110 protein-coding genes and 1 pseudogene (2 of these 111 cut by a window edge) are annotated in these 113,294 nt (G+C 60.0%); 56 read left to right on the forward strand and 55 right to left on the reverse strand.

Going from position 1 to position 113,294, the window contains the following annotated elements:
* From atuD to ppnP, 5 genes are all read left to right on the forward strand, one after another.
* On the forward strand, positions 1-1,045 hold the 3' portion of the coding sequence (gene atuD, locus L6D82_RS13495; protein ID WP_102718490.1) for a citronellyl-CoA dehydrogenase. The gene continues 113 nt to the left of window position 1, outside the view; the window shows 1,045 of its 1,158 coding nt (coding positions 114-1,158); its start codon lies beyond the left edge, outside the window; the stop codon is at positions 1,043-1,045.
* The gene (locus L6D82_RS13500) at positions 1,042-1,839 is read left to right on the forward strand and encodes an enoyl-CoA hydratase/isomerase family protein (RefSeq protein WP_102718491.1); all 798 of its coding nucleotides are present in this window, start codon (positions 1,042-1,044) and stop codon (positions 1,837-1,839) included. The genes atuD and L6D82_RS13500 overlap by 4 nt, the downstream gene beginning before the upstream one ends.
* A gap of 116 nt (positions 1,840-1,955) precedes the next feature.
* Positions 1,956-3,917, forward strand: coding sequence for an acetyl/propionyl/methylcrotonyl-CoA carboxylase subunit alpha (locus tag L6D82_RS13505; protein ID WP_236189602.1), 1,962 nt, complete (start codon positions 1,956-1,958; stop codon positions 3,915-3,917).
* A gap of 69 nt (positions 3,918-3,986) precedes the next feature.
* A complete protein-coding gene (locus L6D82_RS13510) occupies positions 3,987-4,529 on the forward strand; it encodes a 3'-5' exonuclease (RefSeq protein WP_011335265.1) in 543 nt (180 codons plus the stop codon).
* An 82-nt stretch (positions 4,530-4,611) separates the two neighbouring features.
* A complete protein-coding gene (gene ppnP / locus L6D82_RS13515) occupies positions 4,612-4,896 on the forward strand; it encodes a pyrimidine/purine nucleoside phosphorylase (RefSeq protein WP_236189604.1) in 285 nt (94 codons plus the stop codon).
* 71 nt (positions 4,897-4,967) lie between these two features.
* On the opposite strand, the gene L6D82_RS13520 is transcribed toward ppnP, so the two are convergent.
* On the reverse strand, positions 4,968-5,774 hold the full coding sequence (locus L6D82_RS13520; protein ID WP_085744946.1) for an MOSC domain-containing protein: 807 nt from the start codon (positions 5,772-5,774) through the stop codon (positions 4,968-4,970).
* Positions 5,775-5,864: 90 nt separating this feature from the next.
* On the reverse strand, positions 5,865-6,800 hold the full coding sequence (locus tag L6D82_RS13525; RefSeq protein WP_034155209.1) for a chemotaxis protein CheV: 936 nt from the start codon (positions 6,798-6,800) through the stop codon (positions 5,865-5,867).
* A gap of 452 nt (positions 6,801-7,252) precedes the next feature.
* Between L6D82_RS13525 and L6D82_RS13530 the strand changes: the two genes are divergently transcribed.
* The 3 genes from L6D82_RS13530 (at position 7,253) to L6D82_RS13540 (ending at position 9,755) form a co-directional block, all read left to right on the forward strand.
* Positions 7,253-7,723 carry a hypothetical protein gene (locus L6D82_RS13530; protein ID WP_085744947.1) on the forward strand — a complete coding sequence of 157 codons (471 nt, stop codon included), beginning with the start codon at positions 7,253-7,255 and terminating at the stop codon, positions 7,721-7,723.
* A gap of 482 nt (positions 7,724-8,205) precedes the next feature.
* Positions 8,206-9,099, forward strand: a complete 894-nt coding sequence (locus tag L6D82_RS13535) for a sensor histidine kinase (RefSeq protein ID WP_085744948.1) — start codon at positions 8,206-8,208, stop codon at positions 9,097-9,099.
* Positions 9,096-9,755: a response regulator gene (locus tag L6D82_RS13540; RefSeq protein WP_007955750.1), complete on the forward strand. Its 660-nt coding sequence runs from the start codon at positions 9,096-9,098 to the stop codon at positions 9,753-9,755. Before L6D82_RS13535 ends, L6D82_RS13540 begins: the two co-directional genes overlap by 4 nt.
* On the opposite strand, the gene yegS is transcribed toward L6D82_RS13540, so the two are convergent.
* Positions 9,739-10,656 carry a lipid kinase YegS gene (yegS, locus tag L6D82_RS13545; RefSeq protein WP_236189621.1) on the reverse strand — a complete coding sequence of 306 codons (918 nt, stop codon included), beginning with the start codon at positions 10,654-10,656 and terminating at the stop codon, positions 9,739-9,741. The genes L6D82_RS13540 and yegS overlap by 17 nt on opposite strands.
* 314 nt (positions 10,657-10,970) lie before the next feature.
* Here yegS and L6D82_RS13550 point away from each other — a divergent pair, with 314 nt between their 5' ends.
* Complete coding sequence (locus L6D82_RS13550) at positions 10,971-11,279, forward strand: hypothetical protein (protein WP_173892738.1); 309 nt, start codon at positions 10,971-10,973, stop codon at positions 11,277-11,279.
* A gap of 56 nt (positions 11,280-11,335) precedes the next feature.
* On the opposite strand, the gene L6D82_RS13555 is transcribed toward L6D82_RS13550, so the two are convergent.
* Together L6D82_RS13555 and moaB are read right to left on the reverse strand one after the other, a co-directional pair.
* Positions 11,336-12,562: a molybdopterin molybdotransferase MoeA gene (locus tag L6D82_RS13555; RefSeq protein WP_236189623.1), complete on the reverse strand. Its 1,227-nt coding sequence runs from the start codon at positions 12,560-12,562 to the stop codon at positions 11,336-11,338.
* The gene (moaB, locus tag L6D82_RS13560; protein WP_085744951.1) at positions 12,546-13,085 is read right to left on the reverse strand and encodes a molybdenum cofactor biosynthesis protein B; all 540 of its coding nucleotides are present in this window, start codon (positions 13,083-13,085) and stop codon (positions 12,546-12,548) included. Before moaB ends, L6D82_RS13555 begins: the two co-directional genes overlap by 17 nt.
* A gap of 81 nt (positions 13,086-13,166) precedes the next feature.
* On the opposite strand from moaB, the gene mobA reads away from it, so the two are divergent.
* Positions 13,167-13,769, forward strand: a complete 603-nt coding sequence (mobA, locus tag L6D82_RS13565; protein ID WP_085744952.1) for a molybdenum cofactor guanylyltransferase MobA — start codon at positions 13,167-13,169, stop codon at positions 13,767-13,769.
* Between the two features lie 78 nt (positions 13,770-13,847).
* Positions 13,848-14,069 carry a YgdI/YgdR family lipoprotein gene (locus L6D82_RS13570; protein WP_039770418.1) on the forward strand — a complete coding sequence of 74 codons (222 nt, stop codon included), beginning with the start codon at positions 13,848-13,850 and terminating at the stop codon, positions 14,067-14,069.
* An 83-nt stretch (positions 14,070-14,152) separates the two neighbouring features.
* On the opposite strand, the gene L6D82_RS13575 is transcribed toward L6D82_RS13570, so the two are convergent.
* The 3 genes from L6D82_RS13575 to L6D82_RS13585 form a co-directional block, all read right to left on the reverse strand.
* Positions 14,153-15,046, reverse strand: a complete 894-nt coding sequence (locus L6D82_RS13575; protein ID WP_102686453.1) for a pseudouridine synthase — start codon at positions 15,044-15,046, stop codon at positions 14,153-14,155.
* Between the two features lie 68 nt (positions 15,047-15,114).
* A complete protein-coding gene (locus L6D82_RS13580) occupies positions 15,115-15,432 on the reverse strand; it encodes a hypothetical protein (protein WP_064598282.1) in 318 nt (105 codons plus the stop codon).
* A gap of 164 nt (positions 15,433-15,596) precedes the next feature.
* On the reverse strand, positions 15,597-15,833 hold the full coding sequence (locus L6D82_RS13585) for a glutaredoxin family protein (RefSeq protein WP_007955734.1): 237 nt from the start codon (positions 15,831-15,833) through the stop codon (positions 15,597-15,599).
* A gap of 190 nt (positions 15,834-16,023) precedes the next feature.
* On the opposite strand from L6D82_RS13585, the gene L6D82_RS13590 reads away from it, so the two are divergent.
* The gene (locus L6D82_RS13590; RefSeq protein ID WP_236189624.1) at positions 16,024-17,736 is read left to right on the forward strand and encodes a cation:proton antiporter; all 1,713 of its coding nucleotides are present in this window, start codon (positions 16,024-16,026) and stop codon (positions 17,734-17,736) included.
* Here the strand turns inward: L6D82_RS13590 and L6D82_RS13595 are convergent.
* Positions 17,733-18,941 (reverse strand): ammonium transporter, encoded by a 1,209-nt coding sequence (locus L6D82_RS13595; protein ID WP_085744955.1) that lies wholly within the window; start codon positions 18,939-18,941, stop codon positions 17,733-17,735. The genes L6D82_RS13590 and L6D82_RS13595 overlap by 4 nt on opposite strands.
* A 318-nt stretch (positions 18,942-19,259) precedes the next feature.
* Here L6D82_RS13595 and L6D82_RS13600 point away from each other — a divergent pair, with 318 nt between their 5' ends.
* From L6D82_RS13600 to L6D82_RS13635, 8 genes are all read left to right on the forward strand, one after another.
* Complete coding sequence (locus L6D82_RS13600) at positions 19,260-19,574, forward strand: ElaB/YgaM/YqjD family protein (RefSeq protein WP_085744956.1); 315 nt, start codon at positions 19,260-19,262, stop codon at positions 19,572-19,574.
* Between the two features lie 2 nt (positions 19,575-19,576).
* Positions 19,577-19,963 (forward strand): phage holin family protein, encoded by a 387-nt coding sequence (locus L6D82_RS13605; protein ID WP_085744957.1) that lies wholly within the window; start codon positions 19,577-19,579, stop codon positions 19,961-19,963.
* Positions 19,960-20,298: a hypothetical protein gene (locus L6D82_RS13610; RefSeq protein ID WP_236189626.1), complete on the forward strand. Its 339-nt coding sequence runs from the start codon at positions 19,960-19,962 to the stop codon at positions 20,296-20,298. Before L6D82_RS13605 ends, L6D82_RS13610 begins: the two co-directional genes overlap by 4 nt.
* Before the next feature lie 123 nt (positions 20,299-20,421).
* Positions 20,422-21,585 (forward strand): EAL domain-containing protein, encoded by a 1,164-nt coding sequence (locus L6D82_RS13615; RefSeq protein WP_085744959.1) that lies wholly within the window; start codon positions 20,422-20,424, stop codon positions 21,583-21,585.
* 68 nt (positions 21,586-21,653) lie between these two features.
* The gene (locus L6D82_RS13620) at positions 21,654-22,982 is read left to right on the forward strand and encodes a deoxyguanosinetriphosphate triphosphohydrolase (protein ID WP_236189628.1); all 1,329 of its coding nucleotides are present in this window, start codon (positions 21,654-21,656) and stop codon (positions 22,980-22,982) included.
* Positions 22,983-23,290: 308 nt separating this feature from the next.
* Positions 23,291-23,917 (forward strand): response regulator transcription factor, encoded by a 627-nt coding sequence (locus tag L6D82_RS13625; RefSeq protein WP_007955724.1) that lies wholly within the window; start codon positions 23,291-23,293, stop codon positions 23,915-23,917.
* Between the two features lie 8 nt (positions 23,918-23,925).
* Positions 23,926-27,570, forward strand: a complete 3,645-nt coding sequence (locus tag L6D82_RS13630) for a transporter substrate-binding domain-containing protein (protein ID WP_236189630.1) — start codon at positions 23,926-23,928, stop codon at positions 27,568-27,570.
* A gap of 48 nt (positions 27,571-27,618) precedes the next feature.
* The gene (locus tag L6D82_RS13635; RefSeq protein ID WP_236189632.1) at positions 27,619-30,561 is read left to right on the forward strand and encodes an HD domain-containing phosphohydrolase; all 2,943 of its coding nucleotides are present in this window, start codon (positions 27,619-27,621) and stop codon (positions 30,559-30,561) included.
* Here the strand turns inward: L6D82_RS13635 and L6D82_RS13640 are convergent, their stop codons facing one another.
* Together L6D82_RS13640 and L6D82_RS13645 are read right to left on the reverse strand one after the other, a co-directional pair.
* The gene (locus tag L6D82_RS13640; RefSeq protein ID WP_011335287.1) at positions 30,562-31,044 is read right to left on the reverse strand and encodes a GAF domain-containing protein; all 483 of its coding nucleotides are present in this window, start codon (positions 31,042-31,044) and stop codon (positions 30,562-30,564) included.
* The gene (locus tag L6D82_RS13645) at positions 31,041-31,931 is read right to left on the reverse strand and encodes an ATP-binding protein (RefSeq protein ID WP_007955716.1); all 891 of its coding nucleotides are present in this window, start codon (positions 31,929-31,931) and stop codon (positions 31,041-31,043) included. Before L6D82_RS13645 ends, L6D82_RS13640 begins: the two co-directional genes overlap by 4 nt.
* A gap of 124 nt (positions 31,932-32,055) precedes the next feature.
* Here L6D82_RS13645 and L6D82_RS13650 point away from each other — a divergent pair, with 124 nt between their 5' ends.
* Positions 32,056-34,419 carry a hybrid sensor histidine kinase/response regulator gene (locus L6D82_RS13650; RefSeq protein ID WP_371857315.1) on the forward strand — a complete coding sequence of 788 codons (2,364 nt, stop codon included), beginning with the start codon at positions 32,056-32,058 and terminating at the stop codon, positions 34,417-34,419.
* Here the strand turns inward: L6D82_RS13650 and L6D82_RS13655 are convergent.
* From L6D82_RS13655 to msrB, 3 genes are all read right to left on the reverse strand, one after another.
* Positions 34,403-34,864, reverse strand: a complete 462-nt coding sequence (locus L6D82_RS13655; RefSeq protein WP_085744964.1) for a MarR family winged helix-turn-helix transcriptional regulator — start codon at positions 34,862-34,864, stop codon at positions 34,403-34,405. The genes L6D82_RS13650 and L6D82_RS13655 overlap by 17 nt on opposite strands.
* Positions 34,861-35,346 carry a glutathione peroxidase gene (locus tag L6D82_RS13660; RefSeq protein WP_085607138.1) on the reverse strand — a complete coding sequence of 162 codons (486 nt, stop codon included), beginning with the start codon at positions 35,344-35,346 and terminating at the stop codon, positions 34,861-34,863. The genes L6D82_RS13655 and L6D82_RS13660 overlap by 4 nt, the downstream gene beginning before the upstream one ends.
* A gap of 102 nt (positions 35,347-35,448) precedes the next feature.
* Positions 35,449-35,844 carry a peptide-methionine (R)-S-oxide reductase MsrB gene (gene msrB / locus L6D82_RS13665; RefSeq protein WP_064383288.1) on the reverse strand — a complete coding sequence of 132 codons (396 nt, stop codon included), beginning with the start codon at positions 35,842-35,844 and terminating at the stop codon, positions 35,449-35,451.
* Between the two features lie 225 nt (positions 35,845-36,069).
* Between msrB and L6D82_RS13670 the strand changes: the two genes are divergently transcribed.
* Positions 36,070-37,281, forward strand: coding sequence for a pyridoxal phosphate-dependent aminotransferase (locus L6D82_RS13670; RefSeq protein ID WP_007955711.1), 1,212 nt, complete (start codon positions 36,070-36,072; stop codon positions 37,279-37,281).
* A gap of 303 nt (positions 37,282-37,584) precedes the next feature.
* On the forward strand, positions 37,585-38,472 hold the full coding sequence (gene htpX, locus L6D82_RS13675) for a protease HtpX (protein ID WP_007955710.1): 888 nt from the start codon (positions 37,585-37,587) through the stop codon (positions 38,470-38,472).
* Between the two features lie 59 nt (positions 38,473-38,531).
* On the opposite strand, the gene L6D82_RS13680 is transcribed toward htpX, so the two are convergent.
* The gene (locus L6D82_RS13680) at positions 38,532-39,185 is read right to left on the reverse strand and encodes a thiopurine S-methyltransferase (protein WP_102718497.1); all 654 of its coding nucleotides are present in this window, start codon (positions 39,183-39,185) and stop codon (positions 38,532-38,534) included.
* Positions 39,186-39,287: 102 nt separating this feature from the next.
* Between L6D82_RS13680 and L6D82_RS13685 the strand changes: the two genes are divergently transcribed.
* The gene (locus L6D82_RS13685) at positions 39,288-40,055 is read left to right on the forward strand and encodes a DODA-type extradiol aromatic ring-opening family dioxygenase (RefSeq protein WP_236189634.1); all 768 of its coding nucleotides are present in this window, start codon (positions 39,288-39,290) and stop codon (positions 40,053-40,055) included.
* Between the two features lie 77 nt (positions 40,056-40,132).
* On the opposite strand, the gene L6D82_RS13690 is transcribed toward L6D82_RS13685, so the two are convergent.
* Positions 40,133-41,806 (reverse strand): DEAD/DEAH box helicase, encoded by a 1,674-nt coding sequence (locus L6D82_RS13690; protein WP_007955707.1) that lies wholly within the window; start codon positions 41,804-41,806, stop codon positions 40,133-40,135.
* Positions 41,807-42,228: 422 nt separating this feature from the next.
* Between L6D82_RS13690 and L6D82_RS13695 the strand changes: the two genes are divergently transcribed.
* Complete coding sequence (locus tag L6D82_RS13695; RefSeq protein ID WP_102718498.1) at positions 42,229-43,020, forward strand: crotonase/enoyl-CoA hydratase family protein; 792 nt, start codon at positions 42,229-42,231, stop codon at positions 43,018-43,020.
* Between the two features lie 3 nt (positions 43,021-43,023).
* Here L6D82_RS13695 and L6D82_RS13700 read toward each other — a convergent pair whose 3' ends face one another.
* The gene (locus L6D82_RS13700) at positions 43,024-43,779 is read right to left on the reverse strand and encodes a spermidine synthase (RefSeq protein ID WP_134021195.1); all 756 of its coding nucleotides are present in this window, start codon (positions 43,777-43,779) and stop codon (positions 43,024-43,026) included.
* Positions 43,780-43,929: 150 nt separating this feature from the next.
* On the opposite strand from L6D82_RS13700, the gene L6D82_RS13705 reads away from it, so the two are divergent.
* Positions 43,930-45,276, forward strand: a complete 1,347-nt coding sequence (locus L6D82_RS13705) for a class II 3-deoxy-7-phosphoheptulonate synthase (protein WP_007955704.1) — start codon at positions 43,930-43,932, stop codon at positions 45,274-45,276.
* Here the strand turns inward: L6D82_RS13705 and L6D82_RS13710 are convergent.
* Together L6D82_RS13710 and L6D82_RS13715 are read right to left on the reverse strand one after the other, a co-directional pair.
* On the reverse strand, positions 45,273-46,520 hold the full coding sequence (locus L6D82_RS13710) for a winged helix-turn-helix domain-containing protein (RefSeq protein WP_102686457.1): 1,248 nt from the start codon (positions 46,518-46,520) through the stop codon (positions 45,273-45,275). The two genes, L6D82_RS13705 and L6D82_RS13710, sit on opposite strands and share 4 nt — an antisense overlap.
* 64 nt (positions 46,521-46,584) lie before the next feature.
* Complete coding sequence (locus L6D82_RS13715) at positions 46,585-46,800, reverse strand: DUF1127 domain-containing protein (protein ID WP_085744970.1); 216 nt, start codon at positions 46,798-46,800, stop codon at positions 46,585-46,587.
* A gap of 97 nt (positions 46,801-46,897) precedes the next feature.
* Here L6D82_RS13715 and L6D82_RS13720 point away from each other — a divergent pair, with 97 nt between their 5' ends.
* A complete protein-coding gene (locus L6D82_RS13720) occupies positions 46,898-47,752 on the forward strand; it encodes a LysR substrate-binding domain-containing protein (RefSeq protein WP_007955701.1) in 855 nt (284 codons plus the stop codon).
* Here the strand turns inward: L6D82_RS13720 and L6D82_RS13725 are convergent.
* Complete coding sequence (locus L6D82_RS13725) at positions 47,742-48,491, reverse strand: sulfite exporter TauE/SafE family protein (protein ID WP_085744971.1); 750 nt, start codon at positions 48,489-48,491, stop codon at positions 47,742-47,744. The genes L6D82_RS13720 and L6D82_RS13725 overlap by 11 nt on opposite strands.
* A gap of 112 nt (positions 48,492-48,603) precedes the next feature.
* Between L6D82_RS13725 and L6D82_RS13730 the strand changes: the two genes are divergently transcribed.
* The 4 genes from L6D82_RS13730 to L6D82_RS13745 all read left to right on the forward strand — a co-directional run bounded on the left by L6D82_RS13730 (position 48,604) and on the right by L6D82_RS13745 (position 51,848).
* Positions 48,604-49,560, forward strand: coding sequence for a LysR family transcriptional regulator (locus tag L6D82_RS13730; RefSeq protein ID WP_011335300.1), 957 nt, complete (start codon positions 48,604-48,606; stop codon positions 49,558-49,560).
* 83 nt (positions 49,561-49,643) lie between these two features.
* Positions 49,644-50,108, forward strand: a complete 465-nt coding sequence (locus tag L6D82_RS13735) for a MarR family winged helix-turn-helix transcriptional regulator (protein WP_085744972.1) — start codon at positions 49,644-49,646, stop codon at positions 50,106-50,108.
* A gap of 273 nt (positions 50,109-50,381) precedes the next feature.
* On the forward strand, positions 50,382-50,801 hold the full coding sequence (locus tag L6D82_RS13740; protein WP_236189636.1) for an organic hydroperoxide resistance protein: 420 nt from the start codon (positions 50,382-50,384) through the stop codon (positions 50,799-50,801).
* A gap of 33 nt (positions 50,802-50,834) precedes the next feature.
* Positions 50,835-51,848: an alpha/beta hydrolase gene (locus tag L6D82_RS13745; protein ID WP_085647565.1), complete on the forward strand. Its 1,014-nt coding sequence runs from the start codon at positions 50,835-50,837 to the stop codon at positions 51,846-51,848.
* A 65-nt stretch (positions 51,849-51,913) separates the two neighbouring features.
* On the opposite strand, the gene L6D82_RS13750 is transcribed toward L6D82_RS13745, so the two are convergent.
* Both L6D82_RS13750 and earP read right to left on the reverse strand, forming a co-directional pair.
* The gene (locus tag L6D82_RS13750; RefSeq protein WP_007955690.1) at positions 51,914-52,483 is read right to left on the reverse strand and encodes an elongation factor P; all 570 of its coding nucleotides are present in this window, start codon (positions 52,481-52,483) and stop codon (positions 51,914-51,916) included.
* A gap of 48 nt (positions 52,484-52,531) precedes the next feature.
* Positions 52,532-53,674, reverse strand: coding sequence for an elongation factor P maturation arginine rhamnosyltransferase EarP (gene earP / locus L6D82_RS13755; RefSeq protein WP_236189647.1), 1,143 nt, complete (start codon positions 53,672-53,674; stop codon positions 52,532-52,534).
* Positions 53,675-53,798: 124 nt separating this feature from the next.
* Here earP and L6D82_RS13760 point away from each other — a divergent pair, with 124 nt between their 5' ends.
* Together L6D82_RS13760 and L6D82_RS13765 are read left to right on the forward strand one after the other, a co-directional pair.
* On the forward strand, positions 53,799-54,206 hold the full coding sequence (locus L6D82_RS13760; protein WP_039770468.1) for a hypothetical protein: 408 nt from the start codon (positions 53,799-53,801) through the stop codon (positions 54,204-54,206).
* Between the two features lie 2 nt (positions 54,207-54,208).
* Positions 54,209-54,691, forward strand: a complete 483-nt coding sequence (locus tag L6D82_RS13765; RefSeq protein ID WP_085744974.1) for a GreA/GreB family elongation factor — start codon at positions 54,209-54,211, stop codon at positions 54,689-54,691.
* An 8-nt stretch (positions 54,692-54,699) separates the two neighbouring features.
* On the opposite strand, the gene cysB is transcribed toward L6D82_RS13765, so the two are convergent.
* From cysB to L6D82_RS13790, 5 genes are all read right to left on the reverse strand, one after another.
* Positions 54,700-55,674: an HTH-type transcriptional regulator CysB gene (cysB, locus tag L6D82_RS13770; RefSeq protein WP_007955684.1), complete on the reverse strand. Its 975-nt coding sequence runs from the start codon at positions 55,672-55,674 to the stop codon at positions 54,700-54,702.
* 113 nt (positions 55,675-55,787) lie between these two features.
* Complete coding sequence (locus L6D82_RS13775) at positions 55,788-56,291, reverse strand: universal stress protein (protein WP_007955683.1); 504 nt, start codon at positions 56,289-56,291, stop codon at positions 55,788-55,790.
* A 98-nt stretch (positions 56,292-56,389) separates the two neighbouring features.
* Positions 56,390-57,295, reverse strand: coding sequence for a 5'-nucleotidase (locus tag L6D82_RS13780; RefSeq protein ID WP_007955682.1), 906 nt, complete (start codon positions 57,293-57,295; stop codon positions 56,390-56,392).
* Between the two features lie 23 nt (positions 57,296-57,318).
* On the reverse strand, positions 57,319-58,275 hold the full coding sequence (locus L6D82_RS13785; protein ID WP_176240460.1) for a putative 2-dehydropantoate 2-reductase: 957 nt from the start codon (positions 58,273-58,275) through the stop codon (positions 57,319-57,321).
* A complete protein-coding gene (locus L6D82_RS13790; RefSeq protein ID WP_085744977.1) occupies positions 58,272-58,658 on the reverse strand; it encodes a thioredoxin family protein in 387 nt (128 codons plus the stop codon). Before L6D82_RS13790 ends, L6D82_RS13785 begins: the two co-directional genes overlap by 4 nt.
* Between L6D82_RS13790 and L6D82_RS13795 the strand changes: the two genes are divergently transcribed.
* A complete protein-coding gene (locus tag L6D82_RS13795) occupies positions 58,657-59,085 on the forward strand; it encodes a PilZ domain-containing protein (RefSeq protein ID WP_236189649.1) in 429 nt (142 codons plus the stop codon). The two genes, L6D82_RS13790 and L6D82_RS13795, sit on opposite strands and share 2 nt — an antisense overlap.
* A gap of 145 nt (positions 59,086-59,230) precedes the next feature.
* A complete protein-coding gene (locus tag L6D82_RS13800) occupies positions 59,231-60,307 on the forward strand; it encodes a 3-deoxy-7-phosphoheptulonate synthase (protein WP_011335309.1) in 1,077 nt (358 codons plus the stop codon).
* Between the two features lie 68 nt (positions 60,308-60,375).
* Here the strand turns inward: L6D82_RS13800 and L6D82_RS13805 are convergent, their stop codons facing one another.
* Positions 60,376-60,657: a GNAT family N-acetyltransferase gene (locus L6D82_RS13805; protein ID WP_007955658.1), complete on the reverse strand. Its 282-nt coding sequence runs from the start codon at positions 60,655-60,657 to the stop codon at positions 60,376-60,378.
* A 639-nt stretch (positions 60,658-61,296) separates the two neighbouring features.
* Here L6D82_RS13805 and oprI point away from each other — a divergent pair.
* On the forward strand, positions 61,297-61,548 hold the full coding sequence (gene oprI, locus L6D82_RS13810; protein ID WP_003183784.1) for an outer membrane lipoprotei OprI: 252 nt from the start codon (positions 61,297-61,299) through the stop codon (positions 61,546-61,548).
* 123 nt (positions 61,549-61,671) lie between these two features.
* Here the strand turns inward: oprI and L6D82_RS13815 are convergent, their stop codons facing one another.
* The 3 genes from L6D82_RS13815 to L6D82_RS13825 form a co-directional block, all read right to left on the reverse strand.
* Complete coding sequence (locus L6D82_RS13815) at positions 61,672-62,643, reverse strand: L,D-transpeptidase family protein (protein WP_085744978.1); 972 nt, start codon at positions 62,641-62,643, stop codon at positions 61,672-61,674.
* A gap of 150 nt (positions 62,644-62,793) precedes the next feature.
* On the reverse strand, positions 62,794-63,087 hold the full coding sequence (locus L6D82_RS13820; RefSeq protein WP_007955656.1) for a hypothetical protein: 294 nt from the start codon (positions 63,085-63,087) through the stop codon (positions 62,794-62,796).
* Between the two features lie 57 nt (positions 63,088-63,144).
* The gene (locus L6D82_RS13825) at positions 63,145-63,750 is read right to left on the reverse strand and encodes an arylesterase (RefSeq protein ID WP_007955652.1); all 606 of its coding nucleotides are present in this window, start codon (positions 63,748-63,750) and stop codon (positions 63,145-63,147) included.
* A gap of 10 nt (positions 63,751-63,760) precedes the next feature.
* On the opposite strand from L6D82_RS13825, the gene L6D82_RS13830 reads away from it, so the two are divergent.
* Genes L6D82_RS13830 through greB form a run of 3 tightly spaced genes read left to right on the forward strand, consistent with a single transcriptional unit; the run spans position 63,761 to position 67,480 of the window.
* Positions 63,761-64,444 (forward strand): ABC transporter ATP-binding protein, encoded by a 684-nt coding sequence (locus L6D82_RS13830; protein ID WP_007955651.1) that lies wholly within the window; start codon positions 63,761-63,763, stop codon positions 64,442-64,444.
* Positions 64,444-66,948: an ABC transporter permease gene (locus L6D82_RS13835; protein WP_236189651.1), complete on the forward strand. Its 2,505-nt coding sequence runs from the start codon at positions 64,444-64,446 to the stop codon at positions 66,946-66,948. The genes L6D82_RS13830 and L6D82_RS13835 overlap by 1 nt, the downstream gene beginning before the upstream one ends.
* 34 nt (positions 66,949-66,982) lie before the next feature.
* The gene (greB, locus tag L6D82_RS13840; RefSeq protein WP_039770483.1) at positions 66,983-67,480 is read left to right on the forward strand and encodes a transcription elongation factor GreB; all 498 of its coding nucleotides are present in this window, start codon (positions 66,983-66,985) and stop codon (positions 67,478-67,480) included.
* Positions 67,481-67,483: 3 nt separating this feature from the next.
* On the opposite strand, the gene L6D82_RS13845 is transcribed toward greB, so the two are convergent.
* From L6D82_RS13845 to L6D82_RS13855, 3 genes are all read right to left on the reverse strand, one after another.
* The gene (locus tag L6D82_RS13845) at positions 67,484-67,792 is read right to left on the reverse strand and encodes a hypothetical protein (protein ID WP_039770484.1); all 309 of its coding nucleotides are present in this window, start codon (positions 67,790-67,792) and stop codon (positions 67,484-67,486) included.
* 250 nt (positions 67,793-68,042) lie between these two features.
* Positions 68,043-68,477, reverse strand: coding sequence for a DoxX family protein (locus L6D82_RS13850; RefSeq protein WP_007950955.1), 435 nt, complete (start codon positions 68,475-68,477; stop codon positions 68,043-68,045).
* Positions 68,478-68,584: 107 nt separating this feature from the next.
* Positions 68,585-70,006: an MltF family protein gene (locus L6D82_RS13855; protein ID WP_236189668.1), complete on the reverse strand. Its 1,422-nt coding sequence runs from the start codon at positions 70,004-70,006 to the stop codon at positions 68,585-68,587.
* Between the two features lie 236 nt (positions 70,007-70,242).
* Between L6D82_RS13855 and L6D82_RS13860 the strand changes: the two genes are divergently transcribed.
* The 3 genes from L6D82_RS13860 to L6D82_RS13870 all read left to right on the forward strand — a co-directional run bounded on the left by L6D82_RS13860 (position 70,243) and on the right by L6D82_RS13870 (position 73,129).
* A complete protein-coding gene (locus tag L6D82_RS13860; RefSeq protein ID WP_236189675.1) occupies positions 70,243-71,049 on the forward strand; it encodes a TatD family hydrolase in 807 nt (268 codons plus the stop codon).
* A gap of 108 nt (positions 71,050-71,157) precedes the next feature.
* Positions 71,158-72,639: a methyl-accepting chemotaxis protein gene (locus L6D82_RS13865; RefSeq protein ID WP_236189677.1), complete on the forward strand. Its 1,482-nt coding sequence runs from the start codon at positions 71,158-71,160 to the stop codon at positions 72,637-72,639.
* A 124-nt stretch (positions 72,640-72,763) separates the two neighbouring features.
* Positions 72,764-73,129 (forward strand): Mpo1-like protein, encoded by a 366-nt coding sequence (locus L6D82_RS13870; RefSeq protein WP_085612198.1) that lies wholly within the window; start codon positions 72,764-72,766, stop codon positions 73,127-73,129.
* A 1-nt stretch (position 73,130) separates the two neighbouring features.
* On the opposite strand, the gene L6D82_RS13875 is transcribed toward L6D82_RS13870, so the two are convergent.
* The 3 genes from L6D82_RS13875 to L6D82_RS13885 form a co-directional block, all read right to left on the reverse strand.
* Complete coding sequence (locus tag L6D82_RS13875) at positions 73,131-73,925, reverse strand: acyl-CoA thioesterase (protein ID WP_085744984.1); 795 nt, start codon at positions 73,923-73,925, stop codon at positions 73,131-73,133.
* A gap of 121 nt (positions 73,926-74,046) precedes the next feature.
* Entirely contained in the window at positions 74,047-74,814 is a 768-nt protein-coding gene (locus L6D82_RS13880; RefSeq protein WP_236189680.1) for a CHAD domain-containing protein, read from the reverse strand.
* A 77-nt stretch (positions 74,815-74,891) separates the two neighbouring features.
* On the reverse strand, positions 74,892-75,170 hold the full coding sequence (locus L6D82_RS13885; RefSeq protein WP_007950948.1) for a hypothetical protein: 279 nt from the start codon (positions 75,168-75,170) through the stop codon (positions 74,892-74,894).
* Between the two features lie 217 nt (positions 75,171-75,387).
* On the opposite strand from L6D82_RS13885, the gene L6D82_RS13890 reads away from it, so the two are divergent.
* A complete protein-coding gene (locus tag L6D82_RS13890) occupies positions 75,388-76,425 on the forward strand; it encodes a patatin-like phospholipase family protein (RefSeq protein WP_085607182.1) in 1,038 nt (345 codons plus the stop codon).
* Here L6D82_RS13890 and L6D82_RS13895 read toward each other — a convergent pair.
* The 6 genes from L6D82_RS13895 to kdpF are packed head-to-tail and all read right to left on the reverse strand — an operon-like array spanning position 76,422 to position 84,327.
* Positions 76,422-77,120 carry a response regulator gene (locus L6D82_RS13895; RefSeq protein ID WP_236189682.1) on the reverse strand — a complete coding sequence of 233 codons (699 nt, stop codon included), beginning with the start codon at positions 77,118-77,120 and terminating at the stop codon, positions 76,422-76,424. The two genes, L6D82_RS13890 and L6D82_RS13895, sit on opposite strands and share 4 nt — an antisense overlap.
* A gap of 48 nt (positions 77,121-77,168) precedes the next feature.
* Entirely contained in the window at positions 77,169-79,820 is a 2,652-nt protein-coding gene (locus L6D82_RS13900) for a sensor histidine kinase (RefSeq protein WP_236189684.1), read from the reverse strand.
* Positions 79,821-79,854: 34 nt separating this feature from the next.
* Positions 79,855-80,400, reverse strand: a complete 546-nt coding sequence (gene kdpC, locus L6D82_RS13905; RefSeq protein ID WP_085744987.1) for a potassium-transporting ATPase subunit KdpC — start codon at positions 80,398-80,400, stop codon at positions 79,855-79,857.
* Positions 80,401-80,457: 57 nt separating this feature from the next.
* Entirely contained in the window at positions 80,458-82,524 is a 2,067-nt protein-coding gene (gene kdpB / locus L6D82_RS13910) for a potassium-transporting ATPase subunit KdpB (protein WP_373870906.1), read from the reverse strand.
* A gap of 10 nt (positions 82,525-82,534) precedes the next feature.
* A complete protein-coding gene (gene kdpA, locus L6D82_RS13915; protein WP_236189692.1) occupies positions 82,535-84,229 on the reverse strand; it encodes a potassium-transporting ATPase subunit KdpA in 1,695 nt (564 codons plus the stop codon).
* An 8-nt stretch (positions 84,230-84,237) separates the two neighbouring features.
* Positions 84,238-84,327, reverse strand: coding sequence for a K(+)-transporting ATPase subunit F (kdpF, locus tag L6D82_RS13920; protein ID WP_007950940.1), 90 nt, complete (start codon positions 84,325-84,327; stop codon positions 84,238-84,240).
* 302 nt (positions 84,328-84,629) lie between these two features.
* Between kdpF and eat the strand changes: the two genes are divergently transcribed.
* Positions 84,630-85,994 carry an ethanolamine permease gene (gene eat, locus L6D82_RS13925; RefSeq protein WP_085607188.1) on the forward strand — a complete coding sequence of 455 codons (1,365 nt, stop codon included), beginning with the start codon at positions 84,630-84,632 and terminating at the stop codon, positions 85,992-85,994.
* 119 nt (positions 85,995-86,113) lie between these two features.
* The gene (locus L6D82_RS13930; protein WP_007950938.1) at positions 86,114-86,281 is read left to right on the forward strand and encodes a DUF2897 family protein; all 168 of its coding nucleotides are present in this window, start codon (positions 86,114-86,116) and stop codon (positions 86,279-86,281) included.
* A 45-nt stretch (positions 86,282-86,326) separates the two neighbouring features.
* Here L6D82_RS13930 and L6D82_RS13935 read toward each other — a convergent pair whose 3' ends face one another.
* The gene (locus tag L6D82_RS13935; protein ID WP_102717105.1) at positions 86,327-87,178 is read right to left on the reverse strand and encodes an urea carboxylase-associated family protein; all 852 of its coding nucleotides are present in this window, start codon (positions 87,176-87,178) and stop codon (positions 86,327-86,329) included.
* 175 nt (positions 87,179-87,353) lie between these two features.
* Between L6D82_RS13935 and L6D82_RS13940 the strand changes: the two are divergent.
* Positions 87,354-87,910, forward strand: a pseudogene (locus L6D82_RS13940) (TetR/AcrR family transcriptional regulator).
* On the opposite strand, the gene fabF reads toward L6D82_RS13940, so the two are convergent.
* The 4 genes from fabF to L6D82_RS13960 all read right to left on the reverse strand — a co-directional run bounded on the left by fabF (position 87,907) and on the right by L6D82_RS13960 (position 92,669).
* Positions 87,907-89,181 (reverse strand): beta-ketoacyl-ACP synthase II, encoded by a 1,275-nt coding sequence (gene fabF / locus L6D82_RS13945; protein WP_236189700.1) that lies wholly within the window; start codon positions 89,179-89,181, stop codon positions 87,907-87,909. The pseudogene L6D82_RS13940 and the gene fabF overlap by 4 nt on opposite strands.
* 32 nt (positions 89,182-89,213) lie before the next feature.
* Positions 89,214-90,008: an SDR family NAD(P)-dependent oxidoreductase gene (locus L6D82_RS13950; protein WP_085744991.1), complete on the reverse strand. Its 795-nt coding sequence runs from the start codon at positions 90,006-90,008 to the stop codon at positions 89,214-89,216.
* Positions 90,009-90,225: 217 nt separating this feature from the next.
* Positions 90,226-90,561 carry a ComEA family DNA-binding protein gene (locus L6D82_RS13955; RefSeq protein WP_085744992.1) on the reverse strand — a complete coding sequence of 112 codons (336 nt, stop codon included), beginning with the start codon at positions 90,559-90,561 and terminating at the stop codon, positions 90,226-90,228.
* A 113-nt stretch (positions 90,562-90,674) separates the two neighbouring features.
* Positions 90,675-92,669 (reverse strand): polysaccharide biosynthesis protein, encoded by a 1,995-nt coding sequence (locus L6D82_RS13960; protein ID WP_085744993.1) that lies wholly within the window; start codon positions 92,667-92,669, stop codon positions 90,675-90,677.
* Between the two features lie 1,079 nt (positions 92,670-93,748).
* Here L6D82_RS13960 and wecB point away from each other — a divergent pair.
* From wecB to L6D82_RS14010, 10 genes are all read left to right on the forward strand, one after another.
* On the forward strand, positions 93,749-94,876 hold the full coding sequence (gene wecB, locus L6D82_RS13965; protein WP_102686476.1) for a non-hydrolyzing UDP-N-acetylglucosamine 2-epimerase: 1,128 nt from the start codon (positions 93,749-93,751) through the stop codon (positions 94,874-94,876).
* A 9-nt stretch (positions 94,877-94,885) separates the two neighbouring features.
* Entirely contained in the window at positions 94,886-96,151 is a 1,266-nt protein-coding gene (wecC, locus tag L6D82_RS13970; protein ID WP_085744996.1) for a UDP-N-acetyl-D-mannosamine dehydrogenase, read from the forward strand.
* 133 nt (positions 96,152-96,284) lie between these two features.
* The gene (locus L6D82_RS13975; RefSeq protein ID WP_085744997.1) at positions 96,285-97,529 is read left to right on the forward strand and encodes a hypothetical protein; all 1,245 of its coding nucleotides are present in this window, start codon (positions 96,285-96,287) and stop codon (positions 97,527-97,529) included.
* A 2-nt stretch (positions 97,530-97,531) separates the two neighbouring features.
* Positions 97,532-98,011, forward strand: coding sequence for a serine O-acetyltransferase (locus tag L6D82_RS13980; RefSeq protein WP_085744998.1), 480 nt, complete (start codon positions 97,532-97,534; stop codon positions 98,009-98,011).
* A 2-nt stretch (positions 98,012-98,013) separates the two neighbouring features.
* Positions 98,014-99,636 carry an O-antigen ligase family protein gene (locus L6D82_RS13985; protein WP_085744999.1) on the forward strand — a complete coding sequence of 541 codons (1,623 nt, stop codon included), beginning with the start codon at positions 98,014-98,016 and terminating at the stop codon, positions 99,634-99,636.
* Positions 99,636-101,474 carry an asparagine synthase (glutamine-hydrolyzing) gene (asnB, locus tag L6D82_RS13990; protein WP_102717101.1) on the forward strand — a complete coding sequence of 613 codons (1,839 nt, stop codon included), beginning with the start codon at positions 99,636-99,638 and terminating at the stop codon, positions 101,472-101,474. Before L6D82_RS13985 ends, asnB begins: the two co-directional genes overlap by 1 nt.
* Before the next feature lie 51 nt (positions 101,475-101,525).
* Positions 101,526-103,175, forward strand: a complete 1,650-nt coding sequence (locus L6D82_RS13995; protein WP_236189702.1) for a heparinase II/III family protein — start codon at positions 101,526-101,528, stop codon at positions 103,173-103,175.
* A gap of 7 nt (positions 103,176-103,182) precedes the next feature.
* Positions 103,183-104,361, forward strand: coding sequence for a glycosyltransferase family 4 protein (locus L6D82_RS14000; RefSeq protein WP_085745002.1), 1,179 nt, complete (start codon positions 103,183-103,185; stop codon positions 104,359-104,361).
* Between the two features lie 2 nt (positions 104,362-104,363).
* Positions 104,364-105,323, forward strand: a complete 960-nt coding sequence (locus tag L6D82_RS14005) for a UDP-glucose 4-epimerase family protein (RefSeq protein ID WP_085745003.1) — start codon at positions 104,364-104,366, stop codon at positions 105,321-105,323.
* Positions 105,320-106,330, forward strand: coding sequence for an MraY family glycosyltransferase (locus tag L6D82_RS14010; protein ID WP_102717099.1), 1,011 nt, complete (start codon positions 105,320-105,322; stop codon positions 106,328-106,330). The genes L6D82_RS14005 and L6D82_RS14010 overlap by 4 nt, the downstream gene beginning before the upstream one ends.
* Positions 106,331-106,419: 89 nt before the next feature.
* On the opposite strand, the gene L6D82_RS14015 is transcribed toward L6D82_RS14010, so the two are convergent.
* From L6D82_RS14015 to hisC, 7 genes are all read right to left on the reverse strand, one after another.
* Complete coding sequence (locus L6D82_RS14015) at positions 106,420-106,659, reverse strand: LapA family protein (protein WP_085745005.1); 240 nt, start codon at positions 106,657-106,659, stop codon at positions 106,420-106,422.
* A gap of 24 nt (positions 106,660-106,683) precedes the next feature.
* On the reverse strand, positions 106,684-106,974 hold the full coding sequence (ihfB, locus tag L6D82_RS14020) for an integration host factor subunit beta (RefSeq protein ID WP_085745006.1): 291 nt from the start codon (positions 106,972-106,974) through the stop codon (positions 106,684-106,686).
* Positions 106,975-107,125: 151 nt separating this feature from the next.
* Positions 107,126-107,404, reverse strand: a complete 279-nt coding sequence (locus L6D82_RS14025) for a hypothetical protein (RefSeq protein ID WP_085745007.1) — start codon at positions 107,402-107,404, stop codon at positions 107,126-107,128.
* Between the two features lie 203 nt (positions 107,405-107,607).
* Positions 107,608-109,293, reverse strand: a complete 1,686-nt coding sequence (gene rpsA / locus L6D82_RS14030) for a 30S ribosomal protein S1 (RefSeq protein WP_102717097.1) — start codon at positions 109,291-109,293, stop codon at positions 107,608-107,610.
* Between the two features lie 120 nt (positions 109,294-109,413).
* Positions 109,414-110,103, reverse strand: a complete 690-nt coding sequence (gene cmk / locus L6D82_RS14035) for a (d)CMP kinase (protein WP_085647507.1) — start codon at positions 110,101-110,103, stop codon at positions 109,414-109,416.
* A complete protein-coding gene (locus L6D82_RS14040) occupies positions 110,100-112,307 on the reverse strand; it encodes a bifunctional prephenate dehydrogenase/3-phosphoshikimate 1-carboxyvinyltransferase (RefSeq protein ID WP_236189865.1) in 2,208 nt (735 codons plus the stop codon). The genes cmk and L6D82_RS14040 overlap by 4 nt, the downstream gene beginning before the upstream one ends.
* A gap of 28 nt (positions 112,308-112,335) precedes the next feature.
* Positions 112,336-113,294, reverse strand: the 3' portion of a protein-coding gene (gene hisC / locus L6D82_RS14045) for a histidinol-phosphate transaminase (RefSeq protein ID WP_007950914.1). Its footprint extends 154 nt past the window's final position; only the last 959 of its 1,113 coding nucleotides appear in the window; its start codon lies beyond the right edge, outside the window; it ends in the stop codon at positions 112,336-112,338.

Consider the following 113,294-nt stretch of genomic DNA (forward strand, 5'->3'; position numbering starts at 1 on the left):
CGAGATTTTCCGCAAGGCCGGCGACCTCGGTCTGCTGGGGATTTCCAAACCGGAAAAATTCGGCGGCATGGGCCTGGATTACAGCTATTCGATCGTCGCCGCCGAAGAGTTCGGCACCATCCATTGCGGCGGCATTCCGATGTCGATCGGCGTGCAGACCGACATGTGCACCCCGGCCCTCGCCCGCTTCGGTTCCGATGAATTGCGCGAAGAGTTTCTGCGCCCAGCCATCACTGGCGAGCAGGTCGGCTGCATCGGTGTCTCGGAAGTCGGCGCCGGCTCCGATGTCGCCGGGCTCAAGACCACCGCGCGCAAGGATGGCGACGACTACGTGATCAACGGCAGCAAAATGTGGATCACCAACTCGCCGAGCGCCGACTTCATCTGCCTGCTGGCCAACACTTCGGACGACAAACCGCACGTCAACAAGTCGCTGATCATGGTGCCGATGAACACGCCGGGCATCAGCCTCAGTTCGCACCTCGACAAGCTCGGCATGCGCAGTTCGGAAACCGCCCAGGTGTTTTTCGACAACGTGCGCGTGCCCCAGCGCAATCGCATCGGCCACGAAGGCGCCGGGTTCATGATGCAGATGCTGCAGTTCCAGGAGGAACGCCTGTTCGGCGCGGCGAACATGATCAAAGGCCTGGAATACTGCGTCGACAGCACCATCGAGTACTGCAAGGAACGCAAGACTTTCGGCAATGCGCTGATCGACAACCAGGTGATCCACTTCCGCCTCGCCGAATTGCAGACCGAAATCGAATGCCTGCGGGCGCTGGTCTATCAGGCCACCGAGCAATACGTGAAAGGCCAGGACGTCACCCGACTGGCCTCGATGGCCAAGCTCAAGGCCGGGCGTCTTGGCCGCGAAGTCAGTGACAGCTGCCTGCAATACTGGGGCGGCATGGGCTTCATGTGGGACAACCCGGTGGCCCGCGCCTACCGCGACGTGCGGCTGGTGTCGATTGGCGGCGGCGCCGACGAAATCATGCTGGGGATCATCTGCAAACTGATGGGCATCCTGCCGGGGAAAAAGAAATGAGCGCCCTGCCCGATTGCCAGACGCTGCTGCTGGAACGGCACAACGGCGTGTTGCACATCACCCTCAATCGCCCGGAAAGCCGCAATGCCATGAGCCTGCAAATGGTCGCCGAGTTGCGCGCCGTGCTGGCAGAGGTGCGCGATGACCGCAGCGTTCGCGCGCTGGTGCTCAGCGGTGCCGGCGGGCATTTCTGCGCCGGCGGCGATATCAAGGACATGGCCAACGCCCGCGCTCAGGGCAGCGATGCCTATCGCGAGTTGAACCGTGCCTTCGGGTCGTTGCTGGAAGAAGCGCAGCACACGCCGCAAGTGCTGATCACCGTGTTGCAGGGCGCGGTGCTCGGGGGCGGGTTCGGGCTGGCGTGTGTCAGCGATATCGCCATCGCCGATCATCAGGCGCAATTCGGTTTGCCGGAAACCAGCCTCGGCCTGCTGCCGGCACAGATCGCGCCGTTTGTTGTGCAGCGCATCGGCCTGACCGAGGCCCGCCGCCTGGCCCTGACCGCCGCCCGCTTCGACGGCCATCAGGCCCGACGTCTGGGGCTGGTGCATTTTGTCGAGCAGGATCCACAGGCGCTCGCCGAGCGACTGGATGAAGTGCTCGACCATGTCCTGTGCTGCGCCCCCGAAGCGAATGCCGTGACGAAAAAATTGCTGCTGGCCAGCGCCGGCCAGCCGTCGAGTGAACTGCTGGACGAAGCCGCGCAGTGGTTCAGCGCAGCGGTGACCGGTGCCGAAGGCATCGAAGGCACGATGGCGTTTGTGCAAAAGCGCAAACCGAGGTGGGCCCCTTAGAAGCATCGCGGGCAAGCCCGCTCCCACAGTTTTTGTGAGCACCACTGAATCCTGTGGGAGCGGGCTTGCCCGCGATGAGGCCCTTCAATCCACCGCCAACATTCAGGAAAACCACCATGCCCGCCCTCCACAAAATCCTGATCGCCAACCGCGGTGAAATCGCCTGCCGCATCCAGCGCACCGCCCAGGCGCTTGGCTATCGCACGGTCGCGGTGTTCAGCGACGCCGACGCCGACGCACTGCACGTGCAAATGGCCGATCAAGCGGTGAACATCGGCCCGGCGCCGGTGCAGCAGTCCTACCTGAACATCACGGCGATCCTCGACGCCGCCCGGCGCAGCGGTGCCGACGCAATCCATCCCGGCTACGGCTTTCTCTCGGAAAATGCCGAATTCGCCCGCGCCTGCGAACAGGCCGGCCTGACCTTCATCGGCCCCAGCGTCGAAGCCATCGAACTGATGGGCAGCAAACGACAGTCGAAAATCGCCATGCTCGCCGCCGGCGTCCCGTGCATCGCCGGCTATCAAGGCGCCGAGCAGGACGACGTGACGCTGACCCGCGAAGCCGAGCGCATCGGTTACCCGTTGATGATCAAGGCCAGCGCCGGCGGTGGCGGGCGCGGCATGCGTCTGGTGCACAGCGTCGAGGAATTGCCAGCGCAATTGCGCACGGCGCGCTCCGAAGCCTTGAACGGTTTCGGCAGCGACGAACTGATCCTCGAACAGGCGTTGATCGAACCGCGCCATGTCGAAGTGCAGCTGTTCGGCGATCATCACGGCAACCTGATCTACCTCGGGGAACGCGACTGTTCGATTCAGCGTCGGCACCAGAAAGTCATCGAAGAAGCACCCTGCCCGGTGATGACCGAAGAACTGCGCCAGGCAATGGGCGAAGCGGCGCTCAAGGCCGGGCGTGCGGTGAACTATGTCGGCGCCGGCACCGTGGAGTTTTTGCTAGATGCCGATGGCCGGTTCTACTTTCTGGAAATGAACACCCGGTTGCAGGTCGAGCACCCGGTGACTGAACTGATCACTGGGCTGGATCTGGTGGCGTGGCAGCTTTTGGTTGCCGAGGGCCAGCCTCTGCCGCTGTCGCAAGCGCAGGTCAAACTCGATGGCCACGCGATGGAAGTACGCCTCTACGCCGAAGATCCAGCCCAGGGTTTTCTTCCGCAGACCGGGCGTGTCGAAGCCTGGGCGCCGGCGCTGAATCGCGGTGCGCGAATTGATCACGGCATGATCGAAGGCCAGTCGGTCTCACCGTTCTACGACCCGATGCTCGGCAAACTGATCGCCCACGGCGCGACCCGTGAAGAGGCCCGGCGCAAACTGTTGTGTGCGGTTCAGGACAGCGTGTTGCTGGGCGTGCAGAGCAATCAGCGATTGCTCGCCAGCCTGTTGCAGCATCCGCAGTTCATCAGCGGAGAATTCGGCACTGGCTTCATCCCGCAGTTCTTCGCCGATCACGACTGCCTTCGCGCCTATTCGCCCAGTGCCGAAGAGCTGGCCGTGGCGGCGGTGCTGTTTTACCAATCTGTCGCACAGCAACACCGCGCCCCCTTGTCCGGATGGCGCAACAATGCCGGTGCGCCGTTGCTTTATCGCATCGGCCTCGACGCCCGCGACTGGAACGTGCAACTGCGCGCCAGTCCGGACAACACGTTTGCAGTGCAGGTCGCGGAGCGCGTCATCGAACTCAAACTCATCGAACACACCGTCGGGGCCGTGACACTGGAAATCGACGGCCTGCGACAGCGCCATGCCTATCGCCTGCGCGACGACCAGCTCTGGCTGTTCACCCACCCCGGCAGCCTGCACCTGGTGGATCGAACTCATGCTGTGATCGACAGTCAGACCAGCGTCAGTTCCGGCACGTTGAAAGCCCCGATGGATGGCGCCATCATCGATGTGCTTGTCAGCGAAGGCAGCCCGGTCAGCAAGGGCCAGCTGCTGGTGGTGCTGGAAGCGATGAAAATGGAGCACCCGCTCAAGGCCGGCATCGACGGCGTGCTCAAGCGGGTGCAGGTCAAGATCGGCGATCAGGTAAAAAATCGTCAGGTTCTGTTGCAGGTCGAGTAGTCGCCGCGCGCATCCGCAAGGTTTGACTACGCTCTGAATAATCAGGACGCGGAAATCAGGAACCCTGCGATGCCCCATTGGCTGGTCATAGATCTGGAAGCCACCACCGATGAGGGTGGCTGGCCGGTTACGGAAATGGAGATCATCGAGATCGGCGCGACCCTGGTTGATCGCGCCGGTCGCGAGCAGGATCACTTCCAGCGCTTCGTCAAACCGACGCGGCGCCCCTTGCTGACGCCGTTTTGCCGCGAACTCACGCACATCACCCAGGCCAACATCGACGCGGCGCAGCCGTTGAGTGAAGTGTGGCCTGCGTTCGAGCGCTGGCTCGGTCAGCACCAGACACGCCTTGAAGGCTGGGCGAGCTGGGGCGATTACGACCGCAAACAGTTGCTTCAGGAATGGCAGCGCCTGCAACTCGACAGCGCGCTGAGCCGGGTGCCGCACATGAACCTCAAACAGCGCTTTGCCAAGGCCCGACGCCTCGAACGGCCACTGGGCCTCAATGGCGCGTTGCAACTGGCGGGCATGCAATTCACCGGTCAACAACACCGGGCGCTGGAAGATGCGCGCAATACCGCCCGATTATTGCCGTTGGTGCTGCCGCTCTAGGGCAGGTGACGGCGCCATGAGCCTTGTGCATACTGGCCGACCCTTTTTGACCCTTTTAAGCCCTTTTCGAGAGGAATCGCCCATGTTTAAAGTCAACGAGTACTTCGACGGCACCGTCAAGTCGATCGCTTTTGGCACCGCTGAAGGCCCTGCGACCATCGGCGTCATGGCCCCGGGCGAATACGAATTCGGCACCAGCCAGCGTGAAATCATGCACGTGGTTTCGGGCGCACTGACCGTCAAACTGCCGGACAGCAGCGACTGGGAAACCTTCGCCGCCGGCAGCCAGTTCAACGTGCCAGCCAACAGCAAGTTCCAGCTGAAAGTGGCCGTCGACACCGCTTACCTGTGCGAATACCGCAGCTGAAACCCCGGTTTCCTGCGGTCATAAAAAATGCCCGTGTCCTTGGACACGGGCATTTTTCGTTTCAGGGCCGTTTATTCGAGGATTTCCACCGGCATACCGACTTCAAGCCGTCCGTTGCCGTCGTTGACCAGGTTCTGGCCAAACATCGCGCCGTCGGCTTGGGCGCGAGTCTTCTGCAAGGTCGCCAGCGGTTCACGGTCAGCGCTGCGCTCACCTGTCTGCGGATCGATCGTGGTGAGAATGCACCGCGAGCAGGACTTGACCACGCGGAACTCGACATCGCCGATTCGAATCCGCTTCCAGCCATCCTCGGCGTAAGCATCACTGCCTTCGATCACCAGATTCGGCCGGAACCGCAGCATTTCCAGCGGACGCCCGACTTCCTGCGACAGGTGTTGCAGCGAGGCCTCACCAATCAGCAGCAGCGGGAAACCATCGGCGAATGCCACTTGATCGTCATCGTTGCCGTACCCGGCCTGGGTCGTCCGGGCACGATCCAGCGGCACTTGCACCAGTCGGGTCGGCTTGCCGATGAAATCGCTGACCCAGCGGGCCGCCTCTTCACCGGCATCCGGCACACGCAGGGTGTCACGCCAGATGGTTACGCCGCGCAGGTCATCGTCGCTGCCGGGCAGGGCGACATCGATTGCCGAATGCCCCGGCGCGCTGAGCGTCAGACCGCCGCTGGCATTCCACAATGCCGACAACTGGCTCATCTTCGCTTCGGCACGCTGGGTCAGGAATCGCCCGCTGGCCTCGTCCACCAGCATCCAGCGTCGGTCGCCCTCAAGCCCCAGTTTGTCCAGGCCGATCCCTTGCAGGACCTCGCCCTTGGCGGATTTCAACGGGTAACGATAAAGCGCGCTCAGACGCAGCATGGCCAGCTCCCTGGTGGGTCAAAAACGCCACCCTATACGAGCTTTGTCAGCGAATCAAAGGCTGACGCAGGGTCAGCCTCGACACGTTGATCAGGCCGGCACTTCGTCGAGCATCAGACGCTGGCGCACCACATCGACCAGCTTGTCCGGCTGGAACTTGGAGAGGAAGTTGTCGCAGCCGACCTTCTTCACCATCGAGTCGTTGAAACTGCCGGACAGCGAGGTGTGCAGCACCACATACAGGCCACGCAGGCGCGGGTCGTTGCGGATTTCGGTGGTCAGCCGGTAGCCATCCATTTCCGGCATTTCAGCGTCGGTAAAGATCATCAGCAGCTTGTCGGTCATGTTCACCCCGGTGTCCGCCCAGGCCTTGAGCATGTTCAGGGCTTTCAGGCCGTCGCTGGCGATGTGCATCTTCACGCCCAACTGGCCTAGGGTGTCACGCAATTGCGAGAGCGCCACGTTGGAGTCGTCCACCAGCAACACTTCACGGCCACGGGCGCGTTCGAGCACCGGATCGTCCAGTTTGTCGCGCGAAACCTTGGCGTTGTACGGCACGATTTCGGCGAGGACTTTCTCGACGTCGATGATTTCCACCAGTTGATCGTCGACCTTGCTGATGGCCGTCAGGTAATGCTGGCGACCGGCGCTGGTCGGCGGCGGCAGGATGGCTTCCCAGTTCATGTTGACGATGCGGTCCACGCCACCGACGAGGAACGCCTGCACCGAACGGTTGTATTCGGTAACGATGATCGTGCTGTTCGGACCTGGTACCAACGGGCGCATGCCGATCGCCTGGGACAGGTCGATCACCGGCAGCGTCTGCCCACGCAGATTGACCACGCCACAGACAAACGGGTGACGCTGGGGCATCAGGGTCAGTTTCGGCAACTGCAGGACTTCCTGCACCTTGAACACGTTGATCGCGAACAATTGGCGTCCGGCCAGTCGAAACATGAGAATTTCCAGGCGATTCTCACCCACCAGTTGCGTGCGTTGGTCTACCGTGTCGAGAATGCCGGCCATCAATGACTCCTGGGCTTGTTCTGATGAATTCACTATTGGGGGTTATCGGCTGAATCTGACGGATCTTGATCCCGTCACAAATCACCAACAAAATGCCATGAGCAGGCATTGATGTCACATTAACATCATGCTTTACTGGCCCGGTGAAATCATCTGCTACATTCTCTTCCGCGCGACCTCGATTTGCGCGACAGGTTCCCGTGCCTAAGGGAATCCCCTAGTAACAATCAGGCCCAACCTGATATTCGCGATATCCAATAGCCATTAATGTGACGCCATTCTCATTGCATGAACGGAGTCAGGCTATTGTGTGCGATCGCAATTCAGTGGAAACACATCCTCTTGAAACCCCAGGTCTGTGCCAATGCACACCGGGGCGCGGTCTCGCGACGGTTCATGATCGTCGACACACACGGCATTCCCTCATCAGACATGACGTGGTGGAGATAAGCATGCCGAACGACCGTAGTGACTGGGCGCAGCGGTTCCCCGAATTTCTTGTCGAGGCTGAAACGCTCCTGGCCAAGTCTGAAGAATGCCTCAGCCACTTGCAGCTGATCAGCAATGACAAGGACGCCATCGACTGCATGCTCAGCACCCTCCTCAAGCTGGCGAACAAGGCCGATGCCCTGGCGCTGGGGGCGGTGTCCGAATTCTCCCTGCACCTGCATGGCCTGCTCACCCAGGTTCAGGATCACGTGGATTTGCATGCGCAGGCCCTGGAAGCACTGAAAGACTGCTTCACCCTGATGGCCTGGCAACTGGAGCTGGTTGACCCAAGCACCGGCCAATTGGGCCTCGATGAAAGCGAGCAGGCGTCGCTGATTGAAGCCTTTGCCTGCCAGGTCGGACAGACTCACTTTCAAATGCCGCTCAATGGCAAGCCGATGTCCCTCGTCTCCTGGACGGAGCGCCAAGCGTAACCGAGCATACAGTGGGCTGTTCGGGCCCGTCAGTTCTCGCCGTCGAATGTCGCAATTGAATAGTTCATGCCTGCCTGCGACACCTCCCAATAAATAATTACGTGCGATGAATGCAGACTATCCTCTGCGGATGTCAGGGTTTTCCTGTGTAAAAGAAAACTTGTGGTGCATCGATAATTATCGAGTCGGGTACTTCAACTTTTCCATTATGGAACCCTCGTCCAACATGGCCTGTTTCCTGACTCTTTGGACATATAGCGCAAACGCGACCAACGGTATGTTAAGTGGTATTATGCCGCCCGTTAGTTGTTTCAGTTAATGGCATTGTGACTTCTATGAGCAGTCTCCACCGAAGTTGGCGCTCAATTATCGATCACTGAACCGTTTTGAAATCAACAACCTGAATGACAGTTTTCCAGACAGAGACCGCCAGCCCTTCTGACCGGTCTGCCCGCAGCGAACATCCATTGGCTCCATCCGCTATGTACGCCAGCCTCAAGTCAATCACCACATGGCCTCCCTCCCGAGAAAATGCCCGCAGGTTCACACTCCTGCTGTGCACGGCTTCGGCCTTGGGCAGTCTGTTGAGCTATGGCATCTCTGCGCCGTTGTCGCTCGGCCTGCTGCTGATCAACGTGGCGGCTGCCGGTTGCGTCTGGACCCAACATCGTCTGTCGCGCAAATCCATCAAGTTCCAGCCTCAGGAACTCGCCGACCGTTTGCTGGAAGTCCAGGAAAACGAGCGCCATCGCCTGAGCCGTGAACTGCATGACGATATCGGCCAACTGCTGACCGCCGCCAAGCTGCAAAGCGAATGGCTCAAGCGTCGCTTGCCCGCGGACATGCAGGAACACTGTTCAGTACTTTGCGAGACGCTCGAAGAAACCCTTAACAAGGTTCGCGACGTTTCGGCCATTCTCAACCCGCGGCAACTGACCAGCCTTGGTCTGGAAGCGAGCTTGCGTGCGCACCTGCTCAAGGTACTGGCCAATACTTCGGTGCACTGGAGTCTGGACTGCCAGCAGCGCCTGAACGGAATCCCCGAAGAAATGGCCGTGGCCGCCTTTCGTATCACTCAGGAAGCGGTGACCAACATCCTTCGCCATGCGCAGGCCAAAAACCTGTTGATCCGCGTGCAACGCCTGCCGCAGGGCCTGACCCTGCTGATCAGCGATGATGGCCTGGGCTTTTCCCCGGCAGCGAATCCGGGTCGCGAAGGACAGCGGGGCATGGCCGGGATGGCCGAACGGATCGAGCAACTGGGCGGCACACTGAGCGTGACCAGCGAGCCGGGCAAAGGTACTCAAATCGAAGCACTATTCCCCTGGGCGCCCCGTGCACTCGAGCGGGCCAGTACGAATAAGGTTATGCGTTGACTTGTAACTTACTTCTGGTGGATGACCACTCGCTGATCAGGGCCGGCGTGCGCGCCCTGGTGCTGGATATTCCCGGTTATGCGGTCATCGGCGAGGCCAATGATGGCTCGCAGCTGCTCGAGATGGTCGAGCTGCTGTCTCCCGATATCGTATTGCTGGACATTTCCATGAAGGAAACCGGCGGCCTGGAAGCCTTGCAGCGGCTCAGACGGGTACGCCCGCACGCCAAAGTGCTGATCCTGTCGATGCACACCGACCCCGCGCTCATCATGCAGGCGCTGGAGTCCGGTGCGCACGGTTACCTGCTCAAGGACACCACGGCCACCGAGCTCGAACATGCACTGGAAGCACTGCGCAACAACGAGCGCTACCTGAGTCCTGCCATCGCCCATACCGTGATCAATCAGGCGCTGACCCGCAATCTGAAGCAGCAGCCGGAAGTCGCCGAGTCGCACAACCTGACGGCACGCCAGCTGGAAATCCTGCGTTTGATCGTGCGCGGCAAGTCCACGCGAGAAATCGCCAATGGCCTGGGCTTGAGCATCAAGACGGTCGAAACCCACCGGTCGCAGATCATGAAACGCCTGCAGATCTACGATGTGGCGGGCCTGGTGCTGTTCGCCGTGCGAGAACAGATCATCAGTCTGGACGACTGACCCGGGGCGTTGCGCCCAACAGCGGCGAGTCCTTGGGCAAATGCAAACGCAACGCCCCCGGGCGCGCCGCAAACCGCAGGCTGTCGCCCTCCAGCGGCTCACCGTCGAGATTGATGCAAAGCCCTTCGGCAACCTTGATTTCAACCCACGGCAAACGGGTACGCACGAACATGTTATCGATGCCAAATCCGTCGCTGAGCAGATTTTTCAGCGTGCCGACCAGCTCCTGTGGCGCTGGCAGAATGCTGATATCCAGAAGACCGTCGTCCACCAACGCTTCCGGGCACAACACATGCCCGCCGCCCGCCTGACGACCGTTGCCGATCCCCAGCGCCAGCAGCTCGCCACGCCAGTGAAAATCCGGACCCTGCAATTCGCCATAAGCGGCATGCAACTCACTGAACCGCGATAAACCGGTGAACAGATAGGCCGCGCCGCCCAGCACTTTTTTCAGATCTTCCGACGTGTTGGCGGTCACCTGGCTGCCGAACCCGCCGGTGGCCATGTTCAGGAAAATCTGCCCGCCGACCTCGCCCAGATCAATGTCATGGGCGGGTGCCTCAAGCAATTCGAGCGCCTCGGCCGGCTCCAGCGGAATGGCCGCCGCGCGGCAAAAATCGTTGGCGGTTCCCAGCGGCAACAGCACCAGGCTGGCCTTGCCCGGCTGCGCCGCCATTGCTTCGGCGATATCGCGCAGGGTGCCATCTCCGCCACCGGCAATGATCTGACTGTATCCCGCCGCCAGCGCCTCCTCCACCAGTCGCTGGGCATCGCCGGCCTCCCAGGTCAGGCGCACAGCCAGTTCCCAGCCCTGCTTGCGTTTGTTCTCGACAGCGGCACGAACCGCCTCGTTGAGTGCCTGCTTGCCATGCAGAATCAACAATGCCTTGCGTTCACTCATTGCTGTTACTCCCGGAATTGAATCAGTACGGGACATCTTGACCACCAACGCAGGTAAAAAAGTCACACGCCTTCTGATTAATTCCTGAGGCTCACACTGATCGTCCTACATGCCGGTACATTTTCGTACAGAACGTAAGGAATCGGCTCAATTGACCCAGCCCGGTCCTTGGTACAACGTGTGTCGGCGTCAGCAATCTTCAATTCAATTACACAAGGATGTGCATGTAATGAGTGCATACAGTTTCAGGTCTTACGAAAATTTGCATTCCGGCATTTGCCGACAGAACCCCATCGCATCAGGCGGGTGTTTCCATGCAAAGCCATGAAGCAAGATTATCCGTGAGTCCGGTTGCCTCTCTCTCCGAAAGTCGCGCCAGTCTTAAAGACGAATTCAAATGCAGCGCCAGAAGTACTGGAGAAAACGAAATGGAACCGCGCGTCACCGAGCTGGAAACTCACCTCAAGTACATTCGACGTGACATGGACGAAGTCAGAGGAGACGTCAAAGCCATCAAACATCGTCTTGCCTATTCGGCAGGCGCGACAGCGATGGTGCTCGGACTGTTGGGCTGGATTGCCAACAGCCGGTTCGATCAGCTCGTCACACTGCTCAGCCGTTGAACGGCTGAAAGGCACGCATCGTTTTGCGACGATGCCTGCCTTTCAAATGCCTGCAATCAACCGAGAAGCTCGCTGAGTGGAATGAATGGCACCTGGTCACCCTTGGCCAGGACTCGGCCTTCCTGCACCTCCACCAGACCCTCGGCCCAGGCAGCGCTGCGCAGAACGCCCGAACTCTGGTTGCGGTAGATAATCGCTTGCCCCTGCTCCAGACGTCCGCGCAGAAATTCACGGCGGTTACCGGCCTGAGGCCAGACAAATCCTGCGGGCACCGAAAACTTCAGCGGCTCGACATCCTGCACGCCCTGGCGACGCAACAGATAAGGTCGGGTCAACAAAGCAAAGGTCACCAGTGTCGAGGCCGGATTACCCGGTAACCCAATCACCGGGACACCGCGAAAATGCCCGACCGTCAGCGGCTTGCCGGGTTTGATCGCCAGCTTCCAGAGTGTCAGTTCGCCCTCTTCCCTCAATGCGATTCCGAGGAAATCCGCTTCCCCTACCGATACGCCACCGGTCGACAGGATCAGGTCTACATCCTGGAGCTCCCCAAGTCGCGTACGGGTGGTGGGCAAGTCATCAGGAAGAATACCGGCATCCACCACTTCACATCCCAGGCGCTGCAACCAGCTGCACAACAACACCCGGTTACTGTTGTAGATCTGTCCCGGCCCCAGTGTCGTGCCCGGCTCGACCAACTCGTCCCCCGTGGACAGCACCGCCACACGGACCTGGCGAATCACCTGGAGCCCAGCGCAACCCAGTGACGCGGCCAACCCCTGCTCGATCGGACCGAGCCGGGTTCCGGCAGGCAAGACCAGCTCGCCAACAGTCGTTTCCTGGCCTCGCGGGCGAATGTTTTGCCCGGTCACCATCGTCTCGATGAAACTCACACGTTCGTCGGCATGAATCTCGGCGTTTTCCTGCATCTCGACACAGTCGGCACCGGCAGGCACCGGCGCGCCGGTAAAGATCCGCGCACAGGTGCCTGGTTCCAAAGGCTTGGGCGCCTGTCCGGCGAAGATCTTCTGACTGACCGGCAACGGTTCGCCGGTCCAGTCGGCCAGATTCAACGCGTAACCGTCCATGGCGCTGTTCGGCCACGGCGGCAGATCCAGTGTCGAAATCAGATCCTGCGCCAGCACCCGCCCCTGAACATGCGCCAGTGGCAAAAACTCACTCTCGACAATCCGCGAGCTCTCGGCCATTTCCAGCAATCGCGCGAATGCCTCTTCGACGGGCATCAGGCTGCCGGTCTTGCCCGGCTTACCCACGGGATTCACAAGGCGCCGCCTGTTTCAAATGAGTGACGAAATTGCACGGGCGGTGGCGTGAGTCCAGTTGCTCGGCGAGGATGCCATCCCAACCGGTGCGCACTGCGTTGGTCGAACCTGGCAGGCAGCAGACCAGCGTGCCATTGGCCAGTCCCGCCAAAGCCCGGGATTGCACGGTGGAGGTGCCGATGTCGGCCACCGAGATCTGGCGGAACAGCTCACCAAAGCCATCGACCTGTTTGTCCAGCAGGCAAGCGACCGCTTCCGGAGTGCTGTCACGGCCAGTAAAACCGGTGCCTCCGGTGATCAGCACGACTTGCACGACGTCTTCGGCAATCCAGTGGGCGACTTGCGCACGGATCTTGTACAGGTCATCTTTGAGCAGCACTCGCTGCGCCAGATAATGGCCGGCGGCCGTCAGCCGGTCGACGAAGACCTGGCCGGAGGTATCGGTTTCCAGGGTTCGGGTATCGCTGACCGTCAACACCGCGATATTAAGCGGCACGAAAGGTACATCAGCCTTGGCTTTCATAGGCTCGTCCAGTTGTAGAAGAAACAGCCCGGTGTTATATCACAGCGCCCCCTTTTTTCGCCGCCCCTGCAGAGAGCTGCCATGACTTCGAACTCGCCACTACCACCCTGCTCCATTCTGTTGCTGGCAGGTGGACGCGGCCAGCGGATGGGCGGCCAGGACAAGGGACTTGTGGAATGGCACGGTGAACCACTGATCGCACATCTGCATCGCAAGGTTCGGCCGTTGACGGATGACCTGATCATCTCCTGCAACCGCAATCGTGAACGCTATGCGCCGTTCGCCGACCAATTGGTAAGCGATGACGAGGAGGACTTTCCCGGACCATTGGCCGGTATACGCGCCGGCTTGAAAGCCGCGCGCCACACCCACCTGCTGGTTCTGCCCTGTGATGTTCCGCGCATCGATATTGCGCTTCTGCACAGCATGCGCGAGGCGGCCAGTCTGAATTCTGAAAAACCTTTAATGTTGCGCCATGACGATCACTGGGAACCGCTACTTTGCGTGATCCCGGTGGCACTCCTGCCGGCATTCGAAAACGCCTGGAGCGCAGGAGAACGCAGCCCCGGCCGAGTGATGCGCAATCTTGATGCCCAGGCCCTGGTTTGCCCTGACAACGATCCACGCCTGGCCAATCTCAACACCCCTGAACTGTTGAGTTCGCACAACACTGTGTCAGACTGACAGCATTCAAGGAACTTGCACGCCTTGTATACGTCTCAAGCTCAGTAACCAAAAGAATTTCCCTTCGGAGACACACTCATGACTCAACGGACCCTCGCCACTTTCATGCTCGCACTGGGCCTCGCCACCCTCGCCGGTTGCGCTTCGCCAACAGTGATCACCTTGAATGACGGTCGCGAAATCCAGGCTGTCGACGCCCCTAAGTATGATGAAGATTCGGGCTTCTACGAGTTCGAACAACTGGACGGCAAGCACACTCGCATCAACAAGGATCAGGTCCGCACAGTCAAAGAGCTGTAAGTCTTCAGTTCGACAGCGGATACAGAAAAGCCCGCAATATGCGGGCTTTTTCGTGTCTGGCAGAAAAGGGTCGATACCCGGAATCACCAGTCCAGCGTGATTCGGCTTTCAAATTCGCGCACCTGCCCCGTGACCGGATCGATGAATCGCAATCCCTGCGCCAGCAGTTTGAGCGGATTGGCGTAGTCATCTTCAACGTCTTTGAGCACTTCAGGGTAGAACGGATCATTGCAGATGCTCGCCCCCAGCGCCGTCATGTGCACCCGTAGCTGATGCTTCTTGCCAGTTACCGGGTACAGGCCGTAGCGCCAGAGTTCGCCGTTCTTTTCACGAACCTCCACCGCCGTTTCAGTGTTACTCACACCCGGCCCTTCCTGCATGCGGAAAAACGGTTCGCCGTCGACCATGCGACTCTTGTGCACCAACGGAAAGTCCAACTCGGGCAGCGCGGCCGCAATGGCTTCATAGCGTTTTTCGATCTGCCGAGTCGGGAACAGTGACTGATACGCCGACCGCGTCTGTGGGTTGGCCGAAAAAATCACCAGCCCGGCCGTGTGCCGGTCAATCCGGTGCAGCGGCACCAGATGGGGATTGTCCAGGCGCCGGATCAATCGGCGAAGCAACGTCTGTTCCACGTACTCGCCTGCCGGGGTCACCGGCAGGAAATGCGGCTTGTCCGCCACCACCAGATGGTCATCCGCATACAGGATCGACTCGACCACCGGGATCGGCTTTTCATCCGGCACTTCACGGAAATAGTGAATGCGCAGCCCTTCCTTGTAGGGCAAGTCCAACGCAATCGGCTGACCCTGACCGTCGAGCACCCGGCCCCGGGCGATCCGATCCAGCCATTGATCGCGCCCGATGGCATTGAAATGCTCACACAGGCAGTCGAGCACTGTCCGCCAGCTACCGGGGGGCAGATACAGCGTGCTGGCCTGATTCTGTGCGGCGGAAAACGTTGATGTGCTGGACATACGAAAACTCTAACCTTCAAAGCAGAGCGGCATTATCCAACACCGGACGCAGCAGACCTAGCGCGGAATCAGGCGGGGATCGATTTGAGCGCTGCTGCCTCGGTGAATTCCTTCAGCCAGCGAAGTACATCAACGGCTTCCCAGCGACCTGGGTCATACAAAGCGTACAAAAGCCCCTGATAACCGACCACATCCAGTTGCTTGTGATAGCCGGCGCGCTGGAACAACGCCTCGATCTCGGCAAAGCAGGTGTTGAAATGCAGCTTGTTGAAGGGAGTCTTGCCTTCCGTGACCAGACCGTCCAGGCGCAATTCGTGGACGGCCTCGCGCACTACGTCAACCGACATCCCGTTCACGCTGCTTTTCAACTGTTCGACATTGACCACGGTGGCTCCCTCTGACATCCAGTTTGCCCTGACAAATGCCCGAAAACGGCAAGGCAGGCCAACCCAATTACTGTATGCGCATACAGTAACCGAATAACCCGAAAAGTGCCAAGCCGTGATTAGCGAAGGTGACGAACGCCATCAACGCAAACGAGAAAAAGTCATTAACGCAGGAATGCCACCACCTGATCGGCGCTGAACGGCCACCCCAGTTCCGCGCCGGTATCGACCCTGCGCAAGACCGGAATCCGCAGGCTGTAAGCCTCGAACCATGATTCATCGTCAGCAATATCCACCAGCTCCACCAGCAGACCATGCTCGACAAAAGGCATCAGTTCGGCCTCCGCGACTTCACACAAATGGCACCCCAGGGTGCCGAACAACTGGCATTCAGGAAGCATGTGCGCTCAACCCCAAAAATCGAGTGATCATTCTAGGCCTGCCCGCAAAGCCCGTCGACCCACCCACCGGGTTCGATCCCGTCCCTTGTAAAACCCTGATGTAAATCAGCCCACAAAATCGCCATTTACGCGATGCTCCGGTGTTTTTTACCTCTACGCTTGAAGAGCCTGACCTGTCCCGGAGTGCCTTGTGTTTGCCAATCTGCTGATCATTCTGGCGTCGTCCCTGGTGATGATTGCCCTGTTCCGTCGCCTGCGCCTGCCGCCTGTGCTGGGCTACCTGTGCGTGGGCTTGATGGTCGGGCCGAAGGCATTCGACTGGATCAATGAAAGCGAACATCTGCCGGATCTTGCCGAATTGGGCGTGGTGTTTCTGCTGTTTTCCCTGGGGCTGGAGTTCTCCCTGTCGAAAATGATTGCCCTGCGCCAGGTGGTTTTCCGACTGGGCAGCCAGCAGGTGCTGATCACCACATTCCTGCTGGGAGGCGTGCTGATGCTGTTGGGCATGCCTGCTACACCGGCCTTGCTGCTGGGCGCTGGCCTGTCGTTGTCATCCACTGCAATCGTAACCAAAGAACTGGGCAGTCTCGGCGAAATCTTCAGCAGCCATGGCCAGAACGCGGTGGGTGTCCTGTTGTTCCAGGACGTGGTGGCCGTGTTGCTGCTGACGCTGGTGCCAGTGTTCGCCGGCAGCAGTGATCAGGCCTGGTACTGGGCGTTGCCCCTGACCTTGTTGAAGACCGTCTTGCTGTTCTTCGGTTTGTTGTTGACCAGCCGCTGGCTACTGCCCCGCCTGTTTCAGGAAGTCGCGGCGTCCCGCTCAGCAGAGTTGTTCGTGCTGCTGGCACTGGTGATCGTGTTGCTGACGGCCTGGCTGACCCACCTACTGGGCCTGTCTCCGGCCCTCGGCGCGTTCCTCGCGGGCATGCTGCTGGGCGAGAGCCATTACCGGCATCAGATCGAGGCCGATATCCGGCCGTTTCGCGACATTCTGCTGGGACTGTTTTTCGTCAGCATCGGCATGCTGATCGACCTGCAACTGTTCGCCAGCCACAGCCTGCTGATTATCGGGATGACCCTGGGTTTGCTGGTGATCAAAGGCCTGGTGGTGGCGCTATTGGTGAAATGGCGCGGCAGCGACAGTGAAACGGCCTGGCGCAGCGGTCTCGCCCTCGCCCAGGGCGGTGAATTCTGCTTCGCCCTGATGGCGCAGATGCAGCAGAGCCGGTTGCTCCCCGCCGAGATCGGCGCCCTGCTGCTCGCCGCCACCTTCTGCTCGATGCTGCTGACGCCCCTGCTGTTACGCGCCGCACCGCGCATCGCCGCCGCCCTGCACCGCAAACCCAATCAGGAAGCGCAGATCGAGGAAATCAGCGCCCTCAATGCCGGGTTCGACGGGCATGTGGTGATCTGTGGCTACGGCCGTGTCGGTCAGTCGATCGGACGCTTCATGCGCAATGCCGGGCAATCCTACGTCGCGCTGGACAACGATCCGGTGCGGATTCAGGAAGCCGCCACCGCCGAACGCGACGTCCACTACGGCGATTCAACCCGCGGGGATCTGCTCACCGCCGTCGGTTTGCTGCGCGCCAGGTTGCTGGTGATTGCCGTGGATCAGGCCGATGTGGCCTTGCGGGTTCTCAAGGAGGCCAGACGTCTCAACCCGACGGTGCCGATTCTGGTGCGCACCCGGGACGACAGCCAGTCGGCAGAGCTGAAGGCAGCCGGCGCCAGCGAAGTGGTGCCGGAACTGCTGGAGTCGAGCCTGATGCTCGGCTCCCATGCCCTGATCCTGCTGGGGTTTCCTGCACACCGGGTGCAGGAGAAAGTCGATCAGGTGCGCATCGATCGTTATCGCCTGCTTCACGGCTTTTACCCCGGAACCGACGATGAAGAGACCTAGTCCTGGCTCACCGCGCCGATCTTGTGCAGCGACAGGTCGGCGCCGTAGTACTCCTGTTCCTGACTCAGGCGCAGACCATGCAATGCCTTGATCGAACCGTAGACGGCGAAGCCGCCGATCAGCGCCACCGCCACACCGAGGGCGGTGCCAATCAACTGACTGATCAGGCTGACGCCGCCGAGTCCGCCCAACGCGGTCGAGCCGAAGATCCCGCAGGCAATGCCGCCCCACACACCACACAGACCGTGCAACGGCCAGACACCCAGCACATCGTCGATGCGCCATTTGACCTGCGCCGCCGTGAAGCACCAGACAAACAGGGCGCCGGCAATCGCGCCGGTCACCAGAGCGCCGACCGGATGCATCAGGTCGGAACCGGCACACACCGCCACCAGCCCGGCAAGCGGGCCATTGTGCAGAAAACCCGGGTCGTTGCGCCCGACGATCAGCGCCGCTACCGTGCCGCCGACCATGGCCATCAGCGAGTTGACCGCCACCAGTCCGCTGACCCCTTGCAGGGTCTGCGCGCTCATCACGTTGAAGCCAAACCAGCCGACGATCAGGATCCACGAACCCAACGCCAGAAAAGGAATGCTCGACGGCGCGAACGCCACCAGCCTGCCATCGCGATAGCGCCCGTTGCGCGGCCCGAGCAGCAACACCGCCGCCAGCGCCAGCCAGCCGCCCATGGCATGCACTACCACCGAACCCGCGAAGTCATGGAAAGGGGCACCGAACTGCGCGGTCAGCCAGGCTTGCAGACCGTAGTTGCCGTTCCAGATCATGCCTTCGAAAAACGGGTAGATGAACGCTACGATCAGCGCCGTGGCGCACAGTTGCGGCACAAACCGCGCCCGTTCCGCGATACCGCCGGAGATGATTGCCGGGATCGCCGCCGCAAAGGTCAGCAGGAAGAAAAACTTCACCAGCCCATAACCATGATCAGCACTGAGCACCGCCGCCGGCTGCAGGAAGGTCACCCCGTACGAAAGCCAGTAGCCTATAAAGAAATAGGCCAGGGTCGACACCGCAAAGTCGCTGAGAATTTTCGACAGGGCGTTGACCTGGTTTTTCTGGCGAACCGTTCCGACCTCCAGAAACGCGAAACCGGCGTGCATGGCCAGTACCATGACCGCACCGATCAGAATGAACAACGTGTTGGAACTGTGAACCAGCGTGTCCACAGCGCTTTGCAGATTTTCCATGAGGAGGCAGACCCAAGGCAGAAAAAGGCACCAAATCGGTTCATGCGCGCATTTCATGCACCAAGTTGCGACTGCACGATCACTGATCCGGTGGTTCGGTGAACCGCTTTGGCGCACAAGGTCGATGGGCTGACATGAACCTTCATCATCCGGGCCTTGCTCTGCCCGGCTTCGCGCCCGGCAACAGCGCACTGCCACCGATCGACGCACCACGACACAGCAAAAGTTGTACCAGCCATTTGCACTGAACCTTCACACTTGGCTCATACTCGAACGCTTCAGAACACCGCTTCAGAACGCCACTTACGGAGATCCCCCATGGCCAGCATCAAGGCAAAGACTGCTCAAGAAATCCTGATGAACGACTTCCAGACTCTGGTCAGCGACACTGAGCGGTTGCTGGAACACACCGCCACGCTGGCCGGTGATCAGGCTGACGAGCTGCGCGAACAGATCCACGAAAGCCTGCTTCGCGCGCGGGAAACCCTGAAGCTGACCGAAGAAACCCTACGCGAGCGCGGTCAGGCGGCGGTCACCGCCACCGAGGATTACGTGTCGGCCAACCCTTGGCAATCGGTGGGCATCGCCGCCGGCGTCGGCTTTCTGATCGGCCTGCTGGCCACGCGGCGCTGATCATGTCGATCGGTGAATCCGGCCCGAATGCGGGCACCGCCTCTTCCACGCGTCGCCTGGGGGCTGCCGTTCTCGGTCTGCTGCACAGCCACGTCGAACTGTTCGGCATCGAACTGCAGGAACAGAAATCACGCACCGTCAGCCTGTTGCTGTTCGCCGGTCTGGCGCTGGTGTTTGCGCTGCTGTTGCTGGTCGGCCTGTCGACCCTCGTACTGATCGTGTTCTGGGACACGTATCGCCTGGCCGCAATCATTGGTCTGTGCGTGTTCTACACCTTGGCAGCAATCTTTTGCGCGCTGCGTCTCAAGGCCGCGATCTTCGATGAATCCTCGCCCTTCCACGGCACGCTGGAAGAACTGGCCAATGACCGGGAGCGCCTGCTGCCATGAGCCTGCCTGAACTTCCGCACAACAGCTCACGCCGGGAAATGCGCAAGGCACTGATCCGTTTGCGCATGGAAATGCATCGTCAGGAAATCCGGCACGAAACCGGCCAGGTCCTGCAACCTCTGCAACGCATGCGCGGCATGACGCAAAACCTGCAGGGCGGTTTCGGCATCAAGCACGCGCCGTTGTGGGGCGTGGCGGTTGTGACGCTGCTGGGTTTCATCACGGGTAAAGGGGCCAAAAGCGGTGGCGTCGGCGGTTTGACCCGACTGATCCGCCTGGGCACAAGCCTGGCTCCGCTGATCAAGCTGGTCATGCAGAACTCGAGCAAGCGCTGAACCCTCGCATCTGGCTGCATTCTTGCAACACCGGCGGGATTGAATCTCTTATCCGGAGATTCAATCCCGCTTGCCTATCCGGCCGGCAAAATCTGACCAGAACAAGAACGACAAGGAGGCCCCGTGATCGACGGGCAACCGCTCGCCTGCTTTCAACCTTTCATCGATACCGCCACCGGACGCATTGCAGGCGTCGAGGCACTGGGTCGTCTGCGCCAGGCCGATGGCCAACTGGCATCGGTCGGACCGCTGTTCGCCGACCCGCGCACCCCGGCCATCGCGCTGCGCCGAATGGACCGGCAGATTCGCGACAACGCGCTGAGTCGACTGCACGAGGCGCCGCCGGACTGGTTTCTCAGCCTGAACATGTCACCGCGCTGGATCAGCCGCTTGCGTGCCGACCAAGCACTGCCCAGCCTGAAGCAACTCGCGCGGCACGGTATTGACCCGCAACGGATCGTTTTCGAAATCACCGAACTCGGCGGCAACAGCCAGCGCCTGACCGAAGTCGTGGCGCGCTATCGCGATGCCGGCGCCCGGATTGCCATCGATGATTTCGGCGCGGGGTATTCACAGCTTGATCGCGTGCTGGCGCTGCAACCGGACATTCTCAAACTCGACATGCGCCTGTTCCAGGCCGCCGCACTTGGCGGACCGAGCAGTGACGTGGTCAAGGCCCTCGCGCAAATGGCCGAAAAGACCGGCTGCTGGATCATCGCAGAAGGCGTGGAAACCGCAGCGCAACTGAATTTTGCGCTGGAGTGCGGATCGCGTTACGTGCAGGGATTTCTGTTCGCCCGGGCGCAGGAGGCGCTTTTCGGTACCAATGACTTCGTGGAGCGCTTTGCCGAGCTGCGCCAGTCTTACGTGCGTCAGAAGCTGGCCGAGCGCAGCAAACTGATGTTCATGCGCCAGCAGCTCAGCGAACTCATGACCATCCTGCAAACCTGGGCCCAGGCCCGCGCTCCGCTCAGTGCACTGCCACAGCTCGACGCGTTCCCCTGGCTGCTGCGCTTTTACCAATGCGACCGTCACGGCACTCAGCTGACGCCGAACCTGGAATGGCGACAGAGCGGCTGGGTGGCCGACAACCGCTACCTGGGCCACAACTGGTCGTGGCGCCCCTACTTCTATCACCTGCTGGCCGAAGGCTGGGAGGAACGGCGACTGACCCTTTCCAACACCTATCGCGACGCCACCAGCAACCAGTATTGCCTGACCGCCGGGCAGTTTTTCGATAACGGCGAGCGTCTGTTGCTGATCGACATTGATGCGGCGGGGCTGTAGTTGCGCTTGCAGATGCCAGCCTGAACCGGGAAGCTAGGGAATCAGTCACCAGACGGAGAGAATCAGCCTTGGATTGGCATACCCTGCTCAACCGCGAACGTCTCGGCAAACCGTTGCACAGCCCGCAGGAACTTGGCCGCAGCCCGTTCCATAAAGACCATGACCGCATCATCTTCTCCGGCGCCTTCCGCCGCCTGGGGCGCAAGACCCAGGTGCATCCGGTGTCGAGCAACGACCATATTCATACGCGCCTGACCCACTCGCTGGAAGTCAGTTGCGTCGGCCGCTCGCTGGGCATGCGTGTCGGCGAGCCCCTGCGCCGCGCCCTGCCTGAATGGTGCGAGCCGAGCGATCTGGGCATGGTGGTCCAGTCGGCCTGCCTGGCGCACGACATCGGCAATCCGCCGTTCGGCCACTCCGGCGAAGACGCGATCCGTCACTGGTTCCAGCAGGCTGCCGGGCGTGGCTGGCTGGATGCGATGAGCGACGCCGAGCGCGGTGACTTCCTGAACTTCGAAGGCAATGCGCAGGGCTTCCGGGTCCTCACGCAACTGGAGTATCACCAGTTCGACGGCGGCACCCGGCTGACCTACGCCACCCTCGGCACTTACCTGAAGTACCCGTGGACCGCCCGTCACGCCGACTCCCTCGGCTACAAAAAGCACAAGTTCGGTTGCTACCAAAGCGAGTTGCCGTTGCTGGAGCAGATCGCCCACAAGCTGGGTCTGCCGCAACTGGAAGAGCAGCGTTGGGCGCGCCATCCGCTGGTGTATCTGATGGAGGCGGCGGACGATATCTGCTACGCCTTGATCGATCTGGAAGATGGCCTGGAAATGGAGCTGCTGGAATACGCCGAAGTCGAGTCGCTGCTGCTCGGCCTGGTCGGCGATGATCTGCCGGAAACCTATCGCCAGCTCGGTCCCCAGGATTCGCGCCGGCGCAAACTGGCGATCCTGCGCGGCAAGGCCATCGAGCACCTGACCAACGCCGCTGCCCGGGCATTCGTCGAACAACAGGACGCGCTGCTGGCCGGTACGCTGCCGGGGGATCTGGTGGAACACATGCACGGACCGGCCAAACGCTGTGTGTTGAACGCCAAGGACATCGCCCGCAAGAAAATCTTCCAGGACAAGCGCAAGACCCTGCATGAGATCGGCGCCTACACGACCCTGGAGATTCTGCTCAACGCCTTCTGCGGTGCTGCCCTGGAACAGCACAACGGCCGCACGCCGTCGTTCAAGAGCCGCCGGATTCTCGATCTGCTGGGCAATAATGCGCCGAACCCGCACGGCCCGCTGCATGCATCGTTCCTGCGCATGATCGACTTCATCGCCGGCATGACCGACAGCTACGCCAGTGACATGGCACTGGAAATGACCGGACGTTCCAGCCATTGACGCCTGCTTCCCGACCGATCTGCAATGGATTGGTCGGGAGGGCCGAAGATAATGTCTTAAATAAACAAAGAACAATCATCGAAGGTCTTTTCCCGATAAACTTTCTCTGCGCACTTAAACTTATATCAAGCCCCGTCACTGGACATCTCACGCATCTACCTACGGCAAACCTAGTTAACACGTAGTCTGATTCCTCTTTATTTGTAGGACTTATCCTAGATTGCCGCTAACACTCCGTCAGTTCATGCGACCGCTCATTCATCTGAGCTAAGGTGCGCCCTTTATTCGCGCTCGTATGGGATTTGATTATGAACTCCGTTTTTATTGTCGACGATCACCCGGTCATCCGCCTCGCCGTTCGAATGCTGCTGGAGCATGAAGGTTATAAAGTCGTCGGAGAAACCGATAACGGTGTCGATGCCATGCAGATGGTTCGCGAATGCATGCCCGACCTGATCATTCTCGACATCAGCATTCCCAAACTCGACGGTCTGGAGGTCCTGGCCCGCTTCAACTCCATGAGTTCGCCGTTCAAGACCCTGGTGCTGACCGCACAATGCCCGACCCTGTTCGGCATTCGCTGCATGCAGTCAGGTGCGTCGGGGTATGTATGCAAACAGGAAGACCTGAGTGAACTGGTCAGTGCAATCAAAGCCGTACTGTCCGGTTATAACTACTTTCCCAGCCAGGCCTTGAATCCGGTTCGTCACGATGATGTGCGCTATGTAGAACTTGAACTTTTCAAGTCCGTCAATGATCGGGAACTCATGGTCCTGCAACTATTTGCCCAAGGCCGCACCAACAAGGAAATTGCCAAAGGCATGTTTCTCAGCAATAAAACCGTCAGCACTTATAAAAAACGCCTGATGCAAAAACTCAAAGCCAAGTCCCTTGTAGAACTTATCGAAATGGCCAAACGTAACGCACTCGTGTGAGAGCCAACATGCCCAGTCGCTTAAAGAGTTTTCTGATTGCATTGAGTGCATGCCTGAGTCTCAGCGCGCCTGTCACAGTTGCATCGTCAACCTTCCAGGACCTTGCCCTGCTCGCGCGTTCGACCGACAGATCAATTCCGGTCCTGTTCGAGCCATCGCAAGAGGCGTGGCTGCACACTCGCAATGATTTGATTCTGGGAGCATCCGCTCCGGACTACCCCCCTTTCGACATGACAACCAGCGGACACGACTACGAAGGTTTCACAGCGGACTACGCCGGGCTGGTGGGACAGGCGACGGGGCTACCGGTCAAGGTCAGGCGCTTCGCCTCGCGCGAGGCCGCGATCCGCGCATTGATCGAGGGCAGCATCGACATGCTCGGTACGTCCAACGGGTTCGAAGCGGAGAACGCCAACATCATGCTGTCCAGGCCCTACGCAGTCGATCAACCGGTCCTGGTCACACGCGAAGGCGAAACCCGCTCTCTGACCGAAGGCCTGGCCAGTCTGCGGCTGAGCATGCTCTATCACTACCTGCCGCTGGAGGAGGTCAAGGCGATGTATCCCAAAGCCCTCATCACCTCCTATCCGTCCTACCAGAACGCGATCAATGCCGTCGCGTTCGATCAGGCGGACGTGTTTCTCGGCGACACCATCTCCACTCACTACATGATCAGCAAGGGCTATCTGAACAACATCCGCATGGCCAACTTCGGCAAGCACGAAGCCCACGGCTTCAGCTTCGCCGTGCATCGCAACAATACGCAATTGACCGGCATCATCGACGCGGTGCTCAAGGCGGTTCCGGGCAGCGAGCGCGAAAACATCGCCAAACGCTGGAGTGTCGGCAGCGACACACTGCTCACCGACCAGAAGTTGCAACTGACCAAGCGTGAAGAACAATGGCTGAAAAGGAATCCGGTGGTAAGCGTCGTCGTCAATGAAGCCTTCGCACCGCTGACGTTCTTCGACAGTGATGGCAACTTTCGCGGCATCAGTGCCGACCTGCTCGAACTTATTCGCCTGCGCACCGGTCTGCGATTCGAGATACGCCGCAGTCGCAGCGATGCCGAGATGATCAGGCAGATTGAAAATCACCAGGCCGACCTGATTGCCGCCCTGCTACCCACCGCTCAGCGTGAGGAAACCCTGACTTTCAGCCGTCCCTACCTGGAAAACTCCTACGTTCTGTTGACCCGAAAAGCGGCCGACAGCCCGACGCACCTGGGCCAGCTCAAACGCAAACGTCTGGCGATCGCGCAGGGCAATCCGATGATCGAATACCTGCGCACCGAATTTCCACGTATCCAGCTGATCGAAACGCCGGATACCTTCAGCGCCGTAGCGTTGCTCGACGAAGGCCAGGTCGAGGGCGCAGTGAACTCGCTGGTCATCGCCAACTACTTCATCTCCTCCCGCATTTTCGAACAGCCACTGCAGATCACCACCACCATCGGCACACGTCAGGCGGCGTTCTCGCTGGCAACTGCCAGGGACAGCACGGAACTGGGCTCGATCATCGACAAGACCCTGATGAGCATTACCCCCGAAGAACTGGGCATCATCAATGGCCGCTGGCGGGGTTACTCAAGTGTTTCGCAAGGCACCTGGCGTCAATACCAGCGCTTTTTCTATCAGGCGATCGGCGGGGCCTGCCTGCTGTTGCTGCTGTCGCTGTTCTGGAATGCCTACATGCGCCGCCAGATCAATCAACGCAAGGCAGCCGAACGGGCGTTGAACGACCAGCTGGAGTTCATGGGTTCACTGGTCAACGGCACGCCCCATCCAATCTATGTGCGTGACCGACAGGGACTTCTGCAAAGCTGCAATGACAGCTATCTCCATGCGTTCAATGCCCGGCGTGAAGACGTCATCGGCAAAAGCGTGATGCAGGGTGCATTGAATAATGCTTTCGAGGCACAGACTTTTCAGGCCGACTACCAGCGGGTGGTGGCCGAGGGCAGGCCGCTGGTGCTCGACCGGCCGCTGCAGATCGGCAACCGGCGCCTGACGATCTATCACTGGATCCTGCCGTACCGGGACTCCAGTGGTGAAGTGCGGGGGATCATCGGCGGCTGGATCGACATCAGTGAGCGTCGCGAGCTGCTCGACGAACTGCGCTCGGCCAAGGAACGGGCGGACGATGCCAATCGCGCCAAAAGTACGTTCCTGGCGACCATGAGCCACGAGATCCGCACCCCGATGAACGCAGTGATCGGCATGCTCGAATTGACGCTCAAGCGCATGGATCAGGCTCACCCGGATCGCTCCGGAATCGAAACGGCCTACCATTCGGCCAAGGATCTGCTGGGCCTGATCGGCGACATACTGGACATTGCCCGCATCGAATCCGGGCGATTGAGCCTGCACCCCGAGCGAATCAACCTGATTGATACCATAGGCTCAGTGGTCAGGATCTTCGAAGGCCTCGCCCGACAGAAACAGCTCTCACTGGAAGTTAGCGTCACTCCTGCCGAATTGAATGTCGATGTGCACCTCGACCCCCTGCGCTTCAAGCAAGTGCTGTCGAACCTGATCAGCAATGCCATCAAGTTCACCGAAGAAGGACACATCAGGATCACGCTGGATGTTCTACCCACGAATGATCCCGAACGCTCGATGGTGCAGTTGACCGTACAGGACAGCGGCATCGGGATCACGACGCAGGATCAGTCGCGTCTGTTCGAACCCTTTGCCCAGGCCGGTAATGGCGGACAGAGAACCGTCAGCGGTGCAGGACTGGGATTGGTCATCAGCCGTAACCTGTGCGAGATGATGGGTGGAAAACTGCGGTTGAGCAGCCTGCCCGGAGTCGGCACCCAGGTCAGTCTGTCGCTGCCACTGACGATTTTTCCAGCGAGAGTGACAAAAGCTGAGGACGAGCCGCAGATTCACGCGTCTCTCACCCCGCTGACGGTTCTGGTGGTCGATGACCATCCGGCCAACCGGTTGCTGATGTGCCAGCAGCTGGAATACCTCGGCCATCGTTTCTGTATCGCCGAAGACGGCCTGCGCGGACTGGAAGAATGGAAGAGCGGTGAGTTTGATCTGGTCATCGCCGATTGCAACATGCCCGTCATGAACGGCTACGAGCTGACCCGCGCGATTCGTCAGCACGAAAAGCTGACCCACCGCCCGGCTTGCACCGTGTTGGGGTTCACCGCCAATGCCCAGCCCGAAGAGATCCTGCGCTGCAAGCAGGCAGGCATGAACGAATGCCTGTTCAAACCCCTGAGCCTCAACAGCCTGAGCCAATGGGTCAACAGCGTTCAGCCGCTGTTCCGCGCGCCGGCGTTCAACCTGCAGGGGCTCACACTGCTGACCGGCGGCAACCCTTCCCAGACTCACCGCCTGCTGGCAGAACTGCTCAACAGCAGCCGCCTTGACCGACAGGAATTGCAGGCACTGTCCCTTACTCGAGATCCCCCTGCGCTGGCCGTCATCGCCCACAAGATCAAGGGCGCGGCCCGAATTGCCCAGGCCTCGCGCCTGATCGACAGCTGCGATGCGCTTGAGCAGGCGTGCCTGCAAGCGCTGCCGGGGGATGAGATCGAGCGTCGCTGTCAGGCCAGCCGTCTCGCCATCCTGGAACTGGAGCAGGCACTGGAACAGCAACTCGCCCGGATCCACCAGAGCAAAGTGACCGGGGCTTAACTATGCTTGGACGCTGAGCAGTGTGCTTACCTATACGGAGAGTCCGCAATGCCCAGCCCACTGCGCCCGGAACAACGCCGGTTTCCGCTGCATGTGCACATCAGCGTCATGTTCACTTTTCTGCTGTTGCTCACCGGGGTGGTGCTGGGTCTGTTCAACTATCGGCAGACCACGCAGATCATCCTGTCGAGCAGCGAAAAACTGTTCAACCGCATCGAACAGGATGTGCGCCTTGATCTGCAGGCCACTTATGAACCGATTAGACACCTGCTGAGCCTGCTGGCGGACACCCCCGCCGCCCGCTCTTCCGGCCTCGAACCGCGTCTGGCGCTGCTCAAGCCGTTCAGCCAGTCACTGACGGACAACCCGGACCTGGCCTCGCTGTACCTGGGTTATGGCAACGGCGATTTTTTCATGGTCCGTCCTTTGCGCACACCCGCGCTGAAAACCCTGCTCAAGGCACCCGACGCCGCGGCATTTCAGGTCTGGAGCATCGAACATGACGCCAGCGGTCAGGCGCATTCGCAGTCGCTGTTCTTCGACCAGGCCCTGTCCCCGGTCGGCCGGCAGGACAATCCCGACGATCCTTATGATCCCCGCAGCCGGGCGTGGTACATCAACGCACGGCAGCAGACTGAACAGATCACCACCGAACCCTACGTCTTTTTCTCCACCCACAACGTCGGCACAACACTGGCCCGGCGCAGCGGTGATGACGCGGTAATCGGCGCCGACCTGACCCTCGACGCACTCTCCGCAACCCTGATCAAACACGTGGTGACACCGGCCACGGAAATCGTCCTGTTCGACGCCGAAGGCAACGCCGTGGCCTATCCCGACAGCAGCCGGCTGATCGTCGATGACCGAACGGCGCGTCTGGCCAAGGCTGCCGACTTGAGCCCCGCCCTGCATGCCTTGTTGTCCGGTCACCAGGGCAACCGGCTCAAGGCCGACGGCCGGCAATGGATTGTCGCCCGCAGCCAGTTGCAGGAAGGCGGGCCGAAAGGTTTGCAGATGGCGTTGCTGGTGCCGGAGGACGAGTTGCTGGTCGATGCCTATCGCATGCGCTGGCAAGGCGCGCTGATCACGCTGGCTACTCTGCTGCTGTGCCTGCCGCTCGGGTGGCTGATCTCGCGAATTCTGGTCAAGCCGCTGCATGCGCTGGTCAAGGAAGCCGATGCGATCCGCAGCTTCGATTTCAATTTTCCCGTGACCCGTCGATCACCGGTGCTGGAGGTCGACCAGCTGAGTCTGTCGATGGCCCGCATGAAGGACACCCTGGCCAGCTTCTTTCGGATCACCGACAGCCTGACTGCTGAAACCCGCTTCGAACCGCTGCTGCAACGGGCGCTGTTCGAGACCGTGCAGATCGCCCAGGCTCAGGCGGGCCTGATTTATCTGCGCGAAAACGACGGCAATCGCATGGAGCCCTACGGGCTGGTGGTCGATGGCGCGTCCCAAGCTCTGGCCGCGTTCGATATTCAGGGGCGCAATCTTGACGCCACTCAAAGCCCCGAATGGTTCCGGCAACTGGCGAACGCCAACACGGTGGTGAGCAATCTGGGCTTCGAACAGGCCACCGATCTGCAGAAAGTGCTGCTGGCCATGGCGTCGCCAAGGGTGCACCTGATCGGTATCCGCCTGCATAACCGGCACAACGAGACCGTCGGCCTGCTGGTGCTGTTGATCAATGACAGCGGCACGGCGAGTGATCTGGAAAAGCTGCGGCCCGACCGCATTGCCTTCCTGCAAGCGGTGTCCGGGGCAGCGGCGGTGAGTATCGAAAGCCAGCGCCTGCAAGCCCGGCAGAAGCAACTGCTGGATGCGTTCATTCAACTGCTGGCCGGCGCGATCGATGCCAAGAGCCCTTATACCGGCGGGCATTGCCAGCGTGTGCCGGAGCTGACCCTGATGCTCGCCCACGCCGCCGCGGCCAGTCAGGCACCGGAATTCAGCGATTACCAGCCGAACGAAGACGAATGGGAGGCCCTGCACATCGCCGCATGGCTGCACGATTGCGGCAAGGTCACGACCCCGGAATACGTGGTCGACAAAGCCACCAAACTGGAAACCCTGAACGATCGCCTGCATGAAATCCGCACCCGCTTCGAAGTGCTCAAGCGCGATGCCTGGGTCAGCTACTGGCAAGCCCTGGCCATGGGCGGCGAAGAGCGGCAACTGGCCGAGCTGCGCGACGCAACCCTGACAGCACTGGATGATGATTTTGCATTCGTCGCCCACTGCAATCTGGGCAGTGAAGCGATGGCCGAGGCCGACCTGCAACGCCTGCAAGGCATCGCGAAACGCCCATGGACGCGCACGCTGGATGATCGGCTGGGCCTGTCATGGGAAGAGAACCGGCGTCAGTCACGCACCCCGGCACCGACCTTGCCGGCCACCGAACCGTTGCTGGCAGACAAGCCCGAACATCTGCTGAAACGCGCCGAGGGCGAGCTCATTCCAGAGGACAATCCGTGGGGCTTCAAGCTCGACGTCCCGCCGTACAAATACAATCGCGGCGAGCTGTACAACCTGAGCATCCCCCGGGGCACCCTGACCCGCGAAGAACGCTACATCATCAACCACCACATGGTGCAGACGATCCTGATGCTCAGCCACCTGCCCTTCCCCGGGCATCTGAACAGCGTGGCGGAAATCGCCGGCGGGCATCACGAAAAGATGGACGGCACCGGTTATCCCAAGCGCCTGAAACGCGAAGACATGAGCCTGCCGGCGCGCATGATGGCGATTGCCGATATTTTCGAAGCCCTGACCGCCGCCGACCGCCCGTACAAAAAGGCCAAGTCCCTCAGTGAAGCGCTGGGGATCATGGCCACCATGTGCCGCGAGGCGCACATCGATGCGGAGTTGTTCGGGCTGTTCATCCGCGATGGCGTGTACTTGCAGTACGCCACGCGGTTTCTCGATCCACGGCAGATCGATGCCGTGGACCCGGCGGCCGTGCTGCTCAAGGCAGGCCTGTCGGCGTGATCAGCAGTCGGTCAGGCGCAGGAAGATCGCCGCCAGTTGTTCGATCCCGGCCTGATCGTCGGCACCGAAACGCGCGAGCTTCGGACTGTCGAGGTCGAGCACGCCGATCAGACGGCCGTCCTTGACCAACGGCACGACCAGTTCGCTGTTCGACGCACTGTCGCAGGCGATATGGCCGGGGAACGCGTGAACGTCTTCAACCCGTTGCGTTTGCAAGCTGGCAGCCGCCGCGCCGCACACACCGCGTCCGAACGGAATGCGCACGCAGGCGATCTGGCCCTGGAACGGACCGAGCACCAGCTCTTCGTTGCGATTGAGGTAGAAACCGGCCCAGTTCAGGTCATCGAGCTGGTTGAACAGAAACGCCGAAAACTGCGCGGCGTTGGCGATGAAATCGCGCTCGTCCGCCAGCAGCGATTCCAGTTGCGCGGCCAACATGCCATAGCCTTCGAGGCCCTGGCCGCTCTGTTGCAAATCAATCAGGCCTTGTGCTCCAACAATTTCAGTCCCACCCAGTAACGGGCGAATTGGTACGCGCAACGTCCGTTGCGGTTGCCACGGCCGGTTGCCCAGCGCACGGCGAGAATGTCCAGCTGTTCGTCGCGCTCCCAGCTCAGGCCGGCCTTGGCGGCCAACTGGCCGATCCAGTGCTCGACGACGTTGAGGAAATGTTCCTGGGTAAACGGATAGAACGACAGCCACAGGCCGAAACGATCCGACAGCGCGATCTTGTCTTCTACCGCCTCGCTCGGATGCAGCTCGCCATCGACGCGCTTCCAGTTTTCGTTGTCGCTTTCCTTTTCCGGCACCAGATGACGACGGTTGGAAGTGGCGTACAGCAACACGTTGTCAGGTGCCTGTTCGAGCGAGCCGTCCAGCACGCTTTTCAGCACGCGGTAGTCGCCTTCACCGGACTCGAACGACAAGTCGTCGCAGAACAGCACAAAGCGTTGCGGCAGCTTGGCGATCTGCTCCACCACCCGTGGCAGGTCCGCCAGGTGATCGCGCTCGATTTCGATCAAACGCAAACCGGCCTTGGCGTGTTCAGCCAACAGCGCCCGCACCAGCGACGATTTACCGGTACCGCGCGAACCCCACAGCAGCGCGTGGTTGGCCGGCATGCCGTCGAGAAATTGCTGAGTGTTGCGGCCCAGTTGCTCCAGCTGGCGGTCGACGCCGATCAGGTCCGACAAGCGCATGTCGAGGCTGACTTCCAGCGGCAGCAGATAACCGCTGCGACCGTCACGCTGCCAGCGTGCGGCGAGGCAGGTGCCCCAGTCGATGACCGGGCGTGGAGCCGGCAGCAGTGGTTCGATCCGCGCCAGAACCGACTCGGCGCGCTCAAGAAAAGCATTCAATCGGGAATCCACGTCTTCTCCTCGGGCTCGTTCACAGTGATGATGGCGGTGCAGCGACGACACACAGCGTTCGAAACCAGTCCCGGCCCTTGTTACAAGGCGCTTCGGGAACCCCGGAATCCATGCATGATCGACTATGCTTGAGCAGCGAAGGGAAACGGAAGTGGTTCAACACCCCATGGATATCAAATTCACCCACCGGCTGTCGTACAAACAGGCCCGGCTTACCGTGCTGGTCGGGTTCATTCTGGGCACGCTGCTCAGCCTGCTGCAAATCGGCATCGATTATGCCAGTGAAGACGCGTCCATCAACCGTGAAATCCTGTCTTTGCTGGAAATCAGCCACAACCCGGCCTCGCGCATCGCCTATAACATCGATGCCGAACTGGCGCAGGAACTGACCCTGGGCCTGCTGCGCTCGCCGGCGATCATTTCCGCACAACTGACCGACAACAATCAGACGGTGCTGGCCAACGTCAAACGCCCGGAGCTGCAAAGCGGCTACCGGATGATCAGCGACTTCCTGTTCGGCGCCAAACGCCAGTTCGAAGACCGCCTCTACCTCGATCACCTGCCCAACGAATCCCTCGGCACCTTGAAACTGGAAGTCGACACCTACGCGTTCGGCAGCCGCTTCCTGCGCCGGGCCGAGGTCACGCTGCTCAACGGGTTTGCCCGCAGCCTGATTCTCACCGGGATTCTGCTCGCGTTGTTCTACGTGATGCTGACCAAACCGCTGGTGCGGGTGATCCGCGAACTCAGCGGCCGCGACCCGCGCAGCGCCGAGCCGACGACCCTGGAATGTCCGGGCGGGCACGCCAACGACGAGATCGGCGTGCTGGTCAAGGTTGCCAACCAGCAGTTCGAAAACATCGCCACCGAAATCCAGCAGCGGCGCAATGCGGAAAACCGCCTCACCGACTACCTCGCGCAACTCGAAGACATCGTGTCGGCGCGTACCGCCGAGCTCAAGGCGATCAACGCGCGGCTCAGCCAGTCCAACCAGGAACTGGAAGTGGCCCGCAGCACGGCACTGGACATGGCCGAGGCACGCTCGGCGTTTCTCGCCAACATGAGCCACGAGATCCGCACCCCGCTCAACGGCCTGCTGGGGATGATCGCCCTGTCGCTCGACGGCCCGCTCAACGCCGAACAACAGCAACAACTGTCGATCGCCCACGACTCGGGCAAGGTATTGGTGGAGCTGCTCAACGATATTCTCGACCTGTCGAAATTCGATGCCGGGCAACTGGAGCTCGAACACATTCCATTCGATCTTGGCTCGCTGATCGAAGACACCGCCAACCTGCTGTCGCAGAACGCGGCGCCGAGTGTCGAACTGACCTGCCTGATCGATCCGTACTTTCCGGCGCTGGTGCTCGGCGATCCGACCCGGGTCAGGCAGATCGTCAGCAACCTGTTGTCCAACGCCCTGAAATTCACCCGCTTCGGTCGGGTCGATGTGCGCTTGTCCACCTGGAAAGACGGCGTCCGGATCGAAGTCTGCGACACCGGTATCGGCATCGCCCAGGAAGCGCAGGTGAAGATTTTCCAGCCGTTCACCCAGGCGGGTGCCGGCATCACCCGCCAGTACGGCGGCACCGGGTTGGGCCTGGCACTGACCTACAACCTGTGCGAAGCCATGCAGGGGCGCCTGACCATCAGTTCCGAAGTGGGTTTCGGTAGTCAGTTCTGCGCCGAACTGCCACTGCCCTGCCACACCCGAGCGGTGATTCCGCCACCGTTGCACGGCAAGGTGCTGGCAATCACCAACGCGGTCAGCGGGCTGGCGGAACTGCTGGAAAGTCTGCTGCCGGTCTGGGGACTGACCTACGAGCAGCGAACCCTCGACGACCCGCTGCTCGGTCTGTCCCCCGACGTCATCATCACCGACTGCCCGGAATGCCTGTTCGGCCTGCGCCCGGCGATGACGGCACCGATTCTGCTGGTGACTGCCTACGGCAGTTTCATGCCGGGTGAAGAAGCCGCCGCCCTCGCCCCGTTGCAGCAGCAGGCGCGACCGCTGGCTCGCAACGCGCTGTATCAGAATCTGCGCCGGACGCTGTTGCCGGATCTCACCACCATCGACCGCGCACGCCTCGAAAGCGTGCCGTCGCAGCGGCGCGGTCGGGTGCTGCTGGTGGAGGACAACCCGGTCAACCAGTTGGTGGCCAAGGGCATGCTGGGCAAACTCGGTTGCGACGTTGTAGTCGCCGCCCATGGCGTGGAAGCGCTGGATCAGCTGGAACACGACGAATTCGATCTGGTGCTGATGGACTGCAACATGCCGGTGATGGACGGCTACGAAGCCAGCCGCCAGATCCGTCAGAGCGGGCGCTGGCCGCATCTGCCGATTGTCGCCCTGACCGCCAACGCCATGTCCGAGGAGCGCGAACGTTGCCGGGCAGCGGGCATGAGCGACTATCTGGCCAAGCCGTTCCGTCGGGAAGAACTGGCGGCGCTGCTGGACCAGTGGATTCCGACTACGACAGTGCTTTGATCTGCCCCAGCAAGTGATCGAGACCGTCGCGCAAGTCATTGAGCCGGTCCAGATCCACCCCGCTGTCGCACAACAGCCGCGCCTTCAACGGCCCGACCTGTTCACGCAGCGCCTGCCCCTGCGGCGTGAGGCTCAGATGAACCTCGCGTTCGTCCCGGGCCGAGCGCTGACGCTGGACCAGTTGCAGTTGCTCCAGACGTTTGAGCAGCGGCGTCAGCGTGCCGGAATCCAGTGCCAGACGTTCACCCAGCGCCTTGACCGTCGGCTGCTCCGGCGCGGATTGCTGCCACTCCCACAACACCAGCATCGCCAGGTATTGCGGGTAGGTCAGGCCAAGCTGATCGAGCATCGGTTTGTAGGCACGGATCACCGCCCGCGATGCGGCATACAACTTGAAGCACAGCTGACTGTCGAGCTTCAGCGAATCGGCGGACAGGCTGTTCATTTGAGCAGGGCTTCGATCTCGCGGCTCAGATCCTGCGGCTTGGTGGCCGGGGCGAAGCGCTTGACCAACTGGCCGTCCTTGCCGATCAGGAACTTGGTGAAATTCCACTTGATGCCCTGAGAGCCCAGCACGCCTGGCGCGCGTTTCTTCAACTGCACGAACAGTGGATGCGCGCCGTTACCATTGACTTCGATCTTCTTGAACAGCGGGAAGCTGACACCGTAGTTCAGCTCGCAGAACTCGCTGATGGCGCCCTCGTTGCCCGGCTCCTGCTTGCCGAACTGATTGCACGGGAAGCCCAGCACCACCAGGCCCTGATCCTTGTAGGTCTGCCACAGTTCTTCAAGGCCTTTGTACTGCGGCGTGAAACCGCATTTGCTGGCGGTGTTGACCACCAGCACTGCCTTGCCGGCGAAATCGGCGAGGGTCTTCTGCTCGCCTTTGATGGTGGTGCACGGAATGTTCAGCAGGTTATCGCTCATGGTGCGCACTCTTGAAAAATGGGTAGACGGCAAAAATAGCGAGCAATTGAATTGTGTGCAATTTAATTATTCGAAAGGCGACCCATGGATCGCCCGTATCGGTTACTCGCGCGGCACCAGGTCCAGGCACACCGAGTTGATGCAGTAACGCAGGCCGGTCGGCGGCGGACCGTCAGGGAATACGTGGCCCAGGTGCGCATCGCACTTGGCGCATTTCACTTCGGTGCGGATCATGCCGTGGCTGGTGTCACGGATTTCGGTCATGGCGCTCTCGCCGATCGGCGCGTAGAAGCTTGGCCAGCCGCAACCGGAATCGAATTTGGTCTTGGAATCAAACAATGGCTCGTTGCAGCAGACGCAGTGATAGACACCGTCAGTCTTGGTGGCGTTGTATTTACCGGAGAACGGTCGCTCGGTAGCACTGAGACGGCACACGTTGTATTGCTCGGGGTCGAGCATCGCCCGCCATTCTTCCAGGGTCTTTTCAATCTTTTCCATCATCACACCTCAGCGGCTGAAAAAGCCCGATCTGTACCTTTTCCACGGATCGGGCGGCACGTATGATTGCGCCTCGTCACACGCCAGTCTGGCAGCGGGTTCCTGCGCATTCAAACGGATTGTTGGAAACCGCCGCTCGAGACACTTGCCTGTGTGAAGACGCAGGATTCCCAGCACGGTTGTCCACCCGCCGCCTGGATCGTTCATTTTCGGGATCACATCGCCATGCAGTTCAGCAAATCGAACAAGCTCGCCAACGTCTGCTACGACATTCGCGGCCCGGTGCTCAAGCACGCCAAACGCCTGGAAGAGGAAGGCCATCGCATCCTCAAGCTGAACATCGGCAACCCGGCGCCCTTTGGTTTCGAAGCGCCGGACGAAATTCTCCAGGATGTGATCCGCAACCTGCCGACCGCCCAGGGCTACAGCGATTCCAAAGGCCTGTTCAGCGCGCGCAAGGCGGTGATGCAGTACTACCAGCAGAAGCAGGTCGAAGGTGTCGGCATCGAGGACATCTACCTGGGCAACGGCGTGTCCGAGCTGATCGTGATGTCGCTGCAGGCGCTGCTCAACAACGGCGACGAAGTGCTGGTGCCGGCGCCGGACTACCCACTGTGGACCGCAGCCGTGAGCCTGGCCGGCGGTAACGCGGTGCATTACCTGTGCGACGAGGGCGCCGACTGGTTCCCGGACCTGGCCGACATCAAGGCCAAGATCACCCCGAACACCAAGGCGATGGTGATCATCAACCCGAACAACCCGACCGGCGCGGTGTATTCGAAAGAAGTGCTGCTGGGCATGCTCGAGCTGGCCCGTCAGCACAACCTGGTGGTGTTCTCCGACGAGATCTACGACAAGATCCTCTACGACGACGCCGTGCACATCTGCACCGCTTCGCTGGCCCCGGACCTGCTGTGCCTGACCTTCAACGGTCTGTCCAAGTCGTATCGCGTGGCGGGTTTCCGTTCCGGCTGGATCGCCATTTCCGGGCCGAAACACAACGCTCACAGCTACATCGAAGGCATCGACATGCTGGCCAACATGCGTCTGTGCGCCAACGTGCCGAGCCAGCATGCAATTCAGACCGCACTCGGCGGCTACCAGAGCATCAACGATCTGGTGCTGCCACAAGGTCGCCTGCTGGAACAGCGCAACCGTACCTGGGAATTGCTCAACGACATTCCCGGCGTGAGCTGCGTGAAGCCGATGGGCGCACTGTACGCGTTCCCGAAGATCGACCCGAAAGTCTGCCCGATCCACAACGACGAGAAATTCGTGCTCGATCTGCTGCTCTCCGAGAAGCTGCTGGTAGTGCAAGGCACGGCGTTCAACTGGCCGTGGCCTGACCACTTCCGCGTGGTCACCCTGCCGCGGGTCGATGACCTGGACATGGCCATCGGTCGCATCGGCAACTTCCTCAAGTCCTACCGCCAGTAACCGGCGCTCAGTGCGCAACGGCCCGAACGTTGCGCACTGTCTGATTCAGCAACACTTCTGCTCCGCCCCTCCTCCAGCACCTTCTACACTTGCGACTCATACGAATCATGCGTGCCTGACGCAATGAGACCGGGTGCCGTGTGCCTGTCATCCATACCGGATTCAGCAGTGGGAAATATCCCATGCCCGACAAATCCGGTGTAGGACACAGTTTGAAATAGTCACTCGGTTGAATCGCCAGGTGCCGCGCCTTATATACCCCGCAGTACGCTACATCTTTAGCTTGAGGAGATTTCTACAACCATGATGCGCATCCTGCTGTTTTTGGCCACTAACCTGGCGGTCGTGCTGATAGCCAGCATCACCCTGAGCCTTTTTGGCTTCAACGGGTTCATGGCGGCCAACGGGGTTGATCTCAACCTCAGTCAGCTGCTGGTTTTCTGTGCAGTCTTTGGTTTTGCCGGTTCCCTGTTCTCGCTGTTCATCTCCAAGTGGATGGCGAAGATGAGCACCAGTACCCAGATCATCACCCAGCCACGCACTCGCCACGAGCAATGGCTGCTGCAAACCGTCGAGCAACTGTCCCGGGAAGCCGGGATCAAGATGCCCGAGGTGGGGATTTTCCCGGCCTATGAAGCCAACGCCTTCGCTACCGGCTGGAACAAGAACGACGCACTGGTCGCAGTCAGCCAGGGTTTGCTTGAGCGTTTCAAGGAAGATGAAGTGCGGGCCGTGCTGGCTCACGAGATCGGTCACGTGGCCAATGGCGACATGGTCACCCTGGCGCTGATCCAGGGCGTGGTGAACACCTTCGTGATGTTCTTCGCGCGTATCATCGGCAACTTCGTCGACAAGGTGATCTTCAAGAACGAAGAAGGCCAAGGCATGGCCTACTACATCGCGACCATCTTCGCCGAGCTGGTGCTGGGCATTCTGGCCAGCGCCATCGTGATGTGGTTCTCGCGTAAACGCGAGTTCCGTGCCGACGATGCAGGTGCCCGCCTGGCCGGTACCGGCGCGATGATCAACGCCTTGCAACGCCTGCGCGCCGAACAAGGCCTGCCGGTGCACATGCCGGACACCCTGAACGCCTTTGGCATCAACGGTGGCATCAAGCAAGGGTTCGCCCGCATGTTCATGAGCCACCCGCCGCTGGAAGAGCGTATCGACGCCCTGCGTCGTCGCGGCTGATCAAACCGGCGCACCAACGAAAAGGCCCGCAGTGATGCGGGCCTTTTTTTGCCTGTCGATTACGCCCCGGAAATCCGGTAGACCCGCTCTTCCAGCCGAGTTACGCCGGCTTGCACGAACTTCCAGCTGTCACCGAGCACATCCTGCTCCTCCAGCATCTCGACACGCCAGACACTGCCCAGCAAACGCTGCACTTCGGCATCGTCTACGGAAAATGGCGGCCCGGGCATCTGCGACTGGTCATAATCCAGCGTCACCAACAGCCCTCGGCATGTCGGCAAAAGACCCTGCAAGTGCGCCGCATAACGCTCGCGCATCGCGGGCGGCAAGGCGATCACCGCCGCCCTGTCATACAGTGCGGTGCAACCGGCAACATCATCTGCCGTCAGCGAGAAGAAATCCCCGCACCACAACTCGATCGCGCCCGCGCGATAAACCTTGAAACCGCCTTGCTCGCTCACCCGCGGCTGCAATTGCTGCTCAATAAAGAAGTCTTCCACGGCCTTCTCCGACAGCTCGACACCAAGCACCTGATGACCTCGGCCGGCGAGCCACAGCAGATCCAGGCTTTTACCGCACAACGGCACCAGCACACGCGCCTGCGCCGGGATGGCCAGCTCGGGCCAGTGCCGCTGCAAATACGGGTTCACCTCAGGCTGATGAAAGCCGATCTGGTTCAATTCCCATTTCTTGTGCCAAAACTCCGGCTGCATGCATCCTCCTAAGAATTCGATCAAAAGACGTTAAAACTTATATTGGAATTAGATCAATGAACTGACTGAAGATGGGTCATCTTAACGCTCAGGAATCCTTCCATGTTTCCCAGCCTGTTTATCTCTCACGGCTCGCCCATGCTGGCGCTGGAGCCCGGTGCCAGCGGTCCGGCCCTGGCGCGGCTGGCGGCCGAACTGCCACGCCCGAAAGCCATCGTCATCGTTTCCGCCCATTGGGAAAGCCATGAGCTTCTGGTCAGCAGCCATGCGCAACCGGAAACCTGGCACGACTTCGGCGGTTTCCCCCGCGCGCTGTATGAAGTGCAGTATCCGGCACCGGGCAATCCGCAAATGGCCCGCGAGGTTGCCGATCTGCTGACCGCCAACAACCTGCCGGCGCGTCTCGACCCGCAACGACCGTTCGATCACGGCGTGTGGGTTCCGCTCTCGCTGATGTACCCGCAAGCCGACATCCCGGTGGTTCAGGTTTCCCTGTCCAGCCGTGGCGGCCCGGCGTTGCAGAACCGCGTCGGTCAAGCGCTGGCCAGTCTGCGCGAACAGGGCATTCTGTTGATCGGCTCCGGCAGCATCACCCACAACCTGCGGGAACTGGACTGGCACGCTGGCCCGGAAAGCGTCGAGCCGTGGGCCCGGGATTTCCGCGACTGGATTGTCGACAAACTGGCTGCCAACGACGAAGCCGCATTGCACGATTACCGCCAGCAGGCACCGAACGCCGTGCGCAGCCATCCAAGTGATGAACATCTGCTGCCGCTGTACTTTGCCCGCGGCGCTGGCGGCGACTTCAGCATTGCCCATCAAGGTTTCACCATGGGCGCACTGGGCATGGACATCTACCGCTTCGGCTGATGCCCAAATCGCAGGCAAAAAAAATCCCCGAACCAGTCGGGGATTTTTTATGTTCGATCAATCAGCCCAGAGGCGGATCAATCTTCGCGGTAGCGACGCAGTTTCAGCTGCTTGCCGGCAACGCGAGTGTCCTTCAGTTTGGTCAGGAGCTTGTCCAGACCATCTTCCGGCAGCTCGACGAGGCTGAAGCTGTCACGCACCTGGATGCGACCGATGGCTTCACGTGCCAGACCACCTTCGTTGAGGATGGCGCCCAGCAGGTTTTTCGCCGCGATACCGTCACGCGCGCCCAGCGCGGTACGGCAACGGGCACGGCCTTCGCCCAGTGGCATCGGAGCACGACGCTCGCGGTCACCACGGTCCGGACGATCACCGGAACGCTCAGGACGGTCGCCACGCGGTGCGCTGTTCGGCACCAGTGGACGTTCCTTCTCGATCGCTGCCAGGTTCAGCGCCTGACCATTGGTGGCCTTGCGCAGCAGAGCGGCAGCCAGGGCACGCGGGGTGCAACCGATGTCGGCGGTCAGGCGATCCAGCAGATCACCGTGAGTCGATTCGGCGTCAGCCACCAGCGGCGACAGGCTGTTGGTCAGTTTCTTGATGCGGGCATCGAGAACGGCCTGGGCGTCCGGCAGACGCACTTCGGCAACTTTCTGACCGGTCACACGCTCGATCACTTGCAGCATGCGGCGCTCACGCGGAGTCACCAGCAGCAGCGCGCGGCCTTCGCGACCGGCACGGCCGGTACGGCCGATACGGTGCACGTAGGATTCCGGATCGTACGGCATGTCCACGTTGAAAACGTGGGTGATGCGCGGAACGTCCAGACCACGGGCGGCAACGTCGGTCGCTACAACGATGTCCAGACGGCCATCTTTCAGCGAGTCGATGACGCGCTCACGCTGGTTCTGGGCGATGTCGCCGTTCAACGCGGCGGCTTTGTAGCCTTTGGCGTCGAGGGCGCTGGCCAGATCCAGGGTCGCTTGCTTGGTGCGCACGAACATGATCAGAGCGTCGAAATCTTCCACTTCCAGCAAGCTGAGAACGGCAGAAGTCTTCTGGTCAGCGTGAACCAACAGGTGAGCCTGTTCGATCGCGGTAACGGTCTGGGTCTTGCTCTGGATCTTCACGTGCTTTGGATCGCGCAGGTGACGCTCGGCGATGGCACGGATCGATTGCGGCAGGGTCGCCGAGAACAATACGGTCTGACGGGTTTCCGGCATGGCCTTGAAGATGACTTCGAGGTCGTCCATGAAGCCCAGTTTGAGCATTTCGTCTGCTTCGTCGAGAACCAGGTGGTTCACGGTCTGCAGTACTTTTTCGTCGCGACGCAGGTGGTCGCACAGACGGCCCGGAGTGGCGACAACGATCTGTGCGCCATTACGGATTGCTTTCAATTGTGGGCCCATCGGCGCGCCGCCGTAGACAGCCACAACAGTCACGCCCGGCATTTGCTTGGCGTAGGTTTCGAAAGCGGTTGCAACTTGTAGCGCCAACTCACGAGTTGGGGCCAGGATCAGAGCTTGCGGCTCGCGCTTGGACGGATCGATGCGGTGCAGGATAGGCAGGGCAAAGGCAGCGGTTTTACCGGTACCGGTTTGCGCCTGACCAATCATATCGTGACCGGCGAGGATGATCGGGATCGACTGCTGCTGAATGGCCGAAGGCTCTTCATAGCCGGTAGCGACTACTGCAGCGACAATATTGGGATGAAGTTCAAGAGCGGCGAAGCCGCCGATTTCCTGGGTCATGGGTCTGCCTCTAAGTGCATCCGCAAAGACCCATGCTCCAAAGCTGCACATGCCGTGTTGAGACTCAAGAGTCGCCCTGGCAGCTTTGTCGGCGGGGATTTGCGAAAACGAATGAATGAAAAAGAATCGTCAAGGAAGAGCCCGCAGTGCGGACGTGCAGCCGAAGCTGACTTCGGGGAATTGCGCTACCTAAACGCGGCCCGGTTAAAGGCCGGCGCGCACTATACCGGAATTTGCCCAAAAAGGGAGCTTTTTTTATCGGCGAAATACAGTTGTCACCGCTGTGTAACGGGGTTTTGCGGATAATCGGGCAAAGGTCTATTTTTCAAAGACCCCGGCCCTGCGGGCGATGGCGCTTAAACGATTCACCGACGTGCGGCATCTGGTCGCTGCACCTTTTCTTCCCCTGCGAGGAAACACCCATGAATCAGCCCTGCCCCGGCCGCGTGAGCCGTGCGCGCCACGGTCACGTGCATTTGATCGGCCTGGACCGCGCCGCCAAGCGCAATGCCTTCGACCTCGACCTGCTCAACGACCTGGCCCTGGCCTACGGTGAATTCGAGGCCGACAGCGACGCACGGGTGGCGGTGGTGTTCGGGCATGGCGAGCATTTCACCGCCGGCCTCGATCTGGTCAACGCCAGTTCCGCCCTCGCCCAGGGCTGGCAGGTGCCGCCCGGTGGTTGCGATCCATGGGGCGTGTTCGTCGGGCCACGGGTCAGCAAACCGGTGATCGTCGCGGCGCAGGGTTATTGCCTGACCATCGGCATCGAATTGATGCTCGCCGCCGACATCAACCTGTGCGCGAGCAACACTCGGTTCGCCCAGATGGAAGTGCAGCGCGGGATCTTTCCGTTCGGCGGCGCGACGTTACGCTTTCATCAGGTCGCCGGCTGGGGCAATGCGATGCGCTGGCTGCTGACCGGCGACGAGTTTGATGCCCATGATGCGTTGCGCCTGGGTCTGGTGCAGGAAGTCATGGCCAGCGAAGACTTGCTGCCACGCGCCATCGAATTGGCCGAGCGAATCGCCCGACAGGCGCCGTTGGGCGTACAGGCAACGTTGATGTCGGCACGCCAGGCGCGCTATGAAGGCGAGACCGCAGCGGCTAAAAGCTTGCCGCCACTGGTGAAGAAGTTGCTGGCCACTGAAGACGCCAAGGAAGGTGTGCGCTCCCTGGTGGAGCGCAGGCCTGGCGTTTTCAAAGGCCTTTGAAGATCAGGTCGCCGGACGGATGCAGTTGATCAACGTCTGCAACGAGTAACCCAGCTTCGGCGCCAGCGCTTCAGCCCGGGCAGTCAGCGCCTGCATATCCAGCACCTGATCAAGATCCGCCGGCACGATCAGAATGACGTTGCCCTCCTTCACCGGCAGTTCCCAGTAATGCCGGTGATAGAGCCCGCGCAGCAGCGCCGCACCCAAGGGTTTGCCGTCATCAGTGGCCCATTGGTTGATCACCAGCCAGCCGCCAGGATTCAGACGCTTCTGACAGTCACCGAGGAAATTCCACGCAAGGTGCCCGGCGCCGGGGCCGACATCGGTGTACAGGTCGACGAAGATCAGATCCGCCGGCTCAGCCGTCGGCAGCAGTTCGAGGGCATCGCCGACGCGGATGTACAGCCGTGGATCGTCATCCAGCCCGAGGTATTCGATGGCCAGACGCGGTACGTCCGGGCGCAGCTCGATGGCTTCGACATCTTCCAGCGGCAGGAAATTGAGGCAGGCCTGGGTCAACGTCCCCGCGCCCAGCCCGAGGAACAGCGCACTCTCCGGTTGCTGATGGCACAGCGCGCCGATCAGCATCGCCCGGGTGTAGTCGTACTCCAGCCAGCTCGGGTCGGCGGTAAACACGCAGCTTTGCTCGATCGCATCGCCGAACTCCAGAAAGCGGTAGTCGGCCACTTCCAGCACGCGAATCACGCCGAACTCATCCTGTACCTCGGCGAGCAACAGCTCGACGCGCTCCTCAGTCATTTCGTCTCCTGGTGGTCACCGGGCGCGGTGACGCGATGGCACCGCTGTGGTGCCGTGGCAAAGCGGCGATTGTCGGCGAAGCGGCAGGAGCAGGTCACGCACTAATTGCTGCTAACATGGCCGTCCGTGCGTAGAACCTTAGAGACCGTGATGAGCCAACCCTGGAGCCCTGACAGCTGGCGCGCCCTGCCGATCCAGCAACAACCCCAATACCCCGACGCCGCGCATCTGCGCCAGGTCGAGCAGACGCTGGCCAGCTACCCGCCGCTGGTGTTTGCCGGCGAAGCGCGCGAGCTGCGTCGTCAGTTTGCCGAAGTCACCCAGGGCCGGGCGTTCCTGCTGCAGGGCGGCGACTGCGCGGAAAGCTTCGCCGAGTTCTCCGCCGCGAAGATCCGCGACACCTTTAAAGTGTTGCTGCAGATGGCAATCGTCATGACCTTCGCTGCCGGCTGCCCGGTGGTCAAAGTCGGGCGCATGGCCGGCCAGTTCGCCAAGCCGCGCTCGGCCAACGACGAGACCATCGACGGCGTGACCTTGCCGGCCTACAGGGGTGACATCGTCAACGGCATCGGTTTCGACTCGGCCAGCCGCGTACCGGATCCGGAGCGTCTGCTGCAGTCCTATCACCAGTCCACCGCCACCCTCAACCTGCTGCGCGCTTTCGCCCAGGGCGGTTTTGCCGACCTGCATCAGGTGCACAAGTGGAACCTCGATTTCATCGCCAACTCGGCGCTGGCCGAAAAATACAGCCACCTCGCCGACCGTATCGATGAAACCCTGGCGTTCATGCGCGCCTGCGGCATGGACAGCTCGCCGCAACTGCGCGAAACCAGTTTCTTCACCGCCCACGAAGCGCTGCTGCTGAACTACGAAGAAGCCTTCGTGCGCCGCGACAGCCTGACCAACGATTACTACGATTGCTCGGCGCACATGCTGTGGATCGGCGACCGCACCCGTCAGCTCGACGGCGCCCACGTCGAATTCCTGCGCGGGGTGAACAACCCGATCGGGGTGAAAGTCGGCCCGAGCATGAACCCCGACGACCTGATCCGCCTGATCGACGTGCTCAACCCGGACAACGATCCGGGCCGCCTCAACCTGATCGCACGGATGGGCGCGAACAAAGTCGGCGATCACCTGCCGGCGCTGATCCGCGCGGTGCAGCGCGAAGGCAAGCAGGTGCTGTGGAGTTCCGACCCGATGCACGGCAACACCATCAAGGCCAGCAGCGGCTACAAGACCCGCGACTTCGCGCAGATTCTTGGCGAGGTGAAGCAGTTCTTCCAGGTTCACGAAGCGGAGGGCAGCTACGCCGGCGGTATCCACATCGAAATGACCGGGCAGAACGTTACCGAGTGCATCGGTGGCGCGCGGCCAATCACTGAAGATGGCTTGTCGGATCGCTATCACACTCACTGCGACCCACGGATGAATGCCGATCAGTCGCTGGAACTGGCGTTCTTGATTGCCGAGACGCTGAAACAGGTCAAACGCTAAATCGCGATGACGTTGGCTCGGTCGTTTTCGACTTGAGCCAACGCCACCCGCAATCGCCCCGCACTTTCCCGCTGACAATTGAGCTGCACGTGCTCAAGCCCCAACCAGTCCGCCATGCGCCGCAGGTTCAGCGCCAGCGCCAGCATCCCCGCCTCGTCCAGCCCCGTTTCTTCCTCGTGCACCGCATGCACGGCCAGTCGCCCCGCCGCTCGTTCGGCGCGCAGGTCAACCCGCGCGGCAATCCGTTCGTTGTGCAGGAACGGCAACACGTAATAGCCGTAGACACGTTTGTCCTGCGGCGTGTAAATCTCCAGCCGATAGCGGAAATCGAACAGCCGCTCGGTCCGGCTGCGCTCCCAGATCAGTGAATCGAACGGCGACAGCAATGCACTGGCCTCGACCTTGCGCGGGATTTTCGGCTCGGGCAGGCAATAAGCGATCTGGCGCCAACCGGCGACTTCGCAGGTCAGCAGTTGCCCGTCCTCGACCAGTTCCGCCAGACGCGGGCGGGCATCGGAAGGATTCAGGCGGAAGTAATCACGCAGGTCTTTTTCCGTGCCGACACCCAGAGCCTGCGCTGCATGCAGCAGCAAACCGCGCTGGGCCTCGGCCTCATCGGGCAATGGCCGCTGCAGCACGGAAGCCGGAATCACCCGCTCGGGCAAGTCATACAAACGCTCGAAACCACGGCGTCCGGCGACGGTGACTTCGCCAGCGGCAAACAGCCATTCCAAGGCGTGCTTTTCCGCGCTCCAGTCCCACCATGGCCCGGCCTTTTCCTCGCGGGTCGACAGGCTGCCGGCGCCCAGTGCGCCCTGCTTTTCGACCGACGCCAGCACCCGGCGAATGGTGTCCTGCTGCTCGCGACCGAACCGCGCCAGTTGCTGATAGATGTCTTCACCACGTCTGGCCCGCTGCATGCGCCAGCCCATCAGCGGGTACATCGACAGCGGCAGCAACGACGCCTCATGGCCCCAGTATTCGAACAGCGAACGACGACGCCCCGAACTCCAGGCAGCCTGGTCGAGCAAGTCAGCAGAGTAGGAACCAAGACGGGAGAACAGCGGCAGGTAGTGCGAGCGCACCACGGCATTGACGGAGTCGATCTGCAACAGGCCGAGGCGTTCGATCAGCCGGTTGACGTGCATCGCCTTGACAGCCGGCGGCTGGCGCCCGTGAAACCCTTGGGCAGCCAGTGCCAGACGTCGAGCCTGTTTAAGGGAAAAGGACAATGTCGCGGGCATGTGTTCCTCCATGTCTGCTCGCAACCTACCTCACCTGAAAGTGGTTTGTGTAGCAATGGCCTCATCATTTATGCATCGGATCATCCCAGAACGGCCGCACCGACTCATGTTCGACATCGGCACGGCTGACCCCGATGTCCTTCAACGCTTCGTCGCTCAGACTGGCAAGCAACTCGCGTTCGCGGTGAAGTTCGTACCAGCGACTAAACTTGTGCAGCAAATCGGTAATCAGATGGACCGGCACTCTGTCATCGCTCACATAGACTTTTTGACCTTTCATCGTGTTGCCCTCCTTTAGGGATGGCTCAAGTCTCGCGCCGGCGCTACGATCAATCCAACGAATGTTTCTGATGGCATGCATCACGGAGATTCATCAATTGTCGGCATATCCCAGTATCGATACCGATGTCCTGCGCACCTTTGTCGCGATTGCCGATCAGGGCGGTTTTACCCGTGCCGGCGAAATGGTCAACCGCACCCAATCGGCGGTGAGCATGCAGATGAAGCGTCTGGAAGAGGACGTGTTGCAGCGCCAGTTGTTCGAGCGCGACGGGCGTCAGGTGCGCCTCACCGCCGAAGGCCAGGTGTTGCTCGGCTACGCGCGGCGCATCCTGAAATTGCACAGTGAAGTTTTCAACACCCTGCGCGAGCCGCACATGGTCGGCACGGTGCGGATCGGTACGCCGGACGATTACGTGATGCGGTTTCTGCCGGGGATCCTGTCGCGCTTCGCCCAGTTCTATCCGTTGATCCAGATCGAAGTGCATTGCGAGTCGACCAAACAATTGCTGCAGCGCACGGATCTGGATCTTTCGATCGTCACCCGCGAGCCGGGCAACGAGATTGGCCAGTTGCTGCGCAAGGAGCGCTTCGTCTGGGCCGAGGCGCAGAATTTCAGCGCCCACGAACAGACGCCGTTGCCGCTGGCGATGTTCAATAGTGATTGCTTTTGCCGCCTGTGGGCCTGTAACGCGCTGGACGCGATGGGCCGCGAGTACCGGATTGCCTACAACAGCACCAGCCTGTCGGCGTTGATGGCAGTGGTGAGCGCGGGTCTGGCGATCACCGCGCAACTGGAAAGCCTGATCACCCCGGATCTGCGCATTCTCGGCGCCGCCGAAGATCTGCCGCTGTTGCCCGAGGCCAGCATCATGCTGATCCGCAACCTCAACAATCCCTCGCCGATCACCGAATGCCTGGCCGAGCACATCGTCGAAGGCTTCAAACTTTAAAGGCGAGCATCACCGCGCACAGCACCAGGAACCCGCAGAACAGCCCGCGCAGGAGTTTTTCCGGCATTGCGTGGGCCACTTTCACCCCCCAACTGATACTGGCCAGACCGCCAATGGCCAGCGGCAGGCCGATCATCCAGTCCACTTCGTGGTGCACCGCGTACGTCACCAGCGTGACCCCGGTGCTCGGCAACGCCAGCGCCAGCGACAGGCCTTGAGCGACCACCTGAGTGGTGCCGAACAGACTGGTCAGCACCGGCGTCGCCACCACCGCCCCACCGACACCGAACAAGCCGCCCATGGTGCCCGACGCCGCGCCGAGCACGCCCAGCCACGGCCATGAATAACGCATCTCGGAAGTCGCTGCCGGACGCGCGCCAAACATGCGCACCAGGTTGTAGGCCGACAACGCCACGAGGAACGCGACAAACCCGATGCGCATGGTTTGCGCGTCGATGCCCACGGCCCAGATCGAGCCGATCCACGCGAAACAGAATCCCATCACCGCCAACGGCAATGCATGCCGGAGCTCAATGCGATTGCGCTGATGATAACGCCACAGCGCCAGCATCACGTTCGGCACCACCATCACCAGCGCCGTGCCTTGGGCGATCTGCTGATCGAGCCCGAACCACACGCCCAGCAGCGGAATGGCGATCAAGCCACCACCGATGCCGAAGATCCCACCCAGCGTGCCGAGGGCGGCGCCAAACAACAGGTACAGCAAAAACTCGATCACAGCAGAATTCCTCAAACGTCAGGCGACTCATCCTACGCAGTCGACGCTGGCACGGAAACGCACAGCAACGCACAATGGCTGTGCCAAATCCGCATAGGCACTGAACTGATTCATGAATCCCAATCAATTGACCGAACAACTCGGGCTGTTTCTCGATGTGCTGGAAAGTGGCAGTTTCTCCGCCGCCTCACGCCGACATCCGCTGACGCCGTCCGCCGTTGCCCGGCGTATCGACAGTCTGGAAAGCGCTGTCGGCAGCCAGTTGTTCATCCGCAGCACTCACGCGGTGCGCGCCACGCCGGCGGGTCTGGCGTTTGCCGAACGGGCGCGACGGATCGTTGCCGAGCTGCAACTGGCCCGGGCGGAAGCGGTGTCCCTGAGCAGCGCGCCGGAGGGTCTGATTCGGGTGGATGCGCCGGCGGCATTCGGGCGCCGGCATCTGGCGCCAGTGATTGCCGATTTTCTGGTGCTGTATCCGGGGCTCGACGTGCAGCTGCATCTGATCGACAGCTTCGTGGACATGGACGGTTCGAACCTGGGCAAGGTCGATCTGGTATTGCGCGCCGGGCAGATGGCCGACACCCGGCTGGTCGCCACACCGTTGGCGAGCATGGTGCGCATCGCCTGCGCCAGCCCCGATTATCTCAAGCGCCGAGGCGTGCCGAGCGAGCCAGCGCAATTGAGTGAACATGACGGTCTGGATTGGGACGGTCTTGCCCCGCCCTTCGCCTGGCGCTTCGAACAGGACGGGCAGATGCAATTGCATCGTCCGGCGCGGGTGCGCATGAGCGCCAACAACGCCGAGGCGCTGGTTTGCGGTGCGCTCGCGGGACTCGGGATCGCGCATCTGCCGACCTGGCTGGCCAGCGAATACCTGCTGCGCGGCGAGTTGCTGCCGCTGTTCTGTGAAAACGGCCTGCCAAAACCGGAGAGCACCGGCATCTACGCGCTGCGGCTGGAGCAACAGGCCAGCTCCCGCAGTCGCTTGCTGCTGGAATACCTCAAGACCCGGTTCAGCCCCGTGCCGCCGTGGGATCTGGCCCTGCAGCGGGAACTGGGCCGGCACTGACCGATTCGCCACCGGGCACAATTGTCTGGCGCATTAAAGATTCGAGCGCTAGATTCAACTGCATCACCGTTCAAGGCACTGACATGACCACCGACCGCGACACCTCCGATCACTGCGAAGAGCTGCTGCTCGACAATCAGGCCTGCTTCGCCCTGCATTCCACTTCGCTGATGATGACCAAGGTCTACAAGCCGCTGCTGCAAGCGCTTGGCCTGACGTATCCGCAATACCTGGCGATGATGGTGCTGTGGGAGAAGGATGGTTTAACCGTCGGAGAAATCAGCACGCGCCTGCTGACCGATCCGGGTTCGCTGACCCCGCTGCTCAAACGTCTGGAAGGTGAAGGCTTGCTCAGCCGAACCCGCAGCCGGGAAGATGAGCGCGTGGTGATCGTTGAACTGACTGCCCAGGGACACGCCTTGAAAGACAAGGCCCGAACCGTTCCGCAGTGCATTCTGGGGGCCAGCGGCTTCACCCTGGAACGTCTGCAAAATCTGCAAGCCGAGTTGCAGGCCTTGCGTGGTCATTTGCAGGACAGTCTCGCTTAAAACTCCCCCTTTCCTGTGGGCGCAGCCTTGCGCCTGCAGGCTAATCGCACCTTCCCCGCTGATCCCCGAAAATTTTTTTCCTCTCGTTTCACACTAAAAAAACCTTCTATATCAAAAGCTTGGGATCACGACCCTACCCGATCCAAGTGACCATTCGCGCGTTCTTCAAAAAATTTATCTTGCGCGCTAAATATTAGCGAAGTACATTTACTTCGCACCTAGTTAGCGCGCAAACAATTAGCGCAACGAACCACACTCAATGAGGCTCACACTATGCAAACTCTCTACACCGCAATCGCAACCTCCACTGGCGGCCGTGACGGTCGTGCGATCTCCAGCGACAACACCCTCGACGTCAAACTCGCCACCCCGAAAGAACTCGGCGGTGCCGGCGGCGCAGCTACCAACCCTGAGCAACTGTTCGCCGCCGGCTACTCGGCCTGCTTCATCGGTGCCCTGAAATTCGTCGCCAGCCAGACCAAACGCAAAATTCCGGACGACGCCTCGATCACCGCTCACGTCGGCATCGGCCAGATTCCTGGCGGTTTCGGTCTGGACATCGACCTGCACATCAGTCTGCCAGGCCTGGAACAGGCAGACGCACAAAGCCTGGTCGACGCTGCCCACCAGGTCTGCCCGTACTCCAACGCCACTCGCGGCAACGTTGATGTGCGTCTGCACGTCACCGTGTAATCACTGACACTCAGGCCCGTACAGGAAATGAACATGAACACTTTCAGCAAAGTCTTGACCGGTACCCTTCTCGCCCTGTCCATCCACAGCGCATTTGCCGGGGAGGTTGAACACAACACCCAGGCGTTTCTCGATGTGCTGAATGCCGGCACCGGCAAACCGATGGAACAGATGACGCCCAAGGATGCCCGCGCCGTGCTGACGGGCGCGCAGTCCGGGGTCAAACTGACGCTGCCCAAAGCGGACGTCAGCGAGAAGACCATCCAGGTCGATGGCCAACCGTTGAGCCTGACCATCGTCCGGCCGGCCGGGGTCAAGGGCGAGCTGCCGGTGTTCATGTTCTTCCACGGCGGCGGCTGGGTACTGGGGGATTTCCCGACCCACGAACGTCTGGTGCGGGATCTGGTGGTCGGCTCGGGTGCGGCGGCGGTGTTCGTCAACTACACCCCTTCGCCGGAAGCGCATTACCCGGTGGCGATCAACCAGGCTTACGCCGCGACCAAATGGGTGGCCGAACACGGTAAAGAGATCAACGTCGACGGCAAGCGTCTGGCGGTGGCGGGCAACAGCGTTGGCGGCAACATGGCGGCAGTCGTCGCCCTGATGGCCAAAGACAAAGGCACTCCGGCAATCAAATTCCAAGTGCTGCTGTGGCCGGTGACCGATGCCAATTTCGACACCGGTTCGTATAACCAGTACGCCGAGGGGCACTTCCTCACTCGCAACATGATGAAGTGGTTCTGGGACAACTACACCACCGACGCCAACCAGCGGAACGAGATCTACGCCTCGCCGCTGCGGGCCACCACCGCGCAATTGAAGGGTCTGCCGCCAGCGCTGGTGCAGACCGCCGGAGCCGACGTGCTGCGTGACGAAGGTGAAGCCTACGCCCGCAAACTCGACGAAGCCGGCGTGCCGGTGACCTCCGTGCGCTACAACGGCATGATCCACGACTACGGTTTGCTCAACGTGGTCAGCCAGGTGCCGGCGGTGCGTTCGGCGATGCTGCAGGCCTCGGAGGAGCTGAAACAGCACCTGAAGAAGTAATTTTCATCAGGCACAAAAAAGCCCGACTCAATGGTCGGGCTTTTTCTTTCCGCAAAAAGCAGTGCTTATTTGGCACGGCCTTTGTAGGAACCGCCTTCGCGGGTATCGATCTCGATCATGTCGCCGATTTCGATGAAGTCAGCAACCGACAGCTCGGTACCGTTCTTCAGTTTGGCAGGCTTCATCACCTTGCCGGAAGTGTCGCCGCGAGCGGAACCTTCGGTGTAGTCAACCTGACGCACGATGGTGGTCGGCAGCTCTACGGAAACCAGACGGCCTTCGAAGAATACGGCTTCGCAAACGTCGGTCATGCCTTCTTCCACGAATGGCAGAACGCTTTCGATGTCTTCGGCGTTCAGCTCGTACATAGTGTAGTCGGTGGTGTCCATGAACGTGTAGGAGTCACCGCTGATGAAGGACAGGGTCGCTTCTTTGCGATCCAGGATCACGTCGTCCAGCTTGTCGTCCGCACCGTAAACGGTTTCGGTCTTGTAACCGGTCAGCAGGTTCTTCAGCTTGGTCTTCATGATCGCGCTGTTACGGCCCGATTTGGTGAATTCAGCTTTCTGAACCAGCCAAGGATCGTTGTCGATACGGATCACGGTACCGGGTTTGAGTTCTTTACCAGTTTTCATTGCGAATATCCGAATTTGGATGGGATTTACAAAAATCTAGGCCGCGTATCATATCCAATTTCGGTAAAACTGTACCAGCGCCGTCGCAAGATCCGCCTGCAAGGCCTGTTCCAGACACCACGCGCGGGCATTTTCCTGCAGTTCGGGCCAGTGTTTGCGGGCCTCAAGCCAGTGGTCGCCGATAGGCTGCCCGGCACTCCAGGCACGCCAGAGACCGTTCATCGCCTCGGCGGCAACGGGCGAAAGACCTTTTGTGTAGAGCGCAAGGAATGCGTCGAGCTTGTCGAGATGGATGTCTTCGTCCTGCTGATAGATGTGCCACAGCATCGGCCGCCCCGCCCATTGCGCCCGGACAAACGAGTCCTCGCCGCGCACCGCGTTGAAATCGCAGCACCAGAGCAATTGATCGTATTGATCCTGACGGACGAACGGCAGCACCTGCACGGTCAGCGACTGACGAACATGCGTCGCCCCGACCGCCAGCGATTCCACTCCGAGCCAACGGGCGACATCACCGAGAATCCGCCCTTCCGGCACCAGCAGATGAGTGGGCATCGAGTCAGCGGCGAGCACATCCAGCCAACTGGCGAGTCCCGCATTCTCGTAGGCAAACAGCGAAATCAGTTGCGCACCGGGCGCAGGAATGATCCCCAGACCTTGCAGGAATTGTCGCTGCGCCTCGGGGTCCTGCTGAAACTGCTGACGCCGCTCCAGCAAACCGCTTTCACGCAACAGGCCGCCGGTGCCCGGCTGGAATCCCGGAAAGAAAAAGTACTTCTGCACCGACTTGTATTTCACCGACGGCAGTCCGTGGCAACCGACCACCCAGTCTTCGGCGCTGAGATAGTCGAGGTTCATCCACAACGGCGGTTTTTCCCGAGCGGCCATGGCGTCCATGTAGACGCTCGGCAACTGGCAGGCAAACGCGGCGATCACCACCTCGGCCGCCTCCGCTTCCTGCCATTCGGTCGGCCAGTGCCGGACTTCGACGCCCTGCTGCCATTGCTGATCGAGGCCGATGTCGATTTCGGGGCAGATGCGCTCGAAGGCGCGCAGGTCATCGACCCACAGCCGCACCGTCATTGCCTGCTCGCTGACCAGTTGCCGGGCCAGACGCCAGGTCACGCCGATGTCGCCGTAGTTGTCGACGACCGTACAAAAAATGTCCCAGCGGGTTTTCGGTTGCGGCATTCAAGGCTCCCGTTGGCAAAAGCGCCGATTGTCCGCATAAATGTCTCCATGCAGAAGAGCCGACGGCAATTAATCTTCGTGCGACAATCGCCACTCGCCCGCATTCATCCGCCAGGAGGCAGCCATGCCCTATCGTCCCAACCCGCGTCGCCCCTTGCCTGTTCAGCTTAGCGCGCTGCAATTGACCGGCAGCATTGCCCTGGGTCTGTGGCTGGGTTTCCTGGCCATTGCACTGACTTGCTGGCTCGCCTCACTACTCTTCAGCCGTCAGTTGCAGCCAGTGGCGGAAGCGGTGCAACAACTGAGCAAGCCTCCGGTAGCCGCCCAGCCGCAGCCAGAACCTGAGCCACAAAACCGCCTGTTCGAACAGTACGAAGAAAACCTGCGCAAAAACGAACAACAGGCACGCCTGGATCAGGCCCGTGGCAGCACACGTAATCTGTCGAACCCCAAATGCCAGTTCTGGCTGCAACAGGATCAGACGGCCCCGAGCGAAAAAAGCCGCGCCAATGTCCTGCAATTCTGCGATTGATCATGAATAAACAGATTGTTCACCAACTGATTCTCGACAAGCTGCGCGTCGATCTCGACATCGCCGAGCGCGCGGCGCAAACCGCCTACGAAACCGCGACCCACGAAGAGAACATCGCCGAAAACAAGTACGACACCCTGGGTCTTGAGGCGTCGTACCTGGCGGCGGGCCAGGCGAAACGGGTCGAGGAAATTCGTCAGTCACTGGCGCTGTGCCAGAACCTGACGCTGCGCGCGTATGACGATCAGCGGGGGATTGAAATCGGCGCCCTGCTCGGTCTGGAAGACGAAAAGGGTCGTGAACAATGGCTGTTTCTGGCGCCGGATGCGGCAGGTTTGAAGGTCGACGTGGTGGGTCAGCCGATTACCGTCATCACCCCGCGCTCGCCGCTGGGCAAAAGCCTGCTGGGCAAATTCGAGGGTGACGAGGTAGAGATTCTGGTGGCAGGCACCCGGCAACAGTTTGCTGTCACCGAGGTGCTGTAGACAGGGGCTTAGTGAACCGGCAGTTCGACGCCTTCGAACAGTTCTTCCAGTTCCTGCTTGTTGTGGCACTGAATGGCCTTGGCCATGACTTCGCGGGTAAGGTGCGGCGCGAACTTCTCGATGAAGTCGCACATGAAGCCGCGCAGGAAAGTACCGCGACGGAAACCGATCTTGGTCACGCTGGACTCGAACAGTTCGCTGGCATCGAGCACCACCAGATCGTTATCCAGTTTGGTGTCGACCGCCATTTTCGCCACGATGCCAACGCCCAGGCCCAGGCGCACGTAGGTTTTGATCACGTCGGCGTCGGCCGCGGTGAACACCACTTTCGGCGTCAGGCCGCGATGGCTGAAGGCTTCGTCGAGTTTCGAACGGCCGGTGAAACCGAACACGTAAGTCACGATCGGGTATTCGGCCAGCGCTTCGAGGGTCAGCTTCGGCAACTTGGTCAGCGGGTGGCCCTGAGGCACGACCACGCAACGATTCCAGCGGTAGCACGGCATCATCACCAGATCGCCGAACAACTCCAGTGCTTCGGTGGCAATGGCGAAATCGACGGTGCCGTCAGCGGCCATCTCGGCGATCTGCATCGGCGATCCCTGGTGCATGTGCAGCGCCACGTCCGGGTATTGCTTGATGAAGTTGCTGATCACCGGCGGCAGGGCATAACGCGCCTGGGTGTGGGTAGTGGCGATCGACAGGGTGCCTTTCTTCTCGTTGGAGAATTCCTGGGCGATCTGTTTGATGCTTTCGACCTTGCGCAGAATCTCGCCGGCGGTGGTGATGATGCGCTCGCCGGCTGGGGTGACGCGGGTCAGGTGCTTGCCGCTGCGGGCGAACACTTCGACGCCCAGTTCGTCTTCCAGCAGGCGGATCTGTTTACTGATGCCCGGTTGCGAGGTGTAGAGGCTTTGGGCTGTAGCGGAAACGTTGAGGTCGTGGTGCGCCACTTCCCAGATGTAGCGCAATTGTTGAAGCTTCATATGAATCCCTCAAAGCAGGTAGACGCCACGGGCATCAGCGACGGTATATAACTATATTAATGGTTTGAAGAATAAATCTAGAACTTTTTTATCAAAGTGCCATTATTCCTGCCTCAGCGATCCTCCCGACGCCGACGCTCCACCAGCGGCACCAGATAAACCGGCACCTTGGACAATTGCAGCAGCCGGGCCGCCGTTCGCCCCAAAGGTGTTTCCGCCCCGACCCCGTGGCTGTGACTTCCTACGATCAGCAAATCGACGGAGAGTTTCTGTACCTGATCGAGAATCACCTGTGACGGATCGCCCTGCAGCACCCGCACCGCGCGTATCCGCTGCAAGTCCTGCTCGCCCTCGTCCCCCAGTTCTTCACGAAAACTGTCGAGCACCCGCTGCTCGATATTGGCGATGACGGTTTTCAGACCCTGACTGTGAAATTCGTTCAACGCCTGTTCGTCGAGATAGCTCTGCAACACCGATTCGGCAAACAGCCCCATGGGTTCCACCGCGTGCACCACGTACAGATCGGCATTGAACGTTCGCGCCATTGCCAGGGCATGCTGCATCACTAACGGTGCGTACAGACCGAGGTCAGTGGCATACAGCATCGAACGAATCATATGACCTCCTCGCGTGCCAACATGGCGGAGATTTGATTCAGCTTAGCAGTGCCTTGACGACTACGGCGTGCGACGCAACGTCTTGAACCACGTGGGCTTTAGACCGCCGGTTCGTTGCTGATGCCGTGGGGCACGTGACCGGTCGCCACGACTTCCCGGGCCAGCTCGCAGTGGCCGGCCTGATCGTCGAAAAACACGTCGGCGGCGAAGGCTTCGAGGAACGCCGATTTGGTCAGGCCACCGAGAAACAGCGACTCGTCCAGACGAATGTCCCACTCGCGCAGTGTGCGGATCACCCGCTCATGGGCCGGCGCCGAACGCGCAGTGACCAGCGCGGTGCGGATCGGGCACTCCTCATCGGAGAACTCGCGCTGCAACAGATTGAGCGCCGCGAGAAAGCCCTTGAATGGCCCGCCGCGCAACGGTTCGCGAGCGGATTCACGCTCCTTGGCCTGGAAGGCTTCGAGGCCACCGGATTGATAGACGCGCTCCGATTCGTCGGAAAACAGCACGGCGTCACCGTCGAAGGCGATGCGCAACTCATCGCTGGCCGCACGACTGGCGCCGCCGGACAGAATGGTCGCCGCCGCGAAACCGGCATCCAGCGCAGCGCGCACATCTTCGGCATGGGTGGAGAGAAACAGATCGCAACCAAAGGCCTTCAGATACGGATAAGGACTGCGCCCGCCGACGAACGCCGCGCGGGAAATCGCCAGGCCGTAATGACCAATGGAGTTGAAGACGCGCAGGCCGGTATCAGCACTGTTGCGCGACACCAGAATCACCTCGACCCGGGCGCGGCCGAGGCGACTGTTGAGGTTGAGCAGTTTTTCCACCAGCGGAAAGGCATCGCCCGGCGCGAGAATTTCGTCTTCGTGATCGATCTGATATTGCCGGTAGGCTTCGACGCCACTCGACTCATACACCTTGTGGCTTTCGCTCAGGTCGAACAGGGCACGGGACGAGATCGCCAGCACCAGTTTGTCATCGATGTTCTTGGCCATGCCTTTCCCCCAGTGCGACCGGTTTAAACGTTACGCCGGTCGATAAAGCTCAATGTGCGATACAACGATTCGATTCGCGGCAACTCGCAGCCTGCCGCTTTTGCCGCCGCCAAAGGACGAGCGTAGATCGCCTCGAGCTCCAGCGGTCGCTTGTGCAAAAAGTCGTGGTACATGCTCGGCCAATAGTCGGGCATTTTCTCGGTCATCATGAACAGGTATTCGGCGTAACCGGGCGGCATGTCGTGACCGCAGGCCTTGGCGCCCTGCACCACTTCAGCCATCAGCGCCTGAATCAGTGCGCGGCTGTCAGTGTCGGCCATCAACGGCGTGGTGCCGGCACCGAGCAACACCGAAAGCCCGTTGTAGGGAATGTTCCAAACCAGTTTCTGCCAGCGCGCCTGATGCAGGTTCGGCATCGCCTGGGAATCGAGACCGGCGGCGCGGAACAGGCCGGCGCCCTCTTCGACGATTGCCATGCGCGCCGCATCATCCGGTGCCGGACCGCTGTGGTAACCGACGTTCACCGCCCCCAGCGCCTGATGGGTGATCTGCCCCGCCCCTTCGCGGTGGACGCAGATCAGGCACAAACCGCCCAGCAAATGCAGGGAGTCGGGCAACAACGCACGCAAGCTGTCTTCGACGTCGAGGCCGTTTTGCAGCACCAGCACTTTCGCGTCGGGTTTCGCCGCCTGAATGATCGACGGTGCCAGCCCGGCATTGCTGGTGGTCTTGGCGCCGACCAGCAGCCAGTCGCAGGGCGGCATGTCTTCTGCCGACGAATAGGCCTGCACCGGGTTCAGCGTCAAGGCGCCATGCACGGCGCTGTCCACCTGCAAGCCGCCCTCGGCGACTGCGGAAAATTCACTGCGCAACAGAAAGTGCACATCGAACCCGGCCCGGGCCAGCATCACCCCGTAAAACCCTCCGATGGCGCCGGTGCCGATAATCCCCACCACCGGTTTGTTCACTGCTCCCATCACGGCAACTCCTCTGCAATTCGACCCAGCGCCTGCGCCACGGCTGCGTTCAGCTCATCGACATTCAGGCGCGTGTGCACTGCCCCAAAGAACTCGCCGTCGCGCACCACAAACAGCGCCGGCAAATGAAAGACCTGATAACGCTCGACCAGTCCGCCGTTGTCGCCGGCATCGATCCAGCACACGCGATCGACGGCAAGATCGAGCCCCGGCAACACTTCGCGGGCATAGCGGCAACTGGCGCAGCCAACGCTGGTGAAAATCACCAGCGAAACGCCGTTCATCGCCAGCAGCCGTTGGTCGGCGTCAAAATCGGTCAGCTGCGATTCGACCACTATACTGGGGGAAACAATGTCAAATGGCCGACACAGGGAGTCTGTGCTCATGGGACGGTTTATTCCTCATCCGGATGATGTGCCCGTTGAACTGACCTTGCTCACACCGGAGTGTATTTCGCGTCAACGGCTGCACACTATCAGCCTCGGCGGCATCGCTTGCAATTACCACCGTGCCTGGCGCCATGGCACCGCCTTGCAGGTGCGCATGCCGACCATCAATGCCGATTTCGCCTATCCGGGCTATGTGGCCTGGTGCCTGCGTCGCAAAAAAGGTTATCTGGTCGGCATTGCATTCACTGATGAGCAGACGCTGTTCAGCGCGCGAATGCGTGAGCAGGTGTGTCAGATCGAGCGCTATTGCCGAATCAACGATGCCCACGATGACCTGCAGGATATCCAGGCGCGAGCCCTGCAATGGGTCGAACAACACGCCGAAGAGTTCTCCCACGACAGCGTTCGCAAGGCTTTCGCGTAACCATAGCTGGACTGAACAGTTACTTGCCCATTGTCTAGCAGGCGTCTAACGCGATAAGGTTCGGCTCCCCGACGCGCTTAAATCCGCTGTGCTCCGCCGCGCGGGGATCGCTGGCGGCCGGCACCCGTGACCTGACGAGTAAACGATGGCTGATTTACCGATCAACGACCTGAACGTCGCTTCCAACGAGACCCTGATCACTCCCGATCAGCTCAAGCGTGATATCCCTCTGAGCGACGCTGCCCTGCGCACCGTCACCAAGGGTCGCGAGGTCATCCGCAACATTCTCGATGGCACCGACCATCGTCTGTTCGTGGTGATCGGCCCCTGCTCGATCCACGACATCAAGGCTGCCCACGAATATGCCGATCGCCTGAAGGTGCTGGCGGCAGAAGTCTCGGACACCCTGTATCTGGTCATGCGCGTGTATTTCGAAAAGCCACGGACCACCGTCGGCTGGAAAGGCCTGATCAACGACCCGTACCTGGATGACTCGTTCAAGATCCAGGACGGTCTGCACATCGGTCGCCAGTTGCTGCTGGACCTGGCCGAGAAAGGCCTGCCGACCGCGACCGAAGCCCTCGACCCGATCTCCCCGCAGTATCTGCAGGACCTGATCAGCTGGTCGGCCATCGGCGCACGCACCACCGAATCCCAGACCCACCGAGAAATGGCTTCCGGCCTGTCCTCGGCGGTCGGTTTCAAGAACGGCACCGACGGCGGCCTGACCGTGGCGATCAACGCCTTGCAGTCGGTTTCCAGCCCGCACCGTTTCCTGGGCATCAACCAGGAAGGTGGCGTGTCGATCGTCACCACCAAGGGCAACGCCTACGGTCACGTGGTGCTGCGCGGTGGCAACGGCAAGCCGAACTACGATTCGGTCAGCGTCGCCCTGTGCGAGCAGGCGCTGAACAAGGCCAAGATCAAGCCGAACATCATGGTCGATTGCAGCCACGCCAACTCCAACAAGGATCCGGCCCTGCAACCGCTGGTGATGGAGAACGTCGCCAACCAGATTCTCGAAGGCAACCAGTCGATCATCGGCCTGATGGTCGAGAGTCACCTGAACTGGGGCTGCCAGGCGATCCCGAAAGACCTCGCCGACCTGCAATACGGCGTGTCGATCACCGATGCCTGCATCGACTGGTCCGCTACCGAAAACACCTTGCGCAGCATGCACGCCAAACTCAAGGATGTCCTGCCGAAACGTCAGCGCGGCTGACAGCCGTTTCGCAGGCATAAAAAAACGCCGGGCATTGCCCGGCGTTTTTGTGTGTGCGGTGAGGTCAGTCAGATCTTGGCGGTGCGCCGCTGGTGACGCTCCATGTAGCGCTCCACGTAGGAGCACGATGGAATGACCGTGTAGCCCATTTCATCGGCGTACTGCAACGCCCGTTCGGTCAGGGCTGCCGCGATGCCTCGGCCACGCAACGCGTTGGGCACGAAGGTGCGGTAGATATCCAGGGTCTGTTTCCCCAGATCCATATAGGTCAGGTAGGCACGATGACCGTCCACATTGGTCTCGAACTGATGACCAGCCTGGTCATGGTGGATGGACAACGCCTCGCTCATCACTACTCCTCGCGGGTCTCGAATTCTGACCCCTACCTTACCGATGTTTTCCCGGCGAAGGAACATCTACGCCACCCCGTGCCTGATGGACACCGAGAAGAACTGCACCGATCTCGCGCAACCCGAGCACGTATCAAATAGTAGGCACCATTGGCGAAAATGCTCAAGGTACGCTCGTCATCACGCAGATTGACGGGGGGCAGTTCCGGTGGACTCAGGGCGGGTTCGGGAGACAATCTTCCCGAGCCAAAAGGCTGAACATCGCCGGATGTTGAGACTTAAGACGAGCCCCCCGTTTTAAAGTCACCTCAACATGGACAAAGATATGCGAGGCGCTGCGCAAATTCGCAACAAAAGTGTGGACGAATCCATATAGACGCACTTTAGCCGTTACCTGCAAAACAGCGCACGACAACGGGAACTTTTTCTCAATAACTCGCTCATCTCGCGCCTTACAGCTGGATATTTTTTATACAGCCCAGTTAAAAGTTGCTCGAAAAAGAATCAACGCCTACAATTTTTTTTGCTTCTTGCCTCACGTCAGTTTACTTACTACAAGTAATGGGTAGTATGTACGCCGGCTATTTCCTCAATCGGAGGAGACAGCCACTTAATTGAAAGTCCTTGAAGGGGAACACGATGAACAACGTTCTGAAATTCTCTGCTCTGGCTCTGGCCGCAGTTCTGGCTACCGGTTGCAGCAGCGCATCGAAAGAAACCGAAGCACGTCTGACCGCTACTGAAGACGCAGCTGCTCGCTCCCAGGCTCGTGCAGACGAAGCTTACCGTAAAGCTGATGAAGCTCTGGCTGCTGCTCAAAAAGCACAACAGACTGCTGACGAAGCTAACGAGCGTGCTCTGCGCATGCTGGAAAAAGCTAGCCGCAAGTAATAGTCCTTCGGGATTGTTATCAAGCCGACCCATTTTTTGGGTCGGCTTTTTTGTGCCTGCAGTTTTCTGCGGGCAATAAAAAACCCGCCGCTGCGCAAGCCTCGGCGGGTTTTGTCTTTCAGCTTATTGCTGCAGGTCGATCGGTGCGCTGGAGACCATCGGTGCCGAAGTATTCGGCGTGCCGATTTCGGTTGGCAGGCCATCTTCAGCCGCCACCACATCACGCACCACATCCCAGTCCATGCGCAGGTTGTTGGTGATGTCTTCACGCTTGAGCATCGCGTTGATCACGGCGGTGTGCTTGTCGACCACCGACGGGTTGCCCTTGTCGTCGATCGGCGTGTGCGCTTCCAGGTAGATCTTGCCGCCACTGCGACCGAACTTGTACGCGTCGTTGAGAATCCGCACCGAAGTCCCCACCGGCACCATGCCGGCCATTTCCAGCACGTTGTTGTTGAACATGCGGAAGCAGCCGTGGCTGGTGCGCATGCCGATGCCGAACTTCTTGTTCGAACCGTGGATCAGGTAGCCCGGCGTGCCCAGGGTGAACTTGAACGGCCCCAGCGGGTTGTCAGGACCGGCCGGCACCACGTTCGGCAGCGGATCACCGTCGGCAGCGTGCTCGGCCTTGATCGAGGCAGGCGGCGTCCAGGTCGGATTCGGCGTCTTGGCGGTGATCGTGGTGTGCGCGATCGGCGAGCCCCAGCCTTCACGGCCGATACCCAGCGGGAAGGTGTACACCACGTTCCGGCCTTTCGGGTAGTAGTAGAGGCGGTATTCGGCCAGGTTGATCACGATGCCTTCGCGCGGGCCCGGTGGCAGGATGAAGCGGGTCGGCAGGACCACTTCGGTGCCGGCGCCCGGCAACCAGGCATCGACGCCCGGGTTGGCCGCGACCATTTCCGAATAGCCCAGATCGTAGGTGGTGCCCAGATCGGCAAAGGTGTCTTCGTACTTGGCCTTGATCACCTGCACCTGGCCGATGATGTCTTCACCGGGTGGTGGCAGGGGAAACTCCAGTGCAGCAACGGGACCGGCCACACACAGGGCGGCAAGAGACAGGCAGCGGGTGACGGCAGGAAAACGCGGCAACATCCGGAGAATCCTTCGCAAGATCGACAAGGGTAATAAGAACGCGATTGTACACCGCGTCCAGAGAATTCGGGGAGATGCGCCGATGGGCTGGCAAACTCTTCATGATTGAAGCTGCCGCCCGCCCGGACTGCATTCGGAAGATGCCTGCGCTTAAAGCTCGAATCGCAACTCGGGCCAGATCGGCGAGGTGCCGCGCTTCTGCGATTCGAGGATCGCCCGGCACAGCGAACACAGGCGCTGATCCTGGAACACCCGGCGATCCACGCTCGACCAGCGCGGTTGCGCCGGCAGCAGACTGCCGCACAGGGTTCGGTCAGCCGAGCCACCGAGCTCCAGTTGACGGGTCACCAGATGCACTCGCACTTCCTGGCAGGCGAACAGATCCAGCTGTTCGTCAGGCTCGATCAGTTGGTAGGCGAACAGGGACCAGGCAGAACGCGGCATCGGGGGCTCCAAATTAGGGGGCGCCACATTAGCCGAAAGCCTGCCGCTAGAAAAGCCTCATAACAGCGGTTTTAGCGTCGGCCAGACATTTTCCAGCAACTTGCCCTGAGCCCCGGCCGCCGGGTGCAGACCGTCGGCCTGCATCAAGTCCGGATGCCCGCCCACACCGTCGAGGAAAAACGGCACCAGCGGGATTTTTTTCTCCTCGGCGAGCTTGCCGTAGACCTCGGCAAAGGCATCCGTGTAACGCTTGCCGTAGTTGGGTGGCAACTGCATGCCGAGCAACAACACCTTGGCACCGCTTTGGCGGGAGCTGTCGATCATCGAAGCAAGATTTTGTTGCAATTGCGTCGGCGGCATTCCGCGCAGGCCATCGTTGCCGCCCAATTCGAGGATCACCAGTTCCGGTTTGTGCTCTGCAAGCAGCGCCGGCAGCCGCGCCTGGCCTCCGGCACTGGTGTCGCCACTGATGGATGCATTGACCACTTTGTCGTCAAAACCTTCGGTCTTGAGCCGCTGTTCGAGCAACGACACCCACCCCAGCCGGGTATCCAGTCCGAAACCGGCGCTGATACTATCGCCAACGATCAGGACTGTACCCGCCGCTGCGTTCTGGGCCATGCACATCAAGGCCAGGCCAGCACTCAAAAACCACACACGCATCGGATTCTCCATGGGCGCAAGCATTCTCACCGCGAAGAACCTTAGCAAAGTGGTTCCCAGCGCGGAAGGTGAACTGACCATCCTGCACGAACTCAGCCTGGAACTGAACAAGGGCGACAGCCTGGCCATCGTCGGCGCGTCCGGTTCCGGCAAATCCACCCTGCTCGGTCTGCTTGCGGGCCTTGACCTGCCGAGCAGCGGCGAAGTAACGCTCGCCGGGCAAGGCCTGAGCAATCTCGACGAAGACCAGCGCGCGCGCATTCGCGCCGAACACGTAGGCTTCGTCTTTCAGTCGTTCCAGCTGCTGGACAGCCTCAACGCGCTGGAAAACGTCATGCTGCCGCTGGAGCTCGACGGCCGCAAAGACGCTCGAAGCCGCGCCACCGAATTGCTGCAACGGGTCGGCCTTGGCCAGCGCCTGACTCACTCGCCACGCCAGCTCTCCGGTGGTGAGCAGCAGCGCGTCGCGATTGCCCGGGCGTTCGCCGCCGAGCCGGACGTGCTGTTCGCCGACGAACCCACCGGCAACCTCGACAGCCACACCGGCGAGCGCATCAGCGACTTGCTGTTCGAATTGAACAAGGAACGCGGCACCACCCTGGTGCTGGTGACCCACGACGAACGCCTGGCCCATCGTTGCCGGCGTCTGATCCGTCTTGAAGCCGGCCTGTTGGTCGCCCCTCTGGAGCCTTGATGGCACGTCTGCCGCTGTTGCGTCTGTTCAGTCTCGCCCTGCGCCAACTGATGCGCGATGCCCGCGCCGGTGAACTGCGGGTACTGTTTTTCGCCTTGGTCGTGGCAGTCGCGGCGAGTACCGCGATCGGCTATTTCGGTGCCCGCCTCAACGGCGCGATGATGCTGCGCGCCACCGAGTTTTTAGGCGCCGACCTGTCGCTCGAAGGCAGTTCGCCGGCCCGGCTGGAACAGATCCGGAGCGGCACCGAGCTGCGTCTGGATCATGCGCAGGTGGTGGAGTTTTCCAGCGTCATCGCCACGGACAACGGCATTCAGCTCTCCAGCATCAAAGCGGTCGACCGCGCCTATCCGCTGCGCGGCGAGCTGAAAAGCGCTCTCGCCCCTTACGCGACAGAAGAAACGGGAGGCGAGCCGCAGCCCGGTGAAGCCTGGGTCGAAGCGCGCCTGCTGACGGCGCTGGACCTGAAGATCGGCGACAGCATCGACGTCGGCATGAAGACGTTGAAACTGACGCGAGTGCTGACCTACGAACCGGATCGCGCCGGCAACTTCTACAGCCTGACGCCACGGGTGCTGATCAACCTCGACGACCTCGCCGCGACCGGCGTGGTGCAACCCGGCAGCCGGGTGAGTTACCGAGAACTGTGGCGCGGAGAGCCGCAGGCGCTGGAAACCTATCGCCAGCTAATCAAACCGGGACTCGCGGCCAACCAGCGGATTCAGGATGCCCGCGATGGCAACCGGCAGATCGGCGGTGCACTGGGCAAGGCCGAACGCTATCTGAACATGGCCAGTCTGGTTGCCGTGCTTCTGGCCGGTGTCGCGGTGGCGCTATCGGCGAACCGCTTCGCCAGCCGGCGTTTCGATGCCAGCGCCCTGCTGCGTTGCCTGGGCTTGTCGCGCCGGGAAACCTTGGTGCTGTTCAGTCTGCAACTGACGGTGCTCGGCCTGCTCGCCAGCCTCAGCGGCGCCCTGCTCGGCTGGCTCGCGCAATTGGGATTGTTCGCGCTGCTGCATGATCTGCTACCGACCGACGTACCGCCGGGTGCCTTGTTGCCGGCACTGGCCGGAATCGGCACCGGGCTGGTGGCGCTGGCCGGTTTCGCCCTGCCACCGCTCGCCGCGCTGGGCCGCGTGCCGCCGCTGCGGGTATTGCGTCGGGACATGCTGCCGATTCCATCGAGCACCTGGATGGTCTATGGCGCGGCACTCGGCGCGCTCGGGTTGATCATGTGGCGCCTGAGTCTGGACCTGCTGCTGACGTTCGCCCTGCTCGGCGGCGGTGTGGTCGCCGCGCTGGTGCTCGGCGGCTTGCTGCTGTTGCTGCTGCAAAGCCTGCGTCGCCTGCTTGCGCGCGCGTCCTTGCCGTGGCGTCTCGGGCTGGGTCAGTTGTTGCGCCATCCTTTGGCGGCGGCTGGCCAGTCATTGGCCTTCGGGCTGATTCTGCTGTCCATGGCGTTGATTGCACTGCTGCGCGGTGAACTGCTCGACACCTGGCAAAACCAGTTGCCGAAGAACGCACCCAACTATTTCGCCCTGAACATCCTGCCGGCCGACAAACAGGCCTTCACCGATCACCTGATCAATGTCTCGGCCCAGGCCGCGCCGTTGTATCCGGTGGTACCGGGACGGCTGATCAGCATCAATGGCGAAGCGGTGCAGCAGATCGTCAGCAAGGATTCGGCCGGCGACCGCGCGATCCAGCGCGACCTGAGCCTGACCTGGGCGGCGGATCTGCCGGCGGGCAACAAGATCACCGCCGGTTCGTGGTGGACCGGGCAACCTTCGGATGACGTTCCGGGCGTTTCGGTGGAAGGCAAGGTGGCCGAGAGTCTCAAGCTCAAACTCGGCGATCACATGGTGTTCAGCGTCGGCGGGGTCAATCGCGAAGCGAAGGTCACCAGTTTGCGGGAGATCAACTGGGACAACTTCCAGCCGAACTTCTTCATGATCTTCCAGCCCGGCACCCTGAAGGATCTGCCGGCGACCTACCTGACAAGCTTCTATCTGGCACCCGGTCACGATCAGCAGATTGTCGAGCTGTCCCGAGCATTCCCGGCAGTGACCATCCTGCAGGTCGAAGCCTTGCTCGAACAGCTGCGCAGCATCCTTGCCCAGGTCACCCTGGCGGTGGAGTATGTGTTGTTGTTTGTGTTGGCGGCGGGGATGGCGGTGCTGTTTTCCGGTTTGCAGGCAACCCTGGATGAGCGCATTCGCCAGGGTGCGCTGTTGCGTGCGCTGGGGGCCGAGCGGCAGTTGCTGATCAAGGCGCGACGGATCGAGTTCGGCTTGCTCGGCGCGGTCAGCGGATTGTTCGCGGCGATCGGTTCGGAAGTGGTGAGTCTGGTGCTGTATCGCTTTGCCTTCGACCTGCCATGGCATCCCCATCCGTGGTTGCTGCTGTTGCCGTTGATCGGCGCGGCGCTGATCGGTGGCGCCGGGGTGTTCGGCACGCGGCGTGCGCTGAACGCCAGCCCGCTGACAGTGTTACGCGAGGGTTGATAGACTCCAGCCGTCTTAATCACAAGAAGTTGCCATGAGCCGTTATCGCCCTCCCCGCACCGCCGGCACCGCGCTGATCACCCCCGAAGGTGAAGCGCGGATGCGCGCCGAATTCCATGAGCTTTGGCACGTGCGCCGCCCGCAGGTGACGCAATCGGTCAGCGAAGCGGCGGCTCAGGGTGATCGTTCGGAAAATGCCGAGTACACCTACGGCAAGAAAATGCTGCGCGAGATCGACAGCCGCGTGCGTTTTCTCACCAAACGCCTTGAGGCGTTGAAAGTGGTCAGCGAAAAACCGAGTGATCCGAACAAGGTCTACTTCGGCGCCTGGGTGACCATCGAAGACGAGGACGGCAAACAATCGCGCTATCGCATCGTCGGCCCGGACGAACTGGACCTGAAACTCGGCCTGATCAGCATCGACTCACCGCTGGCCCGCGCCCTGATCGGCAAGGCGCTGGATGCTGAAGTGCGGGTACAGACGCCGACCGGCGAACAATTCGTCTACATCGTGGCGATCGAATATCCCTGACGCTCAGCGCCGGGTGATCAGGCCCTGGCGTGCGACGCGGGTCAGTTGGCGAATCATTTCCGGCGCCTCTTCATGGCTCGGGGCCTGAATGACGGCCAAATCGAAACTGTCATCGGCAAAACGCGCCAGCGACTCACCGTCTTCAACGAACTGGATCAGGAAGGCGGCAGGACCACCGCTGCGGCGTGGCCAGCCATCGAGATAACGCAACAGCGTTGGCTGATGTTTGCCGCCAAGCAGGATTTTCGGATTGCGCTGGGTGATGTGTGCCGTGATCGGCGCGGGACGTGCTGGAGGGCGTAGTGCATTCATCGTGTCGTGTCTCTGCCTCAAAAGTCTGCATGGCAGGTGAGAGGCAACACCGAACCAGCGCTTTAGCGGTATTTCGAAGCCCTGTTCCGGCTTCTGACGGCAACTGAAGAATAGTCACCTGGCGCCCCGCAAGTAGCTGTTTAAATCGGCGCATGAGCGGCATCCTAGAGAACGTGACCGGCCAGTGTCAAGAATCAGCCGCAACAAAAAAGGCCCGCACAATGCGGGCCTTTTGCTTGAGACAGAGCCTTCAACCGGCGATGGCGCGATCCACCGAGAGCTTGCCGGCGCCTTCGATCAGCACCGCGAGGCTACCGCCGAGCAGGGCCAGAGCGAACTCGTAACCGTTGTTGGCCATGAACAGACCGTTGCTGATGTGCACGGTGAAGATCGCCACCAGCGACAGGAAGGTCAGGCCCAGTGCCGCCGGGCGAACCAGCAGGCCGATGATCAGCGCCAGACCGGCGAAGAACTCGGTACCGCCGGCCAAGGTGGCCATCAGGTAACCCGGGGTCAGGCCGATGCTTTCCATGTATTGCGCAGTGCCCGCCAGGCCGTAGCCACCGAACAGGCCGAAGAGTTTCTGCGAGCCGTGGGCGGCGAAGATCACGCCGACGGCAATGCGCAGAATGGTCAGACCGTAGCCGGCGCGGGTGAACAGAACCTTGTTGATCAGAGAGCTCATGTTGCGTTTCCTTGTTGTCAGAAGTGCTTGTTGGTTGGCCGCTATATTAATCAGTTAATTTCATGTTAAAAGCGCAAAAATTCCGCCATAACAATCAATTTATTAGATCATTTGCGTGAAACCACTTTCTGCCCTCCGGGCTCCAACGACTCCCGCTCCCGGTCGAACGCCAAGTAATACTTGTTCACGCTATTAACATAGCTGACGGCCCCCATTCCCACCTGCTCCATGGCGATGCGCTCGACCTGGAAGAACCACTGATTGGGGTTCAGGCCGCGACGCCGCGCTTCGGCACGCATGCCTTGCACCCGCTCCGGGCCGATGTTGTACGCCGCCAGAGTGAACGCCATGCGCTCGCGCTCGTTGAGCTTGGGGCTGTTGAAGAACTTGCGGCGGATCATCGCCAGGTACTTGGCCCCGGCCTGCACATTCGCATCGAGATTCTGGATATTGTTGACGCCGACTCGCTGCGCGGCGGACGGCGTGATCTGCATCAGCCCGGTCGGGCCGCTGCCGTTGCGCGCGTTGGGCTGTAGCGCCGACTCCTTGAAGGCCAGCGCCGCCAGGTTGAGCCAATCCATGTTTTGCGCTTCGGCGTGCTTCTGCAGGGTCGGGCGCAATTTCTCCAGGCGCTGGCGGTCAGCCTTGGCCAACGGATAGTGCACCTGATAGAGACGGCGATAGATCCGCAGGAACGCCGCATCTTCGTTCGACGGTTTGTTGTAGCCGGTCAGGAAGCGGTCGATGCTGGCCCGCAACATCGAGGCATCACGGCGCACGAACCAGTATTCCTCGCCCGGTTCGCTGATCATCACCTGACGGTCGAAACGCAGCTTGGGCAGGATCTTGCCCCACCGCTCGGCAATCGGTTGCTCGACGATGGTCAAGTGGAAGATCCCGCCCTGAACCATCTCCAGCACGTCCTCGACCGCCAGCGTCGGATCGACCCATTCGATCTTGATCGGCGCCAGTTTGTGCAGCGCCAGTTTCTGGTTGAGCTGACTGACCGCCTCTCCCGCCGCACTGCCGGTGGGCAGCGCCAGGGTTTTGCCGGCCAGTTGCTCGACATTGGTGTAGCGTTTTTCACCCTTGATGCCGACCAGCACCAGCGGCACGTTGCTGGCAATCGGCTCGCTGCTGGCGACCGCGTGGCCCGGTTGCAGCTCGAGCAGTTCACCCGGCGCCACCAGATCGCCTTCGCCGCGCTGCAACGCGCCGAGCAGTTGATCCTTGGCTTTGGGGATGATCTTGAGGGTGATTTCCTGGCCATCGCGAGCGTGGCCATTGAGGTATTGCTCGAAGGCGCGCAGCCGGTGGTATTCGATGCCGATGGCCTGGCCCTGAACTTCGCCGGAGCTGTTGCGGCTCTGGTTGACCAGCACCCGCAACACGCGGCTGCTGCGGATTTCGGTCAGGTCGCGAACCTTGGCGGCCGGCACGGCTTGCAGCGGCCCGGGCAGCCGCGCGACCGCCGTCATCGGCAGCAGCAGCGAACCACACAGCAGGAGCAAAACCGAGGGACGAACCATCCACTCTCCGGAAAGAATACGGGGCGTTTTTACCGCTGAGCGGTCGCAAAACACCGACGAAAACAGAGCGCCTGGAGCGCTGATAAAGTGCGAGAGACTGGCACAGTGATGGCAACTCTGCCAACCCGGCCTGCTACGCGGCCTCAACAGACAGCCATAAGCCGTTGTAGTTCTTGGCTTTTCTTATAAATCTACAGCTCTGATATGCTTTCCGGCCTTCGGCCCGAGGTAGCACCATGCAACTCATCGATATCGGCGTCAACCTGACCAACCCCAGTTTCGCCGACAAACACCAGGCCGTGCTCGACCGCGCCTATGCGGCCGGAGTCTGCCAACTGGTGCTGACCGGCACCAGCGTCGAAGGCAGCGAACAGGCACTGGAGCTGTGCCAGCAACTGGATCCGGAAGGCCAGCGACTGTTCGCCACCGCCGGCATTCACCCACATTCCGCCAGCGACTGGAACGCCGACAGCGCAAGGCGTCTGCGCAGTCTGTTGCAGGAATCGAACGTGGTGGCGGTGGGCGAATGCGGGCTGGATTTCAACCGCGATTTCTCGCCGCGCCCGCAACAGGAAAAAGTCCTCGAAGAACATCTGGCGCTGGCTGCCGAACTGCAATTGCCGGTGTTTCTGCACGAGCGTGATGCGAGCCAGCGCCTGCTGGACATCCTCCGTGACTTCCGCGACCGCTTGCCCGCCGCCGTGGTGCATTGCTTCACCGGCGAGCAGAAAGCCCTGTTCAGCTACCTCGATCTGGATCTGCACATCGGCATCACCGGCTGGATCTGCGACGAGCGTCGCGGCACCCATTTGCATCCGCTGGTGAAGGAGATCAAGCGCGGTCGCCTGATGCTGGAAAGCGATGCACCGTACCTGCTGCCGCGCACGTTGCGGCCGAAGCCGAAAAACGGCCGCAACGAGCCGGCGTATCTGACCGAAGTACTGCGTGAAGTGGCATTGCATCGAGACGAAACCGAAGAGGATCTGGCGGCCCACACCACTGCGTGCGCGCGTGCGTTCTACGGTTTACCTACCCTGCCCTAGCCGAGGCCAATGCATCACTTGTTGATGCACATCAAGATCCGGACACCTGCGTAGCGGCACAATAATGGCACCTTGCCAAAACTGTTTCCGCTATCAGAGAAGACCTCCATGGGTGCCTGGCTTAGCAATATCTCGCTGAAATACAAATTCTGGGCGGTCAACGCGGTCGCCTTTGTCACCACCCTGTTGCTGGTGCTGTACGCCGTGCAGCTCGAACAACAGGCCCGCAGCCACGCCGCGCAAACCTCGGCCCAGGCCCAGGCGCAATTGCTCAAGGCCTGGCCGGCCGGGCAGGCGCTGCCAAAATCCGAACAGGTTCTGACTTTCAAACGCGGTGAAGCGCCGCGCCTCAACGATCAGCCGCTGCTGGAGATCACCGACAGCGGCGGCTGGATCGAGATCAGTCACCTGCCATTGTTTGGTGAAAATCCGCTGCTCGGCGCCGAGGTCTTCAGCCGCGCCGATGGCCAGCAGGTCGCCGTGATCGCCTACGCCCCCAGCCTCAGCCAAGTGTTCAGCGAACGCTTCGCCAACTACGCGATGGCGGTGTTCATCCTGATGCTGGCGATGCTTGGCGCTTCACAGTTGTTGATCCGCTTTCTGCTCAGCCAACTCAACACCCTCAAGGACGTGATGCTGCACGTGGAGAAAACCGGCGACCTTGCCGCCCGTGTGCCGCTGGCCTGCAAGGATGAAGTCGGGCAGATGGCCAACGCGTTCAATGCGATGCAGGCCGGTTATCAGCGAGTAGTGACCACCGTGGCCAACACCGCGCGGCAACTCGACGTCGGTGCCGCGCGACTGGCGTCGAGCATGAACGAAGTACGTCACGGCATGCTCGGCCAGCAGAGCGAAACCGATCAGGCCGCCACGGCGATCAACGAAATGACCGCCACCGTCTACCACATCGCCCAGCACGCCGGCGCCACTCGCGATCTGTCGCAGACCGCCGATGGTCTGGCCGGCAGCGGCCAGCAAGTGGTGAGCCGGGTGCAGACTTCGATTGCCGGCCTGTCCAGCGGCGTGCAGCAGACCGCCGAGATGATCCAGCGTCTGGCCGAGGACAGCCAAAAGATCAACGGCGTGGTCAGCGTGATCCACAGCATCGCCGAACAAACCAATCTGCTCGCACTCAACGCCGCCATCGAAGCGGCGCGCGCCGGGGAGATGGGTCGCGGGTTTGCGGTGGTCGCCGACGAGGTGCGCAACCTTGCCAAACGTGTGCAGACCTCCACCGATGAGATCACCACCATGGTCTCGGCGTTGCAGGCCGGCACCCGCGACGCGGTGGACTTCATGCAGGAAAGTTCGTACAAGGCCGATGACTGCGTGCAGCAGGCGCAAGAAGCTGGTGAAGCGCTGGCGGAAATCACCGGGGCGGTAGCGCAGATGCGCGAGAGCAACACGCAGATTGCGGTGGCGGCGGAGCAGCAAAGTCAGGTGGCCGAAGAGATGAACCGCGCCGTGGTGAGCATTCGCGATGTCACCGAAAACACCGTACAACAGACCGTGGATTCGGCGACCACCAGTAACGAGTTGGCGACACTGGCCGGGGAATTGAACAAGGCGATCGGCCAATTGAAGCTCTAGGGGGCAACATCAAGAATGGCCATTGTTCCTATCACTTCAATAGCCAACCTTGATTCGCCGCCCTCGCTGCCCCGGCCTATTCTTCAACCATGTACCGAACGAACATGGATCGAGGAGCAGCAACATGGGCAAACGTCACCCCAACCTTCCCGCGTGGCAATGGCGCGCGTACCCGAACAACCATCAGCACCCGACCAATCTGGTGCTGCACCTGATTGCCGTGCCGCTGTTCATCGTCGCGTTTCTGTTGATCGTCTCGGGCGTGTTCAGCCTGAGTCTGGCCAGCGTGGCGATCGGCGTGATTGGCGTCATTGCGGCGCTGGGTCTGCAGCGTCACGGTCACAGCCTGGAGGCGCAAGCCTCCGAGCCGTTCAGTGATCGCAAGGACGCCGTCTCGCGTCTGCTGGTCGAGCAGTTCCTGACGTTTCCGCGGTTCTTCCTCAGTGGCGGCTGGTTTCGCGCCTGGCGTGAACGCCATCGCCGCCATTGAGTCAGGCGAAGATCGTCACCGTCTGCCGACTCATGGCAATCAGTTCACCCTTCGCGCTCCACAGCTTGGCGGCGACATGCCCGTAACCGTCAGCCGCATACTCGATGTCCGCCAGGTATTGGCAAAAATCCAGCGTACTCAAATCCCGTAACGGCTGAACGAATTCGATGGTCCAGGTCAGCGTGCTGCCCGGTGCCGGCTTCTTCAGATACGGCAACAGCGCGGGCGGCCAGGCATCGACCAGCGCCAGCAGGTGCGCTTCGTTGACCGGCTCTTCCTTCACATCCCCACGCAAACGCACCCAGCCGCCCATCAGCCGCGATTGATTGCCGGTGAACGGCATGCCGCCGACACTCCAGCGCATCGCCAGATGGCGCATGAACTCGGGGGTTACGCCCTTGATATACGGCAGTTCCTGGCAGTCATCCCAGTGTTTCATCTCCGGTGCCGGATAGGCTTCAACCGCCACTTCCGACGACCGCGAAGCCCCGAAGCTGCCTTGCACCATCGTCACCACCTGACCGTTCTGCACAGCGCGCCCCAGCACCTGGCTGACCGCTTTGCCTTCGCGCAGTACTTCGACTTCAAAGCTCACCGGCACTTCTGGCTCGACCGGGCCGACAAAGGTGATCGCCAGCGAACGCACCGGCCGATCGGTCGGAACCTTGGTGCGCATCACTTCAAATTGCAGCGCGGCCACCAATCCGCCAAAACTGGCCCGGCCCTGCCCCCACTCCGCCGGAATCGTGACCTCCGGTTGACGACGGACAGCATCGATCAGATCGCAAAAGCGCATGGAAACCTCGGACACGAAAAAGGGAATGACCGGATCTTAACCAGCGCGGCAGAGCGGCGCAGCGTCCATTCCGGTCAAAGAGACTGACAGATAAGACAGCGATGCTGCGCGCCAGCGGGTTTCAGGACTTGAAGCAGGCTGCGCTGAGTTTTTCCAGCACCCGGTCGGCCTTGATTTCGGCCTTGGCCATGGTCGCCTGCCAAGTGGCGACGCAGGGTTGCAGATCCGGCTCCAGCTCGGCGCGGGCCAGCCATTGCCAGCAATCGTGCCAGTCACCGAGAGCGCCTTGTGCGGATTTCAAACGGGGTAATGCGGCTTCGGGCAAACGATCCAGTTCAGGATAGGCCTCGATGCCGTAACGCACGCGCTTGATCAGCAGGCGCAGGCGATGACGGTCATGGGCCGGGTCGTGCAGCGCCACATCGAGGTTCTTCCATTGTTTGCCCAGACGTTTTTCGATGCGTCTGTCCAGATTCTTGAGTAGTCCCTGGCGCTGGGACGCGCGCAGAAAACGCGGAAAGGCGTCGAGGATCATCAACAGCGACGCCACTTCGGCGCTGGCCGCCAGCGTCGGGTACGCCTCGGCCATCTGCGCCATGCGGCGCTGCGCGGCTTCGGGCTGATCGTGTTTGATCAGCCAGGCTGCCAACACCTCGCGATCGCGCCACGGCGTGGTCAGTTGCCCGACGCTGGCCGCCGCGCTTTCCAGTTGCTCGACACCGGGCAAGCCGCGCAACGGTCGCAGCAGACTGCGCAAGCGCCGCACGGTGGTGCGCAGATCGTGCAGTGCTTCAGGGTCGGTTCGAGCGGTCAAACGGGCCTGACAGCCCAGCAGCCTGACTTCCAGGCTCAAGACATGAGCCACCAACCGATCGACCAACGCAGACATTACTTGCTCCTGAATTCAATGGCGCTGCATGAGTGTGCACCTGCGCAAGGGACCTGCCCTTGCGCCACGTCAGCAGCTTAGCGCCCGGCGCGGGATTCGCGAATGTAGAAACGTGCCTTTTCGGCTTTCTTGGTGCAGCCTTCAAACCCTTCGAATTGCTGCTGGGTCTTGGCCGCCGTCAACAGCGACAACGCCTTGGAATAGCTGACGGTGCCGGCAAAACCTTCGGCCTTAGCCAGATCCAATTCATGCCACGCCGCGTCCAGCTGGCTGCCGCAGCTGTCGCGGTAAGCGGTCTTGCCGGCGCAACCGGCCAATGCCAGCGCCATCAACGGCACACAGATCCAGGCTTTCATCACTCACACCTCGAAGATTGGTCAACAGTCGTGCAGGTAAGACGGTGCGGCAGCGAAAAAGTGCCTTGCGTCCCGCATTTGCACCGCTCTGCAAAAGATAACGCCGACGGGTCATGAAGTATCGAAAAAACGACGCCATCGCCGCCCCGAGCGACCCCGGCGATTGAAGCCCGGCCCTCGATGGGTGCATTGTGCAACCTTGTCGGGAGGAAGTTGGATGAAAAAGCGTGTCGCACTGGTGCTGGGCTCCGGTGGCGCCCGGGGCTATGCCCATATAGGGGTCATTGAAGAGATCGAACGACGGGGCTATGACATCAGTTGTATTGCCGGCTGTTCAATGGGGGCCGTGGTCGGCGGAATCTACGCCGCCGGCAAGCTCGACGAGTACCGCAACTGGATCGAAAGCCTGGATTACCTCGACGTGTTGCGCCTGGTGGATGTGAGTTTCCGACTCGGTGCGATCCGTGGCGAAAAAGTCTTCGGCCAGATCCGCAAGATCGTCGGCGAGATCAACATCGAAGACCTGCGCATCCCCTACACCGCCGTAGCCGCCGACCTCACCAATCAACAGGAAATCTGGTTCCAGGAAGGCTGCCTGCATCAGGCGATGCGCGCCTCGGCGGCGATTCCCAGCCTGTTCACCCCGGTGATGCAAGGCAACCGGATGCTGGTGGACGGCGGCATTCTCAACCCGTTGCCGATCGTGCCGGTGGTGTCGAGCCATTGCGATCTGATCATCGCGGTCAATCTCAACTCGACCAACCAGCGCCATTACAAACTGCCGGTGATCCAGCGGCCCGCCGCGTTCCGCACGCGCTTCGACAGCCTGATCAATTCGTTGGGCTCGAAGATGCCGTTCCGCCGCAAACAGGCCGAGCAACTGCTGATGCTGGAACAGGAAGCGCTGCGTGCCGAAGCGGCGGACATCAATCCGTGGGTCGAAGGCGCCGAGCCGGAAACCCAGCAACCGGCCGCCGCCCCTGAGCGCGACGGCGCACCGAAATCCGCCACCGGATCATTCATCATCGATAACGTCGGGCCGGCGTCATTGCTCGACCTGATCAACCAGAGTTTCGAGGTGATGCAGACCTCGCTGGCGCAGTACAAGATCGCCGGGTATCCGCCGGACATCCTGATCAACGTGCCGAAACGGGTGTGCCGGTTCTTCGAGTTCTACAAGGCGCCGGAGCTGATCGCGCTGGGTCGCGAGATTGCCCGGGATACCCTCGACCGCTACGAGAGCGAGCAGAACTAAAGGCTGCTCTCGCTCAACAACCGATAACCGACGCCCGCCTCGGTCACGATGAACCGGGGCCGGGTCGGGTCGTCCGCCAGTTTCTGTCGCAGATGCCCGACCACGATCCGCAAGTAGTGGCTGTCCTCGGTGTGAGTCGGACCCCAGATGTCCTTGAGCAATTGCTGCTGGGTGATCACCCGCCCCGGATGCCGCGCCAGTTGCGCCAGCACTGAGTATTCCTTGCGGGTCAGGGCGACTTCGACACCGTCGAGCAACACCCGGCGATACGCCAGGTCCACGGTCAGCGGGCCGAAATTCAACGCGGCCTGCTGCGCTTCTCCGGCCGGGGCCTGACGCAGCAACGCACGCACCCGAGCGAGAAATTCCTGAATGCCGAACGGCTTGGTCACGTAGTCATTGGCGCCGCCATCCAGCGCCTGGACTTTCTGCCCTTCACTGGCGCGCACCGACAGCACCAGCACCGGCGCCGTGGCCCATTCGCGAAACTCGCGCAGCACTTGCTGGCCGTCCATGTCCGGCAGGCCAAGGTCGAGCACCAGCAGATCCGGTTTGTTCAGCGCCGCCTGGGCCAGGCCCTCGGCGCCGGTGCCGGCCTCCAGCACTTTGTAGCCTTGGGAAGCGAGGCTGATGCGCAGGAACTTGCGGATCTGCGGTTCGTCATCGATGACCAAAATGGTCGCGGTCTGGCTCATGAGTTCACATCAACACAAAAGAGTGGCAAGAGAGTAGCGCAGCGCGGATCAGGCTTCACCGTCCATCCCCGGTTGCGTCTGCAACGGCAGGTGCAGGGTGATGCAGGTGCCACGCCCGTCGATGCCGTCGCCGACACTGATCCGCCCGCCGTGGGCACCGACCATGCCCTGACAGATCGCCAGCCCCAACCCCGTCCCCTGCCCGCCCCGATCACCTCGGGCAGCGGTGTAGAACATGTCGAAAATCTTCGCCCGCTCATCCACCGGAATCCCCGGCCCTTCATCGCTCACCGAGAAAAACACCTCGCTGTCATCCGCTCCGGCGCGCAATTGCAGACGGCCTTGGGACGGCGAGAATCGGGCGGCGTTTTCCAGCACGTTGACCAGCGCCTGTTCGATCAGCGCGGCATGCACATACAGCAGCGGCAACTCGGCCGGTACATCAGTGCTCACTTGCAACGACGACAATACGGCTCGCAGACGATTGAGCGCACTACCGACGATGTCCGCCGGCGACACCCAGTCCCGCGCCAGCTTCAGGGCGCCGTGGCCGAGACGGGTCATGTCCAGCAGGTTCTGGATGTAGCGGTCGAGGCGCTCGGCTTCATCGCGGGTGCCTTCGAGCAGCTCGCGGCGATCCTCCAGCGGGATCGCTTCGCCGAGCGCCAGCAGGCTGTCGATGCTGCCGCGCATCGAGGTCAGCGGCGTGCGCAGATCGTGGGACACCGAGGCCAGCAAGGCACTGCGCAGTTGTTCGGTTTCGCCGTGCAGGCGCGCGGCTTCCAGGTCATCGGCCAGTTGCGCACGGGCCAATGCTTGAGCCAAAGGCTGACTCAACGCGGTCAGCAAGCGACGGCGCTGGCCGCTCAGGGTCTGGCCCTCTTTGGCGCACACACCGAGCAGCGCCAGCGGACCGTCTTCCACCGACAATGGCCACCACCACCAGCGGCCGAACGGCAACGTGCCGGTGCCCATGCCCGCCGGCTGATCGTGTTGCCAGGCCCAGTCGGCGGCGGCGCGTTCGGATTCAGTGAATTGCAGCGGCCCGCCGGTTTCGACTTTCCAGCCGCCCTGCCCGTCACGATTGAGCAGGCACAGTTGCAGATCGCTCCAGCCATTGAGGTGCTGGGCTGCGGCGCTGACCACGGCCTGACGGTCGGTGGCGGCGGTGAGTTTGCGCGACAGGTCGAGCAGCTCGGTGGTCTCTTCCTGGGTATCGCGCAGTGCCTGCAATTGCCGCCGCTGACGCGCCGCGAGGTTACCGGTGAGCGCCGCCATCAGCAGGAAGAACAGCAACGTCAGCACGTCTTCTTCGCGCTGGATGCTGAAGGAGAAATTCGGCGGAATGAACAGAAAGTCATAGGTCAGAAACGACAGCGCCGCACAGGCCAGCGCCGGGCCGAGACTGCTGCGCACCGCCACCAGCAACACCGCCGCAAGAAACACCAGTGAGATGTTCGGCAGCGGCAGCACGCTGGACACCGCCCACGCCAGCGCACTGGCCAGAATTGTCGCCACCAGCGCCAGCGCATAGTCGAACCACACCAGCGTCGGCGCTACACGCGGGCGCGGTTGATGCTGTTCCTGATCACTGTCCAGCACGTTGATTTCCAGACCATGGGCCTGACGCAGCAAACGCGCCGCCAGCCCACCACCGAACAGACGCCTGCGCAGACGCGGCCGCGACTGGCCGACCAGCACCAGACTCGCCCGACGTTCCGCCGCATGCTGGATCAGGGTTTTCGCCACTTCACCGGCCCGCAGCAGCACCACTTCGCCGCCGAGGCGTTCGGCCAGTTGCTGGGCGCTTTGCAGGCGCAGACGCGATTGCTCGTCACGCACGCTGCCGTTGTCGACGTGCACCAGACTCCACGGCAAATGTCGGCGCTGGGCAACGCGACTGGCGTGACGCACCAGCCGTTCCGCCTGGGCATCGCCATCGACGCCGACCAGCAAGCGCCCACGTACCGCCGGCGCGGCTTGACCGAGCTGGCGATAGCCTTGGGCGAGATCGTTATCGACCTGCGCGGCAGCGGTCTGCATCGCCAGTTCGCGCAGCGCGGTGAGGTTGGTCTGGGTAAAAAATGCATCGATCGCGGCGCGTGCCTGCTCCGGCACGTAGACCTTGCCTTCGCGCAGGCGCTCGAGCAGTTCGCGGGGTGGCAGGTCGATCAGCAGCAGTTCGTAGGCTTCCTGCAACACCCAGTCCGGCAGGGTTTCGCGCACTTGCACACCGGTGATGCCGCGCACCTGATCGTTGAGACTTTCCAGGTGCTGGACGTTGACCGTGGTGTACACGTCGATGCCGGCGGCAAGCAGTTCCTGAATGTCCTGCCAGCGTTTGGCGTGGCGGCTGCCGGGGGCGTTACTGTGGGCGAGTTCGTCGACCAGCACCAGTTTCGGCTTGGCCGCGAGCAGGCCGTCGAGGTCCATTTCTTCAAGCGTCACGCCGCGATATTCCGAGCGCACCAGCGGCAACTGCGGCAAGCCGCCAAGCAGCGCTTCGGTTTCGGCGCGGCCGTGGGTTTCGACCACGCCGGCAATGACTTTCACGCCTTGGCGCAACTGGGTATGGGCCGCCTGCAGCATTGCGTAAGTCTTGCCCACACCCGGCGCTGCGCCGAGAAAAACCTTGAGCCGGCCGCGTCCGTCGCGGGGCAGTTCTGCTAACAGCGCGTCGGCGCGGCCGGAGTCACTCATGCTTGAAGCTCTCTCTTCCTGATGTGATCGCGATTCACAGCTTTTCCAGCGCCATGTTCAGCGCCAGCACATTCACCACCGGCGGACCCACCAGAGGCTGTTCGATGTGCGCGTCGAGCAACTGCTGCAAGGTCGCCACCGGCAGATTGCGCGCTGCCGCAACACGCGCCAGTTGATAGGCAATCGCCGCCGGTGGCAAGTGCGGATCGAGGCCACTGCCGGAGGTGGTCACCAGCGCCAGCGGCACCGGGCCCTGGCCGGGCACCTGCAGTTTGTTGGCGTCATCGATCACCCGAGTGGCCAGCGCCGGATTGCTTGGCGACAGGTTGCTCGCACTGCTCGACACGGTGGCAAAGGCACCGGCTGATGGACGCGGATGGAACCAGGCATCGCCGACAAAATCCTGGGCGATCAGCGACGAGCCGCGCACCTTGCCTTCGGCGTCGCGCACCAGGCTGCCGTTGGCCTGCTCGGGGAAGGCGACTTGCGCGACGCCCGTGACTACCAGCGGATAGGCAACGCCGGTCATCAGGGTCATCAGCACCAGCAGGCTCAGGGCCGGACGTAACATTGTGGACATTTCAAAATCCTCGAATTCGTGCTTGAAGCGGTGTGCCCGGCACACCGCTGTTCAGGTTCAAACCAGATGCAACGCCGTCAGCAGCATGTCGATCGCCTTGATACCCACGAACGGCACCAGAATCCCGCCCAGGCCATAGATCAGCAGATTGCGACGCAGCAGCGCCGCCGCGCTCGCTGCCTGCACCCGCACACCACGCAGGGCCAACGGAATCAGCACCACGATGATCAAAGCGTTAAAGACGATGGCCGACAGGATCGCGCTCTGCGGGCTGCTCAACTGCATGATGTTCAGCACACCCAGTTGCGGGTAGATCGCAGCAAACAGGGCCGGCAGGATCGCGAAATACTTGGCCACGTCGTTGGCGATGGAAAAGGTCGTCAGCGCGCCACGGGTCACCAGCAATTCCTTGCCGATCTGCACCACGTCCAGCAACTTGGTCGGGTCGCTGTCGAGGTCGACCATGTTGGCCGCTTCGCGCGCGGCTTGGGTGCCGTCGTTCATCGCCATGCCAACGTCAGCCTGGGCCAGCGCCGGGGCATCGTTGGCGCCGTCGCCGCACATCGCGACCAGACGACCGTCGTTCTGCTCGTGACGGATACGGGCGAGTTTTTTCTCCGGCGTGGCCTCGGCCAGCACATCGTCGACGCCTGCTTCAGCGGCAATCGCGGCAGCGGTCAGCGGGTTGTCGCCGGTGACCATCACCGTGCGGATCCCCAGCTTGCGCAGCTCGGCGAAACGCTCGCGGATGCCTGGCTTGACCACGTCTTTCAGGTGGATCGCACCGAGCAGTTTTCCGTCGGCGCACACCAGCAACGGCGTGCCGCCGCTCTGGGCAATCTTGTCGATTTCCCGGGACAGCGCCGGGGCCAGATCCTTGCGTTGTTGACCGAGGAACGCCAACAGCGAATCCACCGCGCCCTTACGGAATACACGGCCCTGATAGTCGACACCGGACAAGCGGGTTTCAGCACTGAACGGTACGGCGGTCAGAGTTTCCGGCGAAGGTTCCGGCTGTGGATTGGTGCCGCGCAGGTACTCGACGATGGACTTGCCTTCGGCGGTTTCGTCGGCCAGCGAAGCGAACAGTGCGCCTTCGGCCAGCTCACGGGCATTCACGCCCGGCGCGGCATATACCGCACTGCAACGACGGTTACCGAAAGTGATGGTGCCGGTCTTGTCCAGCAGCAACACGTGCACGTCACCCGCCGCTTCCACCGCGCGACCGGACTTGGCGATCACGTTCAGGCGCACCAGACGATCCATCCCGGCGATACCGATCGCCGACAGCAGACCGCCGATGGTGGTCGGAATCAGCGTGACCAATAACGCCACCAGGAACACCAGCGGCAGGCTGCCGTTGGCGAAGTGGGCGAACGGCTGCAGGGTCACGACCACCAGCAGGAAGATCAGGGTCAGGCCGATCAGCAGGATGTCCAGCGCCACTTCGTTCGGGGTCTTCTGGCGTTTGGCACCTTCGACCAACGCGATCATCCGGTCGAGGGTCGATTCACCGGGGTTGGCGGTGATCTTCACCAGCAGCCAGTCGGACACCAGCCGGGTGTTGCCGGTGACGGCGGAACGGTCGCCACCGGACTCGCGAATCACTGGCGCCGATTCACCGGTGATCGCCGCTTCGTTGACCGCCGCGATGCCTTCGATGACCTCGCCGTCACCGGGGATCATTTCCCGGGCTTCGACGCGCACCACATCGCCCTTGCGCAGACTGGTGGCCGGTACGACCTGGAAGCTGCCGTTGGCCAGTTTGCGTCGGGCGCTGAGGCCCTCGCTGCCGGCCTTGAGGCTGTCGGCGCGGGCCTTGCCGCGACCTTCGGCCAGCGCTTCGGCGAAGTTGGCGAACAGCACGGTGAACCACAGCCACAGGGCAATTTGCGCGGCAACGAAGGTCGGTACGCTGCTGTCGGGAATGAAGCACAGCACGGTGGTCAGGATCGCCGTCAGTTCGACCACCAGCATCACCGGCGAGCGTTGCAACTGGCGCGGGTCGAGCTTGACGAACGCTTGCACCAGCGCCGGACGCCACAGGGCGCTGATCGCGGTTTTCGGAGCTTCAGCCGACTTGGCAGCTGTCGCTGGTTTTGAAGCTGGAACATGCATATTCATGATGGATTCCTTAGAAGCCCATGCTCAGGTGTTCGGCAATCGGGCCGAGCGCCAGGGTCGGCAAGAAGGTCAGGCCGCCCACCAGCAAAATGGTCACGGTCAGCAGGGTCACGAACAGCGGGCCGTGGGTCGGAAAGCTGTTCTGGCCGATCGGTGCGGTTTTCTTCATCGCCAGGCTGCCGGCCAAAGCCAGTACCGGAAGGATGTAGCCGAAGCGACCGATCAACATGCCCAGGCCGAGCATCAGGTTGTGGAACGCGGTGTTGGCGCCGAAGCCGCCGAACGCCGAACCGTTGTTGGCACTGGCCGAGGTGTAGGCGTAGAGCAACTGGCTGAAACCGTGCGGGCCGGGGTTGCTCACCGCCGCCACCGGGCCGGGCAGGCTCGCGGCAACCGCGCCGAGCACCAGTACGCCGACCGGCATCACCAGCAGGGTGACGACCAGCAGTTGCACTTCACGGGCCTGGAGTTTCTTGCCGAGGTATTCCGGGGTGCGGCCGATCATCAGGCCGGCGAGGAACACCGCGATCAGCACGTTCAGCAACATGCCGTAGAGCCCCGCGCCGACGCCGCCGAAGATCACTTCGCCGACCATCATGTTGACCAGCGCGACCATGCCGCTGAGCGGGTTGAGGCTGTCATGCATGCCGTTGACCGAACCGTTCGACGCCGCGGTGGTGGTCACCGACCAGAGCACGGTGGCGGTGGTGCCGAAGCGCGCTTCCTTGCCTTCCAGCGGCGCGGTCTGCTCGACGGCGACATTGTTCAAGGCAGGGTTAGGTTGATACTCGGCCCACAGCGAAGTGGCGCCGCCGATGATGAACAGCGCGAGCATGCAGCCGATGATGGCGCGGCTCTGGCGCAGGTCCTTCACGTAGTGGCCGAAGGTGAAAACCAGCGCCACCGGGATCAGGATGATCGAGGCGACTTCGAACAGGTTGCTCCACGCGGTCGGGTTCTCGAACGGATGTGCCGAGTTGACGCCGAAGAAACCACCGCCGTTGGTGCCCAGTTGCTTGATCGCAATCTGGCTGGCGGCCGGGCCGAGCGGGATGACTTGGTCAACGCCCTGCATCGTCACAGCATTCACGTATTGCGCGAAGGTTTGCGGCACGCCCTGCCACACCAGATACAGCGCCAGCAGCAGGCACAGTGGCAGCAGGCCGTAGAGGGTGGCGCGGGTCATGTCGACCCAGAAGTTGCCGAGGGTCTTGGTGGATTTGCGCCCGATGCCACGGCACAGCGCAACCAGTACGGCGAGGCCGGTGGCGGCGCTGACGAAGTTCTGCACGGTGAGCCCGACCATCTGGCTCAGGTAGCTGAGCGACGCTTCGCCGCTGTAGGCCTGCCAGTTGGTGTTGGTCATGAAACTGACGGCGGTGTTGAACGCGAGGGTCCACTCCTGGCCCGGCAGGTTTTGCGGGTTCAGCGGCAGGTGATCCTGAAACAGCAGGATCGCGAACAGCAGCAGGAAACCGGCGAGGTTGAACGCCAGCAGCGCCAGCGTGTACTTCTGCCAGCTCTGTTCATCCTGCGGGTTAACGCCGGCAATGCGGTAACAGCCGCGCTCGACCGGGCCGAGAATCGGCGTCAGCCAGGTGCGCTGGCCCTCCATTACCTTGTAGTAGAAGCGCCCGAGGAACGGCGCCGGCAGCAAGACCACCGCGAAGAATGCGAGGATCAGCCAATAGTCATAACTGTGCATAGCCGCTCCTAAGTCCGGTCCGCGCGCAACAGCGCAACCAACAGATAAATGAACAGCCCCACTGCCAATAGCAGTGACACCCCGTCCAGAACGCTCATGGAAGATCTCCGTGTTACGGCGTATTGCCGCGTGTGGAGGCATTGTCGGAAAGGAGGCTGTAAAGGAACGAGAGCGAGGGTGCGCGCGGGGCATAAAGAAAGCGTAAAGAGTGGGTTTATGCCTTCTTTACGACGGCGTTCGGCGGGCGGCGCACCTGACTGGCGCACACAAATAAGGCTATCGAGCCGCGAACATCCCCGATACGACAGCTTTCAGCCCATTACGACCCGCCAATACAAAATGGCACGCCCACTGCACACGCCCTTCCCCGAGCTTTCCAAACCGTTCAGGGAGCAAACGCATGAACACACAACTCAAACCCACGCTGGGCACGTTGCACCTGTGGGGCATTGCTGTGGGGCTGGTGATTTCCGGGGAATATTTCGGCTGGAGTTATGGCTGGGGCGTCGCGGGAACACTGGGCTTTCTGGTGACCTCGTTCATGGTCGCGACCATGTACACCTGTTTCATCTTCAGCTTCACCGAGCTGACCACGGCGATCCCCCACGCGGGCGGGCCGTTTGCCTACAGTCGCCGGGCTTTCGGTGAAAAAGGCGGATTGATCGCCGGACTGGCGACGCTGATCGAATTCGTCTTCGCCCCGCCGGCGATTGCCTTGGCGATTGGCGCGTACCTGAACGTGCAGTTTCCGGCCCTCGACCCGAAACACGCGGCGGTCGGCGCGTACATCGTGTTCATGGGTCTGAACATTCTCGGTGTGAAACTGGCCGCGACTTTCGAGTTGATCGTCTGCGTCCTGGCCGTCGCCGAGTTGCTGGTGTTCATGGGCGTGGTCGCCCCGGCCTTCAGCTTCAGCAACTTCGCGCTCAATGGCTGGGCCGGCTCGGACATCTTCGGTGCACCGGCGATTGCCGGGATGTTCGCGGCGATTCCGTTCGCGATCTGGTTCTTCCTCGCCATCGAAGGCGCGGCCATGGCCGCGGAAGAAGCCAAGGATCCGAAACGCACGATTCCCAAGGCCTACATCAGCGGCATTCTGACCCTTGTATTGCTGGCGATGGGCGTGATGTTCTTCGCCGGAGGTGTCGGCGACTGGCGGACCCTGTCGAACATCAACGACCCGTTGCCACAAGCGATGAAAACCGTGGTCGGCGACAACTCCGGCTGGCTGCACATGCTGGTCTGGATCGGTCTGTTTGGGCTGGTGGCGAGTTTCCACGGGATCATTCTTGGCTACTCGCGGCAGTTCTTCGCCCTCGCCCGCGCCGGTTACCTGCCCGCTTCGCTGGCGAAACTGTCGCGCTTTCAAACCCCGCACCGCGCCATCATCGCCGGCGGCGTGATCGGCATCGCGGCGATCTACAGCGACGGCCTGATCAACCTCGGCGGCATGACCCTCACTGCCGCGATGATCACCATGGCGGTGTTCGGTGCGATCGTGATGTACATCATGAGCATGCTCAGCCTGTTCAAACTGCGTAAATCAGAACCGAATCTGGAACGCACCTTCCGCGCGCCGTGCTATCCGCTGATTCCATTGATCGCACTGGTGCTGGCCGTGGTGTGCCTGGTGGCGATGGCCTGGTTCAATGCGTTGATCGGGCTGATCTTCCTCGGCTTCATGGCAGTCGGTTTCGGCTACTTCCTGTTGACCGGCCAATTGCGCGCCAACGCCCCGGCAGACGCGATGCTCACCGGACTGTAAACCGCGACGGGCATAACCGGCCTAGAATGGAACCACTGCGAATGCACTTCGCTCAAAGTGGTATGCAGCGTTGCACGGCGAAACCCTCGCCCGTCGACCTGCCTTTAAGGAGAGCCGTTATGCCCTGGTATGCCTGGTTGATTCTGGTCGTTGCAATCGGCTCGATCGTCGGCGGTCTGATGATGTTGCGTGACACCGCCAACAAGGTCGAACTGACCGATGAACAACGCAAGCGTGTCGCTGAACGCAATGCCGAAGCGGACATCAAGGACGCGCAGGACCGCTGAACGAAAAACCCCGCCTGAATCGGCGGGGTTTGTTTTTTGTAGCGATTATTTTTCCCACTCGGCCTTCGCGATGTGCAAGCCATGCAGGCCTTTGTACGCCGCGCGCTCCGGCTGGCTCCAGCCTTCGAGCAACTCATCGTCCAGACGATAGATTTCCACCCCGAGCGGGCGGCACACGGTCAGCGGATCCTGCGCGTCCGGCCCCCACATCGCCAAAGACAAGTCACCACCTGGACAGGTCGACAACGCGCACAGCAAGTCGATTTCGGCGAAGAACTCCAGATAATCGCCCTTCTGCGCCGGGCAGGCCTTCATGAAATACAGGTCATCGTGATTCAGGCCGGTGCACTGAAAGATGTTCAGCACGTCATGCACATCGAACTCGGTCAGACCGTGTGGAAGTACGGCGCGGGTCAGGTTGGAATGGCAGTGATGGTGGAAATCCTCGCCAGTGAGCATTTTGTTCACATAGGGATCGCAGCGCGTGCCGAGCAAATCGTGCAAGCGCCCTCCGTGCTCGTCGATGCCGTAGCCGGCCAGGCTGTCATCGGTGATGGTCACCAGCGGACGCAGAAAAGGCAGGTTCGACCACAACCGGTCATGAGTGCTGACATGCGCGCCCTGCAGTTGCCGGGTGCGCGCCGCCCACATCCGCTCGCGCGGATCGTGTGCGTTCCACACATTGAAATCGCCCACCTGGGGCCCGACCGGTGTGGTGACGCGAAACACATGCCCCGCCGGCACGTGCCAGGCGCGGCCGGTGCGGATCGGCACCTCGAATTGCTCGATCAGCGTGCGCCCGTCCTTGCGGTCGCGAATCCGTTCGTAGAAAGGTGTATCGACCTGCAACGCCGAGCCTTTGCTGACCTGATAGGCGGCCGGGTAGTCTTTGTACATGATTCTTCTGCTCCTCAAGCGATGGCAACTTTGCAAGCTGCAACCACTATCCGTGCCAACCGTTGGCGGCTGTTACGAACATATCGGAGTCACCGACAGTTTTTTTAGAAGTAGAAGTACAGTCACCATTCAATTTGCATTGGTTAAGATGGCGGTCTTGTTGCGGAGAGTTTAAATGCGTTACTCGCAGGATCATAAAGCCCAGACCCATCAGCGCATCATCAAGGAAGCGTCCGAGGGTTTCGCAAGGACGGTATTGGTGCAACCGGTCTGCAACCATTGATGAAGGCGCTGGGCCTGACCCATGGCGGCTTTTATTCGCATTTCAAATCGAAGGACGAGTTGGTTGAAAAAGCCCTGCAAGCGGCTGGCGATCAGGTTGCGGGCTTGTGCGAGGAGCTGTTCGCCCAGGAAAAACCACTGGAAGCCTTCATCGAGACGTACCTCTCCGAATGGCACCAGACCTCCCCTCATGAAGGCTGCCCGCTGTTGACCATTTCTTCGGAACTGGGGCTACGCGGCCAGCCGAGCCCGACCAGCGATGAAGTGCTCAAGGCGCGCCTGGATCAGATCCAGAGCACGCTCGAAGGCGATAACGCCGCCCAACGCAGCATCGTCATCATGTCAACGCTGGTAGGGGCGCTCCTGCTATCACGCAGTGTTGCGGATGCCGATTTTGCGCAACAGATCCTCGACGTCACCCGCGAACACCTCAAACGCTCGGAAGACTAAGCCTGCCAGCGTTTGAACAGCACACTGGCATTGACTCCACCGAAGCCGAACCCGTTGGACAACGCATACTCGATCGGCATCGACCGCGCCTGACTGTGGACGATGTCCACGCCTTCGCTGGCCGGATCGGGATTTTCCAGGTTGAGAGTCGGCGGAACGATCTGATCGCGGATCGCCAACAGCGTGAAGATCGCCTCCAGACCTCCCGCCGCACCGAGCAAATGCCCCGTCGCGGATTTGGTCGAGGTCACGGCGATGGAGTTTTGCGTTCCAAACACCGACTTGATCGCCGCCAGTTCACCGAGGTCGCCCACCGGCGTCGAAGTCGCATGGGCGTTCAGATGCTGCACCTGATCCGGCGTGATACCGGCCTGGGCCAGCGCGAGAGTCATCGCCCGTCGCGCACCGCTACCGTCTTCCGGCCCGGCGGTCAGGTGATAGGCATCGGCGCTGGTGCCATAGCCGACCAGTTCGACCAACGGCTGTGCGCCGCGCGCCAGTGCGTGCTCCAGCGACTCGATCACCAGCAGCCCGGCCCCCTCGCCCATCACGAAACCATCCCTGCCGCTGTCGAACGGGCGTGAAGCGCGTTCAGGCGTGTCGTTGTAGCCGCTGGACAAGGCCCGCGCCGCCGCAAATCCGGCGAGGCTGACTCGATCGATTGATGCCTCGGCACCGCCGCACACTGCAATATCGGCCTCACCGGCACGAATTAGCCGCGCCGCGTCACCGATCGCCTGCACACCGGCGGCACACGCGGTGACCGGTGCACCAAGCGGCCCCTTCAGACCATGCTGGATCGAGACATGCCCCGCCGCAAGGTTGACCAGAAACGAGGGAATGGTGAACGGCGACAAGCGTCGCGGGCCTCGGCTGTCAGTGGTGCGCACCGCATCGGCGATCGCGCCGAAGCCGCCGACACCGGAGCCGATGATGGTGGCCGTGCGCTCCTGAGCGTGGGGCTCGGTCGGGTGCCAGCCGGCCTGTTCAAGCGCCTGACGCGCAGCCTCCATCGCGAACAGAATGAAACGGTCCATTTTCTTCTGCTCTTTGGGCGGCGTGGCGCGATCCGGATCGAAACCTGCTTCGGCGTCCTCCTCCATCGTCGGCACCACACCGCCAACCCGGGTCGGCAGATCGGCAATCACCGCTTCCGGCAAGTTTCGCAAACCCGAATGCCCGGCCAGCAGGCGCTGCCAGACGACTTCGACGCCGCTTCCCAAGGGCGATATCAGGCCCATACCCGTGACAACTACTCGACGCTGATCCATATCGGGTTGACCTCTCGTGACTCAAAAGACTTTTACTTGTAACGGCTGGCCGCTGAACTGTGGGACAGATTGGGCGCCATCACATGACGGGCGGCAACGAAGGCTTGCCACTCGCCCGCATCGGGCAACGAAGGAATCGTGACGAGCTCGCCCTGATCCAGACCGGACAGCGCGGCATCGACCATCTCACCCGCCTCCATGACCATTTCCGCGGGAATGCCGCTGGCATCGAATCCGGAGCGTTCCCAGATTTCGGTGCGGGTCACACCGGGCAATACCGCTTGCACCTTGACCCCGGTGCCTTCCAGTTCCGCATTAAGCGTTTGGGTGAGGCTCAACACATAAGCCTTGCTGGCACTGTAGGTGGCATTGAAACGCTCAGGAAACAGGGCAACCACCGACGCAATGTTGATGATCGTGCCGCGCCCGGCGCGGGTGAACGCCGAGGCGGCTGCGGCTGCCAGCCGGGTCAGGGTCGTCACGTTCAACTGAATCAGTTTTTCCAGCTCGTCCGGGTCGGCGTTCGCCAGCAATCCGTTGACCGCTACCCCCGCATTGTTGACCAGCAGACTAATGCTGGAGTCGCTGCGCAGACGCTGCTCAAGCTTGAGCACTTCATCCTTTTGCGTCAGATCGGCCTTCAGGACTTCGACCTGTACGCCATGGGCGTCTCGCAGTTTGCTGGCCGCGGACTCCAGGCGCTCCTGATCGCGAGCCACCAGCAACAGATCAAAACCACGTGCCGCCAACCGCTCGGCATACACCGCACCAATGCCGGAAGAAGCGCCAGTGACCAGCGCCGTGCCTTGGGATTTCGGGGAATTCATGACGATACTCCTGGAATGCGTGAGGAATGAGCGACCGCTGAAAAGCAGAGGGCTTCAGTGGCTACTGAAATTATTATAGGCATAATCTTAAACCAATATGATAGCCGTAATTTTCTATTTTCCGACGGAAAGGCTGTCGCCCTCTTGCGACGCTTGAAGGAAGCGGGAAGCAAAAAGGGCCGGTCAATGACCGGCCCCTTGGCGTTGAACAATCAGCTTAGTTCACTTCCAGCTTGTCGCGATTGCGATCCAGGATCGCCTTGCCGATCCCCTTCACTTCCAGCAATTCATCCACGGACGCGAACGGCCCGTTTGTTTCACGATAAGCAACAATCGCTTTCGCCTTGGCCTCGCCCACGCCTGCCAGTTCCTTCTGCAGAGTGGCCGCATCGGCGTTGTTGAGATCGACTTTCAGGTTTTGCGACGTAGCATTGACGTCGATGACCAGCGGTGTTCCATCCACGTTCGGAGCTACTGCTGGCGCAGCAATCACGGCGATCGAGGTGCTGGTGAGAAGGGCAAATACCAGGGAGTAGAAAAAGCCGGTACGCATAGGTGACGCTCCATGAGATCAAGTTGGGAAAGCAGCTTTTCCGTAGCTGCTCTCCAAACCTAGGTCATCCCGGGCGCTTGTCAAAAATGCGTTCGTTACCAGATGTGAAACAATCAGGGCTCCAGACGGCGCTGCTGATAAATCCAATCGACGATTTCACCATCCGGAGAATAGCCACTGACCGTTTCACGCAGGAGCTGACGGACTCGCGAGTAGTCGTCCCGCTCGATCGCAACCAGCAACTGATTCAGTTTTTCCTTGAGCAGATCCCAGTCCAGATAGTCTTCGTTGGCAGTCATGATCATTGGATGAGAGGTCGCTGACACGTTGTCGCCGATCAGCAATTCTTCGTAGAGCTTTTCTCCCGGACGCAGGCCGGAAAACTCGATATCGATATCACCGTGCGGGTTTCTTTCCGAACGCACGCTGAGACCAGACAGGTGAATCATCTTCTCCGCCAGCTCAACGATCTTCACCGGCTCTCCCATGTCGAGGACGAAGACATCCCCCCCTTGCCCCATCGAACCCGCCTGGATGACCAATTGGGCAGCTTCAGGGATTGTCATGAAGTAGCGTGTGATCTTCGGGTGCGTAACGGTGAGCGGCCCACCCGACTTGATCTGCTTGTGAAAAAGCGGGATCACCGAACCGGAGGAGCCCAGTACGTTACCGAATCTCACCATGGTGAAACGGGTCTTGTTGACTTGAGACACGCACGCCTCATCACCGAACAGCACCGGGGCTTTCTCACGACTGAGTGCCTGCAGCGTCAGTTCCGCAAGGCGCTTGGTGCTCCCCATCACGTTGGTTGGGCGTACGGCCTTGTCTGTAGAGATGAGCACGAAATTGGCAACACCCGCCTGCAAGGCAGCCTGCGCGGTGTTCAGGGTGCCAATGGCGTTGTTCAACACGCCCTCGGCGATGTTGTGTTCGACCATCGGTACATGTTTGTAGGCTGCGGCATGGTAAACCGTATCGACATGCCAGGTTTTCATCACGTCGAGCAGCTTGTTTTCATCCCGGACGGAACCGAGGATCGGAAGCAGTTTCACAGACAGGGATTCGCGAGAGATCCTCTGCTCCAGCTCGGAAAGAATACTGTAGAGATTGAACTCGCTGTGTTCGAACAACAAAAGAGTGGTCGGCTGCAACTCAAGAATCTGACGGCACAGTTCAGAGCCGATTGATCCACCGGCGCCCGTTACCATGACGACCTGGCGAGTGATGCAGTGCTCCAGCAGATCATCCTGGGCGGGCACGGCATCGCGCCCCAGCAGATCCGCGATATCCACCTCCTGGATATCATCGACCTTGACGCGTCCGCTGGCCAAATCCATGAATCCCGGAACACTGCGAACGTGCAGGGGAAACTTTTCCAGATAACTGAGAATCTCACGACGCCGGCCGCGGTTGGCGGAAGGGATCGCCAACAGAATTTCCTGAGCGCCAGTCGTATCGATCATTTGCTGAATATGCTTGGGCTTGAAAACCTGCAAGCCTGCAATCACACGGCTGGCAATACTGCCATCGTCATCGATGAACGCTACCGGACGCATCGCACGCCCCATGCGCAAGGCAGCGACCAACTGGTTGCCTGCTGCGCCGGCGCCATAGACAGCGACCCGTGGCAAGCCATCGTCGATATTGGCAAATGGAACGTGTTGAGCCGCGACAAACCAGTCGCCGGAAAAATACTGTCGCATCGCAACGCGCAGGCCGCCGATCATCACAAGACTGAGCCACCAGTAATTGAAAATGATGGATCTGGGCACGATGGTTTGATGATTGCTGTACCAGTAGACCACTACGCCGAGAATAAGCGAGGAAAGCGTCACCGCTTTAACGATAGCGATCAGTGCGTCGTTACCGACATAACGCATGACCGCGCGATACATGCCGAATCGAATGAAGAGGGGAATAGCCACTACGGGGGCGCTGAAAAACAACCAGAGGTGCTGTTGAATGGGACTGTTGAGTTCGTCTATTCCCAGACGTACGACAAACGCCATCCACAGAGAAAGCCAGACCAGAAAAACATCGGCAATTACCTGCAAGACCCGCTTGCGTCGGCGAGGAAGGGCTAACAAAACTGCTCTGATATTATCCATAAACGTATCAAACACCCCTTCAAGCTCCTGAAACCGAGAAAAACTATTGCCCATAGACTCAAAATTGAAACGCTCAGATACACAATGCTTCGACCCCGAAGCTTTTGTCCTTCGCTCCTTGTATGGGTCTTTGTGTCGGCGTCATGATACCTAGGTTCTGGCAAAAATCCCTTTAAAACCCTCTGTCTGGATAAAAATGGCCTGCCGCTGATTGCCGACAGTCATGGCAGAAAATCAAAAACCGCCAGTCTTCGGCCAATGCATTGCATTGACTGCCAGGAGGTACCGATCGTCAGGTCGGCATCAGCCGCATGTCACTTCAAGGACGAGAGTGATCGATGCAACGTACCGAAACCGATACATTCGACGTCCCTTCATGGCTTCAGACCTCTTGAAGCCTGATGGACAGCAAAAACGAGAGACCGCGATCCGCAACGCCACAACCTTGGAAAGCGTCGCGCAAAGAAGGCTATAATCGGCGTCGCATTTACATGCGGCACGTTCGATACCGACTAACAGCGGCTTCCAGACGCGCTGATTCATTTCAATTCCCAAGACATGCACGGTTAACACAAACTGAGCGGTTGCCCCTGATGACAAAGATGTCTCTCGACAATGTCGATTACGCCAAAGGAATTACACAGGCTCCCTGCGAGCGACTATTCATGGGAAAAACGCGCTCGCGCGCTCATGAGGGCAAACTGCGCATGCTCTCGGGTCTCCTCCTGGACAAGCGTCCCGACGGTCGATCGACCACGCTGCTCAAGGCATGACTCTGCCCTGCGTGCAATAGCGGCTTCCTGGGTAACGATAAGATACGTCAGACAGTGCAAGATGCCGGAAACGAATCAATCCCGACCAGAAAGCCCATTACCCCTTGAGCGCAACATGTACAGAACATCAATAAACCCGATGAACCTATATAAGACCTGCGGGCTTCAGCATGCCGGTTGAATTACGCGTCATTAGGCTAAACCAAGGAAGAACGGCTCAGTGAGTTATCCAATCGTCCCTCTGCGGACAAGTGGTACGGCATGTACACGCGGTAAATTTCATTTATTTTCAATAGCGGTGTTGTGATGACTTTGAAAACGTTATGTGTGTTCGGCACGCGCCCTGAAGCGATCAAAATGGCTCCCCTGGCGCTGAGCCTTGCTGCCGACGAACGCTTCGAAGCCAAAGTGTGCGTGACCGGTCAGCATCGCCAGATGCTCGACCAGGTACTGGATCTGTTCGAGATCAAGCCCGACTTTGATCTGAACATCATGAAGCCGGGCCAGGATCTGACCGACGTCACCACGGCAATCCTGCAAGGCATGAAAAAGGTCTTTGCCGAATACAAGCCGGATATCGTTCTGGTACATGGCGATACGGCAACCACGTTTGCAACGACACTGGCGGCCTACTACCAGCAGATCCCGGTTGCTCATGTCGAGGCGGGGTTGCGTACCGGCAATCTCTATTCGCCTTGGCCGGAAGAGGCTAACCGCAAACTTACCGGCGCACTGGCAGCGGTCCACTTCGCTCCTACCGAGACCTCCAGACAAAACCTGCTCAAGGAAGGCGTAGCGGAAGCTTCGATTCACGTGACCGGGAACACGGTCATCGACGCCCTGCTGGACGTTGTTTCACGCGTCAGCAACACAGCCTCTCTGCAACAGGCTTTCCACGAGCAGTTTTCGTTCATCGGTGAAGGCAAGCGAGTAATCCTCGTCACCGGCCACCGCCGTGAAAGCTTCGGCGACGGCTTCGAGAACATCTGCAAGGCACTGGCCACTACCGCGAAAGCCTTTCCGGACGTCGAGATTGTCTACCCTGTGCATCTGAATCCGAATGTACGGGAGCCTGTGAATCGTCTTCTGGCAGGCATCGGAAACATCCACCTGATCGAGCCTCTGGAATACTTGCCGTTTGTCTGGCTGATGAATCGCTCTTACCTGATCCTCAGCGACTCGGGCGGCATTCAAGAGGAAGCCCCCTCGCTCGGCAAGCCGGTCCTGGTGATGCGTGATACAACGGAGCGCCCGGAAGCTGTTGAGGCAGGTACCGTAAAACTTGTCGGTACTGCCGTAGACGCAATTACAAGCAACTTGAGCCGCCTGCTGACTGACTCTGATGCCTACGAGCAGATGAGCTACGCTCACAATCCCTACGGTGATGGGAAGGCTTGTGCTCGCATTCTCGAAACTCTTTCCAAAATCCAATAAGGCCAACGTATGAGCTTTGAAACTGTTTCTGTGGTCGGTCTCGGCTACATTGGACTGCCAACGGCAGCCGTTTTCGCCGCCCGCAAGAAAAAGGTGATTGGCGTCGATGTAAACCCCCGCGCTGTCGAAACGATCAATCGCGGTGAAATCCATATCGTCGAACCAGACCTGGATATCGTCGTCCACGCAGCCGTGACCGAAGGTTTCCTGCGGGCCACCACCGTCGCCGAACCGGCAGATGCGTTCATGATCGCCGTTCCTACGCCTTTCAAAGGCGACTATGAGCCCGATCTTGCCTACATCGAATCCGCCAGCAAATCCATCGCTCCGGTTCTGAAGAAAGGCGATCTGGTCATTCTCGAGTCCACTTCTCCAGTGGGTGCGACCGAACAGATGTCCGCGTGGCTGGCAGAGGCCCGCCCGGACCTGACCTTCCCGCAAACCCATGGCGAAGAGTCCGACATTCGTATCGCACACTGCCCCGAGCGCGTTCTGCCGGGTCACGTACTGCGTGAACTGATCGAGAACGATCGCATCATTGGCGGCATGACATCGAAATGCTCCGCAGCTGCCGTGCAACTGTACAAAACTTTCGTTGAAGGCGAGTGCATCATCACGGACGCCCGCACCGCCGAAATGTGCAAACTGACCGAAAACAGCTTCCGTGACGTGAATATTGCATTTGCGAACGAGCTTTCGATCATATGCGACAAGCTGGGTATCAGCGTCTGGGAATTGATCCGTCTGGCCAATCACCACCCACGAGTGAACATTCTGCAACCCGGCCCGGGTGTCGGTGGCCACTGCATCGCCGTGGACCCATGGTTCATTGTCAGCAAGACTCCGGAGCAGGCGCGCCTGATCCGCACAGCTCGTGAAGTGAACGACAGCAAGCCGCAATGGGTGATCGACCAGGTCCAGCAAGCCATCGGCAAGCACCTGCAGGCAAACCCGGACAAGACGGCCAAGGACGTTACAGTCGCCTGCTTCGGATTGGCCTTCAAACCGGATATCGACGACCTGCGTGAAAGCCCGTCCAAGGCAATCACTTTGAAAATTGCCGATGCTCATCCGGGCAAGGTACTGGCCGTCGAACCCAATATCGATCAATTGCCTGCCAACATGGAAGGCAAAGTCACTCTCTGCGATATCGACAGCGCACTGGCTCAAGCAGATGTGATTGTTCTGCTTGTCGACCACAAGCAATTCAAGTCGATCCCGCAAAGCAGCCTGGCGCGTGCAGAGCGAGTCGATACGCGCGGTATCTGGAACTGACCACTTATCGAAACTGAGCGCAGGACCAGGTGTCTCCATGAGTCACCGGGTCCTGCGCACTTCGTTGCTTCGATGAAAACTCCGATGATCATGTGCTCGAATTAGTCATGATGAGATTGAAGAAGGTTGAGACATGGTCAATCTGCTGATTCAGGCGCTGACACTGATTAGTGGCCTGGTAGTAAACTTTGTTATTCCTGGTTTATATGGACTTGAAGCCTATGGCGAGTTCATCAAAGCCAACGTGCTGGTTTTTTTATTTCAGAAACTGCTGGACATCATCAACGAACAACTTCTTGCAAGCGTTGAACCTGAACACATCCTTGTCACTTCCTTATTTATGGCAAGCCTGATCTTCCTGCTCTTCAGCGGACTAAGTCAGTTGACGGATCTGGGCAATCCCTTGCTGCTCAGCGTCATGCTGCTTAGTTCAGCCTGCCTGCTGTCACTTTTCGGACTGCGACTCTACCGCTGGATCGTCGGGTATCTGATTCTGTTTCTGGGGGTTTTCTTCGCCGCCCTGTTTGTCAGCCATCAGAACATCTGGCCGCTGAGCATCGTGGACATCCTGTGCCTGACCAACCTGATCCCTTGTCTGCTGGCACTGGTTGCGCTGTTTACTCACGGAGCAAAACTACCGCTTGGCAAGCAGCTGGGCTCAACGCTCTGGCAGGTCATTACCCTTCTGCCGCGCATGATCTCCATCACGCTGTTCTTCAACCTGTTCACCAACATACTACCTTACATACTCTCGAAGATCCTGCCGGTTCGTGAGCTGGGACTGTTTCGCGTGATTGTGTCGATCATTCAATCCGCAACCAGTCTTTTCCCCATCAACGTCAGGGCAGTATTTGTTTCGTTCATATCCGGAGGGCAGCGCCAGGAGCAATACCGGATCATCATGTCGATCGCCGTGATGTACTTCGCGCTCGTGGGGTTGTTCGGTTATTTCGTATCGTGGCTCTTTCCCAAATATTCGGGCTATCTGGCCCTGCTCCCCTGCTTGCCGGTTCTCTACTGGGCGGTGGTGACGGAGCGATATCTCATTGCCTCGGGATTTCACCGCAGGGTCATCGCGATAAACGTATCACTGGGTTGTATCGCTGTGGTCTGCATGGTCTTTTTCGTGCAGGGACTTGAGGCCGCAAAAGTATTCTATGCACTGGGGTTCTCCGCTTACCTGCTGACACTGCACCTGTTCTGTCGCCCCGGCATCCAGCTTCCGGTGATTTTCTGGGTGGCAATACTTTCCCCCCTTTCTATAGTCATGGCCAACGTCAGCCTGATCTGGGGCATTTTCTATATGTGCTCCCTGTTGATCATCGCAACCTGGACTCTCCGTCTGCGCCTGGCAGATTTCCGTAAATTGAGGTTTTGAGAATGAACGCAGTCACGCTTTATCGTATTGGACACTGGTTCTATCAACGAAAGATCCCGGTTATTCCGATGCTCATTCGAAATTTCATTTTCCTGATCTTCAATTCGTATGTCCCCGTTTCGGCAAGCATTGGCAAAGGCTCGATCTTCGCTTATGGCGCCATCGGCGTTGTGCTTCACGCAAACGCCAGGATCGGTAGCGGCTGCGTGCTGGGCCAGGGCATCACGATCGGTGCGGCGGAAGGCTTTGCATCCAGCGAAATAAACAAGTGCCCCGTGATTGGCGACAACTGCTATATCAGTGCAGGCGCAAGAATAATCGGCGACATCAAGATCGGGAACAACTGCCAGATTGGCGCGTCCGCCGTCGTACTGAAGGACGTACCAGACAACTCCGTGGTTGTTGGAATTCCCGCTCGAATTGTTGGCCAGACATCTGCTGATTTCAAAGCAATTCGTCCGCGGAAGATGGCCGGAGAATAATGATGAAAGAATCATATTTTAATAAAAACAGTTGCGCGATTGCTGCCGGCGCGGGCACTGCCATTCTTCTTTCACAAGATCCTGGCGCTGCGTTCTACATCGGTACCGCCGGCGTTCTTCTCCTTATTCTCATGGCACTGAAATCGCCTTGGCACGGTTTGCTGGCGCTCTTTCCAATGGCATTTGCCATGCGTCCGGCGCCACCCTCACTGGGCCTGCAGGAGCTATCATTTGCAGCATTGCTGGCCACCGTTTTTGCAGGCAGCCTGCTGCAGCTCCTGCGCACGTACACGTTAAAAGATGCACTGAAGGTATTCGCAGCTCCCCTGCTGGTCGGTCTCCTTATATTGGGCACCAACCTGGCAGTTGCCATGCACAATCACGTTCCCCTCGCCGACTGGGTGAGGGGCGTCATTCCCTTCCTGTTCATCTACGCATTGATCCCTGTCTGCATATTGGTCAGTCAGGATCAAACGCGTATTCACTGGGTAGGCGGCTCAGTAGCGACGCTGGTCTTTCTGACCGCCGGATATATCGTTTTTTACTACTTCTACCAAGGCATCTGGAGACCCTACTGGATCGACCCTGCAGACGCTCAGGCCATCAAACTTACAAAAGAAGCCGCCTTGCACAATGCCAATGCTATCGGCCCCATGCGCGACCGTATAACCATGGTTCTGGCGCAAGCGACCGACAGTCTGCTGCCCGTGGGAATGGCGGCCGGATTTGTCACTTGCATCCTGTCGCGGCAAAAGCAGATCACCGCTGTCGGTGCCTTGATGTCTCTGCTTTGCATGACCGCCGTACTGATCACTTTCACCCGCAGCATGCTGTTGAGCGCACTGCTGGTGATGATGCTTTTTTCCGCCTTCGTTTTTGTGTTTCACGCCCAACTGCGAAAAAAATTGATGGTGAGCGCCACCGCTCTGGGCATCTGCGCGCTGCTGTTCATTTTCGCTACAGGCATGCAGCAGATCTGGCTCGGCAGGATGAGCCTGCTGATCGAGTCTGGCATAGAGACAATCGTTAACTGGAAGCCAAGTGAAGAATCAAAAGCCGGCGACGATGGCATGTTGCAACCCATCGTTCCAACAAAGGAAAATGCCGACTTCAACGTCTCTTCGCGCGTTGTAGAGTATGGCATTGCATGGGACATGTTTAAGTCGCACCCGGTAGCGGGTAACGGACTGGGCATCAAACACGAAATGCGCTGGGAAACATCCAGCGGGGAATCGTTTACCCAATGGGTCGCTTATATTCACAACTGGCCGCTCTATACCTTGATGGTCGGTGGCCTGCTGGGAATCATTACTTATGCGCTGGTCCTGCTGGGCCCGATTGTCCTTCGAGTGACCTCGCTCAGAGTCGAGCCAGCCCACTGGACGATACTGCGATCCGTGGTATTGACCATGGCCATCTACGGCTTGTTTTTCGCCGTTTTCCGCCTGATCACCTTCAACTTGCTGCTCGCTACAGCCTGGGGCCTGATTCTCACCCAAGCGCTCTCGCGAGCGCCGAAAGTTCAAAACGACAGGAAGAGTGTTGATACAGGCGAGGCTTCACCCTCACCGTCGTCGCCTGTGCAAAACACCGCCAATCAAGAAAATATGGAGCTCAAGGCATAATGTGCGGTTTAAGTTTCTTTTGTGTTAAGCAGTCCGCGTCCGACACCAACCTCCAGTTGGAAGCGAGTCTTGCCGTCACAAAACATCGTGGACCGGATGCCTCTGGAACATACTTCACTACCGTTGCGGACTTCCAGATAGGACTCGGTCACAACCGACTGAGCATTCTGGATCTGACAGCCGCCGGCAGCCAGCCCATGCATGCCGGGAATGGCATCAGCATCATTTTCAACGGCGAAGTCTTCAACCATCACGAGTTGAGGGACGACCTCGTCAAGAAGGGTTATACCTTCAACGGCACGTCCGATACCGAAGTCATCCTGAAGCTGTATGTCGAATACAAGGAACAGGCATTCAAGCAACTGCAAGGAATGTTTTCGCTGGTCATTCTTGACGAGAATGCCAGGAAGTTCTTTCTGGTCAGAGATGTCGTGGGCATCAAGCCGGTTTATTACTATTCAAGCGCCAATGGTTTTTATGCCTGCTCGGAAATACGCGGTCTGAAAAGCTATCCAGAGGTTGTTGCTGAGATCGATAACGATGACGTGTTCGAGTTCTTCAACAATGGGTTCATCTACGAGCCCAACACCGGTTACAAGGCAATCAAGAAAGTACAGCCGGGAACCTATATCGAATTTGACCTGACCACCGGTGCCCGTACAACCGTACGCTACCAGGACATCATCAACTTCAATACTCAACGGTCCATTGCCGACACCATCGAGTCTGCGGTCACCCGTCAATTGGAAGCTGATGTTCCGGTAGGGGTGTTCTTCAGCGGCGGCGCCGACTCCAGCATTCTTGCGAACTACACAGGAGCTGCGGACCTGTTTTTCGCGAAATACGAAGAAACCGAAGACTCCGCGGTGGACATGAAGTTTTCTGCCGAGATCGCCAAGCACTTGGGCAAAGAACTTAAAGTTACCGAAATTCTCGACGCGAACGACAATCCGTTTGAATCCATCGACTTCGTCGCCAAAAATACTGAAGAGCTAGTGTCGGATTATACGTTCTGGGCCACCTATCGACTGTCCGACGAGGCCAGGAAGAGCGGATATACCGTAATGCTCAGCGGAATGGGTGGCGACGAAGCGTTTGCCGGATACCCCCGATACAAGGTCCTCAAACACCACAATCTGATCCGCGCGGTCTACCCGCTGCTCAAATCGTTGCTGAAGCTCAATCTTTTCCCGAAAAAACTCGACAAGAAGTTCGAGCGACTCGTCTCGTACGCCCAGGAAAGTTATTGGCCGCTGGCGTATTCGCGGATGCTCGGCTATTTCTCAAAACAGGAACTCAGCAATTTCTTCTCCAACTACTCGACACTGGAAAACACGTACAAACAGCGCCTGGACAATGTGCTGACCCAGTACAAAGGCGATGTGGACGATAAAGTGAAATGCGCACAGCATTTCGACATGACCGGGTTCCTGAGTCACAACCTGGGCGTTTCCGACAAGGCAAGCATGCTGGCAAGCATCGAACTCAGAGTGCCGTTGCTGGATGAGCGCGTCGTTGCCAACGGGTTCGCAACCTCCAGTGCCGATCTGTTGAAAGACGGCGCGCCTAAAGCACCGCTCAAGACGCTCTTGAAAAGCCTGCTCCCCTCCACGCTGGTCAACCGTCCGAAAACCGGGTTCAACCCTCCTCTGGACGGGATCATTCTGCGCCTGGGTGCGGAACGCCTGGCATCTGAATTCCAGCGAATCTATCAATTCCTCAATCGCGAGGAAGTTGAGCGGCTGATAAAGAGTCACTTTTCCGGTGCCGCCAATAACACCTACAAACTCTGGCAACTTCTGTATTTTGAACGCTGGCTCAAATTCAACTTCGCTTGAGTAGCTCGAAAATACATTACAACGAATCAACCATTTGAATCAGTGACTCATATGCGCAACGCACGGATAGCCCGGCTCACAAAGCTCTACCACACTGCCAAAGTGCTGCGACCGGAGCAGATTCTCTATCGAATCTACTATCGTTTTGCCAAGATCAAACCGTATGCCGCAACACCGGCGAGCAAGAACCCGTCCTTTGATCTGGCCAATCCACCTCGCTGGAATTCATCGCGCATAACCGAAGACGGGCAGTTCGACTTCATGGGCAGCAAGGCGGCCATCGAATGGCACAACGAGGCGCTGCCAAAGATCTGGCAATACAATCTGCATTATCTGGATCACCTGACCGCCCGCCAGGAACATGATTCATCCCTCTCGGAAACGGATCTGGTCAACAGCTGGATCACGGCCAACCCGCCGTTCGCCGGCTGTGGCTGGGAACCTTATACGCTGTCCCTCAGGATCGTTAACCTGGTCAAGTGGTTGCAAATGCAGCCGCATCTGGATCAGCGCTGGCTGGAAAGCCTGGCAGTGCAGACACACGCACTGTCACAACGGATTGAATATCACATCCTCGCAAATCACTTGTTCGTGAATGGCAAGGCGCTGGTTTTCGCGGGCAGCTTTCTGCAGACCGGGGAGGCCGGGAACTGGCTGAAAACCGGACTGAAGATTCTGGACAGAGAGGTGAAGGAGCAATTCCTGACAGATGGGGCGCATTTCGAACTGTCGCCCATGTACCACGCCTCGTTGCTTTGGGACATGTGCGACCTGCTCAATCTGGCACTCAATGCCAAAATCGACGCACTGAAAAGCCGTGCACCCGAGTGGCGCCGAGTGATCGAGCAAGGAATCATCTGGCTGCGCAGCATGCAGCATCCTGATGGCGAAATCCCCTTCTTCAATGATTGCGCCTTCGGCATTGCTCCTGCCCTGCGCGACATCGAAGGTTATGCCGCCTTGCTGGGTTGCCAGCCACCGGCAGACGCAGCGGACACTTCTTCGATCGGTGCCATTTGCCATGCCGAAAGCGGGTTTGCGCACATAGCGTTCGGTGAGGGCAGCAAAGCACTCTTGAACTTTGCACAAGTCGCTCCCGTTTATCAGCCCGGCCATACTCACGCAGATACGTTGAGCTTCGAGTTGAGCGTATTCGGGCAGCGAGTATTCGTTAACTCCGGCACATCGCAATACGGCGAGGACAGCGAGCGTCATCGTCAACGCAGTACCGCCGCTCATAACACCGTAGAGATCGATGGCGAAAATTCCTCGGAGGTCTGGGCCGGCTTCAGGGTCGCCCGCCGCGCCCGCGTCAGCCTGAGCACCTTCGAGAGCACCGGTGAATCCGTTCGCATCGTTTGCTCACATGACGGCTACCAGCGCCTGAAGGGCAAGAACCTTCACACGCGGGAGTGGAACGCCACCAGGAACACGCTACAGATCAACGATTCGGTAACGGGCGCCTTTGACAAGTCGATCGCAAGATTCCACCTCCACCCCGAGGCGTCAGTGACTCAGAATGACAACGGCCTGACAATCACCCTGGCTTCTGGAGAGACAGTCTCTGTCTCCATCTCGGGCGCGGCATGCATCAGCATTGCGAACACAACCTGGCACCCGGAGTTCGGCAAGTCCGTGGCGAACCAATGCATCGTTGTCGAACTATCATCAGACACACTTATTACCCGCGTAACGTGGTGAGGCTTATTTGAAACTTTTAGTCCTGAGTTTTTATTATCAGCCGGATCTGTCCGCCGGCTCATTCCGCACCACGGCACTGGTAAAGGCATTGCTGGATAAATTGCCGGCTGATGCCCATATCGAACTGATCACGACACTGCCCAATCGCTACAGCTCATTCAGCAGCGAAGCGCCCGAGCTTGAAGAACATCCGCGCCTGACCATACGCCGTATCGCCCTGCCCGCTCACAAAAGCGGGATGGTCGATCAGGCAAAAGCGTTTCTGGTCTACGCCAGACATGTGCGCAACTTCGCTCGCGGCAAGCACTACGACCTTGTTTATGCAACGTCTTCACGCCTGATGACCGCAACACTTGGAGCCGTCATTGCCCGCAGCAAGAAAACACCACTGTACCTCGACATCCGTGACATTTTCGTGGACACCATCAAGGACGTTCTATCCGGGAAGATGGTGCGGTTCATCAAACCGATCCTCTCGTTGCTCGAACGCTTCACGATAAAGTCGGCGCGCAAAGTCAACCTGGTCTCAGCAGGCTTTCTTCCTTACTTCAAATCCAGATACCCGGACCAGAAGTATTCGCTGTTTACCAACGGTATCGATGACGAATTCCTCAACCTGCCGATTGTGAACACCGAAGACAACCAGGACCGCATTCTGGATGTGGTGTACGCAGGAAACTTCGGGGAAGGTCAGGGCCTTCACAACATCATCCCTCAACTGGCAAAACGCCTTGAAGGAAAGGTGCGATTCAAGGTAATCGGTGATGGCGGCCGACTGGCTGCATTGAAAGACGCCATCAATGCGTCCAAGTGCAACAATGTCGACCTGCTGAGCCCGGTCAAACGCGACGAACTGATCGGCGTCTACCAATCAGCGGACATATTGTTTCTGCACCTGAATGACTACGATGCATTTCGTAAAGTATTGCCGTCCAAGCTGTTCGAATATGCTGCCCTGGGAAAACCGATCTGGGCGGGCATTGCAGGCTACGCGGCAGAGTTTGTGACCGAGCACATCGAAAATGCATCGGTATTTGCACCTTGTGATGTCGATGCGGCGGTCGAATCCTTCGAAAGACTGACGATCTCCACGACCCCACGCGCGGCCTTTATCGATCGGTTCTCCAGAGCGAATATCATGCGCGACATGGCTGTAGATGTAATCTCCACATCGGAAGTTTCCTGATCATGCGAATTCTACTTACAGGCGCAACGGGCTTTGTGGGACGCGGCCTGACACCTCTGCTGCTGGAGCAGGGTCATGAGGTTACCGCTGCTGTTCGCAAAAACTCGAATGAGCTCGACTCCCGTGCAACTCAGGCGCTGATCAGCGATCTGTCCAGCGAGCAGAACTGGATGTCGGTGCTGAGCGGACATGATGTCGTCATCCATTCGGCTGCCCGCGTGCATGTCATGAGCGACGAGTCATCCGACCCTCTTGCCGAATACCGCAAGACCAATGTCGAGGGCACGTTGAATCTCGCCCGGCAATCGGCTGAAGCAGGCATCCGAAGATTCATCTTCATCAGCTCAGTGAAAGTCAACGGCGAGAGCACAACCCCAGGCAACCCTTACAGCGCTGAAAGCCAACCTGTGCCTCTTGATCCCTATGGGATTTCAAAACTTGAGGCCGAACAGGGACTACGTGCGCTTTCCACAGAAACCGGGATGGAAGTAGTCATCATCCGTCCCGTACTGGTTTATGGGCCAGGTGTACAGGCCAACTTTCTCAGCATGATGCGCTGGCTCCACAAAGGCGTGCCGCTGCCATTCGGCGCACTTCACAACCGCCGCAGCCTCGTCGCACTGGACAATCTCACTGACCTGATTGCGACTTGCGTAGTCCATCCTGCTGCTGCGAACCAGACTTTCATGGTCAGCGATGGCGAAGACCTATCGACTACCATGCTTCTTCGGCGCATGGGCGCTGCGTTGGGCAAACCTGTCCGAATGCTGCCAATCCCCGGCTGGGTACTTGAAACCGGGGCATCGATGCTGGGCAAGCAAGCCCTGGCACAACGACTGTGCGGTTCACTTCAGGTAGATATTGAAAAAACACGTACCCTTTTGAACTGGACCCCGCCCGTCTCTGTCGATGAGGCGCTGCGTAAAACGGCTAAACACTTTCTGGACCTGCGAATCAAATGAATATGTGGTGGTTATTACCGGCTTGCGCCGTCGTTGCACTGTTTCTGACCGGAGCCCTACGGCAATATGCGCTGGCTAAAAGCCTTATAGACGTGCCCAACGCCCGAAGCTCCCACGCCGTCCCCACCCCAAGAGGTGGCGGCGTTGCGATCGTTGTGAGCTTTCTGGTCGCACTGATATTGGCGACAAGCATGGGTGCCATCACTTTGCCGACGATGTGGGCATTGATGGGGGCAGGTGTCGGCATCGCAGTACTGGGCTTTCTGGATGATCACGGCCATATCGTCGCCCGCTGGCGTTTGCTGGGTCATTTCATTGCAGCCATTTGGGCACTTTACTGGATAGGCGGCTTACCACCTCTGACGATCTTCGGATTCGTATTTGACCTGGGTTGGGTTGGCAATGTATTGGCCGCGTTTTATCTGGTCTGGCTGCTGAACCTGTATAACTTCATGGATGGTATTGATGGCATTGCCAGCGTCGAGGCGATTTTTGTTTGCCTGGGTGCAACGTTGCTTTATTGGCTGACGGGCAATGGTGTATTGGCCCTCCTCCCGCTTCTGCTTGCCTTCGCAGTGTCCGGTTTTTTGTATTGGAACTTCCCGACAGCTCGCATCTTCATGGGGGATGCTGGTAGCGGCTTCCTCGGGATCACTCTGGGCGTCCTCTCCCTGCAGGCTGCCTGGGCCGCACCACAATTGCTGTGGAGCTGGCTGATTCTGCTGGGCGTGTTTATCGTCGATGCAACCTGGACTTTGTTCCGCCGGCTGCTACGGGGAGAAAAAGTCTACGAAGCTCACCGTAGCCATGCTTATCAATTCGCTTCTCGAAAATACAAAAAGCACCTGCCCGTCACGCTGGGCGTTGCCGCGATCAATCTTTGCTGGCTGTTGCCGATTGCGCTATTGGTGGCTAACGGTTACCTGGACGGTCTGCTGGGGGTTCTGATTGCTTATGTGCCATTAGCAGCGCTGGCAGTGAAGTTCAATGCTGGAGGCAAGGAATAAGCCAGTGGTGATTTAGTATTTTGTTGCAGAAACAATTGAGGGGAAGCCATGGCTTCCCCTCTTTATTCTGCTCAGGAAACTTAAAAAATCTAAATCGAAGGTTTGCGCCGAGCGCGTAGAGCACGACCCAATAACAGACGTAACAGAGGGCCGATGATCATACCGACCAAGAGTGCCGCCAACATTACGACAGAAGCGGGTAAATGAGGTGCTTCCCAACCGAGAAACAGCAGGGATACTGTTTGCTGATTTTCAAGTACAAATGCCAGGATTACCAGAACCAGCAGCAGTAGAAATCCTCCCAAGAGGATTCGTTTGAGATTAGTCATAAACTGCTTCCCTGGTCATATCTACTATTCATCCTCTTCCTCATTCACTCGATCCCGAAGCTCTTTGCCTGGCTTGAAATGGGGAACGAACTTTCCGTCAAGACTGACAGACTGCCCTGTCTTCGGGTTGCGGCCGACTCGCGGCGCACGATAGTGCAAGGAGAAGCTGCCAAAGCCACGGATCTCGATACGATCACCTGTGGCAAGGCACTGGGACATTTGCTCAAGCATGGTCTTGATGGCCAGCTCAACATCCTTGGATGAGAGCAGCCCCTGATGGGTGACAATTCGTTCGATCAACTCCGACTTCGTCATATTTTTCCCTTCTTTTTCAAGCAGCTAGATCAGCGCTTGAAAGGTTTTAGCACGCCCGGAAGATTTTGAACAGCCCAGGGCTTGACATATCTTTCCGCTCGCCGAAACGCCCATTTTCAGGGCATCGGATCGCATGCACGCCAACGCTCACTCACCGACAAATCACCAGCATGGTTCGAGTGACATAGCCGGCAGGATTGAAACCAAAGGGAAACTCATCCTCATCCCGCGCATCATCAGATCGCGTGATCACCTTGTAACCCGCCCCCTTGCATTCCTTGGCTGCGCGCTTCTGACACCTCTCCCAGCCCGAACCCAAGCCGGAGCAGTCAACCTCGATACCGCTGACTCCGCGCACCGCATGAGTCTTGGCGCTAGTCGTACAGCCTGCCAACACCAACATACCCAACAGAACTATAAACTTGTTCATTCACATCCTTATGCCAGGCGCCTGCCCGACTACTGCGATCTTCAGACTAAGCCTAGACGCGAATAGACGATTGATCCGATTAAAGAAACAGACCGCCCGGCAAAGGAAATGGTTTCACCCGTATAACCAGAGAGCGAGGCTTACCAAATCGAAGGCACAAAAAAGGGCGACCGAAGTCGCCCTTTTTAATGATCAGACAGAACTCAGTTCTGTTTGGCCATTGCTTGACGCAGCAGTGCCGCCATGGTGGTGTCAGCTGCTTCGCCTTCCGGAGCGGTTTTCAGGCTCTGGATAGCTTCTTTTTCTTCAGCATCGTCTTTCGATTTGATCGACAGCTGGATTACGCGGCTCTTACGATCAACGCTGATGATCTTGGCTTCTACTTGCTGGCCTTCTTTCAGAACGTTGCGCGCGTCTTCAACGCGGTCACGGCTGATTTCGGAGGCTTTCAGAGTCGCTTCGATATCGTCGGCCAGAACGATGATGGCGCCTTTGGCGTCAACTTCTTTCACGGTGCCAGTAACGATTGCGCCTTTGTCGTTAACCGAGACGTACTCGGAGAACGGATCGCTTTCCAGTTGCTTGATACCCAGGGAGATACGCTCACGCTCCGGGTCAACCGACAGGATAACGGTGTCCAGCTCGTCGCCCTTCTTGAAACGACGTACGGCTTCTTCGCCCACTTCGTTCCAAGAGATGTCGGACAGGTGAACCAGACCGTCGATGCCGCCGTCCAGACCAATGAAGATACCGAAATCGGTGATCGACTTGATGGTGCCGGAGATCTTGTCGCCCTTGTTGAACTGGCCAGAGAAGTCTTCCCATGGGTTCGACTTGCACTGCTTGATGCCCAGGGAGATACGACGACGCTCTTCGTCGATGTCCAGAACCATGACTTCCACTTCGTCGCCGACTTGTACGACTTTCGAAGGGTGGATGTTCTTGTTGGTCCAGTCCATTTCCGAAACGTGTACCAGACCTTCAACGCCTTCTTCCAGCTCAGCGAAGCAGCCGTAGTCGGTCAGGTTGGTTACACGAGCGGTAACGCGAGTGCTTTCTGGGTAACGGGCTTTGATAGCAACCCATGGATCTTCGCCCAGTTGCTTCAGGCCCAGGGAAACACGATTGCGCTCGCGATCGTACTTCAGAACCTTGACGTCGATCTCGTCGCCAACATTGACGATTTCGGAAGGGTGCTTGATACGCTTCCACGCCATGTCGGTGATGTGCAGCAGGCCGTCCACGCCACCCAGATCGACGAATGCGCCGTAATCGGTGAGGTTTTTGACGATACCTTTGACTTGCTGGCCTTCCTGCAGGGATTCCAGCAGAGCTTCACGCTCGGCGGAGTTCTCGGCTTCCAGGACGCTGCGACGGGAAACGACAACGTTGTTGCGCTTCTGGTCCAGCTTGATGACCTTGAATTCCAGCTCTTTGCCTTCCAGGTGCGTGGTGTCGCGCACTGGACGGACGTCAACCAGGGAACCTGGCAGGAACGCACGGATGCCGTTAACGTCGACAGTGAAGCCGCCTTTAACCTTACCGTTGATAACGCCCTTGACCACTTCCTCGGCTGCGAAGGCTGCTTCCAGAACGATCCAGCATTCAGCGCGCTTGGCTTTTTCACGGGACAGCTTGGTTTCGCCGAAACCGTCTTCAACCGAGTCCAGAGCAACGTGAACTTCGTCACCGACGTTGATGTTCAGTTCGCCAGCGTCGTTGTAGAACTGCTCCAGAGGGATCAGTGCTTCGGACTTCAGGCCAGCGTGAACGGTTACCCAGCGAGCTTGGTAATCGATATCAACGATAACACCGGTGATGATGGAGCCTGCCTGAAGGTTCAGGGTCTTTAGGCTTTCTTCAAAGAGTTCCGCAAAGCTTTCGCTCATTTTAATTCCTGTTGATTAGGGCGAAAAATACGCCCGTCTCCACATCCCAGACGATGCGGGTCAGTTTCATTTAAAGGAAGCCACCGCAGGACTATGACTGGTCCCCTGCGGCCTTCCTGGTCACCCGGCGATATCGCGAATGGCGATCTCGCTCATGATGCGTTCCAGCACCTGATCGATGGACAACTCCGTGGAATCCAGCTGTATGGCGTCGGCCGCCGGCTTTAGCGGGGCCACCGCTCGCTGGGTATCACGCTCGTCGCGCGCACGGATCTCATCTAGCAGACTCGACAGACTAACACCCTCGACTTTGCCCTTCAACTGCAAATATCGACGGCGCGCCCGCTCCTCGGCACTGGCGGTCAGGAAAATCTTCAAGGGCGCATTCGGAAATACCACCGTGCCCATGTCGCGACCATCGGCCACCAGCCCCGGCGACTCCTGAAAAGCACGCTGGCGCTGCAGCAGCGCCTCGCGCACGGCCGGCAATGCAGCCACCTGAGAAGCGCCGGAACCGACGCTTTCAGTGCGGATGACATCGCTGACTTCGTCACCTTCCAGAATGATGCGTTGCAGTTGACCGTCGGTCGCCGCGATGAACTGCACATCCAGATGAGCGGCCAGTTTCTTCAGCAGCTCTTCATTGGTCAGGTCAACACCATGGTTGTGCGCAGCAAACGCCAGCAGGCGATACAGCGCACCGGAATCCAGCAGGTTCCAGCCCAGACGCTTGGCCAGAATCCCGGCTACGGTGCCTTTGCCCGAGCCGCTTGGCCCATCGATGGTGATGACCGGAGCAATATTGTTCACGACTGAGCCTCTTGCGCCACACGAATGCCGACCTGTGCGCACAGCGCCAGGAAGTTCGGGAACGATGTCGCGACGTTGGCGCAGTCATGGATGCGGATCGGTGCCGTGGCGCGCTGCGAGGCCACGCTGAAAGCCATCGCGATACGGTGATCGCCATGACCATGCACTTCGCCGCCGCCGATCTGGCCGCCGTCGATGATGATGCCGTCCGGGGTCGGTTCGCACTTGACGCCCAGCGCCAGCAGACCGTCCGCCATGACCTGGATACGGTCCGACTCCTTGACCCGCAGCTCTTCGGCGCCGGTCAGCACGGTACGCCCTTCGGCACAGGCCGCGGCCACGAACAGCACCGGGAATTCGTCGATCGCCAGTGGAACCAGCGCTTCCGGAATCTCGATACCCTTGAGTTTAGCCGCTCGCACGCGCAGGTCGGCAACCGGCTCGCCACCCACTTCACGCTGGTTTTCCAGGGTGATGTCGGCGCCCATCAGGCGCAGAATGTCGATCACACCGGTGCGGGTCGGGTTGATGCCGACGTGTTCGAGCACCAGCTCCGAACCTTCGGCGATCGACGCGGCCACCAGGAAGAATGCCGACGACGAGATATCGCCCGGCACTTCGATGTGGGTCGCGGTCAGCTTGCCGCCGGACTCAACCGATGCCGTGGCACCGTTGACGCTCACCGGGTAGCCGAAGCCGCGCAGCATGCGCTCGGTGTGGTCACGGGTCGGAGCCGGCTCGGTGACGGTGGTCTTGCCTTCGGCGTACAGACCCGCCAACAGCAGGCAGGATTTAACCTGGGCACTGGCCATCGGCATGGTGTAGGTCAGGCCTTTGAGTTTGTGACCGCCACGAATGATCATCGGTGGACGACCCTCGGCAGCGGTTTCGATCACGGCACCCATTTCCCGGAGCGGGTTGGCGACGCGATTCATCGGACGCTTGGACAGCGAAGCATCACCAGTCAGGGTGCTGTCGAAGTCCTGCGCGGCCAGCAGGCCGGACAGCAGGCGCATCGAAGTGCCGGAGTTGCCCAGATAGATCGGGCCCGGCGCAGGCTTCAGGCCATGCAGGCCGACACCGTGGATGGTCACGCGGCCGTGATGCGGGCCTTCGATGACCACGCCCATGTCGCGGAACGCCTGCAAGGTCGCCAGGGCGTCTTCGCCCTCGAGGAAGCCTTCGACTTCGGTGACGCCTTCAGCCAGAGAACCGAGCATGATCGAACGGTGGGAAATCGATTTGTCACCCGGTACGCGAATCCGACCGGACAGGCGGCCACCAGGTTGAGCCAGGAAAATCAGATCGTTGGAATTCATAGCGTCCACATAGGCCCTGCGGGCCAGGATTTTACTGAAATGCTCGCGGGCAACCCGGGCGCGCGTGAAGACGCCCAACAATTGGTGCCCATCCCCTGCATCGACCGCGTCGCGCAAGGCGTCGAGGTCGCTGCGAAATGTATCGAGTGTGCGCAGGACAGCCTCGCGATTGGCGAGAAAGATGTCATGCCACATGACCGGGTCGCTTCCGGCGATTCTTGTGAAATCACGGAAACCGCCCGCAGCGTAACGGAAGATCTCAAGGTTTTCATTGCGTTTGGCCAGCGAATCGACCAGACCGAAGGCCAGCAGGTGCGGCAGATGACTGGTCGCAGCCAGCACTTCATCGTGACGCTCGACCTGCATGTGCTCAACGTCGGCACCCAGCTCGCGCCACAAGCGATCAACCACCGCCAGGGCAGCCGGATCGGTCTGCTCCAGCGGGGTCAGAATGACTTTATGACGGCGGAACAGTTCCGAGTTGGAGGCTTCCACCCCGCTCTGCTCGGAACCGGCAATCGGATGGCCCGGCACGAAACGCGCCGGCATGCCGCCGAACGCTTCGGTCGCCGCGCGCACCACATTGCCCTTGGCGCTGCCGACATCCGTCAGGATCGCCTGCCCCAGATCCATACTGGCCAGACGGGCCAGCACTTTTTCCATGGCCAGGATCGGTACCGCCAACTGGATCACGTCCGCGCCCTGGCAAGCCGCTGCCAGATCATCTTCGCAGCGATCCACCACGCCCAACTCGACCGCCAGCTTGCGCGATTGCGGATCGAGATCGACCCCGACCACTTCGCGGCACACGCCGCTTTCACGCAAACCTTTGGCAAACGAACCACCGATCAACCCCAGACCGACCACCACCAGGCGCCCGATCATAGGTGCAGCAGATTGCAGCGCAGTGACATCACCCACGAGCCAGAACCTTGCGCAGCGCTTCGAGGAAGCGGCTGTTTTCCGCCGGCAGACCGATGGTCACCCGCAGATGGTTCGGCATGCCGTAGTTGGCGACCGGACGCACGATCACGCCTTCGCGCAGCAGGCCCTGGAACACCGGAGCCGCCACCTGACCAAGGTCGACGCAGATAAAGTTGCCCTTGGACGGAATCCAGCTCAGGCCCAGCTCGCGGAAACCCGCTTCCAGCTGTTGCATGCCGGATTCATTGAGCTGACGGCTCTGCGCCAGATACTCCTCGTCCTTCAGCGCCGCACACGCCGCGGCCAAAGCCAGGCTGTTGACGTTGAATGGCTGACGTACGCGATTCAGCACGTCTGCCACCACGGGTGTGGACAAGCCGTAACCAACGCGCAGCGCCGCCAGACCGTAGGCCTTGGAGAACGTACGCGAGACCAGCAGGTTCGGATAAGCCGCGAGGAAATCCAGACCGTCCGGCAGATCACTGCCTTCGGCGTATTCGATGTAGGCCTCGTCCAGCACCACCAGCACATGCTCCGGCACGTCCTGCAGGAACTCGTCCAGCGCTTCGGCGCCGAACCAGGTGCCGGTCGGGTTGTTCGGGTTAGCAATGAACACGACGCGGGTGTTGGCGTCGATGGCCGCCAGCATGGCCGGCAGGTCATGCCCCCAATCCTTGGCCGGAACGACCTTCGCCTGAGCGCCGACCGCCTGGGTCGCGATCGGGTAGACCGCGAACGCGTGCTCGCTGAACACCGCATTCAGGCCCGGCGCCAGATAGGCGCGCGCCACCAGTTCGAGAATGTCGTTGGAGCCGTTGCCCAGGGTCACCTGGTTCAGCTCGACACGGCATTGCTCGGCCAGCAGGGATTTCAGGGCAAAACCGTTGCCGTCCGGATAACGGGTCAGCTCGTCCAGCGCTTCGCGGATCGCGGCCAGCGCTTTCGGGC

It is taken from the genome of Pseudomonas paraglycinae (assembly GCF_021601625.1).
Lineage (GTDB): Bacteria > Pseudomonadota > Gammaproteobacteria > Pseudomonadales > Pseudomonadaceae > Aquipseudomonas > Aquipseudomonas paraglycinae.

Bases quoted from the DNA above. Each gene is read 5' to 3' on its own strand.
- L6D82_RS13500 (WP_102718491.1), top strand. From the start codon at position 1,042: ATGAGCGCCCTGCCCGATTGCCAGACGCTGCTGCTGGAACGGCACAAC.
- L6D82_RS13505 (WP_236189602.1), top strand. From the start codon at position 1,956: ATGCCCGCCCTCCACAAAATCCTGATCGCCAACCGCGGTGAAATCGCC.
- L6D82_RS13510 (WP_011335265.1), top strand. From the start codon at position 3,987: ATGCCCCATTGGCTGGTCATAGATCTGGAAGCCACCACCGATGAGGGT.
- ppnP (WP_236189604.1), top strand. From the start codon at position 4,612: ATGTTTAAAGTCAACGAGTACTTCGACGGCACCGTCAAGTCGATCGCT.
- L6D82_RS13520 (WP_085744946.1), bottom strand. From the start codon at position 5,774: ATGCTGCGTCTGAGCGCGCTTTATCGTTACCCGTTGAAATCCGCCAAG.
- L6D82_RS13525 (WP_034155209.1), bottom strand. From the start codon at position 6,800: ATGGCCGGCATTCTCGACACGGTAGACCAACGCACGCAACTGGTGGGT.
- L6D82_RS13530 (WP_085744947.1), top strand. From the start codon at position 7,253: ATGCCGAACGACCGTAGTGACTGGGCGCAGCGGTTCCCCGAATTTCTT.
- L6D82_RS13535 (WP_085744948.1), top strand. From the start codon at position 8,206: ATGTACGCCAGCCTCAAGTCAATCACCACATGGCCTCCCTCCCGAGAA.
- yegS (WP_236189621.1), bottom strand. From the start codon at position 10,656: ATGAGTGAACGCAAGGCATTGTTGATTCTGCATGGCAAGCAGGCACTC.
- L6D82_RS13550 (WP_173892738.1), top strand. From the start codon at position 10,971: ATGCAAAGCCATGAAGCAAGATTATCCGTGAGTCCGGTTGCCTCTCTC.
- moaB (WP_085744951.1), bottom strand. From the start codon at position 13,085: ATGAAAGCCAAGGCTGATGTACCTTTCGTGCCGCTTAATATCGCGGTG.
- mobA (WP_085744952.1), top strand. From the start codon at position 13,167: ATGACTTCGAACTCGCCACTACCACCCTGCTCCATTCTGTTGCTGGCA.
- L6D82_RS13570 (WP_039770418.1), top strand. From the start codon at position 13,848: ATGACTCAACGGACCCTCGCCACTTTCATGCTCGCACTGGGCCTCGCC.
- L6D82_RS13575 (WP_102686453.1), bottom strand. From the start codon at position 15,046: ATGTCCAGCACATCAACGTTTTCCGCCGCACAGAATCAGGCCAGCACG.
- L6D82_RS13585 (WP_007955734.1), bottom strand. From the start codon at position 15,833: ATGCTTCCTGAATGCCAGTTGTTCGGCACCCTGGGGTGCCATTTGTGT.
- L6D82_RS13595 (WP_085744955.1), bottom strand. From the start codon at position 18,941: ATGGAAAATCTGCAAAGCGCTGTGGACACGCTGGTTCACAGTTCCAAC.
- L6D82_RS13600 (WP_085744956.1), top strand. From the start codon at position 19,260: ATGGCCAGCATCAAGGCAAAGACTGCTCAAGAAATCCTGATGAACGAC.
- L6D82_RS13605 (WP_085744957.1), top strand. From the start codon at position 19,577: ATGTCGATCGGTGAATCCGGCCCGAATGCGGGCACCGCCTCTTCCACG.
- L6D82_RS13610 (WP_236189626.1), top strand. From the start codon at position 19,960: ATGAGCCTGCCTGAACTTCCGCACAACAGCTCACGCCGGGAAATGCGC.
- L6D82_RS13625 (WP_007955724.1), top strand. From the start codon at position 23,291: ATGAACTCCGTTTTTATTGTCGACGATCACCCGGTCATCCGCCTCGCC.
- L6D82_RS13630 (WP_236189630.1), top strand. From the start codon at position 23,926: ATGCCCAGTCGCTTAAAGAGTTTTCTGATTGCATTGAGTGCATGCCTG.
- L6D82_RS13635 (WP_236189632.1), top strand. From the start codon at position 27,619: ATGCCCAGCCCACTGCGCCCGGAACAACGCCGGTTTCCGCTGCATGTG.
- L6D82_RS13650 (WP_371857315.1), top strand. From the start codon at position 32,056: ATGCTTGAGCAGCGAAGGGAAACGGAAGTGGTTCAACACCCCATGGAT.
- L6D82_RS13655 (WP_085744964.1), bottom strand. From the start codon at position 34,864: ATGAACAGCCTGTCCGCCGATTCGCTGAAGCTCGACAGTCAGCTGTGC.
- L6D82_RS13660 (WP_085607138.1), bottom strand. From the start codon at position 35,346: ATGAGCGATAACCTGCTGAACATTCCGTGCACCACCATCAAAGGCGAG.
- msrB (WP_064383288.1), bottom strand. From the start codon at position 35,844: ATGGAAAAGATTGAAAAGACCCTGGAAGAATGGCGGGCGATGCTCGAC.
- L6D82_RS13670 (WP_007955711.1), top strand. From the start codon at position 36,070: ATGCAGTTCAGCAAATCGAACAAGCTCGCCAACGTCTGCTACGACATT.
- htpX (WP_007955710.1), top strand. From the start codon at position 37,585: ATGATGCGCATCCTGCTGTTTTTGGCCACTAACCTGGCGGTCGTGCTG.
- L6D82_RS13680 (WP_102718497.1), bottom strand. From the start codon at position 39,185: ATGCAGCCGGAGTTTTGGCACAAGAAATGGGAATTGAACCAGATCGGC.
- L6D82_RS13685 (WP_236189634.1), top strand. From the start codon at position 39,288: ATGTTTCCCAGCCTGTTTATCTCTCACGGCTCGCCCATGCTGGCGCTG.
- L6D82_RS13690 (WP_007955707.1), bottom strand. From the start codon at position 41,806: ATGACCCAGGAAATCGGCGGCTTCGCCGCTCTTGAACTTCATCCCAAT.
- L6D82_RS13695 (WP_102718498.1), top strand. From the start codon at position 42,229: ATGAATCAGCCCTGCCCCGGCCGCGTGAGCCGTGCGCGCCACGGTCAC.
- L6D82_RS13700 (WP_134021195.1), bottom strand. From the start codon at position 43,779: ATGACTGAGGAGCGCGTCGAGCTGTTGCTCGCCGAGGTACAGGATGAG.
- L6D82_RS13705 (WP_007955704.1), top strand. From the start codon at position 43,930: ATGAGCCAACCCTGGAGCCCTGACAGCTGGCGCGCCCTGCCGATCCAG.
- L6D82_RS13710 (WP_102686457.1), bottom strand. From the start codon at position 46,520: ATGCCCGCGACATTGTCCTTTTCCCTTAAACAGGCTCGACGTCTGGCA.
- L6D82_RS13715 (WP_085744970.1), bottom strand. From the start codon at position 46,800: ATGAAAGGTCAAAAAGTCTATGTGAGCGATGACAGAGTGCCGGTCCAT.
- L6D82_RS13730 (WP_011335300.1), top strand. From the start codon at position 48,604: ATGAATCCCAATCAATTGACCGAACAACTCGGGCTGTTTCTCGATGTG.
- L6D82_RS13735 (WP_085744972.1), top strand. From the start codon at position 49,644: ATGACCACCGACCGCGACACCTCCGATCACTGCGAAGAGCTGCTGCTC.
- L6D82_RS13740 (WP_236189636.1), top strand. From the start codon at position 50,382: ATGCAAACTCTCTACACCGCAATCGCAACCTCCACTGGCGGCCGTGAC.
- L6D82_RS13745 (WP_085647565.1), top strand. From the start codon at position 50,835: ATGAACACTTTCAGCAAAGTCTTGACCGGTACCCTTCTCGCCCTGTCC.
- L6D82_RS13750 (WP_007955690.1), bottom strand. From the start codon at position 52,483: ATGAAAACTGGTAAAGAACTCAAACCCGGTACCGTGATCCGTATCGAC.
- earP (WP_236189647.1), bottom strand. From the start codon at position 53,674: ATGCCGCAACCGAAAACCCGCTGGGACATTTTTTGTACGGTCGTCGAC.
- L6D82_RS13760 (WP_039770468.1), top strand. From the start codon at position 53,799: ATGCCCTATCGTCCCAACCCGCGTCGCCCCTTGCCTGTTCAGCTTAGC.
- L6D82_RS13765 (WP_085744974.1), top strand. From the start codon at position 54,209: ATGAATAAACAGATTGTTCACCAACTGATTCTCGACAAGCTGCGCGTC.
- cysB (WP_007955684.1), bottom strand. From the start codon at position 55,674: ATGAAGCTTCAACAATTGCGCTACATCTGGGAAGTGGCGCACCACGAC.
- L6D82_RS13775 (WP_007955683.1), bottom strand. From the start codon at position 56,291: ATGATTCGTTCGATGCTGTATGCCACTGACCTCGGTCTGTACGCACCG.
- L6D82_RS13780 (WP_007955682.1), bottom strand. From the start codon at position 57,295: ATGGCCAAGAACATCGATGACAAACTGGTGCTGGCGATCTCGTCCCGT.
- L6D82_RS13795 (WP_236189649.1), top strand. From the start codon at position 58,657: ATGGGACGGTTTATTCCTCATCCGGATGATGTGCCCGTTGAACTGACC.
- L6D82_RS13790 (WP_085744977.1), bottom strand. From the start codon at position 58,658: ATGAGCACAGACTCCCTGTGTCGGCCATTTGACATTGTTTCCCCCAGT.
- L6D82_RS13800 (WP_011335309.1), top strand. From the start codon at position 59,231: ATGGCTGATTTACCGATCAACGACCTGAACGTCGCTTCCAACGAGACC.
- L6D82_RS13805 (WP_007955658.1), bottom strand. From the start codon at position 60,657: ATGAGCGAGGCGTTGTCCATCCACCATGACCAGGCTGGTCATCAGTTC.
- oprI (WP_003183784.1), top strand. From the start codon at position 61,297: ATGAACAACGTTCTGAAATTCTCTGCTCTGGCTCTGGCCGCAGTTCTG.
- L6D82_RS13815 (WP_085744978.1), bottom strand. From the start codon at position 62,643: ATGTTGCCGCGTTTTCCTGCCGTCACCCGCTGCCTGTCTCTTGCCGCC.
- L6D82_RS13820 (WP_007955656.1), bottom strand. From the start codon at position 63,087: ATGCCGCGTTCTGCCTGGTCCCTGTTCGCCTACCAACTGATCGAGCCT.
- L6D82_RS13825 (WP_007955652.1), bottom strand. From the start codon at position 63,750: ATGCGTGTGTGGTTTTTGAGTGCTGGCCTGGCCTTGATGTGCATGGCC.
- L6D82_RS13830 (WP_007955651.1), top strand. From the start codon at position 63,761: ATGGGCGCAAGCATTCTCACCGCGAAGAACCTTAGCAAAGTGGTTCCC.
- L6D82_RS13835 (WP_236189651.1), top strand. From the start codon at position 64,444: ATGGCACGTCTGCCGCTGTTGCGTCTGTTCAGTCTCGCCCTGCGCCAA.
- greB (WP_039770483.1), top strand. From the start codon at position 66,983: ATGAGCCGTTATCGCCCTCCCCGCACCGCCGGCACCGCGCTGATCACC.
- L6D82_RS13845 (WP_039770484.1), bottom strand. From the start codon at position 67,792: ATGAATGCACTACGCCCTCCAGCACGTCCCGCGCCGATCACGGCACAC.
- L6D82_RS13850 (WP_007950955.1), bottom strand. From the start codon at position 68,477: ATGAGCTCTCTGATCAACAAGGTTCTGTTCACCCGCGCCGGCTACGGT.
- L6D82_RS13855 (WP_236189668.1), bottom strand. From the start codon at position 70,006: ATGGTTCGTCCCTCGGTTTTGCTCCTGCTGTGTGGTTCGCTGCTGCTG.
- L6D82_RS13860 (WP_236189675.1), top strand. From the start codon at position 70,243: ATGCAACTCATCGATATCGGCGTCAACCTGACCAACCCCAGTTTCGCC.
- L6D82_RS13865 (WP_236189677.1), top strand. From the start codon at position 71,158: ATGGGTGCCTGGCTTAGCAATATCTCGCTGAAATACAAATTCTGGGCG.
- L6D82_RS13870 (WP_085612198.1), top strand. From the start codon at position 72,764: ATGGGCAAACGTCACCCCAACCTTCCCGCGTGGCAATGGCGCGCGTAC.
- L6D82_RS13875 (WP_085744984.1), bottom strand. From the start codon at position 73,925: ATGCGCTTTTGCGATCTGATCGATGCTGTCCGTCGTCAACCGGAGGTC.
- L6D82_RS13880 (WP_236189680.1), bottom strand. From the start codon at position 74,814: ATGTCTGCGTTGGTCGATCGGTTGGTGGCTCATGTCTTGAGCCTGGAA.
- L6D82_RS13885 (WP_007950948.1), bottom strand. From the start codon at position 75,170: ATGAAAGCCTGGATCTGTGTGCCGTTGATGGCGCTGGCATTGGCCGGT.
- L6D82_RS13890 (WP_085607182.1), top strand. From the start codon at position 75,388: ATGAAAAAGCGTGTCGCACTGGTGCTGGGCTCCGGTGGCGCCCGGGGC.
- L6D82_RS13895 (WP_236189682.1), bottom strand. From the start codon at position 77,120: ATGAGCCAGACCGCGACCATTTTGGTCATCGATGACGAACCGCAGATC.
- L6D82_RS13900 (WP_236189684.1), bottom strand. From the start codon at position 79,820: ATGAGTGACTCCGGCCGCGCCGACGCGCTGTTAGCAGAACTGCCCCGC.
- kdpC (WP_085744987.1), bottom strand. From the start codon at position 80,400: ATGTCCACAATGTTACGTCCGGCCCTGAGCCTGCTGGTGCTGATGACC.
- kdpB (WP_373870906.1), bottom strand. From the start codon at position 82,524: ATGAATATGCATGTTCCAGCTTCAAAACCAGCGACAGCTGCCAAGTCG.
- kdpA (WP_236189692.1), bottom strand. From the start codon at position 84,229: ATGCACAGTTATGACTATTGGCTGATCCTCGCATTCTTCGCGGTGGTC.
- kdpF (WP_007950940.1), bottom strand. From the start codon at position 84,327: ATGAGCGTTCTGGACGGGGTGTCACTGCTATTGGCAGTGGGGCTGTTC.
- eat (WP_085607188.1), top strand. From the start codon at position 84,630: ATGAACACACAACTCAAACCCACGCTGGGCACGTTGCACCTGTGGGGC.
- L6D82_RS13930 (WP_007950938.1), top strand. From the start codon at position 86,114: ATGCCCTGGTATGCCTGGTTGATTCTGGTCGTTGCAATCGGCTCGATC.
- L6D82_RS13935 (WP_102717105.1), bottom strand. From the start codon at position 87,178: ATGTACAAAGACTACCCGGCCGCCTATCAGGTCAGCAAAGGCTCGGCG.
- fabF (WP_236189700.1), bottom strand. From the start codon at position 89,181: ATGGATCAGCGTCGAGTAGTTGTCACGGGTATGGGCCTGATATCGCCC.
- L6D82_RS13950 (WP_085744991.1), bottom strand. From the start codon at position 90,008: ATGAATTCCCCGAAATCCCAAGGCACGGCGCTGGTCACTGGCGCTTCT.
- L6D82_RS13955 (WP_085744992.1), bottom strand. From the start codon at position 90,561: ATGCGTACCGGCTTTTTCTACTCCCTGGTATTTGCCCTTCTCACCAGC.
- L6D82_RS13960 (WP_085744993.1), bottom strand. From the start codon at position 92,669: ATGGATAATATCAGAGCAGTTTTGTTAGCCCTTCCTCGCCGACGCAAG.
- wecB (WP_102686476.1), top strand. From the start codon at position 93,749: ATGACTTTGAAAACGTTATGTGTGTTCGGCACGCGCCCTGAAGCGATC.
- wecC (WP_085744996.1), top strand. From the start codon at position 94,886: ATGAGCTTTGAAACTGTTTCTGTGGTCGGTCTCGGCTACATTGGACTG.
- L6D82_RS13975 (WP_085744997.1), top strand. From the start codon at position 96,285: ATGGTCAATCTGCTGATTCAGGCGCTGACACTGATTAGTGGCCTGGTA.
- L6D82_RS13980 (WP_085744998.1), top strand. From the start codon at position 97,532: ATGAACGCAGTCACGCTTTATCGTATTGGACACTGGTTCTATCAACGA.
- L6D82_RS13985 (WP_085744999.1), top strand. From the start codon at position 98,014: ATGAAAGAATCATATTTTAATAAAAACAGTTGCGCGATTGCTGCCGGC.
- asnB (WP_102717101.1), top strand. From the start codon at position 99,636: ATGTGCGGTTTAAGTTTCTTTTGTGTTAAGCAGTCCGCGTCCGACACC.
- L6D82_RS13995 (WP_236189702.1), top strand. From the start codon at position 101,526: ATGCGCAACGCACGGATAGCCCGGCTCACAAAGCTCTACCACACTGCC.
- L6D82_RS14005 (WP_085745003.1), top strand. From the start codon at position 104,364: ATGCGAATTCTACTTACAGGCGCAACGGGCTTTGTGGGACGCGGCCTG.
- L6D82_RS14010 (WP_102717099.1), top strand. From the start codon at position 105,320: ATGAATATGTGGTGGTTATTACCGGCTTGCGCCGTCGTTGCACTGTTT.
- L6D82_RS14015 (WP_085745005.1), bottom strand. From the start codon at position 106,659: ATGACTAATCTCAAACGAATCCTCTTGGGAGGATTTCTACTGCTGCTG.
- ihfB (WP_085745006.1), bottom strand. From the start codon at position 106,974: ATGACGAAGTCGGAGTTGATCGAACGAATTGTCACCCATCAGGGGCTG.
- L6D82_RS14025 (WP_085745007.1), bottom strand. From the start codon at position 107,404: ATGAACAAGTTTATAGTTCTGTTGGGTATGTTGGTGTTGGCAGGCTGT.
- rpsA (WP_102717097.1), bottom strand. From the start codon at position 109,293: ATGAGCGAAAGCTTTGCGGAACTCTTTGAAGAAAGCCTAAAGACCCTG.
- L6D82_RS14040 (WP_236189865.1), bottom strand. From the start codon at position 112,307: ATGATCGGGCGCCTGGTGGTGGTCGGTCTGGGGTTGATCGGTGGTTCG.